This window comes from Halorubrum sp. LN27 (assembly GCF_016635065.1).
Classification (GTDB): domain Archaea; phylum Halobacteriota; class Halobacteria; order Halobacteriales; family Haloferacaceae; genus Halorubrum; species Halorubrum salipaludis.
Genome location: NZ_JAEPET010000001.1, coordinates 1394788 through 1502685, shown reverse-complemented (window position 1 = coordinate 1502685; position 107898 = coordinate 1394788). Strand labels below are relative to the sequence as shown.

At 68.9% G+C, this 107898-nt stretch carries 120 protein-coding genes and 2 tRNA genes (2 of these 122 cut by a window edge); 48 read left to right on the top strand and 74 right to left on the bottom strand.

Annotation, left to right across the window (positions count from 1 at the left end):
* Positions 1 to 829, top strand: the final stretch of a protein-coding gene (locus tag JIN95_RS07435; protein ID WP_200530978.1) for a phospholipase D-like domain-containing protein. 938 nt of this gene lie to the left of the window's left edge; only the last 829 of its 1767 coding nucleotides appear in the window; its start codon lies beyond the left edge, outside the window; its stop codon occupies positions 827 to 829.
* 43 nt (positions 830 to 872) lie between these two features.
* Here the strand turns inward: JIN95_RS07435 and JIN95_RS07430 are convergent, their stop codons facing one another.
* A complete protein-coding gene (locus tag JIN95_RS07430; RefSeq protein ID WP_200530977.1) occupies positions 873 to 2819 on the bottom strand; it encodes an OB-fold nucleic acid binding domain-containing protein in 1947 nt (648 codons plus the stop codon).
* A 149-nt stretch (positions 2820 to 2968) separates the two neighbouring features.
* Between JIN95_RS07430 and JIN95_RS07425 the strand changes: the two genes are divergently transcribed.
* The 6 genes from JIN95_RS07425 to JIN95_RS07400 all read left to right on the top strand — a co-directional run bounded on the left by JIN95_RS07425 (position 2969) and on the right by JIN95_RS07400 (position 7619).
* The gene (locus JIN95_RS07425) at positions 2969 to 3490 is read left to right on the top strand and encodes a Mov34/MPN/PAD-1 family protein (RefSeq protein ID WP_095636834.1); all 522 of its coding nucleotides are present in this window, start codon (positions 2969 to 2971) and stop codon (positions 3488 to 3490) included.
* Positions 3487 to 3936, top strand: a complete 450-nt coding sequence (locus JIN95_RS07420) for an adenylyltransferase/cytidyltransferase family protein (protein ID WP_200530976.1) — start codon at positions 3487 to 3489, stop codon at positions 3934 to 3936. The genes JIN95_RS07425 and JIN95_RS07420 overlap by 4 nt, the downstream gene beginning before the upstream one ends.
* Positions 3937 to 4065: 129 nt before the next feature.
* Entirely contained in the window at positions 4066 to 5469 is a 1404-nt protein-coding gene (locus JIN95_RS07415) for a heme o synthase (protein ID WP_095636836.1), read from the top strand.
* 90 nt (positions 5470 to 5559) lie between these two features.
* Positions 5560 to 6648: a HAMP domain-containing sensor histidine kinase gene (locus JIN95_RS07410; protein ID WP_095636837.1), complete on the top strand. Its 1089-nt coding sequence runs from the start codon at positions 5560 to 5562 to the stop codon at positions 6646 to 6648.
* 50 nt (positions 6649 to 6698) lie between these two features.
* Positions 6699 to 6941, top strand: coding sequence for an Rdx family protein (locus JIN95_RS07405; RefSeq protein WP_095636838.1), 243 nt, complete (start codon positions 6699 to 6701; stop codon positions 6939 to 6941).
* A 111-nt stretch (positions 6942 to 7052) separates the two neighbouring features.
* A complete protein-coding gene (locus tag JIN95_RS07400) occupies positions 7053 to 7619 on the top strand; it encodes a hypothetical protein (RefSeq protein ID WP_095636839.1) in 567 nt (188 codons plus the stop codon).
* 15 nt (positions 7620 to 7634) lie between these two features.
* On the opposite strand, the gene JIN95_RS07395 is transcribed toward JIN95_RS07400, so the two are convergent.
* Both JIN95_RS07395 and JIN95_RS07390 read right to left on the bottom strand, forming a co-directional pair.
* On the bottom strand, positions 7635 to 10073 hold the full coding sequence (locus JIN95_RS07395; RefSeq protein WP_200530975.1) for a heavy metal translocating P-type ATPase: 2439 nt from the start codon (positions 10071 to 10073) through the stop codon (positions 7635 to 7637).
* 90 nt (positions 10074 to 10163) lie between these two features.
* Positions 10164 to 10367, bottom strand: a complete 204-nt coding sequence (locus JIN95_RS07390; protein WP_200530974.1) for a hypothetical protein — start codon at positions 10365 to 10367, stop codon at positions 10164 to 10166.
* 97 nt (positions 10368 to 10464) lie between these two features.
* On the opposite strand from JIN95_RS07390, the gene JIN95_RS07385 reads away from it, so the two are divergent.
* The 6 genes from JIN95_RS07385 (at position 10465) to JIN95_RS07360 (ending at position 14637) form a co-directional block, all read left to right on the top strand.
* Positions 10465 to 10641: a hypothetical protein gene (locus tag JIN95_RS07385; RefSeq protein ID WP_198951536.1), complete on the top strand. Its 177-nt coding sequence runs from the start codon at positions 10465 to 10467 to the stop codon at positions 10639 to 10641.
* A 7-nt stretch (positions 10642 to 10648) separates the two neighbouring features.
* A complete protein-coding gene (locus JIN95_RS07380) occupies positions 10649 to 11164 on the top strand; it encodes a cytochrome c oxidase subunit II (protein WP_095636842.1) in 516 nt (171 codons plus the stop codon).
* On the top strand, positions 11161 to 12954 hold the full coding sequence (locus tag JIN95_RS07375; RefSeq protein WP_200530973.1) for a b(o/a)3-type cytochrome-c oxidase subunit 1: 1794 nt from the start codon (positions 11161 to 11163) through the stop codon (positions 12952 to 12954). Before JIN95_RS07380 ends, JIN95_RS07375 begins: the two co-directional genes overlap by 4 nt.
* A complete protein-coding gene (locus JIN95_RS07370) occupies positions 12951 to 13166 on the top strand; it encodes a CbaC protein (RefSeq protein ID WP_200530972.1) in 216 nt (71 codons plus the stop codon). Before JIN95_RS07375 ends, JIN95_RS07370 begins: the two co-directional genes overlap by 4 nt.
* Before the next feature lie 98 nt (positions 13167 to 13264).
* On the top strand, positions 13265 to 13522 hold the full coding sequence (locus JIN95_RS07365; RefSeq protein ID WP_200530971.1) for a hypothetical protein: 258 nt from the start codon (positions 13265 to 13267) through the stop codon (positions 13520 to 13522).
* A 116-nt stretch (positions 13523 to 13638) separates the two neighbouring features.
* Positions 13639 to 14637: a Gfo/Idh/MocA family oxidoreductase gene (locus JIN95_RS07360; protein WP_200530970.1), complete on the top strand. Its 999-nt coding sequence runs from the start codon at positions 13639 to 13641 to the stop codon at positions 14635 to 14637.
* A gap of 152 nt (positions 14638 to 14789) precedes the next feature.
* Here JIN95_RS07360 and secY read toward each other — a convergent pair whose 3' ends face one another.
* From secY to JIN95_RS07230, 26 genes are all read right to left on the bottom strand, one after another.
* Positions 14790 to 16268, bottom strand: a complete 1479-nt coding sequence (gene secY / locus JIN95_RS07355; RefSeq protein WP_200530969.1) for a preprotein translocase subunit SecY — start codon at positions 16266 to 16268, stop codon at positions 14790 to 14792.
* 3 nt (positions 16269 to 16271) lie between these two features.
* Positions 16272 to 16766 (bottom strand): uL15m family ribosomal protein, encoded by a 495-nt coding sequence (locus JIN95_RS07350; protein ID WP_200530968.1) that lies wholly within the window; start codon positions 16764 to 16766, stop codon positions 16272 to 16274.
* Positions 16763 to 17227 (bottom strand): 50S ribosomal protein L30, encoded by a 465-nt coding sequence (locus JIN95_RS07345; protein WP_200532122.1) that lies wholly within the window; start codon positions 17225 to 17227, stop codon positions 16763 to 16765. Before JIN95_RS07345 ends, JIN95_RS07350 begins: the two co-directional genes overlap by 4 nt.
* Complete coding sequence (locus JIN95_RS07340; RefSeq protein ID WP_095636850.1) at positions 17227 to 17874, bottom strand: 30S ribosomal protein S5; 648 nt, start codon at positions 17872 to 17874, stop codon at positions 17227 to 17229. The genes JIN95_RS07345 and JIN95_RS07340 overlap by 1 nt, the downstream gene beginning before the upstream one ends.
* Positions 17867 to 18424, bottom strand: coding sequence for a 50S ribosomal protein L18 (locus JIN95_RS07335; RefSeq protein ID WP_050025370.1), 558 nt, complete (start codon positions 18422 to 18424; stop codon positions 17867 to 17869). Before JIN95_RS07335 ends, JIN95_RS07340 begins: the two co-directional genes overlap by 8 nt.
* Entirely contained in the window at positions 18424 to 18885 is a 462-nt protein-coding gene (locus JIN95_RS07330; protein WP_008847481.1) for a 50S ribosomal protein L19e, read from the bottom strand. The genes JIN95_RS07335 and JIN95_RS07330 overlap by 1 nt, the downstream gene beginning before the upstream one ends.
* Entirely contained in the window at positions 18878 to 19588 is a 711-nt protein-coding gene (locus JIN95_RS07325; protein WP_095636851.1) for a 50S ribosomal protein L32e, read from the bottom strand. The genes JIN95_RS07330 and JIN95_RS07325 overlap by 8 nt, the downstream gene beginning before the upstream one ends.
* Positions 19589 to 19591: 3 nt before the next feature.
* Positions 19592 to 20125: a 50S ribosomal protein L6 gene (locus JIN95_RS07320; RefSeq protein WP_095636852.1), complete on the bottom strand. Its 534-nt coding sequence runs from the start codon at positions 20123 to 20125 to the stop codon at positions 19592 to 19594.
* A gap of 2 nt (positions 20126 to 20127) precedes the next feature.
* Positions 20128 to 20520 (bottom strand): 30S ribosomal protein S8, encoded by a 393-nt coding sequence (locus tag JIN95_RS07315; protein ID WP_004047215.1) that lies wholly within the window; start codon positions 20518 to 20520, stop codon positions 20128 to 20130.
* Between the two features lie 2 nt (positions 20521 to 20522).
* The gene (locus JIN95_RS07310; protein WP_004047216.1) at positions 20523 to 20696 is read right to left on the bottom strand and encodes a 30S ribosomal protein S14; all 174 of its coding nucleotides are present in this window, start codon (positions 20694 to 20696) and stop codon (positions 20523 to 20525) included.
* Complete coding sequence (locus JIN95_RS07305) at positions 20693 to 21217, bottom strand: 50S ribosomal protein L5 (RefSeq protein WP_095636853.1); 525 nt, start codon at positions 21215 to 21217, stop codon at positions 20693 to 20695. The genes JIN95_RS07310 and JIN95_RS07305 overlap by 4 nt, the downstream gene beginning before the upstream one ends.
* The gene (locus JIN95_RS07300; protein ID WP_095636854.1) at positions 21210 to 21935 is read right to left on the bottom strand and encodes a 30S ribosomal protein S4e; all 726 of its coding nucleotides are present in this window, start codon (positions 21933 to 21935) and stop codon (positions 21210 to 21212) included. The genes JIN95_RS07305 and JIN95_RS07300 overlap by 8 nt, the downstream gene beginning before the upstream one ends.
* Complete coding sequence (gene rplX / locus JIN95_RS07295; protein WP_095636855.1) at positions 21932 to 22288, bottom strand: 50S ribosomal protein L24; 357 nt, start codon at positions 22286 to 22288, stop codon at positions 21932 to 21934. The genes JIN95_RS07300 and rplX overlap by 4 nt, the downstream gene beginning before the upstream one ends.
* 2 nt (positions 22289 to 22290) lie before the next feature.
* Entirely contained in the window at positions 22291 to 22689 is a 399-nt protein-coding gene (locus JIN95_RS07290) for a 50S ribosomal protein L14 (RefSeq protein WP_004047220.1), read from the bottom strand.
* The gene (locus JIN95_RS07285) at positions 22689 to 23033 is read right to left on the bottom strand and encodes a 30S ribosomal protein S17 (RefSeq protein ID WP_008001361.1); all 345 of its coding nucleotides are present in this window, start codon (positions 23031 to 23033) and stop codon (positions 22689 to 22691) included. Before JIN95_RS07285 ends, JIN95_RS07290 begins: the two co-directional genes overlap by 1 nt.
* A complete protein-coding gene (locus tag JIN95_RS07280; RefSeq protein WP_200530967.1) occupies positions 23024 to 23482 on the bottom strand; it encodes a ribonuclease P protein component 1 in 459 nt (152 codons plus the stop codon). The genes JIN95_RS07285 and JIN95_RS07280 overlap by 10 nt, the downstream gene beginning before the upstream one ends.
* Positions 23483 to 23484: 2 nt before the next feature.
* Positions 23485 to 23697: a 50S ribosomal protein L29 gene (gene rpmC / locus JIN95_RS07275; protein WP_123620224.1), complete on the bottom strand. Its 213-nt coding sequence runs from the start codon at positions 23695 to 23697 to the stop codon at positions 23485 to 23487.
* Entirely contained in the window at positions 23697 to 24638 is a 942-nt protein-coding gene (locus JIN95_RS07270; RefSeq protein ID WP_095636857.1) for a 30S ribosomal protein S3, read from the bottom strand. Before JIN95_RS07270 ends, rpmC begins: the two co-directional genes overlap by 1 nt.
* Positions 24638 to 25102, bottom strand: a complete 465-nt coding sequence (locus JIN95_RS07265; RefSeq protein WP_200530966.1) for a 50S ribosomal protein L22 — start codon at positions 25100 to 25102, stop codon at positions 24638 to 24640. Before JIN95_RS07265 ends, JIN95_RS07270 begins: the two co-directional genes overlap by 1 nt.
* 3 nt (positions 25103 to 25105) lie before the next feature.
* Positions 25106 to 25531: a 30S ribosomal protein S19 gene (locus JIN95_RS07260; RefSeq protein WP_004047226.1), complete on the bottom strand. Its 426-nt coding sequence runs from the start codon at positions 25529 to 25531 to the stop codon at positions 25106 to 25108.
* Positions 25528 to 26250, bottom strand: coding sequence for a 50S ribosomal protein L2 (locus JIN95_RS07255; protein ID WP_095636859.1), 723 nt, complete (start codon positions 26248 to 26250; stop codon positions 25528 to 25530). Before JIN95_RS07255 ends, JIN95_RS07260 begins: the two co-directional genes overlap by 4 nt.
* A 1-nt stretch (position 26251) precedes the next feature.
* Positions 26252 to 26506, bottom strand: coding sequence for a 50S ribosomal protein L23 (locus JIN95_RS07250; RefSeq protein ID WP_008007910.1), 255 nt, complete (start codon positions 26504 to 26506; stop codon positions 26252 to 26254).
* A complete protein-coding gene (gene rpl4p, locus JIN95_RS07245; protein WP_095636860.1) occupies positions 26503 to 27249 on the bottom strand; it encodes a 50S ribosomal protein L4 in 747 nt (248 codons plus the stop codon). Before rpl4p ends, JIN95_RS07250 begins: the two co-directional genes overlap by 4 nt.
* 3 nt (positions 27250 to 27252) lie before the next feature.
* Entirely contained in the window at positions 27253 to 28269 is a 1017-nt protein-coding gene (locus JIN95_RS07240) for a 50S ribosomal protein L3 (protein ID WP_200530965.1), read from the bottom strand.
* Between the two features lie 4 nt (positions 28270 to 28273).
* A complete protein-coding gene (locus JIN95_RS07235; RefSeq protein ID WP_095636862.1) occupies positions 28274 to 29140 on the bottom strand; it encodes a putative RNA uridine N3 methyltransferase in 867 nt (288 codons plus the stop codon).
* Positions 29141 to 29307: 167 nt separating this feature from the next.
* Positions 29308 to 30591, bottom strand: a complete 1284-nt coding sequence (locus tag JIN95_RS07230; RefSeq protein ID WP_200530964.1) for a PQQ-dependent sugar dehydrogenase — start codon at positions 30589 to 30591, stop codon at positions 29308 to 29310.
* Positions 30592 to 30743: 152 nt separating this feature from the next.
* On the opposite strand from JIN95_RS07230, the gene JIN95_RS07225 reads away from it, so the two are divergent.
* A tRNA-Gly gene (locus tag JIN95_RS07225) sits at positions 30744 to 30814 on the top strand.
* 732 nt (positions 30815 to 31546) lie between these two features.
* Here JIN95_RS07225 and JIN95_RS07220 read toward each other — a convergent pair.
* From JIN95_RS07220 to JIN95_RS07205, 4 genes are all read right to left on the bottom strand, one after another.
* Complete coding sequence (locus JIN95_RS07220) at positions 31547 to 32359, bottom strand: hypothetical protein (protein WP_095636864.1); 813 nt, start codon at positions 32357 to 32359, stop codon at positions 31547 to 31549.
* Between the two features lie 85 nt (positions 32360 to 32444).
* Positions 32445 to 33176: an archaellin/type IV pilin N-terminal domain-containing protein gene (locus JIN95_RS07215; protein ID WP_200530963.1), complete on the bottom strand. Its 732-nt coding sequence runs from the start codon at positions 33174 to 33176 to the stop codon at positions 32445 to 32447.
* Positions 33177 to 33178: 2 nt separating this feature from the next.
* Positions 33179 to 33808 carry an archaellin/type IV pilin N-terminal domain-containing protein gene (locus JIN95_RS07210; protein ID WP_200530962.1) on the bottom strand — a complete coding sequence of 210 codons (630 nt, stop codon included), beginning with the start codon at positions 33806 to 33808 and terminating at the stop codon, positions 33179 to 33181.
* 336 nt (positions 33809 to 34144) lie between these two features.
* On the bottom strand, positions 34145 to 34483 hold the full coding sequence (locus tag JIN95_RS07205; protein ID WP_200530961.1) for a hypothetical protein: 339 nt from the start codon (positions 34481 to 34483) through the stop codon (positions 34145 to 34147).
* Between the two features lie 185 nt (positions 34484 to 34668).
* Here JIN95_RS07205 and JIN95_RS07200 point away from each other — a divergent pair, with 185 nt between their 5' ends.
* A complete protein-coding gene (locus tag JIN95_RS07200; RefSeq protein ID WP_008847358.1) occupies positions 34669 to 35007 on the top strand; it encodes a helix-turn-helix domain-containing protein in 339 nt (112 codons plus the stop codon).
* Positions 35008 to 35093: 86 nt separating this feature from the next.
* On the opposite strand, the gene JIN95_RS07195 is transcribed toward JIN95_RS07200, so the two are convergent.
* A complete protein-coding gene (locus tag JIN95_RS07195) occupies positions 35094 to 35822 on the bottom strand; it encodes an ATPase domain-containing protein (RefSeq protein WP_095636870.1) in 729 nt (242 codons plus the stop codon).
* A 144-nt stretch (positions 35823 to 35966) separates the two neighbouring features.
* Here JIN95_RS07195 and JIN95_RS07190 point away from each other — a divergent pair, with 144 nt between their 5' ends.
* Positions 35967 to 36530 (top strand): response regulator transcription factor, encoded by a 564-nt coding sequence (locus JIN95_RS07190; RefSeq protein ID WP_095636871.1) that lies wholly within the window; start codon positions 35967 to 35969, stop codon positions 36528 to 36530.
* 83 nt (positions 36531 to 36613) lie between these two features.
* On the opposite strand, the gene sod is transcribed toward JIN95_RS07190, so the two are convergent.
* Positions 36614 to 37213 (bottom strand): superoxide dismutase, encoded by a 600-nt coding sequence (sod, locus tag JIN95_RS07185; RefSeq protein ID WP_200530960.1) that lies wholly within the window; start codon positions 37211 to 37213, stop codon positions 36614 to 36616.
* A gap of 202 nt (positions 37214 to 37415) precedes the next feature.
* Between sod and JIN95_RS07180 the strand changes: the two genes are divergently transcribed.
* Together JIN95_RS07180 and JIN95_RS07175 are read left to right on the top strand one after the other, a co-directional pair.
* The gene (locus JIN95_RS07180) at positions 37416 to 38219 is read left to right on the top strand and encodes a pirin family protein (RefSeq protein ID WP_095636873.1); all 804 of its coding nucleotides are present in this window, start codon (positions 37416 to 37418) and stop codon (positions 38217 to 38219) included.
* Positions 38220 to 38294: 75 nt separating this feature from the next.
* Positions 38295 to 38978: a haloacid dehalogenase type II gene (locus JIN95_RS07175; RefSeq protein WP_200530959.1), complete on the top strand. Its 684-nt coding sequence runs from the start codon at positions 38295 to 38297 to the stop codon at positions 38976 to 38978.
* 63 nt (positions 38979 to 39041) lie between these two features.
* Here JIN95_RS07175 and JIN95_RS07170 read toward each other — a convergent pair whose 3' ends face one another.
* Entirely contained in the window at positions 39042 to 39674 is a 633-nt protein-coding gene (locus JIN95_RS07170) for a protein sorting system archaetidylserine decarboxylase (RefSeq protein WP_200530958.1), read from the bottom strand.
* Between the two features lie 2 nt (positions 39675 to 39676).
* Positions 39677 to 40726, bottom strand: coding sequence for an AAA family ATPase (locus tag JIN95_RS07165; RefSeq protein WP_095636876.1), 1050 nt, complete (start codon positions 40724 to 40726; stop codon positions 39677 to 39679).
* Between the two features lie 403 nt (positions 40727 to 41129).
* On the opposite strand from JIN95_RS07165, the gene JIN95_RS07160 reads away from it, so the two are divergent.
* The 4 genes from JIN95_RS07160 (at position 41130) to ugpC (ending at position 45604) form a co-directional block, all read left to right on the top strand.
* Entirely contained in the window at positions 41130 to 42287 is a 1158-nt protein-coding gene (locus JIN95_RS07160) for an ABC transporter substrate-binding protein (protein ID WP_200532121.1), read from the top strand.
* A 9-nt stretch (positions 42288 to 42296) separates the two neighbouring features.
* Positions 42297 to 43340 carry a sugar ABC transporter permease gene (locus JIN95_RS07155; protein WP_095636878.1) on the top strand — a complete coding sequence of 348 codons (1044 nt, stop codon included), beginning with the start codon at positions 42297 to 42299 and terminating at the stop codon, positions 43338 to 43340.
* Positions 43337 to 44284: a carbohydrate ABC transporter permease gene (locus JIN95_RS07150; protein ID WP_095636879.1), complete on the top strand. Its 948-nt coding sequence runs from the start codon at positions 43337 to 43339 to the stop codon at positions 44282 to 44284. The genes JIN95_RS07155 and JIN95_RS07150 overlap by 4 nt, the downstream gene beginning before the upstream one ends.
* Before the next feature lie 168 nt (positions 44285 to 44452).
* The gene (gene ugpC, locus JIN95_RS07145) at positions 44453 to 45604 is read left to right on the top strand and encodes a sn-glycerol-3-phosphate ABC transporter ATP-binding protein UgpC (RefSeq protein WP_095636880.1); all 1152 of its coding nucleotides are present in this window, start codon (positions 44453 to 44455) and stop codon (positions 45602 to 45604) included.
* A gap of 40 nt (positions 45605 to 45644) precedes the next feature.
* Here the strand turns inward: ugpC and JIN95_RS07140 are convergent, their stop codons facing one another.
* The 3 genes from JIN95_RS07140 to JIN95_RS07130 form a co-directional block, all read right to left on the bottom strand.
* Complete coding sequence (locus JIN95_RS07140) at positions 45645 to 46325, bottom strand: hypothetical protein (RefSeq protein WP_200530957.1); 681 nt, start codon at positions 46323 to 46325, stop codon at positions 45645 to 45647.
* 102 nt (positions 46326 to 46427) lie between these two features.
* The gene (locus tag JIN95_RS07135) at positions 46428 to 46847 is read right to left on the bottom strand and encodes an SHOCT domain-containing protein (RefSeq protein WP_200530956.1); all 420 of its coding nucleotides are present in this window, start codon (positions 46845 to 46847) and stop codon (positions 46428 to 46430) included.
* Positions 46848 to 46906: 59 nt separating this feature from the next.
* Complete coding sequence (locus JIN95_RS07130; protein ID WP_200530955.1) at positions 46907 to 47386, bottom strand: DUF192 domain-containing protein; 480 nt, start codon at positions 47384 to 47386, stop codon at positions 46907 to 46909.
* Positions 47387 to 47447: 61 nt separating this feature from the next.
* On the opposite strand from JIN95_RS07130, the gene JIN95_RS07125 reads away from it, so the two are divergent.
* The 5 genes from JIN95_RS07125 (at position 47448) to JIN95_RS07105 (ending at position 51543) form a co-directional block, all read left to right on the top strand.
* Positions 47448 to 47521, top strand: a tRNA-Val gene (locus tag JIN95_RS07125).
* A 361-nt stretch (positions 47522 to 47882) separates the two neighbouring features.
* On the top strand, positions 47883 to 49064 hold the full coding sequence (locus tag JIN95_RS07120; RefSeq protein WP_200530954.1) for a Fic family protein: 1182 nt from the start codon (positions 47883 to 47885) through the stop codon (positions 49062 to 49064).
* A gap of 80 nt (positions 49065 to 49144) precedes the next feature.
* Entirely contained in the window at positions 49145 to 49825 is a 681-nt protein-coding gene (locus tag JIN95_RS07115) for an HVO_2922 family protein (protein WP_200530953.1), read from the top strand.
* A gap of 7 nt (positions 49826 to 49832) precedes the next feature.
* Positions 49833 to 50306, top strand: a complete 474-nt coding sequence (locus JIN95_RS07110) for a DUF5518 domain-containing protein (protein WP_200530952.1) — start codon at positions 49833 to 49835, stop codon at positions 50304 to 50306.
* Between the two features lie 49 nt (positions 50307 to 50355).
* On the top strand, positions 50356 to 51543 hold the full coding sequence (locus tag JIN95_RS07105) for a DNA primase (protein ID WP_095636887.1): 1188 nt from the start codon (positions 50356 to 50358) through the stop codon (positions 51541 to 51543).
* Between the two features lie 24 nt (positions 51544 to 51567).
* On the opposite strand, the gene JIN95_RS07100 is transcribed toward JIN95_RS07105, so the two are convergent.
* A complete protein-coding gene (locus tag JIN95_RS07100) occupies positions 51568 to 51786 on the bottom strand; it encodes an LPXTG cell wall anchor domain-containing protein (protein ID WP_095636888.1) in 219 nt (72 codons plus the stop codon).
* Positions 51787 to 52110: 324 nt separating this feature from the next.
* On the opposite strand from JIN95_RS07100, the gene JIN95_RS07095 reads away from it, so the two are divergent.
* Positions 52111 to 52635 carry an SWIM zinc finger family protein gene (locus JIN95_RS07095; RefSeq protein WP_200530951.1) on the top strand — a complete coding sequence of 175 codons (525 nt, stop codon included), beginning with the start codon at positions 52111 to 52113 and terminating at the stop codon, positions 52633 to 52635.
* Here JIN95_RS07095 and JIN95_RS07090 read toward each other — a convergent pair.
* The 4 genes from JIN95_RS07090 to JIN95_RS07075 all read right to left on the bottom strand — a co-directional run bounded on the left by JIN95_RS07090 (position 52616) and on the right by JIN95_RS07075 (position 54968).
* Positions 52616 to 52807: a hypothetical protein gene (locus JIN95_RS07090; RefSeq protein ID WP_095636890.1), complete on the bottom strand. Its 192-nt coding sequence runs from the start codon at positions 52805 to 52807 to the stop codon at positions 52616 to 52618. The two genes, JIN95_RS07095 and JIN95_RS07090, sit on opposite strands and share 20 nt — an antisense overlap.
* A 125-nt stretch (positions 52808 to 52932) precedes the next feature.
* Positions 52933 to 53274, bottom strand: a complete 342-nt coding sequence (gene rpl12p, locus JIN95_RS07085; RefSeq protein ID WP_200530950.1) for a 50S ribosomal protein P1 — start codon at positions 53272 to 53274, stop codon at positions 52933 to 52935.
* Between the two features lie 18 nt (positions 53275 to 53292).
* Entirely contained in the window at positions 53293 to 54333 is a 1041-nt protein-coding gene (locus JIN95_RS07080; RefSeq protein WP_095636892.1) for a 50S ribosomal protein L10, read from the bottom strand.
* Positions 54330 to 54968: a 50S ribosomal protein L1 gene (locus JIN95_RS07075; RefSeq protein ID WP_095636893.1), complete on the bottom strand. Its 639-nt coding sequence runs from the start codon at positions 54966 to 54968 to the stop codon at positions 54330 to 54332. The genes JIN95_RS07080 and JIN95_RS07075 overlap by 4 nt, the downstream gene beginning before the upstream one ends.
* A 268-nt stretch (positions 54969 to 55236) precedes the next feature.
* Here JIN95_RS07075 and JIN95_RS07070 point away from each other — a divergent pair, with 268 nt between their 5' ends.
* Positions 55237 to 56781, top strand: a complete 1545-nt coding sequence (locus tag JIN95_RS07070; protein ID WP_095636894.1) for an acyl-CoA carboxylase subunit beta — start codon at positions 55237 to 55239, stop codon at positions 56779 to 56781.
* The gene (locus JIN95_RS07065; protein ID WP_234699173.1) at positions 56781 to 57104 is read left to right on the top strand and encodes a hypothetical protein; all 324 of its coding nucleotides are present in this window, start codon (positions 56781 to 56783) and stop codon (positions 57102 to 57104) included. The genes JIN95_RS07070 and JIN95_RS07065 overlap by 1 nt, the downstream gene beginning before the upstream one ends.
* Before the next feature lie 207 nt (positions 57105 to 57311).
* On the opposite strand, the gene JIN95_RS07060 is transcribed toward JIN95_RS07065, so the two are convergent.
* The gene (locus tag JIN95_RS07060; RefSeq protein WP_095636896.1) at positions 57312 to 57560 is read right to left on the bottom strand and encodes a hypothetical protein; all 249 of its coding nucleotides are present in this window, start codon (positions 57558 to 57560) and stop codon (positions 57312 to 57314) included.
* A gap of 140 nt (positions 57561 to 57700) precedes the next feature.
* Here JIN95_RS07060 and JIN95_RS07055 point away from each other — a divergent pair, with 140 nt between their 5' ends.
* The 3 genes from JIN95_RS07055 (at position 57701) to JIN95_RS16480 (ending at position 60880) form a co-directional block, all read left to right on the top strand.
* Positions 57701 to 59572 (top strand): biotin carboxylase N-terminal domain-containing protein, encoded by a 1872-nt coding sequence (locus JIN95_RS07055; RefSeq protein WP_200530949.1) that lies wholly within the window; start codon positions 57701 to 57703, stop codon positions 59570 to 59572.
* Between the two features lie 83 nt (positions 59573 to 59655).
* The gene (locus tag JIN95_RS07050) at positions 59656 to 60186 is read left to right on the top strand and encodes a hypothetical protein (RefSeq protein WP_200530948.1); all 531 of its coding nucleotides are present in this window, start codon (positions 59656 to 59658) and stop codon (positions 60184 to 60186) included.
* 517 nt (positions 60187 to 60703) lie between these two features.
* On the top strand, positions 60704 to 60880 hold the full coding sequence (locus tag JIN95_RS16480; protein ID WP_321169255.1) for a hypothetical protein: 177 nt from the start codon (positions 60704 to 60706) through the stop codon (positions 60878 to 60880).
* Positions 60881 to 60944: 64 nt separating this feature from the next.
* On the opposite strand, the gene JIN95_RS07040 is transcribed toward JIN95_RS16480, so the two are convergent.
* Positions 60945 to 62174, bottom strand: coding sequence for an SPFH domain-containing protein (locus tag JIN95_RS07040; protein ID WP_200530947.1), 1230 nt, complete (start codon positions 62172 to 62174; stop codon positions 60945 to 60947).
* Positions 62175 to 62339: 165 nt separating this feature from the next.
* Between JIN95_RS07040 and JIN95_RS07035 the strand changes: the two genes are divergently transcribed.
* Positions 62340 to 63644, top strand: coding sequence for an O-acetylhomoserine aminocarboxypropyltransferase/cysteine synthase family protein (locus JIN95_RS07035; RefSeq protein ID WP_095636901.1), 1305 nt, complete (start codon positions 62340 to 62342; stop codon positions 63642 to 63644).
* Positions 63645 to 63671: 27 nt separating this feature from the next.
* Here the strand turns inward: JIN95_RS07035 and JIN95_RS07030 are convergent, their stop codons facing one another.
* The gene (locus JIN95_RS07030; RefSeq protein WP_095636902.1) at positions 63672 to 64502 is read right to left on the bottom strand and encodes an ABC transporter permease subunit; all 831 of its coding nucleotides are present in this window, start codon (positions 64500 to 64502) and stop codon (positions 63672 to 63674) included.
* Positions 64499 to 65452 (bottom strand): ABC transporter ATP-binding protein, encoded by a 954-nt coding sequence (locus tag JIN95_RS07025; protein ID WP_095636903.1) that lies wholly within the window; start codon positions 65450 to 65452, stop codon positions 64499 to 64501. Before JIN95_RS07025 ends, JIN95_RS07030 begins: the two co-directional genes overlap by 4 nt.
* 323 nt (positions 65453 to 65775) lie before the next feature.
* Between JIN95_RS07025 and JIN95_RS07020 the strand changes: the two genes are divergently transcribed.
* Positions 65776 to 67191: a gluconate:H+ symporter gene (locus tag JIN95_RS07020; RefSeq protein WP_200530946.1), complete on the top strand. Its 1416-nt coding sequence runs from the start codon at positions 65776 to 65778 to the stop codon at positions 67189 to 67191.
* Between the two features lie 74 nt (positions 67192 to 67265).
* On the opposite strand, the gene ligA is transcribed toward JIN95_RS07020, so the two are convergent.
* The 3 genes from ligA to JIN95_RS07005 form a co-directional block, all read right to left on the bottom strand.
* Complete coding sequence (ligA, locus tag JIN95_RS07015) at positions 67266 to 69416, bottom strand: NAD-dependent DNA ligase LigA (protein ID WP_200530945.1); 2151 nt, start codon at positions 69414 to 69416, stop codon at positions 67266 to 67268.
* Between the two features lie 342 nt (positions 69417 to 69758).
* On the bottom strand, positions 69759 to 70466 hold the full coding sequence (locus tag JIN95_RS07010; protein ID WP_200530944.1) for a hypothetical protein: 708 nt from the start codon (positions 70464 to 70466) through the stop codon (positions 69759 to 69761).
* Positions 70467 to 70521: 55 nt separating this feature from the next.
* The gene (locus tag JIN95_RS07005) at positions 70522 to 71697 is read right to left on the bottom strand and encodes an amidohydrolase family protein (protein ID WP_200530943.1); all 1176 of its coding nucleotides are present in this window, start codon (positions 71695 to 71697) and stop codon (positions 70522 to 70524) included.
* 143 nt (positions 71698 to 71840) lie between these two features.
* Between JIN95_RS07005 and JIN95_RS07000 the strand changes: the two genes are divergently transcribed.
* On the top strand, positions 71841 to 73526 hold the full coding sequence (locus JIN95_RS07000; RefSeq protein WP_200530942.1) for an HVO_2922 family protein: 1686 nt from the start codon (positions 71841 to 71843) through the stop codon (positions 73524 to 73526).
* 74 nt (positions 73527 to 73600) lie between these two features.
* Here JIN95_RS07000 and JIN95_RS06995 read toward each other — a convergent pair whose 3' ends face one another.
* Together JIN95_RS06995 and mdh are read right to left on the bottom strand one after the other, a co-directional pair.
* Positions 73601 to 73873, bottom strand: a complete 273-nt coding sequence (locus tag JIN95_RS06995; RefSeq protein WP_200530941.1) for a glutaredoxin family protein — start codon at positions 73871 to 73873, stop codon at positions 73601 to 73603.
* A 511-nt stretch (positions 73874 to 74384) separates the two neighbouring features.
* A complete protein-coding gene (gene mdh, locus JIN95_RS06990; RefSeq protein ID WP_200530940.1) occupies positions 74385 to 75299 on the bottom strand; it encodes a malate dehydrogenase in 915 nt (304 codons plus the stop codon).
* Positions 75300 to 75418: 119 nt separating this feature from the next.
* On the opposite strand from mdh, the gene JIN95_RS06985 reads away from it, so the two are divergent.
* The 3 genes from JIN95_RS06985 to JIN95_RS06975 all read left to right on the top strand — a co-directional run bounded on the left by JIN95_RS06985 (position 75419) and on the right by JIN95_RS06975 (position 79598).
* Positions 75419 to 76012, top strand: a complete 594-nt coding sequence (locus JIN95_RS06985) for a hypothetical protein (protein ID WP_095636911.1) — start codon at positions 75419 to 75421, stop codon at positions 76010 to 76012.
* 233 nt (positions 76013 to 76245) lie between these two features.
* Entirely contained in the window at positions 76246 to 77589 is a 1344-nt protein-coding gene (locus tag JIN95_RS06980) for an MFS transporter (protein ID WP_321169271.1), read from the top strand.
* Positions 77590 to 77669: 80 nt separating this feature from the next.
* A complete protein-coding gene (locus JIN95_RS06975) occupies positions 77670 to 79598 on the top strand; it encodes a histidine kinase N-terminal 7TM domain-containing protein (protein WP_200530939.1) in 1929 nt (642 codons plus the stop codon).
* A gap of 27 nt (positions 79599 to 79625) precedes the next feature.
* On the opposite strand, the gene panB is transcribed toward JIN95_RS06975, so the two are convergent.
* Positions 79626 to 80432, bottom strand: a complete 807-nt coding sequence (panB, locus tag JIN95_RS06970; protein ID WP_095636913.1) for a 3-methyl-2-oxobutanoate hydroxymethyltransferase — start codon at positions 80430 to 80432, stop codon at positions 79626 to 79628.
* 242 nt (positions 80433 to 80674) lie between these two features.
* On the opposite strand from panB, the gene JIN95_RS06965 reads away from it, so the two are divergent.
* A complete protein-coding gene (locus JIN95_RS06965; RefSeq protein ID WP_200530938.1) occupies positions 80675 to 81055 on the top strand; it encodes a DUF5822 domain-containing protein in 381 nt (126 codons plus the stop codon).
* An 18-nt stretch (positions 81056 to 81073) separates the two neighbouring features.
* Here the strand turns inward: JIN95_RS06965 and JIN95_RS06960 are convergent, their stop codons facing one another.
* From JIN95_RS06960 to JIN95_RS06895, 14 genes are all read right to left on the bottom strand, one after another.
* Positions 81074 to 81733, bottom strand: coding sequence for an HAD hydrolase-like protein (locus tag JIN95_RS06960; RefSeq protein ID WP_095636915.1), 660 nt, complete (start codon positions 81731 to 81733; stop codon positions 81074 to 81076).
* The gene (locus JIN95_RS06955; RefSeq protein ID WP_200530937.1) at positions 81730 to 82890 is read right to left on the bottom strand and encodes an acyl-CoA dehydrogenase family protein; all 1161 of its coding nucleotides are present in this window, start codon (positions 82888 to 82890) and stop codon (positions 81730 to 81732) included. Before JIN95_RS06955 ends, JIN95_RS06960 begins: the two co-directional genes overlap by 4 nt.
* 109 nt (positions 82891 to 82999) lie before the next feature.
* A complete protein-coding gene (locus JIN95_RS06950; protein ID WP_200530936.1) occupies positions 83000 to 84001 on the bottom strand; it encodes an AIR synthase family protein in 1002 nt (333 codons plus the stop codon).
* Positions 83998 to 85290 carry an alanine--tRNA ligase-related protein gene (locus JIN95_RS06945; RefSeq protein ID WP_200530935.1) on the bottom strand — a complete coding sequence of 431 codons (1293 nt, stop codon included), beginning with the start codon at positions 85288 to 85290 and terminating at the stop codon, positions 83998 to 84000. The genes JIN95_RS06950 and JIN95_RS06945 overlap by 4 nt, the downstream gene beginning before the upstream one ends.
* 81 nt (positions 85291 to 85371) lie before the next feature.
* Positions 85372 to 87108, bottom strand: coding sequence for an archaellar assembly protein FlaJ (flaJ, locus tag JIN95_RS06940; RefSeq protein WP_095636919.1), 1737 nt, complete (start codon positions 87106 to 87108; stop codon positions 85372 to 85374).
* A gap of 2 nt (positions 87109 to 87110) precedes the next feature.
* Entirely contained in the window at positions 87111 to 88784 is a 1674-nt protein-coding gene (locus JIN95_RS06935; protein WP_095636920.1) for a type II/IV secretion system ATPase subunit, read from the bottom strand.
* Positions 88785 to 88860: 76 nt separating this feature from the next.
* The gene (locus tag JIN95_RS06930; RefSeq protein WP_095636921.1) at positions 88861 to 89610 is read right to left on the bottom strand and encodes an ATPase domain-containing protein; all 750 of its coding nucleotides are present in this window, start codon (positions 89608 to 89610) and stop codon (positions 88861 to 88863) included.
* A gap of 1 nt (position 89611) precedes the next feature.
* Entirely contained in the window at positions 89612 to 90109 is a 498-nt protein-coding gene (locus JIN95_RS06925; RefSeq protein WP_095636922.1) for a flagellar protein G, read from the bottom strand.
* Entirely contained in the window at positions 90110 to 90568 is a 459-nt protein-coding gene (locus JIN95_RS06920; protein ID WP_095636923.1) for a flagellin, read from the bottom strand.
* A complete protein-coding gene (locus JIN95_RS06915; protein ID WP_200530934.1) occupies positions 90558 to 92381 on the bottom strand; it encodes a FlaD/FlaE family flagellar protein in 1824 nt (607 codons plus the stop codon). The genes JIN95_RS06920 and JIN95_RS06915 overlap by 11 nt, the downstream gene beginning before the upstream one ends.
* 115 nt (positions 92382 to 92496) lie before the next feature.
* The gene (locus JIN95_RS06910) at positions 92497 to 93015 is read right to left on the bottom strand and encodes a chemotaxis protein CheD (protein WP_200530933.1); all 519 of its coding nucleotides are present in this window, start codon (positions 93013 to 93015) and stop codon (positions 92497 to 92499) included.
* Positions 93012 to 94211: a chemotaxis protein CheC gene (locus tag JIN95_RS06905; RefSeq protein WP_095636926.1), complete on the bottom strand. Its 1200-nt coding sequence runs from the start codon at positions 94209 to 94211 to the stop codon at positions 93012 to 93014. Before JIN95_RS06905 ends, JIN95_RS06910 begins: the two co-directional genes overlap by 4 nt.
* Complete coding sequence (gene cheY / locus JIN95_RS06900) at positions 94211 to 94567, bottom strand: chemotaxis protein CheY (RefSeq protein WP_008008138.1); 357 nt, start codon at positions 94565 to 94567, stop codon at positions 94211 to 94213. The genes JIN95_RS06905 and cheY overlap by 1 nt, the downstream gene beginning before the upstream one ends.
* A 145-nt stretch (positions 94568 to 94712) precedes the next feature.
* Positions 94713 to 96677 (bottom strand): BGTF surface domain-containing protein, encoded by a 1965-nt coding sequence (locus JIN95_RS06895; protein WP_321169254.1) that lies wholly within the window; start codon positions 96675 to 96677, stop codon positions 94713 to 94715.
* A 590-nt stretch (positions 96678 to 97267) separates the two neighbouring features.
* Here JIN95_RS06895 and JIN95_RS06890 point away from each other — a divergent pair.
* On the top strand, positions 97268 to 97717 hold the full coding sequence (locus tag JIN95_RS06890) for a zinc ribbon domain-containing protein (RefSeq protein WP_095637064.1): 450 nt from the start codon (positions 97268 to 97270) through the stop codon (positions 97715 to 97717).
* A gap of 86 nt (positions 97718 to 97803) precedes the next feature.
* On the opposite strand, the gene JIN95_RS06885 is transcribed toward JIN95_RS06890, so the two are convergent.
* Positions 97804 to 98547 (bottom strand): DNA polymerase sliding clamp, encoded by a 744-nt coding sequence (locus tag JIN95_RS06885; RefSeq protein ID WP_095636927.1) that lies wholly within the window; start codon positions 98545 to 98547, stop codon positions 97804 to 97806.
* 189 nt (positions 98548 to 98736) lie between these two features.
* Positions 98737 to 98940, bottom strand: coding sequence for a hypothetical protein (locus JIN95_RS06880; protein ID WP_095636928.1), 204 nt, complete (start codon positions 98938 to 98940; stop codon positions 98737 to 98739).
* Between the two features lie 164 nt (positions 98941 to 99104).
* Between JIN95_RS06880 and JIN95_RS06875 the strand changes: the two genes are divergently transcribed.
* Positions 99105 to 99743 carry an IS6 family transposase gene (locus JIN95_RS06875; RefSeq protein WP_095635287.1) on the top strand — a complete coding sequence of 213 codons (639 nt, stop codon included), beginning with the start codon at positions 99105 to 99107 and terminating at the stop codon, positions 99741 to 99743.
* Here JIN95_RS06875 and JIN95_RS06870 read toward each other — a convergent pair.
* The 3 genes from JIN95_RS06870 to JIN95_RS06860 all read right to left on the bottom strand — a co-directional run bounded on the left by JIN95_RS06870 (position 99740) and on the right by JIN95_RS06860 (position 102116).
* A complete protein-coding gene (locus JIN95_RS06870; RefSeq protein WP_200530931.1) occupies positions 99740 to 100114 on the bottom strand; it encodes a hypothetical protein in 375 nt (124 codons plus the stop codon). The genes JIN95_RS06875 and JIN95_RS06870 overlap by 4 nt on opposite strands.
* Before the next feature lie 92 nt (positions 100115 to 100206).
* Complete coding sequence (locus tag JIN95_RS06865) at positions 100207 to 100578, bottom strand: hypothetical protein (RefSeq protein ID WP_200530930.1); 372 nt, start codon at positions 100576 to 100578, stop codon at positions 100207 to 100209.
* A 137-nt stretch (positions 100579 to 100715) separates the two neighbouring features.
* Positions 100716 to 102116 carry a phosphoglucomutase/phosphomannomutase family protein gene (locus JIN95_RS06860; RefSeq protein WP_200530929.1) on the bottom strand — a complete coding sequence of 467 codons (1401 nt, stop codon included), beginning with the start codon at positions 102114 to 102116 and terminating at the stop codon, positions 100716 to 100718.
* 153 nt (positions 102117 to 102269) lie between these two features.
* Here JIN95_RS06860 and JIN95_RS06855 point away from each other — a divergent pair, with 153 nt between their 5' ends.
* From JIN95_RS06855 to JIN95_RS06830, 6 genes are all read left to right on the top strand, one after another.
* The gene (locus JIN95_RS06855) at positions 102270 to 102818 is read left to right on the top strand and encodes an NAD(P)H-dependent oxidoreductase (protein ID WP_095636932.1); all 549 of its coding nucleotides are present in this window, start codon (positions 102270 to 102272) and stop codon (positions 102816 to 102818) included.
* 103 nt (positions 102819 to 102921) lie between these two features.
* Positions 102922 to 103473, top strand: a complete 552-nt coding sequence (gene hjc, locus JIN95_RS06850; RefSeq protein WP_095636933.1) for a Holliday junction resolvase Hjc — start codon at positions 102922 to 102924, stop codon at positions 103471 to 103473.
* Between the two features lie 97 nt (positions 103474 to 103570).
* Positions 103571 to 104521, top strand: coding sequence for a serine/threonine-protein kinase Rio1 (rio1, locus tag JIN95_RS06845; RefSeq protein WP_200530928.1), 951 nt, complete (start codon positions 103571 to 103573; stop codon positions 104519 to 104521).
* A gap of 99 nt (positions 104522 to 104620) precedes the next feature.
* Entirely contained in the window at positions 104621 to 105163 is a 543-nt protein-coding gene (locus JIN95_RS06840) for a KH domain-containing protein (RefSeq protein ID WP_095636935.1), read from the top strand.
* A 706-nt stretch (positions 105164 to 105869) separates the two neighbouring features.
* Positions 105870 to 107519, top strand: a complete 1650-nt coding sequence (gene thsA, locus JIN95_RS06835) for a thermosome subunit alpha (protein ID WP_200532118.1) — start codon at positions 105870 to 105872, stop codon at positions 107517 to 107519.
* Between the two features lie 350 nt (positions 107520 to 107869).
* Positions 107870 to 107898, top strand: the 5' end (the start) of a protein-coding gene (locus tag JIN95_RS06830; protein ID WP_095636937.1) for a lactate utilization protein. Its footprint extends 628 nt past the window's final position; 29 of the gene's 657 nt are visible here — the first part of the coding sequence; it begins with the start codon at positions 107870 to 107872; its stop codon lies beyond the right edge, outside the window.

The following is a 107898-nucleotide window of genomic DNA, read 5'->3' as shown; positions in this document are numbered from 1 at the left end:
CCGCGCGGTCGTCCTCACGGAGAACTGGAAGGCGTCCGGGACGGGCGGGCGGACCAACCGCGGCTGGGGCGTCGTCACCGGCGAGTCCGGGTCGTCGGACGGCGGCGAGGCGACCGGCGGCGATGTCGACGACGAGACGGCCGCAGACGACCTCGCCGCCCTCTTCCGAGAGGACGCGACGGCACCCGACGCCCGGACGTGGTCGTCGTTCCGGAGCGACACCGAGTTCCACGGCTCCGGGACGGCGAACGCGTCGTATCCGACGCGGTTCGAACCGCCGAGCGCGACGGGGGCGGACGTCGAGCTCCTGACGGCGCCGGGGAACGCCGCCGACCGCCTGGTCGCGCGGATCGACGCCGCCGACGACCGCGTGCTGGCCGTGGTCCCGCGGACCGGCGGGCCGGACGATCGGATCGTTCGCGCGCTCCGACGAGCGGCCGACCGCGGCGTCGACGTGCACCTCCTGGTGTCCGGCGCGTGGTACGACCGAGAGACGAACCGCGCGCTCAGAGCGGCGCTGGCCGACGAGCCGATCGAGGTGGCGATCGCCGAGCCGAGGGGCCGGTTCGGGAAGGTCCACGCGAAGGGGCTCGTCGTCGACGACACCGCCGTGGTCGGCAGCCTCAACTGGAACGAGGGCGCGGCGACGGAGAACAGGGAGGTGTTGCTCGCGGTCGAAGACGAGTCGGTCGCGGACTTCTACGCCCGCGCGTACGCCGCCGACTGGCGCGGCGGCGGCGTCCATCTGCCGGTCGGGCTGCTCGGCGGGCTGGGGGTCGCGCTCGCGGGAGCCGCGGGCGTCGCGCGACGCGAGGTGGCGTTCGCGTAACAGGGCTGTGAGAAGGGGCCTGAGAAACGCCGGCGGACCCGCGTCAGTCGTCGATCACGGCCGTCGACGAGAGCGCCTCGTCGATCTCCGCGCCGGCCATCTTCTCGACGAGCGCCTCGATGACCTCGCTCCGCCGGCCCTTCACGAACTTGATCGAGCCGACGACGAGGTGACCGCCCCCGGAGACGCCCGCCTCGGGGAGCTCCTCGTTCAGCTCGGTCACCATGTTCGGGATGTCGAGGCGGACCCCGTCGGACCGGAGCACGCAGAAGTCGGGGCCGTAGCCGATCGTGATGACCGGGTCGCCCGTCTCCTGGACGCGGGTGTCGTGGAGCTCGCCGGTCGTCTTCCCGGGCGCGGGGTAGGTGAACCGGTGGGCGTACTCGTCCAAGTCGATGCGGTAGAGGTGCGCGCCGGAGGCGAGCCGCTCGTGGTCGACGTGGTCGTCGACCGCGTCGAGCTGGCGTTGCACGTCGCGGTCCGCCCGCTCGGAGAGGAACTCGACGAGCTCCTCGTGGCGCTCCTCGTCCTCGCAGCCCACGTTGAGGGCGTCGTTGACGAGCGTCTTCCCCTCGGAGTAGCGCAGCCAGTGGGCGGCGTAGTCGAGCGCCTCGCCGATGTCGAGCAGGTCCGACTCGTCGTAGCCGGCGTCTTCGGCGAGAGCGATGTAGTCGTCCATCGCCTCCGCCTTCGAGCGGTCGGAGAGCCCGGCGACGGCCGGGACGTGCTCCAGCTCCTCGGTGATCGACGGGTCGATCAGGCGGGCGAGCTCGACGCACATCATCCCCGTCGTGACCCGGTAGTCCTCGTCGTGGAGGTAGGGGTTGACGTGGGCGTCGAGCAGCGGCTCGACCGCCTCGGGGTCGGGGTGGTGGTGGTCGACGGCCGCGATGGGGATGTCGTAGTGCGCAAGGTTCTCGTAGGCGGGCACGTCCTCCTCGGTCGACCCGTTGTCGAGCATCAGCAGGAAGGGGAGCTTCTGCCCGTGGCGGGCGCGGCCCTCCAACGCGAAGTTGAGGTCGCGGGTCACGTCCTCCATTTCGTAGTACGGCGCCTTGCTCGGGAGCCGCTTGAACAGGTGGCGGGCCGCGTCCGGGTCCTCGTGCACGTCGCGGACGAAGTTCTCCAAGGCGAGCTGGACGGGGATCGCGGCGCACATCCCGTCGCCGTCGGCGTGGTGCCGGACGCGGATCGGGCGGCCGGCGAGCACGGTGCGACGGAGCAGCCGGGCGAGCTCGCGGAGGTCATCGTGGATCGGCTCGAACGCCTCCCACTCGACGAGGGGGTCGACGTCGGCGGGCGCGGCGCGCTCGTCGAGGGCCGCCTCGAACCGCTCGCGGGCCTCGGTCGCCCGCTCCTCGGGGAGCCGCTTCAGCGAGTCGACCTCCAGCTGGAGGGCGTTCTCGCGGGTCTCGATCGTCCCGCTGACGTGGACCATGTCGCCGACCTCGACCTCGGGGTACGCGCGGACGCCGGCCTCCTCGAAGGCGGCACAGGAGACGACGCCGGAGGCGTCCGCGACGGCGAAGATCGTCGGGCCGCCCGTCTGTTTCGCCTGCACGATCTCCCCCTCGACCGTGACCTCGTCGCCGGGCGCGAGCCCGCGGACCCGGGAGACGGTCGGCTCGTGGGCGACCGTCTCCGTGCGGTAGTCGTCGAGGTCCTCGTCGTCGAACGCCACGTCGCCGTTCTCCTTCACCTCGGTCAGCCGGACGACCAGCCGGTCGCCGACGGCGTAGGTGCCGTCGAGGTTCGACTCGTGGACGAGCCCAGAGAGGGCGTCCGAGACGTCGACGAAGATCCCGTAGTCGACGACGCCGTTGACCTCGGCGTGGTACAGCGCGTCGACCTCGGCGTCTTCGAGGGTGCAGTCCGGTGCCAGATCGTAGACGGTCGGCCGGTCGTCGGCCGCCCCCTCCGCCGCGTCGGCGTCGAGTTCGGGGCTCGAATCGCCCCGCGTGCCGGAATCCCCGGCGGTGTTCTCGCTCATGGACGCTCATCGGGAACGGGCGGTGTTAAGCCTGTTCTCTCGCGTCTCGGCCGCGTCAGGCATCGGAGTTCGGCCGCGATCCCGGCGGATCGTCGACCGCCGCCCCGCGGTCCGGAATCCATATGGGGCGACGGACCCTCCCGTCGCGTATGCGACTGTTCCGCTCGGACGAGCTCCTCGGGATCGCCCGGGAGACCATGGAGTTCGTCCTCGAGGCGAGCGAGGAGAGCCACCCCGACGAGTACATGGGGTTCCTCCGCGCGGACGACGCCCGGAAGCTCGACCTCGACCGGGACGGACAGGTGATCACCGACGTGCTCGTCATCCCGGGCACGGAGTCGAACCCGACGAGCGCGAGCGTCCGCACCCACATGAAGCCGAACGACATGCGTGCGGTCGGCTCGGTCCACTCCCACCCGAACGGCGCGCTCCGCCCGAGCGACGCCGACCTCGCGACGTTCGGACAGGGACGCGTTCACATCATCGTCGGCGCGCCGTACGGGTGGGGCGACTGGAAGGCGTTCGACAACGAGGGGAGACAGACGACCCTCGACGTGCTCGACGTGGAGGTCCCCGACGAGCACTTCTTCGATTTCACGCAGGAGGACATCGACCGCGAGCTCGGCGAGGAGCGACGCGACGGCGGGGGCTTCCTCTCGTGGTTCCGATGACGCGGGTCGTCGCGCAGGGGACCTTCGACCTGCTCCACCCCGGCCACGTCCACTACCTGGAGGACGCGGCGACGTACGGCGACGAGCTCCACGCCATCGTCGCCCGCCGCGCCAACGTCACCCACAAGCCGGCGCCGATCCTCTGTGCCGAGCAGCGCCGCGACATGGTCGCCGCGCTCGACGCGGTCGACGAGGCGCACCTCGGGCACCCCGAGGACGTGTTCGTCCCCATCGAACGCCTCGACCCCGACGTGATCGTGTTGGGGTTCGACCAGCACCACGACGAGGCCGACATCGCCGACGCGCTCGCCCAACGCGGCATCGACTGCCGGGTCGAACGCGCCTCGGCCCGGGACCCGCGGTACGAGGACGAACTGCTCTCCAGCGGCGACATCGTCGATCGGGTTCTCTGGGAGCGCGGCGGTGCGGGCTCCGACGGGACGTGACGACGGCGCGGACTCGGACAAGACGTGACGACGGCGCGGGTCCCGGGGCGACCGCAGTCGTGTGACCGTCGCGTGGCTCCGATTCGACGAAGCGCGGGACATATATGGACCGGCGCCCAACTTCCGCCAGTGACAGTCCCCGACAGATTCCCCGCGGTGCTGGCCGCGACGGCGATGGGCGTCTACCTCCTCGTCGTCGTCGGTGCCACGACCTCGCTCACCGAGGCGGCCGCCGCCTGCGGGGGGTGGCCGGCCTGCGGGACCGGCGCCCAGCTCCCCGCGGAGACCGCCGGCTGGATCGCGCTCGGCCACCGCCTGATCGCCGTCGCCGTTGGGGTCCTCGTCGCCCTCTCCGCCGCCCTCGCGTGGCTCGACGGCGCGAGCCGACGGATCCGGGCCGCGCTCACCCTCGCGCTGATCGTGTACCCCGCCCAGGCCGGCGTGGGCGCGCTCGTCGCCGTCGGCGGGCTCCCGGCCGCGCTCGGCTCCGTCCACCTCCTCCTCGGCGTGGCCATCTTCGCGGCCGTGCTGGCCGGACTCGCGTGGTGGCTGGAGGCCGAGACGGGCGACCCGGACGACGCGCCCGCCGACTTCGAGCCGGGGACCGACGACCTCCCGCCGGTCGAGGAGGCACCGGAGGCCGACGTGCCGACCGCCGCGGTCCCGCGGCTGAAGGCGACCGCGGCGGCGTACTTCCGGCTGATGAAGCCGCGGCTGATGTGGCTGCTCTGTCTGGTCGCCGCCGCCGCGATGGCGCTGGCCGGCGGGGCTGGGTTCACCCCCCGCGTCGTGACGGCGACCCTCGTCGGCGGCGCGCTCTCGATCGGCGCCTCCGGCACGTTCAACCACGTGTTCGAACGCGACGTAGACAAGCGGATGCAGCGCACGAACGACCGCCCGCTGGCGACCGACCTCGTGCCGGTGCCCCACGCGCTCGCGTTCGGGGGGCTTCTCACGGTCGTCTCGCTCGCCCTGTTCTGGACGGTGAACCCGTTGACGGCGGCGCTCGGGCTGCTCGCGATCGCCTTTTACAGCGTCGTGTACACCCTCGTTCTGAAGCCGAACACGGTGCAGAACACCGTGATCGGCGGGGCCGCCGGCGCGCTCCCGGCCCTCATCGGCTGGGCCGCGGTGACCGGCGAGATCGGGGGCGGCGGACTGCTGCTCGCCGCGATCATCTTCCTGTGGACGCCCGCGCACTTCTACAACCTCGCGTTGGCCTACAAGGACGACTACGAGCGCGGCGGCTTCCCGATGATGCCCGTGGTGCGCGGCGAGACGACGACACGCCGGCACATCGTCTGGTACCTCGGCGCGACGCTCGTCGCGGCGGTCGCGCTCGCGGCGGTCGCCGAGCCGCTGGGGGCGCTCTACGCCGCCGTGGGCGTCGCCGTCGGCGCGCTGTTCCTCTGGACCGTCGTCCGGCTCCACTACGAACAGACCGAGTCGGCGGCGTTCCGCGCGTTCCACGCGTCGAACGCCTACCTCGGCCTCCTACTCTTTGCCGTCGTCTTCGACGCGCTCGTGGTCTGAGCGGCGGTTCGGAGACCCGTCGACGGTATCGGCGATGATAGCCGGGCCGATGCGGTTTATATGCCTTCGCAGGGAAGGTGGCGTAATTGAATGGCCGACACGTCGAGCACAGCCGTACGCTCGCTGTGGCCCGTCTGGGGGCTCAGCGTCGTGCTCCTCCTCTCACACGTCGCCGAGGCCGCGGTCATCGCGGCTGGGCTCGTTTCCCTCCCCGGCGGCTACTGGGTGGGATTCCTCTCCTCGATAGCGGTCGTGCTCGGCGTCGGGTACGTGATCTACTGGGCCCCGAGGTCGGAGCTCTCCTCGCCGCGGTATCGACGGATAAACCGCTGGTGGGTCGCGGGCGCGGCGGGCTTTCTCCTCGTCAACGCGGGCTTCATGGCGACGCTGCCGACGGAATCCGCGTTTCAGGTGTTCGGCTGGATTCGCTGGGCGGTCGGCTTCGGCGGCGGTATCGGGCTGCTCATCGGGCTGTTCGAGGCGAGAGCGATCGAGCGCGAGGTCGCGGCGGAGCGGAGCCGGATCCGGCAGGCCGAGCTCCGCAACGAGCGCGACCGGCTCGAGGAGTTCGCGAGCGTCGTGTCACACGACCTCCGGAATCCGCTCAACGTCGTCCGCGGTCGGTTCGACCTCGCGTACCGGGCGCACCCGGACGACGAGCACTTGGCCGAGATCGAGCCCGCGCTCGATCGGATGGACGAGATCATCGAGGAGACGCTGACGCTCGCCCGCGAGGGGAAGGTCGTCGACGACGTCGACGACGTCGGGCTCGCCGAGTGCGCGCGGGAGTGCTGGTCGCGCGTGGACGCGGCGGACGCGACGCTCCGCGTGGACGGATCGATGACCCTGCGGGCCGACCGCGACCGGCTGTCGCACGTCTTCGAGAACCTCTTTCGGAACAGCGTCGAACACGGCGGCAGCGACGTGACCGTTCGGGTGGGCGCGCTCGACGGCGCGGACGGCTTTTACGTCGAGGACGACGGCGTCGGCATCCCCGAAGAGCACGTCGACCGGGTTCGCGAGACCGGGTTCACGTCGTCGCCCGACGGAACGGGATTCGGACTCGCGATCGTGGACCGGATCGTAAAGGCACACGACTGGGAGCTGCGGATCGGCGGCGGGGGCGAGGACGGTACGCGGTTCGAGATCACCGGGGTCGACCGGCGATCGGAGGGATGACGACCGAGACGCGGTGTGTTTTTAGTTTGTTCGGCGCGAAGCGGGGACGTATGACACGCATCGAAGTCGAGTACTGCGTCCCGTGCGGCATGTTGAATCGCGCCCAAGACGTCTCGGAGGCGATCCTCAAGCAGTTCGGCGAGGAGATCGACGAGGTGGCGTTGGTGACCGGCGACGACGGCGTGTTCGTCGTGCGCGCGGACGGCGAGGTCGTCTTCGACAAGACGGAAGACGAGTACGACGTGGACGCCATCGTGCGCGCGGTCAAACCGCACGTCAGCGCGGCCGCGTAGACGCTCTACGTCCGCGCGATCGGGAGACGCCGGCCGGGACGCGCGACGCCGGCCGGGACGCGCGACGCCGGCCGGGACACGTTTATTACGGCACGCTAACAATTCGCATCGATGACGGATCGATCGGTCGGCGGTCCGGACGACGACGGGAGGCGCGCCGCCGAATCCGCGGACGGCGGGACCGAAGACCGGGATGCCGAAGACCGGGCGCCGACCGAGCGCGAGTGGACGCGCCGCGTGTGGTACCGGTCGCGGGTCGGGCTCGCCGTGATCGGGGTGGACCTGCTCTTGACGGTCCTCCTCGTGGCCGGCACGGTCGTCGCGTACGAGGTCCCGTTCGCGGAGCTGAACCGGATCGCCGACGGCGTCGTTCCGTCGTACGTGTACGCGTTCAGCCTGTTCGGCGCGCTGGGGTTCGTCTTCACGGCGCTGATCGACGAGTTCGACAGCTCGGCGGGCGACCTGCTCCGGTACAACTTCCGGCTGCCCGCCGCCCTGCCGCTCGGCGTCGGCATCTACCTGCTGTCGGGAGTCATCCTCGGGGAGGGAACGTCCGACTTCCCGCTCGTCGCCGGGACGGTCTTCCTCGCGGGGCTGTACGTCAACCTCGCGTACAAGCGGCTGGGGGCGCTGGCGCGGCGGCTGCTCCCGGGGCGACGCGAGGAGGCCGACGCGTGACGGCCACGCGCGACGCTACTCGGCGTAAACCGCGCGCGCGGAGTTCGACACCACGAGGAGACTGCTCGTCGCCATCGCGACCGCGGCGAAGAGCGGGTTGAGGACCCCAGAGACGGCCATGGGGATCGCGACCGCGTTGTAGACGAACGCCCACCCGAGGTTCTGTTTGAGCCGGCGGTTCGTCCCGCGGGTGACCGCGAACAGCTCCGGAATCGCCGAGAGGCGGTCCTCCAGCAGGACGGCGTCGGCCGCGTCGGCCGCCAGGTCGGTCCCGCTGGCGACGGAGACGCCGACGTCCGCCGCCGCGAGCGCGGGCGCGTCGTTGCTCCCGTCCCCGACCATCGCGACGCGCTCGGTCGCGGTCAGCCGCCGGACCGTCTCGGCCTTCGCCGCCGGCGGGACCCCCGCGAACACCTCGTCGATCGCGGGGTGCGCCTCGAACCGCCGGGCCGCCGCGGGCGAGTCCCCGGTGAGCACGACGACCCGGCGTCCGTCCGCCGCGAGCTCCTCGACGACCGCCTCCCAGCCGTCGCGCACCTCGTCGCCGACGACGAGCACACCCCGGACGGCACCGTCCCAGCCGACGTACACGGGAACGCGGCCGGCCTCGCGGGCCTCCTCGCCGGCCGCGTCGAGCGAGCCGGGGACGGCCCACTCCCCGCCCTCGAACAGCGAGCGGTGGCCGACGACGACCTCGTCGCCGTCGATCCGACCCGAGACGCCCCTGTCCGTGACCGTCACGTCTGCGGCGGGCGACGGCTCGGCGACCGCCCCGCCGTCGCTCGCCGCGCGCGGGCGGGCGTCGTTCCCGCCGCGGTCGCGTTCCGCCTCCCGCCCCTCCCCCGCTACCCCCGCGACGATCGCCTCCGCGACCGGGTGGGCCGAGGCGCGCTCCAGCGCCGCGGCCCTGTTCCGGACGGTCTCGGGGGCGGTCTCGTCCGTCGTCGTCCCGAGCAGCCGCATCTCCCCGTCGGTGAGGGTTCCGGTCTTGTCGAGCACGACCGTGTCGACGTCGGCGGCCTCCTCGAAGACGGCGTCGGAGACGATCACGATCCCCCGTCGGGCCGCGTCGCGGACGCCGGCCGCGACCGCGAGCGGTGACGCGAGCCCGAGCGCGCACGGACACGAGACGATGAGCACCGTGAGCCCGACCAGCGCCGCCTCCGGCGGCGCGCCGCCGAACGCGAGCGTCGCGCCGGCCGCGAGGACCGCGACGGCGACGACGAGGGGGACGAAGGCCGTCGCCAGCCTGTCGACGAGCCGCTGGATCCCCGACCGCGAGCTCTGGATCTCCCAGAGCAGCCGGACGAGCGTGTCGAGGGTGCTCTCGGCGTCCTCGCCAACCTCGACGACCACCGGGGCGTCGGTGACGACGGTGCCGCCGCGGACCGCGTCGCCCTCGCGTTTCGTCGCCGGGAGCGACTCGCCGGTGACCAAGGCTTCGTCGACCGCGGCGGTCCCCTCGACGACCGTCCCGTCGAACGGGACGCGCTCGCCGGGTCGCACGAGCAGGCGATCCCCGGGGTCGACCGCGTCCGCCGCGACCGTCTCGCCCGCCTCGGTCCGGACATCGCGCTCCGTCGCGGTCGTCAGCTCCGAGAGGGCGCCGGTCGCGCGCCGCTTGATCAGCGACTCGTAGTGGTTTCCGGCCGTGACGACCAAGATGACCGCAATCGTCACGTCGAAGTAGAGGTCGGTCCGTCCGAGCAGCATCGCGAGGGTGCTGTACGCGTACGAGCTGGCCGCCGCGAGCGACACCAGGAGATCCATGTTCGGCTGCCGCGCGCGCAGGCTCACGTAGGCGCCCCGCAGGATGGGATAGCCCGTGTAAAATAAGACGATCGAGGCGAACAGCCAGATCTGCGTGAACAGGTACAGCCCGGATATCCCGCCCAGATCGAGGAACGGCTCGTAGCCGAAGTAGGTGGGGTACAGGAAGACGACGTACCACAGCATCGCCATCATCCCGAAGAAGCCGCCGCCGATCAGGAATCGGACGACCGCGTCGTCGCGCTCGGCGTCGGGGTCGGCGCGGTGGCTCGCGGAGTACCCGGCGACGGAGAGGCGCTCGGGGAGCTCGTCGGCCTCGACGGTCTCGGGGTCGTAGTCGACGCGGATCGTGTCCGTCGCGTAGCTCGCCTCCGCGGCCGCGACGCCGGGCTGTTCGCCCGCGGTCATCTCGAGGAACGACTCGCAGGTCGCGCAGTGCATCCCGTCGACGTGGAGGAAGGTCGTCTCGCCGTCGAACTCGTCGCCCGGCTCCGCCCGCGGGCGTCGCTCCTCGATGTCGTCAATCCCGACCTCGAATTCCCCGTCAACCCCGCCGAACTCCTCGGCGTCGCCGAGCGACCGCGCGACCGCGAGACACCCCCGACAGCAGAACTCGCCGTCGACGTCCGGAGCCGTGTGGGGATCGTCTCCGGTCGGGAGGTCACAGAGTGTACAGTGTGGCATGTGGGTCCGCTTTCGGCGTTCCGCGGGCGGGACGCTGATCCGACCCGCCGCGCTTCGCTCGGTGCGGTCTGGTCGACGACGCCCGCCCGACTACGCCTGTTCGGGGTCCGCGGCGCTTCCGTCGCCGAACCCGGGCAGGCCCCCGCCGGTGGCAATCCGGAGGCTCGCCCAGATGAGTAGCACGTTCACCAGCGTGATCGCGACGAACAGCTCCGAGCGGTCCGCGATGAACACCGCCGCGGGGACGAGCCCGCCGAGCACGAGGAGCACGGCCTGTTGGAGCGAGAAGTTCATGCCGTAACCAAGGCACCGCCGATTATATATAATATTCCTGTTTTCAGGGTCCGAGAACGGGTGGATGTTATATAGTCTCTTGTCAATAACGCCACCCATGGGCCGAAACGAGACCGCACACGCGTCTGCGGAGGACGTTGGCGGAGAGACGGAGGAGTTCGATCCGATCGGGACCCTCACGCTCATCGCGATCTACTTCGCGATCCTGGTTGTGTCGTGGGTGTACATCTACTACATCGAGTTCCTCGGCCGCGACCTGGTCATCGTGGGGTGATCACGAGATGCACATTCACGCCTACGAGAAGCTCTGGCTCGCGGCGTCGGTGCTTCTGATACTGTTCCTCCTCGGCTCGGTCACGTACGGCGCCGTCGGACCGGGGGTCGCGATGGTGAGCGACAGCGAGCCGGCGATCGACGCCGGCGCGCTCGACGAGGACGATCGGTTCTCGGAGCCCCGCGTCGAACAGGTCGGGGAGAACGAGTACGCGGCGTACGTCGTCGCTCGCCAGTTCGGGTTCCAGCCCGATCCCATCGTCGTGCCGGCGAACAGCACCGTGACGTTCTACGTCACTTCCGCGGACGTGATCCACGGGTTCGAAGTCGCCGGGACGAACGCCAACACGATGGTGGTACCCGGCGAGGTCTCCGAGATCACCGTCGAGACCGACGGACCGGCCGAGTACGGCATCGTCTGTAACGAGTACTGCGGCGCCGCCCACCACGCGATGGAGGGGAAACTGGAGGTCGTGAGTCAGTCGGCCTACGAGGAGCGCGCCAGCGGGGGTGACGGCGAATGAGCGAGGCGATCGAGGGCGATCGGACGTTCGCCGACAAGTTCCCCGAGGAGGCGCGTGTCGTTCGCGCCGCGCTGCTCGGGTCGTTCCTCGCGCTCACCCTCGGTGCGGTCTTCGGGATCATTCAGACGCTCCACCGGACCGGCGTCTTCCGGGGGCTCATCAGCTCCACCGACTACTACACGTCGCTCACCGCACACGGCGTGTTCCTCGCGCTCAGCTTCACGACGTTCTTCCTCGTCGGCCTGTTCACGTGGGCGGTCGTGCGGAGCCTCGACAGGCCGGTGATCGACATCCGGATCACGTGGACGTGGTACGGCCTCATGGCGGCCGGGATGACGATGACGGGGATCTCGATCCTCGCCGGCTTCGTCAACGAGCTCGACATGAGCGCCGACGTTCTCTTCACGTTCTACGCCCCGCTGCAGGCGCACCCGATGTTCTACGCGGGGCTCGCCGTCTTCATCGTCGGATCGTGGATCGCCGGCGCCGACTACTTCCGGACGTGGCTCGCGTGGAAGCGCGAAAACCCCGACGAGCGGATCCCGCTGCAGACGTTCATGGTGTTGACGACGATGGCGATGTGGTACATCGCGTCGTCCGCCGTGGCGGCCTCGGTACTGATCTTCCTGCTGCCGTGGTCGCTCGGGCTGATCGATCAGGTGAACCCGACGCTGACCCGGACGCTGTTCTGGTTCTTCGGCCACCCGGTGGTGTACTTCTGGCTGATGCCGGCGTACCTGCTGTGGTACACGGTGCTTCCGAAGATCGCCGGCGGGCGACTGTTCAGCGACCCGCTCGCGCGCGTCGTGTTCGTGCTGTTCCTGCTCCTCTCGACCCCGGTGGGGATCCACCACCAGTACCTCGATCCGGGGATCGCGGAGGGGTTCAAGTTCATCTCGATGACGAACACGATGTTCCTGCTGTTGCCGAGCCTGCTCACCGCGTTCACGGTCGTCGCGAGCGTGGAGTACGGCGCCCGCCAGCGCGGCGGGACCGGCCTCCTCGGCTGGCTCACCGACCTCCCGTGGCGGGACCCGGCGTTCACCGGGATGATGCTCGCGGGACTGATGTTCGCCGCCGGCGGCTTCTCCGGAATGGTGAACGCCGGCATGAACATCAACTACATGATCCACAACACGATCTGGGTCCCGGGTCACTTCCACCTCACCGTGGGGACCGCGGTCGCGCTCACGTTCATGGCCGCCACCTACTGGCTCTGGCCCCAGATCACCAACAAGCCGATCTACAGCCGAGCGATCGGGCTGGTCCAGGTCGTGGTCTGGTTCATCGGCATGGCGCTGATGTCGAACGCGATGCACGCGCAGGGGATACTGGGCGTTCCGCGGCGGACCGCGGAGCCGGAGTACTCCGGGTTCGACTACCCGACGATGTTCGGGGGGTTCGAGGAGCTCAACATCCAGATCGCGATCGGCGGGACGCTGCTGTTCGTCTCGACGGTCCTGTTCATCGGGAACCTCGTACTCACGATGGGGAACCCCAAGATCTCCGGGCTCGCGGAGGAGCTGCCGCCGGCGCTGTCCGGGCCCGACGACTCACCGAAGGTGCTCGATAACCTCCGGCTGTGGGTCAGCATCGCGCTGGTGTTGGTCGTCCTCGCGTACGCGCTTCCGCTGGCGGCGATCATCGGCCGCGGCGGGCTGCTCGGGCCGGGCGTCGGGACGTATCCGGTGTGGCTCGCGCCCGTGTTCGACGCGCTCGCGAACGGGGCGGCCGCGGTGGTCGGCGGGATCGTCGACGCGTCGGCCTCGCTCGTGGAGGTGATCAGATGACCGTCGACGTGACCCGCGGCGGGCTCCTCGTGGGGCTCGCGATCATCGGCGTGATCGTCTACGAGTTCCGAACCGTCCTCGACTTCGTTGGGATCGAGCTGCCGCTGATCCCGTACATGGCCGCCGTCTTCGTCCTCGCCGCCCTCGCGGTCTGGGGCGTCATCCTCAAGGGCGGTTGGCGGACCGATCCCGAGGGCGACGAGCCGGCGTAGCGGCCACCGGTCACCCGTATTCGACGGCCGGCGCTCTTTCCCCCTGCCGAGTACCCGATGACCGCGGCGGTTATGACGACGTAGCGCAAGAGGCGACCATGGACGAGACGCACGTCGCCGTCCGGTGTGATGACTGTCCGTTCGCGGCGACCTACGACCGGCTCCGCGACGCCCGAACCGCCGTGGACGACCACGAGTCGATGACGGGTCACGGCGTCGACTGGGAGATCCAGTCGCTCGACGCCGGCGTCTCGAGGGCGGGCGCCGACGCCGGCGTCTGCGGTCGCCCCGGGTGCGCGAACGAGGACTCCCCGCTCGTCGATCCGGATCCGCCGGAGCCGGAGTCGGAGCGGTAACCGAGCCCGGAGTCGGAGCGGTAACCGAGCCCGGAGTCGGAGCGGTAACCGGGCCCGGAATCGCCGCCGCGGTCGAGACACACGACTTTTTGATCGTCGGGGGCGTCGGCGACGACATGAGTACATCAGACGATCGGCTCACCTTCGGCGTGCTCGGAACCGCGGGGATCGCCCGCAAAGCGGTCGTCCCGGCGATCGCGGCGAGCGACCACGCGGTCGGCGCGGTCGCGTCTCGGGACGGCGAGCGCGCACGGCGGTTCGCCGAGGAGCACGCGATTCCGCGGAGTCACGGCTCCTACGAAGCCCTGCTCGAAGACGCCGGGATCGACGCGGTGTACGTCCCGCTCCCGAACGGGCTCCACGCCGAGTGGACGACGCGAGCCGCCGACGCCGGCCTCCACGTGCTCTGCGAGAAACCCCTCGCGGTCGACGCGGCGGAGGCGCGCGCGGTGACCGACCACTGCGCGGACCGAGGCGTCACCCTGATGGAGGGGTTCATGTACCGGTACCACCCGCGTACGGAACGCGTCCTCGAGCTAGTAGCGGAGGAGCTGGCCGACGTGCGCACGGTGACCTCGACGTTCCGGTTCCCGCTGTACGACCGCCCGAACGACGTGCGGTTGGACCCGGAGCTCGCCGGCGGCTCGCTGATGGACGTCGGCTGTTACCCCGTCTCGCTCGCCAGAACCGTCCTCGGCGAGCCGGACCGGGCGTACGCGCACACGCACGACACCCGCGACGCCGGCGTCGACACGGAGCTCGCGGGCGTGCTGGAGTACGAGGACGGTCGGTCGGCGCGGATCGCCTCCGGCTTCGATACGCAGCTGATCCAGCGCTACCGGATCGACGCGACCAACGGCTGGGTCGCGGTCGAGCGTGCGTTCGACGCGCCCACGGACGAACGGACGGAGCTGACCTACGAGATCGACGGTCGGCGCGGCGTCGAGACGTTCGATCCCGTCGACCAGTACCGGCTGCAGGTGGAACACTTCGCCGACTGCGTCGCCGGCGACGCCAGCCCGTTGACCGACGGCGGGGAGGCGGTCGCGAACATGCGAGTCATCGACGCGCTGTCCGAGAGCGCGGACGGAAGCGGATCGGTGACGATCGAGTGAACTGAGTAGTCGAACGAGTCGAGCAGTCGAGTGAGTCGCCCGGCACGTCGTTTTCGTCGGCTTTCCGCGATCTCAGTCGAACGCCGACGCTGGCGGGAAGTGAATAAAGAGACCGTCGAGCCGCCCGAGAGGGCGGTCGAGGGGTAACGTCGCTACTCGTTTCCGAACATCTGGCGCATCATCGGGTGCATCTCCATCAGCTGCTCTTCCGCGATCTCCTCGTACAGCTTGTACGTGATCGAGACCGCGAGCAGCAGCCCGGTGCCGGAGACCTGACCGATGGTGCCGAGTAGGTTCGCCATGACGGCGAGCAGCCCGACGAGGGCGCCGCCGATGACGGTCACCTGCGGGATGTACCGCTCCATGACCTTCTCGACGACCTGCGGATTCCGTCGGAATCCGGGGATCTGCATCCCGGAGTTCTGGATCTGTTTCGCCGTCGCCTCCGGGCCCATCCCGGTGGTCTCGACCCAGAAGATCGCGAAGATCGCGCCGCCGACGACCATGAACGTGAGGTCGATCAGCAGCCGAACCGCGATCATCCACGGCTCGACCGACGCGGGGATCTCACCCAGGAACCACATCCAGTCCGTGCGGGCCTGGATCGGGTTCAGGTAGTAGAACAGCCCGGAGATGGGCTGCCCCTGATCGCTGTAGACGCCGAGCCATCCGGGCATCCCCGCCCACTGCGAGGAGAGGAGCTGCCCGAGGAACTGGATGTTCGCCTGCAGCGCGCGAACGAGGATCATCGGCAGGACGGACGCGTAGATGAGCTTCACCGGGAAGCGCCCGCGAGCGCCCTTCACCCGCGCGTGCGACAGCGGGATCTCGACGCGGACCGACTCCGCGTACACGACGATCCCGAAGATGAACAGCGTGGTGAACAGTGCCAAGATGTTCCCGGGATCGAACAGCAGGTTCTGGAGCCCCTCCGCCGTAAACGGCGACATCGACACGGGTACGTCACCAAAGATGACGCCGTACCAGCTCGCGAAGAAGCCGGACGCGCCGAGCGCGGAGAAGCTGAAGAAGCCGCCGACGATCTGCTGGCTCACCGACGCGATGATGAACAGCCCGACGCCGGAGCCGACGCCCCACTTGCTCACGATCTCGTCCATGAACAAGAGCAGGACGCCGCCGATGAATATCTGCACGAATATCAGCGACTTGACGCCGAACGTGCCGATACCGAGCGCCTGACCGACGGCCTCGTCCGCTGGAAGGAACGCACCGGTGAACACCATCGGGGCCGCCGTCAGGGCGGTGACGATGACCACCAAGAGCTTCTGGAGGCCCTGGTACAGGACCTGGTCACGCGGGTCGTCGGTGTCGAGGCCGAGCAGATTCGCACCGCCCAACAGCTGGAGGACGATGGACGCCGTGACGATCGGTCCGATACCGACCTGTAGCAGCGATCCGGACGACCCGGCAAGCACCGACCGGAACTGCCCGAAGAAGTCGGAGCCCTGACCCACGTCCAACCCGAACGGATTGATGTTGGTCAGGAAGAAGTAGACGATCAGGATGCCTGCCGTCCACATGAGCTTCCGCTTGAACGGAACGTGACCCGCGGGCCGCTCCACGACGGGCATCCGCGTGAGCACCGGTTCAGCGACCTCCTTCCAACTCATTGGTTACGCCTCGTCGTCCTCGTCGTCGGAAGTGTTTTCCGGTTCGTCAGCCGCTTCGGCGCGCTCGGAGAGCGTCGCCTCGCCGCCGGCCTCCTCGATGAGTTCGACTGCACCGGCGGTGAACGCGTCGGCGGTGACGCGGAGCTCGCGTCGGACCTGTCCGCCGCCGAGCACCTTCACGACGTCGGCCTCGTGACCGTCCTCGACGACGTCGCGCGCGTCGATGACGTACGCGTCGCCGTCCTCCTCGGCGAGGCCCTCCGCGGCGTACAGCGCCGCGTCCTCGTCGAGCTTCTGGACCTTCACTTCGAGGACCTCGACCTGCGTGCTCTCGGGCCGCTTGAAGCCGTACTTGCCCAGCGGCGGGTAGTTGTGGTACTCGTGTTTCGCGCGGCCGGCCGCGCCGCGGCCGCCGCGGTGACCGGCGCCGCGCCGGTTCTTGTGCGTTCCGCCGCCGTGCGTCCGGGAGCCGCGCTGTCGACGTTTCTTGCTCGTCATCGCATCGCCTCCAGGAGACTGTCGATCTCCTCGGTGCTGTGTTTCCCGAGTTCGCCGCCCTCGATCACGGGGTGTTTAATTCCCTCGTGACCGCCGCGGGGGGCGTGGAGCCGGAGCGTCGGCGAGAGGCCCTGCTCGCGCAGGGTCGTCTCCTCGTCGACGAGCGCCTCGGCCAGCGCCTCGAGATCGGCGTAGTCGGTGTTGTCGTCGATCCACTCGTCGTCGATGTCGGCCGAGCCCTCGAGGGGCTCGCCGCGTCGCGCGATGGTGGCCGCGACCGCGTCGACGCTCGGTTCCCCGAACGCGACGACATCGTTCACCTTGGTGATCATACCGCGGTACGAGTCCGTCTCAGGGACGAACGTCGCGTGGTTGACGCGCCCGATGTTCAGCATGTCGAGAGTGTCCTCGACGCCGTACTCGAGGTTCACGTCGCCGCGGAGCTGCACGATCGCCTGCATCATCGACCACCCTCCTCGTAGTGAACTTCGCGAGCGTGCTGCGGAGTGCGGGACTGCGCCGCGTTCTCCAAGGCGTTGAACGTCGCCTTCGCGAGGTTGACGGTCGTGCGGGTGTTGCCGTCGGAGTTCGTCCAGGCGTCCTCGACGCCGGCGAGCTCCAGGATGTTCCGGACCGTTTCCGCCGCGGCCAGCCCGAGCCCCTGCGGGGCGGGCTGGATCTCGACGGTGACGGAGCCGGCCTTCCCCTCGGCCTTGCGGGTGAGGGAGTTGGTGCCGCCGGGCTGGTCCTCCCAGGACCCGGAGCCGCGGTCGACCTTGATGATGTTCAGCTTCGCGACGTCGATCGCCTTCTGGATGGCGCCGCCGACCTGGTCGTCCCGGGCCTGCGCGTAGCCGAGGTAGCCGTCGCGGTTGCCCACGGCGACCACGCAGCGGAACTTCACGCGGCGTCCGGAGTCAGTCATCCGCTGGACCATGTTGATGTCCAGCACCTCGTCTTCCAGCCCCGGGAGGAGCTGGTCGACGATCTCGGCCTCCTTCAGCGGGAGCCCGGAGTCGAGCGCCTGTTCCATCGACGAGATGTCGCCGTTCTGTACCTTGCGGCCGAGTCGCGTCCGCGGTTCCCAGCCGTCGTTGTGTCTACTCATGGTCCTCCTGGATTGTCGCGAGCACGTCGTCGAAGTGCTCGGGTACGTCTGCGGCGTCGAAATCGCCGCTGTACAGCGGCTCGTCGAGCTGTTCGGCGTACGCGGCGATGTGCTCGCCGCGCGTGCGCGACCAGTCGGCCAGCACGTCGTCGTTGTGCGGGATTTCGAGGCCGGCGTCGATCGCTCCTTCCTGTACTGCGAACGTCTTGTTGCCGGGCGTCGCCGTGTTGAGCCCGATGTCGAGGACGGCCTCGTCGAGGCCGGCGTCGACGGCGCGGGCGCCCGCGAGGTAGCCGGTGAGGTACGCGCTGGGGAGGTTGCCCGTGGGGGCGTCCCAGCCGTACTCGCCGAGCTCCTCGCTGGAGGCGGCCGCGTGGGTCTCGTCGCCGTCGGATCCGGGAGTCACCAGCTGCGCCCTGACGTGAGCGTTGCTCACCCGAGCGACCAGGCGAGGCTTGCCCGATTTCAGCAGGCGCAACCTCTGATGGTAATCCGTCCGGACCTCGCGGCGGCGCCGCATCGGCACCTTGTATCGTGGTCCTGTCGCCATTAGTCCGTCACCTCGTAACCGTACTGCGTCTGGATGTACGCCTCCAGTCGCGCGACGTCCTCGAAGTCGCCGCCGCTCGCCTTGTTGTAGAGCGTGCGGTACTCGCTGGCGTCGAGCACGTCTTCCTCGTCTCGGAGCTCCTTCAGGCGGGCGCGCTGCGCGCGGATCCGCGCCTTCCAGTCGTCCTTCGTGTTCTGTCGTGCGCCGGACTTCCCCTTCCGGGTCCCGGCGCCCGACTGATGACCGTACGAGCGCTTCTCGGCGCGCTCGCGGGCCCGACCGCGGGAGTTCGTCTTCGCGTCCTTCGCGCGGATGGTGCCCTGTTCGATGAGCTCGCGGACGTCCTCTCGCGTGATGGCGTCCTCGATCTCCTCCTGTGCCTCGGGGTCGAGCCAGACGCGGCCCTTGCCGACGTCCAGCTCGTCCGCTGCGAGCCGTTTCTGCGCCTTCAGATCACTCATCGTTGACCTCCACTTCGACGTAGGTCGGGTTCAGCACGCGAATGCCGCGCTCCTCCGCCTCGTCTTCGATCAGTTCGCGCTTGCGACCGCCGACCTTCGAGGCGATCCGCACCGCCTGCGTGTCGCCGTCGACGCCCTCGAGGTCGTCCGTGTTGTGCACGCGGACCTCCTCGAAGCCGCTCGGGTGCAGGTCGCGGGACGCCTTCGGCGATCGGAAGCCCGCCTCGACGACGGGGCCCTTCGCCTTCATGCGGCGCCGCTGCTTGGAGAGCCCGCCGCGCGGCTTGCGCCACGACGTCGGGATCCGCTTTTTCTTGTGGTAGTCCTGCCGGTTGAACTGCGGTTTCCCCTCGCGGTGCTTCTGTGCGAGCGCGCGAGCGGTCTCGTCGTCCAGTTCCGGCGTCTTGTCGGCGTGACCGCGGGGGCGAAGCTCCGTCTCGACGTCCTCGGACTCGGCCTCCTCCTCGTCGGCCTCCTCCTCGTCCGTCTCGTCTTCGATCTCCGCGTCCGCCTCCTCGTCGACCTCCAGCCCGCCGACGTCGGCCTTGATACGCGCTGCGAGCGCGTTGCCGACGCCGTCGACCTCGGAGAGTTCCGACTGGGAGGCGGCCTTCACGTCCTCGACCGTCTCGTAGCCGGCCTCGCGAAGGGCGTCCGCCTTCGAGGGACCGACACCGCTGATGTCTTCCAGTTCTTCGGCCATTGGTTAGGCACCTCCGGTGGGCTTCTCGACGATGTACACGCCGTCCTGGAAGACGCGCGTGTCCTTGTCGGTCACCTTCGTCAGCTGTTCGATGTCGGCGGCGGTCTGCCCGACGGCCTCCTTGTCGGAGCCCGAGAGGGTGACCGTCTCGCCGTCGATCTGTACGTCCGTGTCCCCGCGGATCGGGGTGCGTCGCTGTGCTCGCTCGCCGAGGAAGTTCTCGATGACGACCTCGTCGCCCTCCACGGTCACCTGCATCGGGAAGTGGGCGTAGTACACTTCCATCGTGTACTCCCATCCCTCGGTGACGCCGTGGATCATGTTGGCGACGTGGCTCTCGAAGGTGCCGACCGTGGCGTTCGTCTTCGCGTCCTCGTTCTCGGAAGCGATCGCGACGACACCGTCCTCGACCGTGACCTCGACGTCGGGGTACCAGAGGCGTCGCGTGACGCTCCCGTTGGGGCCCTCGACGGTGAGTTCGAGGTGGTCGGTCTCGGCGGAGACGTCGTCCGGAATCTCGATTTCGACTCTGTTCATTGTTAGTAGACGTATGCGATCACTTGGCCGCCGATGCCCTCTTCGCGGGCCTCGTAGTGGCTCATGACGCCGTGGCTCGTCGTGACGATGAGCGTCCCGTAGTCACGGGCGGGGAGGTATCGCTTCTCCCACTTCTCGAACTCGTCCGCGCCCGCGGAGTAGCGGGGCTTGACGGCGCCACACTCGTTGATCGCTCCTTTCAGTTCGACCTCGAACTTCCCGGCCTTCCCGTCGTCGACGTACTCGAAGCCGTCGACGTACCCGCGGTCGTAGAGGACCTCGAGGACGGAGCCGATGATGTTGGAGGCGGGCTCAACCGTGTACGACAGGTGGCCAACGCTCTCGGCGTTGTCCATGCCGGCCAGTGCGTTGGTGAATGGATCGTTTCCCGTCATGATCAGCTGTACTTCTCGAATCCCATGTCTCGGGCGACCTCGCGGAAACACTGCCGGCAGAGGTTGATGTCGTACTTGCCGACGAGCCCCTGCTCGCGGTCGCACCGCCGGCACGTGTGCCGGGAGTCGGTGCGTTTCGACGCGTGCTCGCCCGTGTCGTTGTTCGCTTCGCTCATTCCGTTACCTCAACGTCGAAGTTCGTTTCGAGGAACGCAGCCGCGTCCTCGGCTGTCATCCGGTGGTTCGAGGGGATCGAGGCCGTCGCCTTGTCCCGCTTCGACACGCGGTAGCCGGGACGGACGATCGTCGTCGTCACGTCGAGGCCGTAGATGCCGATGCTCGGGTCGTACTCCTGGCTCGGGAAGTCGGTGTGGTCCTCGACCCCGAAGCTCAGGTTGCCCGTGTCGTCGAACTGGCTCTGCGAGACGTCGACGATGTCGAGCGCCGTCGCGAGGAACTCGTGTGCGTCCTCGTCCCGCAGCGTCACCTTGACGCCGATCGGGTCGCCCTTGCGGATCCCGAACTCGGCGATGGTGCGCTTCGAGGTGGTCCGGACCGACTGCTGGCCCGTGATCTCCTCGATGATCTCCTCGGCGTCCGCGAGCGGCTCACCGCCCTGTCCGACGCCCATGTGGACGACGACCTTCTCGAGGTACGGCTCGCGCATCTCGTGGGCGGCGCTCTCGGATTCACTCATCCGAATCACCCGCCTCGTCGGCGTCGTCGCCGGTGAAGTTCTCGTCGATAACGACGAGGTACTCCTCGACCGTCTCGTAGCCGTCCTCGTCGTCGCCGACGAAGACCGTGTTCGAGCCGGATCCGAGCGTCACGTCGATGTCGGCCACCTCGCCGATGCGGCCGGCGTGCTGGCCGGCGACGGCGGTGACCAGGGCGCCCTCTTCGTACTCGAAGTGGGCGACGATCTCCTTCGACTCGTTGTCGACGACGATCGAGTCCTTCGTGTCGTACTCGGTGTCGGCGTCCACGAGGACGTTCGTCCCGTCGTGGAGCGTCAGCTGCGCGTCGCCACCGGGGACGACGGACTTGTTCGTGATCTTCCCGAGCCGGCTGCCGGCGGCCTCCTCGTCGACGGGGGTCAGCGCGAGCCGACCGCCCTCGTCGGGGAAGACGCGGAAGTACTCCCCGCGCTCGGGGAACGCCAGGATGTCGAACATCCCGATCGGACGCTGCTCGTCCGAGACGGCGTCCCCGTTGACGAGGACCGAGTCGTTGTTCAGCGCGTAGCGCGCCTCCTTCGTCGAGTCGACGTAGCCGAGCACGTCCCGCAGCAGGACGACGAGCGGAACGCCCGCCTCGCCGTGCGGGCCCGCGCCCGCCTTCACGGTGAACGTGTTCGTCTTGCGCTCGACCGGCCAGGAGTTCGGTACTGACAGTCGCTTCTGGTGTCGCGTCATTCGTTATCCTCCTGGAGCCGCGCCTCCCGGCGCTCGTCTTCCAGGTCCAGCTCGGTCACCCGGACGTTGCTCGCCGGAATGGGGCGGGGAACCTCCTCCCCGTCCGCCTTCTCGACGGTGACGTCCTCGACGGTGATCCGTTCCGCGGACAGGTCGACCGAGATGACCTCGGCCTCCGTGCCGGCCGCGTCGCCGCGAAGCACCTCGACGGTGTCGCCGGCGTTGACGCGGACGTTCCGCTGGCCGTACTCCTCGCGGAGCTCGTCCGTGAGGGTGGCCCGGACCTGGTTCTGCCGCTCGTGGAGCGGCGCGGTCTCCGACCGTTTTCGCTGTTTGCGTGGCTGTTTCGTCATGATTAGACGATCATCGTCGCGGTCGAGGCGATGCTCCCGAAGCGCTCGGCGACCTCGCGGGCGACGGGGCCTTTGATCTCCGTGCCCCGCGGCTCCTCGAGGTCGTCGATGATGACGGCCGCGTTGTCCTCGAACTTCACGCGCGTGCCGTTCGGACGGCGGATCGGCTTGCGCTGGCGGACGACGACCGCCTCCAGCACCTGCCGCCGCATCTCCGGGGTCCCTTTGGTGACCGAGACGGTCACCTTGTCGCCGATACCTGCCTTCGGGTGGCGGTTCTTCGTGCCGGAGTAGCCCGACACGGAGATCACCTTCAGCTCACGGGCGCCGGTGTTGTCGGCGCACGTGATGAGCGAGCCCTTCGAGAGCCCCTGCGTGACGTCGGCCTTGAGCGCCTCCATCACTGATCACCCGACAGGTTCTCGACGACGACGTGGGACTTCGTCTTCGAGAGCGGTCGCGTCTCCGCGATTTTCACTTCGTCACCGACTTCGAGCGAGTCGAGCACGCCCGGCACGTGGGCCGGGATACGCGAGCGACGCTTCATGTACCGGTCGTATTTCGGTACGAACACGTCGTACTCTCGCTCGACGATGACGGTCTTTTCCATATCCGTCGACACGACCGTCCCCTCACGGGTCTGGCCGCGGACGGAGAGCTGCCCGTAGAACGGGCACTTCTCGTAGTCGTAATCCTCCGGGTTGTCTGGCTCCGGAGGCGTGGGTACGTCGATTCCTATCGCCATTGTGTGACACCTTGTTCGGTGCGTTCGGCGGGCCGATGCCGTAACCGCTCGCCATCCACCGTCGCGTAGACCGCGTCTTTGCACTCGCCGTTGTGGCTCGCCGGACCCGCGCCGTCACCGGTGACGACGCTTGCGGACCCGGACGGGCCAGACTGACGGGGGCGGACCCCCGTAGTATCCGACCCGAGTTGGGACGCGGACCCCGACGACTGTCCGTCGTCGGCGGCTTCATCTGTGCGGGCGGTCGGTCGATCGGCGACCGCGAACTCGAACGTCGCGCCCGACTTGGGCACGCGTTTGTCCCCCGACCCCGTTCGCACCACGAGGGTGCCGAACGTCTCGGACAGCACGCGACCGGCGATGCCCACGTGGGCGTCGCTGTCGGCGTCGACCACCCGAACCGGGAGGCCGACGAGTTCGTGCCGAACGAGCTGGTCGGGGGATATCATCGTTATTCGTCGTCGAAGTCGCCTTCTTCCGCCTGGATCGTCTTGATCCGCGCAATCGTCTTCTTCAGCTCGTTGACGCGGCCCGGGCTCTCCGGCATGCCGCCGGCGGCGCGCTGCGCCTTCGAGTTGAGCAGCTCGGTCTCGAGCTCCTCGAGCTCGACCTGCCGCTCGGCCGCCGTCATGTCGCGGATCTCGTCCGTGTAGAGGATCGCCATTATTCGTCCTCCTCCTCGTCTTCGTCCGCGGCCTCCATCTCCGCGACGAGGTCCGCGGCCTCCTCTTCGATCTCCTCGTCGAGCTCGTCGACGTCGTCGGCCTCCGCGTCGCCGACCGGCTCCTCGGCGGCGACGTCGGTCGCCTCCGTGGCCGTCTCCTGGGTCTCCTCGACGACTTCCTCGACGACCTCCTCGTCGATGACCTCTGCGGGGTCGTCGTCGGGGACCTCGACGTCGTCGTCGGCGCCCACGTCGGGCACCTCCTCGGGCTCCTCTTCGAGCAGCGACTCGACGCCCTCGTCGGCGTCGACGTCGACCGCCGCCTGCTCGACCTCGGGGACCTCGGCGTCCTCGCGGATGTCGAAGTCGTCCGGGAGCTGCGCGCCCGGCGGGATGATCTTCACGTTGACGCCGATCGTCCCGAGCTTCATCACCGCGACGCCCTGGCCGTGGTCGACGACTTCCTCCGCGGGCTCACCGTTGTGCTTGATGTAGCCGCGGTTGAACTTCTCGACGCGCGAACGCGCGCCGGTGACCTTCCCGGACAGGACGATCTCGGCGCCTAACGCGCCCGCGTCCATGATCCGGTCGATCGTCGTGTGCCCGGCCTTCCGGAAGTACCAGCCGCGCTCCAGTGCGTTCGCGAGACGGTCCGCGACGATCTGGGCGTTCAGGTCGGGCTCGTCGACCTCCTGAACGTCGATCTGCGGGTCGTCCATGTCGAAGCGGTCCTCGAGCTCGGTGGTGATCTTGCGGATGTTCTTCCCGCCCTTCCCGATCACCATGCCGGGCTTTTCGGCCTTCAGGACGATCTGCGTGCCCATCGGCGTCTGGGCGACGTCCATGCCGCCGTAGCCGGCGCGGCCGAGCTCGTCCGCGAAGAACTCGTTGATCTGTGAACGGCGCAGGCCGTCCTCGATGAATTGGTGTTCGTCAGCCATTATTCGTCAGCCTCCGGCTCCTCGATGATGAGCTCGACGTCGGCGAGGGTGGTGTTCCATCCGGTGGCACCCGCGGCGCGCGGGTTCCGACCGGGTCGCTCGCCGACCTTGTGGGGAGCGACGTGTTTGATGACCATCTCGTCGCCGTCGAAGCCCTGTTCGTCCGCGTTGTTCTTGACGTTCTCTAAGAGCTTCTGGAAGTCCTTGGCGGCCTTCTCGGGGTACCGTCCCGCGTCCCAGCCGTCGATGTCGGAGCGGTGGCCCGCGCCGGCGTTGTGCTGGCGCATCGGCACCGAGGTCTCCTCGTCGATGACTTCCTGCAGGAACTCCTCGGCGTCGGCGACCGTCTCGCCTTTGATCTCCCGGGAGATCTCCTTGCTGTCCTTCACGCTGATGGGCCGCTCGCGGAGCATCCCCTTGGCGGTGGTCTCCGGGTCGGCCTCGACGCTGTAGTTGATTCCCATGGGTTACTTGAGGGGCACGAACTTCGAGGACCGGGTCGCGCCGATGCCGGCCTGACCGTGTTCGACGGTGCTTCGAGTCAGGTGGAACTCGCCGAGGTAATGACCGATCATCTCGGGTTCGACCTGCACGCGCTCGAAGCTGTGTCCGTTGTACACGGAGAAGGTGACGCCGACGAACTCCGGCAGGACCGGCATGTCGCGCAGGTGCGTCCGGATCGGGTCGTCCGCCGTCGTCTCCTTGTCGCGGCTCCGGACCGTCTCCAGCAGCTTCTGCTGTTCGGTGCCGAGGCCGCGAACGATGCTTCGCCGCTGGCGTGCGGGGAGCAGTTCCGCGACTTCCTCTACGTCCATCTCCTGCAGCTCGTCGAGCGAGTGACCGCGGTAGGCGAACTCCTTGCCCTCGCGGCCGGTGCGGTAGTCAGAACTCATTTGTTGCCACCTCGTCCGGTGCGCTTGGATGCGATGTCACCGACCTTGCGTCCCGGCGGGGCGTCCCGCGAGACCGACTTCGGCTGGCCGGGGTGTTGGCGACCACCGCCACCGAAGGGGTGGTCGACGGCGTTCATCGCGACGCCGCGCACGCGCGGGTATTTGGTCCCGCGCGCTTTCATCTTGTGGTGTTTGTTACCGGCCTTGACGAAGGGCTTCTCCGTCCGGCCGCCGCCGGCGACCACGCCGATCGTGGCGCGGCACTGGGGATCGAGCCGCTTCACTTCGCCGCTGGGGAGCTCGACGACCGCGACGTCGCGGTCGTGGGTGAGAAGCGTCGCCGACACGCCGGAGGCGCGCGCGAACTTCCCGCCGTCCCCGCGGTTGCTCTCGACGTTACAGACCGGGACACCCTCGGGGATCTCCGCCAGCGGGAGCGTGTTCCCGGGCTTGATCTCCGCGGAGACGCCGACCTGAATCGTCTCGCCCACGCGCACGCCTTCCGGCGCGAGCACGAGCCGACGGTCGTCGTCCTCGAACTCGATCTCCGCGAGCGGAGCCGAGCGGGCGGGGTCGTGTTCGATCCCGACGATCTCGCCGGTGATCGTGTCCACGTCTTCGAGCTTCTTGTGCGACAGTTCCGCCTTGTAGCGGTGCGAGGGGGCCCGGAACGTCGGGCCGCCGCGTCCGCGCCGCTGTCCTTGGATTCGTCGTCCCATATCAGAACACCCCGATGCGCGATGCGATCTCGGTCGCGTCGTCGTCCTCGGAGAGCGTGACGGTGGCCTTCTTCGCCCCCTGTGGGGTCACCTGCGTGTTCACGTCGACGACGGAGACGTCGTACCGGTCCTGCACTTCCTCGCGGACCTCGGGCTTGGTCGCGTCGACGTCAACGAGGAACAGCAGCTTGTTCTTGAAGTCCATCTCGTTCATCGCCTGCTCGGTGACGATCGGATGCTCGATGATGGAGTTCATCGGTCTGCCACCTCCTCGACGGCGCTCTCGGTCCACAGCGTGAGTCGACCCGGGTGCGCGCCCGGCGCGAGGTCTTCCGCGTTGACCTCTCGCGCGGTCGCGACGTCGACGCCCGAGAGGTTCCGGGCGGCGCGGGACGGCTCCTCGCTGGTGACGACGAGGACGGACTTCGGCTGGCTGTACTTGCGACCGCGGGTCTTCCCGCGGCCGGCTCGGACGGAGCGACCCTCCTCGGCGCGCTCGATGTCGGCGTCGACGCCGACGGCCTCGAGCACGCCCAGGGCCTCCTGGGTCTTCTGGAGGTCCTCGAACTCGTCGCTCACGACGAGCGGGAGGTCGAGGTCCTCGTCGAACGCGTGACCGCGCTCGGCGACGAGCTCGGCGTCGGCGGTGGCCGCGATGGCCGACCGGATCGCGAGCTGTCGTTCCTTGTCGTTGAGGCTCTTCGTCTGGTCCTTCTCGGCCTTCGGCGGGTGCGCGGCGCGGCCCGACACGGCGTGCGGGACGCGGCGGGCGACGTTCTCGGAGCGCGGGACGTGAGCGAGCCCGCGACCGGAGCCGAACGACTCCGCGGGGGTTCGCAGCCCGGCGAACTCGTCGGCACCGTAGGCCTGTTTCCGGTTAGCCTGTGCGGCGGAGACCGCCCGACCGATGAGGTCCGGTCGGAACGCGGTCTCGAAGATCGCCGGCAGCTCGATGCTGCCCGCGTCCCCGCCGTCCAGGTCGTGTACTGTTGCGTTCATGGATTATCCCTGGTTGGATGCGGTGGATACGTACCGGACCTCAGGATCGAGGCGCGGCTGGTCGTTCGGCCGGATGGCCGGGCGGAACCGAAGCAGGCGCTTGTCCGGACCGGGCAGCGAGCCCTTGATGAGCGCGTAGTTGCCGTCGACCTCGCCGTAGTTGACGAAGCCGCCGTCGACGGAGGCGTCGTCGCCCTCGCCGAAGTCGATGAGGCGCTTGTTGAGCTCGGTGCGCTGGTGGTAGCCGGTCTGCCCCTGCTGGGGAACGGTGGAGCGAACGCGGGAGGGGTTCCACGGACCGAGGTTGCCGATCCGGCGCCGCCATCCCTGGCGGGCGTGTTTGCCCTTCCGTTTTTGAACGCCCCAGCGCTTGACGGGACCCTGGGTCCCCTTCCCCTTCGTGATGCCCGAGACGTCGGTGTACTGCCCCGCGCGGAAGACGTCGCCGAACTCGTGGGCGCCGCCCTCAGCGACGAGGTCGAGCCCGAAGTCGACGCGCTCCTCGAGGGAGCCGCCGCCGACTCGGGTCTCCATCACGTCGGGCTTCTTCTTGGGAACGTTCGCGAGCTCCGAGGGGACAGTGTGGGTGATGACGCGGACGTCGTCGACCGCGCCCTCGTCGAGCAGCGAGCGCAGCTCCTCGGCGTCCTCCTCGAAGGTGTCTTCCGCCGGGAGGTCGAGCGCGCGGTCGAGCTCCTCGTGGAACTCGGTCGCCCATACCTCTTCGACCGGCTTCTTTCCGTACGGCGTCTGTTCGTAGGCGCGCAGGGCCACCGCGTACATCGGCGGCGTCTCGACGACGGTGACGGGAACGGACTCTTCCATCCCCTCACGCGGCGAGTTGGCCTCGTCGTTGACCATAACGACGTGCGTCATTCCGGCCTTGTAGCCGGCGAACCCCTGCAGTGCGGGGGCTCCGTCGTCGTCGGGCCACGATCGAATGCGCGGGACCTCGCGGTCTGCGCGGGTACGCGGGCCGTAGCCCAGCGAGCCTTTTCGTGGTCGGCTTGGTTGTGGCATGTGTTTACTCCGTGAGTGTGAGCGAGCCGAGAGTCACGAACAGAGCCTCCTCCGTCCGGACGACCTCGCTCGCCTGTGCCGGGATCGTGTTCAGCCAGAGGTCGAACCCCGGATCGGGTTCGACCGAGCGGCCGTCGGCGACGGCCGCCCGAATGCCGTCGGGCGAAAGCCCGAGCATCTCCGGAAGCCCTCGCTCGGGCGAGCCGAAGGCGACGGTGTACCCGCCGGCCTCCCGCGCGTCCGAGACGATGTCACCGAGCCGCGAGACGGAGAGTTCCTCCCCGTGTCGCGACGTCGCGACGGCCAAGCCGTCGCCGGCGAGCGCTTCCGACAGGTCCGCTTCCACGACCTGGAAACCGTCCTCCGGCTTCCCGGTGATGCGGGCGCGGACCGGTTCTCTCGAAGAGACCCTGATGGTGACGCGCTCCCCCTGCTCGACCTCCATTCCGGAGGGAACGAGCAGGGAGATCGGGTGTTCCCGCAGCGGGGAATTGACCCGGACGCGGCCTTCAGGTCCGACCTCGGTCACGAGTCCCTGTGTTTTCGACTCTTCCCCGCTAGGGGTCGAGCCGGTCCGCCACGGCACGCGGAGCGGCGGGAGCACGCCGGCGTACCGGAGCTCGTCGCGCTCCCCCCAGAGGTCCTTGCGGAGCCCCGGAGGGGTCGCGGCGTACCCCAGCACGGTCCGAACGTACTCGCCGCCCCGTCGCCGCTCGCCTTCCCTGTCGGGGAAGACGACCAGTCGATCCGCCCGGAACACCGCCGCCGCACGGGCGACGTAGCCGAGTTTGCGAGTCGCCTCGCGATCGTCCTCGGCCTCCCGGACGACCGAAGACGGAACGCAGATCGTGAGTCCGTCTTCGGTACGCATCGTGGCGAGACTGTACCCCTCGATTTCGGACGACGGCCTAAAAGGGTAGCGGTCCCGCTTCCGGGCTGTGGCGCGTTCACACGGGGTCTGGCGGCCGTTTCGGGCCGACTATCGAGAGAGTGAGTCACACGGTCGGTGGTGTCCCCCACCCGTTCGCGCCGCGGACTTCACTCCGGAACGATCCGGACGACGGGCGCGTCGCCGTCGTCGACCGCGACGTAGAGGCGGCCCGTGCCCGGCTCGACCGCGAGCGCTCGGACCCGCCAGCCGCGGTCGGCGAGGAGGGGGTCGCGCTCGGTGACGGTCGCGTCCCCGGGGCCCGCCCCCTCGACAGTGAACCGTCCGAGGTACTGGGAAGCGAGCGTCCCCGCGAACAGGTCGCCGCGCCACTCGGGGAACGCGTCGCCCTCGTAGAAGAGGGCGCCGCTCGGCGGGAACCCCTCGGTGCCGCAGCGCCAGTAGTGGACCGGCGCGGTCACGTCGTCGCGCTCGTCGTGCGCGGGCGCGAGGGGGTCGTCGGTCCCGTAGCGGCACGCCTCGGTCGCTATCGGCCAGCCGTAGTTGCCGCCGCGCTCGACGACGTTGATCTCGTCGCCGTCCTCCTCGCCGTGCTCGCACTGCCAGACCGCTTCCGTCTCCGGGCGCACCGCCATCGCCTGCGGGTTCCGGTGCCCGTAGCTGTAGATCGCGTCCCTCGCCCCCGGGTCGTCGACGAACGGGTTGTCGGGGTGCGCGTCGCCGTCGGGCGTCAGCCGGAGGGTCGATCCGAGCTCGTTCGACCGGTCCTGCGAGACGTGCTCCGGACCGAAGTCGGTGTCGCGCCGGTCGCCGACCGTGACGAACAGCGCGCCGTCCGGGCCGAACGTCGCCCGCGAGCCGAAGTGGATCTCCGAGTCGACGAACGGCCCCGCGACGTGGACCGCCTCGAAGCCGTCCAGCGCGGGGGCGTCGGGATCGGCGAGCGAGAGCCGACCGGCCCCGACGTGGGTCGCCGACGCCCCCGCGTCGTTCGTCGCCGCGTACGTGAGGTACACGCGCGCGTCGTCCGGGTAAGCGGGGTGGACCGCGACGTCGAGGAGCCCGCCCTGTCCGGCGGCGTGGACCTCGGGGACGCCCTCCACCGCCGAGCGGGAGCCGTCCTCGGGGTCGACGAGCGAGAGCCGACCGGGGCGCTCCGTCACGAGAAGGCGGCCGTCCCCGGGGAGGAAGGCGAGCCCCCACGGATTTTCGAACCCCTCGGCGACGCGCTCGACGGCGTGCTCGACGTCCGCGCCGTCGTCGGAGGGGGCGCCGGCGTCGTCGGCGCTGTCGTCCTCCTCGCCGTCGGCGCCGTCGGCGGTCCCGTCGTTTCCGCGGTCACCGAGACAGCCGGCCAGCGGGAGCGCCGCGAGACCGCCGGCGGCTCGAAGTACTGTGCGCCTGTCGGCGGCTGGGGCGGGGTGACGCGTCATGGGAACCGTCTCGTGTCCGTCTTGGTCCCGTGACCGATGACGCTTCCGGCGGCCGGGCGCGACGAGGCGGGTCGATCCGGGTCGGCGGAGACGACGACCGTCGTTCGGAACCCTTATATCTCCGACTCGGGCTATGTGGAGATGCGAAGCACGCACCGGTAGTGTAGTGGTATCACGCAACCTTGCCATGGTTGCAACCCGAGTTCAAATCTCGGCCGGTGCATTTTGCGAACGAAGTGAGCAAAATCACCGAGAGGGATTTAAACTCAGAAAGACGCAGCCCGCGCAGCGAACGAAGTGAGCGAGCGGGACCGTCTTTCCCTAGTTCAAATCTCGGCCGGTGCACTCCCTACGGTCGCGCACCGCCCTGATTCCCCGCTCGCTGCGCTCGCGGGGAGTCTCGACCGGTGCATTTTGTCTCTTGATCGATGGCGGGAGTGAGTATCGCAGATTGGCGGCAGCGAAACAGTATTTAAGCGAGCTGTGAGCGGCAGCGACGATTCCTTATAAACGGCTGTTGCGGTGGCGCGTGCCTCCGAGCGCCCGAAGGGCGCGAGGAGCACGCGCGAGGGAGTCGCGAGCGGTGCGAGGTGCGAGCAGCGCGAGCACCTCGATGGCGAGCGGCGAAGCCGCGAGCAGCGAGCGACGAGGCTGGGGAGGCGTGAGGTTGCGGTGCGGTATGGGTGGGACTCAAAGGGGCAGTCGCTTTGGGCTTTGAGGCTCTTCACCGCAGCGTCGTCGGTAGCTTATCCGCAGCGTCGTCGGTAGCTTATAAACACCCGCCAGCACCACCACAATCCGACTTATAAACACTCAACCCGTCGAAATAATTCACGCACTCCCGCAGTCACTTAGGAAGTGGCGTTAGCGAACGGCGGTTACAACCGGACCCACGGGCTGAACGTTGAGATTCCGGTAAAGCCACGCACTCAGAAACCGCCATCTGGGGCGTCCCTTACTCGATCCGGAAGCCGTCGGCCTCCTCCGCCGCGCGCACCAGATCGCCGATGCTGTCGCTCGCCGTGAGCCCCTGGCTCGCGGCGAAGCGCTTGATCGCCACCGGCGGGACATCGACGGTCGTCTCGCTCGCGACGAGCAGGAGTCCGAGCGCCTCCGGCGTCGGCGAGCTCGGGCCCGCGTTGGACGCGAACCACGTCACGAGCGAGTCGAACGTCGCCGTCACGTCGTTCGAGACCATCCGCTGGCGAGTGGTGTCGCCGTCGACGTGGAGCGTCGCGTCGATCCCGTAGGTGAACCCGTCGTCGTCGAAGGAGTTCGCCAGCCACCGGCTCACCGACTGCCGGTCGACCTCGGGAGCGCCGCGGGCGCCTTGTCGACTGCCAGCGGGAGCGTTCTGGGGCTGGGTGGCGGTACGCTGCGCACGGTTGCCCTGCGGTCGTCCGGCGCCGCCCTGTGGCTGTCCCGCGCTCCCGGCCTGTGGGGCGTTTCCGCCCTGCGGCTGACCGCCCGCGCCGCGGGGCGCCTCAGATCCGACGCCGGTCCCGCTCGCACCGCCTCCCGCCGCCCCCGCGTCCGGATCCGGCGGCCGGCGTTCCTCCGGATTCGCCGGGTCCGCAGATGTGAACCCCGTCTCGGCGTCGGGGGACCGATCCGGCTGCGTCCGGCGGACGTTGGGACGACCGTTCGTCCCGACGACGTACCGGCTCTCCCCGATCTCGACGACGCTCTCGTCGTCGGTGAAGTCGAGCTCGTCGGGGTCGGCCGGCGGTGCGTCCGGGTCCGCCGCCGGTGCGTCGCGGTCGCTCATGGCGTAGCCGTGGTGGCGCGAGAAAATAGGTGTTCCGGGCGGAGGGATCCGCCGGGACAGTGGTTAGGTGGCTATTCGAGGCTCGTTAGAGCCGGACCGCTTCGCCGTCCTCGCTGTAGAGGTCGGGCGAATTCAGCTCGATGGACGTCGTGGCCGACGACGGCGAGACGAGTTCGAGCGACGAGGTCTGGCTCTGTCCGAAGGCTTCGTGCTCACTCAGATGGGCGTAGGTGAAGCTGCTGCCATCATGGACTTCAGTCGTGCCATCGGCACCATCCGCAGTGAGATTACCGAACGGCTCTGCACCGGGGTTAACGACGATCGTGTAGTCGTTGTCGTCGTCCAGTACTGCCGAGTCACTGGCAACCCACTCTCCTTCGGAGTTTTTGACGGCGAACTGGCTCGCATTGAGCTGGCTCGCGTTGATCGAGTCGTCAGTTGTGAGATCCGTTCCGTTCGCGTCCACATCGGTGAACACAAGGTTAGCCTGCCCGTTAGGACCGACCGCTTGGATCGTCGTCTCTGATAAGTCGATCTGATCAGAGCCGGCGGCACCGGTGACACCGAGTCGGATCGATTCAAGTTCGCCCGAGGACGCGTTACCAACAATACCGACCTCAGTAGACACGTCGATGCGCTCAGACACTAGGTCCGTACTTTCTTGTCCCGTCGCCTCAGCCTGTGATTGCAGGAAGCCGGCCGTATTGATCAGGACGCCGGCGGCGATCGCTGCCACCAGCACCATCGCGATGAACACGATGAGCGTGCCGATACCAACCTGACCGCGATCTTCGCTGTTAGTGATTGTTTCGAACATTGTTACAGCCTCACCGAAGTCTGTTCATCGGTCAGCGTGGTCGGGACGCGCAGTTCGGTGCTGGTAGTTGCACCGGAGGCAGTCGTGAACGTCACCGACAGACTGTCACCAGCGTTTAGACCGCCATCGGTGTCACCGTCTTCAGCGTTGTACTCGAAGGGGCCAGAATCTTCGTCAAGGTTCAGCGTAATCTCGGCCCGATCACTGTTATCCGTCAAGACGACCTCGTCGCCATCACCGGTGAACATCGTGATGTTGTTGGTACCAAGCTCTGCCGAGACTTGTCCGCCAGTGCCGATCAGTTCGACGGTCACTTCAGTGAGATCGATGTTTCCCGCACCCGGCGACTGCGCGACCGTAAGCTGGAGCTGGTCGATAGATCTCTCATCCGTATTATCACCATCGATGTCCAGATCAGTCACGTTCCCAGACTGACTCACGATCTGAATCCGGTCGCTCACCTGACTCGTACTCTCTTCGCCCGTTGCTTCCGCCTGCGTCTGAAGGAACCCGGCCGTGTTGATCAGGACGCCGGCGGCGATCGCCGCCACCAGCACCATCGCGATGAACACGATGAGGGTCCCGATCCCCACTTGACCGCGCTCTTCCTCGTCCAGTATTGTTTCGAACATTGTGTGTTGCGTCGGCCCCCGGCCTGCCCGGCGGGCGTTATCGCTACGGAGTGTGATTTCCCTATTAAAGACTCCGTGCCAATTATTTGAACTGATAAGACGCTTCAGTGTTGCGATTATCGCATTATTTTCTACTTTGAAATTTCTGAATGTATCAACGATATCGCGATCGTGTTATCGCGTCTGGATCTGAGAGCACACGGTGTGAGCGGGTCGATCAGCTCCGATCGGAGGAAGGAGAGCTGCACACTCTCGCGTACGATGATCAGAAAGGTCTGAAAATCTCTCGAAATTCGGGGGTGTCGTACGTCCCGATCCTCTCGGCCCCGGCCCGTCTCAGCGGTCCTGGATCCGGGCCAGCTCCGAGTCGGGGATCACGAACTCCTGCGTGCCGGGCTCGTACACCGCGAGGCTCCCGGCGACCAGCGCCATCGACGCCGCTAACAGCCCGGTGTTGACGAGCAGCAGGGCCTGCGGGTTCGAGAACGAGGTCCGGAAGGCGGCGGCGGGCGTCGCCACGGCGGCGAGGACGACGAGTCCGAATCCGACCGCGAGGTACGCCATCGCCGTCCGACCCGACGACCGATACGCCGAGACCGCGAACGCGAGCAGCGTCGCGCTCGCGCCGGCCAGCACGGTGGTCGTCACGAGATACAGACCCTCGATGAGCTCCATACCCACCGTGACCGGAGTCGACTTATAAACCTACGGTGGCGGCTATCACCGTCGATAACACTCGCGAATAGCCGCTGAAACCGAACGCCCGGTACCGGCGGACGGCGGCGCCCCGGGTCGATTTCTTCGGCCGTGTCGATCACCGGTATCCTTTTAAGCCCCAATAATCAACTACGATAACGTGAATGGTGGGGGACGACCTGATCACGGTGCTCGGTAACAAGTACAACACGGACATCCTGACGGCGACCGGCGACGCGATGTCCGCACAGGACCTGAGCGACGAGCTCGACGTACCGATCGCGACGTGTTACCGCCGGATCAACGAGCTGGAGGAGGCCGATCTGCTGGAGCTTCACGACCGTCCGCTGTCGGACGAGCACCGTCGCGTGAAGGTGTACCGCCGGAAAGTCGACGGCGTCGAGGTCGACTTCCGCGACGGGCTCACCGTCGAGGTCGAGGAGCGCTCCGCGGTGAAAAACCGGCTCGACGACGTGTGGCGCGACCTCTCGTCGGGTCAGTAACGCTCTCCGTCCGTCCCCGCGACCCGTATTCGTCCCCGCAATAACGCGTTCGTCCCCGCGTCGCCTTCTCCGTCTCTCGTCCGAACTCAGAACGAGGGCTCGTCGGACCGGCCCATCATCGAGAACCCGCCGGCCCGCTCGTGGACGGTGATCCCGCCCTCGCCGATCTCCATCGGGAAGATGTCGGTGTCGATGTCCTGTTTCCGCATCTTCGCCACCCAGACGTAGCGGTTGACGCCGGAATCGGTCGGCGTCTGGATGAAGTAGATGTTCCCGTCGGTGAGGAAGTTCTCCAGTCCGACCTCGGTGTCGGGAAACACCGCGCCCTGCTCGTTGATGAGCAGGGAGGTGAGCCCGTTCGCCTTGAGGATGTCCGAGAACTTCAGCAGGTACGTCCGCTTCTCCTGTTCGGCGTCGAAGAAGAGCTGGAACATCGAGAGCGAGTCGAGCACCAGCCGGTCGAAGTCCCCGTCCTCGATCGTGTCGAGGAGCTTGTCGACCGCCGTCGAGAAGTCGGTCTCGCGCAGCATCTCGCGTTTGTCGAGGATGACGATGTCGCCGCTGTCGACGTAGTCGCCGAACCCCTCCAGCCCGATCGACTCGGCGGCGCCGCGGATGTCCGCTTCGTCCTCCTCGAAGGAGACGTACACGCCGCGCTCGTCGTGTTCGGCGACGCCGTGGTGGAGATACTGAATTCCGAAGATGCTCTTTCCGGTACCGGGGTTCCCGGAGACGAGGACCGTCGATCGCTCCGTGATTCCGCCCGTGAGGATGGAGTCGAGCCCCTCGACCCCGGTGGAGACGAGTTCTGACATTCGTCCCTTCCTTGGCGACCGGAGTATATAAAAGACGATCCGACGGACCGACCGCACGGACGCCGACAGGTTTATTCCTCGACACACCGCCCCTTCCTGTATGCCCGGTGAAGCGTCCCCCGTCGTTTCCGGCGGTGATCGGCGGTGAGCGAGCCATCGGTCCTCGTCGTCGAAGACGAGCCCGACATCGCCGCGCTGTACGCCGGCTTCCTCGAAGAGCGATACGACGTCGACCTCGCCGAGACCGCCGCCGAAGCGATCGACCGAGTCGACGGCGCGGTCGACGTGGTGTTGCTCGACCGACGCCTCCCCGACGGGAGCGGCGACGACGTGCTCGATCACATCCGCGAGGCCGGCTACGACTGCCGCGTCGCGATGGTCACCGCCGTCGAGCCCGACTTCGACATCATCGATATGGGGTTCGATCTGTATCTCACGAAGCCCGTCAGCCGGACGAAGCTGCTGGCGGCGATCGACACGCTGTTGACCCGCAGCGAGTACGACGACCTGATTCAGGAGGCCGCGGCGCTGGCAAGCAAGCGCGCGGTGCTCAACGCCCAGAAGCCGGCGGCCCAGCGCGAGGGGAACGAGGCGTACGCCGAGCTCGTCGAACGGCTCGAAACGCTCGACGCCGACATCGACGAGCTCGGCGAGTCGCTGTCGTCCGACGACTACCGCGCGATGTTCCGCGACCTCGGCGAGGCCTGACGCTCTTGGGTCAGGGTGCGAAAAATTCGGGAAATTCGGAAAATTCGGGATTTCGACGCGCGGAGCGCGTCAGGTGTGGAGCGTTACTCGAACAGCTCGACGGCCTGCTCGTAGCGGCTCGACGGTTCGTCCCAGTCGACGACCTCGAAGAAGTTGTCGACGAACTCGCCGCGGGCCGGACCGTAGTCGTGGTAGTAGGAGTGCTCCCACACGTCCAGCGCCAGGATCGGGTGACCGCCCCAGATCGCGCCCTGGTCGTGCTTGTCCACCACGACGTTCCGAAGCTGGTTCGAGAACGTGTCGTACACTAAGAGCGCCCAGCCGCCGGCCGCCGAGGCCGCCGCCTCGAACTCGCCCTTCCACGCCTCGTAGGAACCGAAGTCCTCCTCGATCCGAGCCGCGAGGTCGCCCTGAGGCTCGTCGCCGCCCTCAGGCGACATGTTCTGCCAGAACAGATCGTGGAGGATGTGCCCCGACGAGTTGTGCGTCACGTTGCGGATGGCCCCGCCCGACGACGAGAAGTCGCCCGCTTCGCGGTTCTCCTCGAGCGTCTCCTCGGCCGCGTTCCACCCGTTCACGTACCCCTGATGATGGGTGTCGTGGTGCCATTCGAGCACCTGCTCGGAAATGTGCGGCTCTAACGCGTCGTACTCATACGGCAGCGGATCTAATTCGTAGCTCATGTCTACATTCCATCCCATGCGTGCCACGGGTAAGAACGTTCTCTGTAACGCATTTCAGTAACTAATCTGTCTGATCTATTTATCCCTAAATTAGCCTTCAAACGCCTACTTAGAGATTTTTGATTTATAAATAATTGAAATCTGACTGTTTTTGTCTTCCGGCGGCGCGGAGCTTATGCGTGCCAAACTCGTCAGATCGTGTATGACACCAGACGAGACGACCGCGGGCGGCGTCGAGCCGCTCTCGGGCGAGACGGTCCGACACGGGACGGGCGTGAACTCCGACCGCGCGTTCCCGACGAACGCCCACCCCGACAACCTCGACCCGTTCGTGCTGTTCGAGCGGTTCTACATCGACCCGGACAAGGGATTCCCGATGCACCCGCACAAGGGGTTCGAGATCGTCTCGTACATGATCGAGGGCGGGATGGACCACGCCGACTCGCTCGGCGTCGAGCACACCGCCCGCGAGGACGAGGCGATGCGGATCACCACCGGGAGCGGCATCCGGCACTCCGAGTTCCCCGCCGACGGCGAGGCCTGCAACGGGCTCCAGCTGTGGGTGAACCTCCCGCGGGAGGAGAAGGAGGCGGACCCGGACTACGTCGACGCGGGCACCGAGGAGCTCCCCACGACCGAGCGCGACGGCGCGACCGTCACCACCGTCGTGGGCGAGGGGTCGCCGATCGAGCTGTACACCCCGATGGAGTACCTCGACGTCCGCGTCACCGACGCGTGGACGTGGGAAGTCCCCGACGAGTGGTCCGGGTTCCTCTACGGCGTCGAGGGGAGCGGGACGGTCAGAGACGCCGACGCGGGCGCCGACGTCGATTCCGAGGCAGAGGCCGGCGCCACCCGCGAGTTCGCCGCGGGCGACGTGCTCCCGAACGCGGACGCGCGGGACGTGACGGTCGAGAGCGACGGGGAACCGGGGCTCCGCTTCGTCGCCGTCTCCGGTCGACCGCACGGGGAGCCGATCCGCCAGCAGGGGCCCTTCGTCCTGTAGGCCACCCGGAGAGCAGGCGCTCCGGACGAACGAACCGCGGGGTATGATAACGCGGGCCGCCGAAGGGGCGACCGAATGCCACTCGACCCGGACCGCGTTCGGACCGTCACCTTCGACTCGTACAGCACCCTCGTCGACGTGGAGGCGGCCGAGGCGGCGCTCGCCGACCGCGTCCCCGACCCGGAGCCGGTGTCGCGGCTCTGGCGGTCGCGGTCGCTGGCGTACACGTTCGTCGCGAACGCGATCGACGCCTACCAGCCCTTCTACGAGATGAACCGCGACGCGCTGACGTACGCGCTGGCGGCCCACGGCGTCGACCTGTCGGCCGCGGAGCGCGACGAGATCCTCGCGGTGTACCACGAGCTCGAGGTGTTCGACGACGTGCGGTCGGGGATCGAGCGCCTGCGCGAGGGCGGGTACGAGCCGTACGTGCTCTCGAACGGGAACCCGGAGATGCTCGACTCGATGGTCGAACACGCCGGGATCGAGGATCTCGTCGCGGACACGATAAGCGCCGACGAGGTGGAGACGTTCAAGCCGGCGGCCGAGCTGTACCGCCACGGCGCCGCCCGGACGGGGACGCCGATCGACCGGATCGTCCACGTCTCGGCGGGGTGGTTCGACGTGTTAGGGGCGTCGCACGCGGGGATGCAGGCGGTCCGCCTCGACAGGAAGGGGACGCCGTGGGAGCCGTTCGCGGGGGATTCGGACCTCACGGTGGAGTCGATACACGAACTGGCCGACGCGCTGGGGGTCTGAGGCGGCCGATCGAAGACCGAGAAGAGCCGGCTCTGCGAGTTCAGTCGCGTTTGGCGACGAAGTTCAGTCGCGCTCCGCGACGATCGTCTCGCCGGCGCGCACCGCGTCGCCCTCGCTCACGAGGAGGTCGCCCTCGTCGATGTCGGCGGGCAGGATGACGTCCGCCCGCGAGCCGAACGAGACGTGGCCGACGCGCTCGCCGCGGTCGACGGCGTCGCCGGGCTCGACCGCGGGGTGGATCCGGCGGGCGAACCAGCCGGCGATGACCAGCAGCTCGTACTCGCCGAAGTCGATCGCGACCTGCTCGTTGCGGTCGGACTCCTTGTCGAACGCGGGCCGGTTCGCGCCGGGGCGGTGGCGCACCTCGCGGACCTCGCCCGCGAGCGGCGCGCGGTTCACGTGCACGTCGGTGACGTTCATGAACACGCCGACGCGGAGGCGCTCGCCCTCCTCGCGCACGACGCTCACGGTGCCGTCCGCGGGGGCGACGACGACGCCCTCCGCGTCGGGCGTCGAGCGGTCGGGGTCGCGGTGGAACCAGAGGACGCCGAGCGCGAGCGCGAGCAGGCCGACGCCGACCGGCGGCAGGAGCGGGAGCGTCGCGGCCCCGAGGAGCGCGGGCGCGAGCGCCAGCCGCCACGCCTCGTCGACGACGTCGAACGGGAGCACCGCCGAGAGCGGGGGGTTCCGTCCCATCGTCAGGCCTCCGCGGGCTCCCGGAGGTCGGGGCGGAGCTCGGTTCGCCCCGCCGCCCACGCCGCGAGCAGGTGGACGAGGTGGGTCCGGTCGTCGAGCCCGTCGACCAGGTCGAGGTCGGCCTCGCCGGCGAGGACGTGGAGCCGCGCGAGCTCGTCGCCGCCGTACTCGGAGCCGGCGCGGGCGACCCGCAGGGTCTCCCGGAGCAGTTCCCCGCCGTCGTACCCGCCCTCGTCGAGCAGGTCGTCGAGGGTCGAGCGCGCGTCCTTCAGGTCGCCGGCGCGGGCGTCGGCGAGCGCCTCCCGGATCGCGTCGTCGTCGCCGACCTCGCCGAGCGTCTCGTAGGCGGTCGACATGGTGATCTCGCCGCCCTCGACCGCGGTGGCCTGCGCCGAGAGGATCGCCTCCCTGAGGTCGCCGCCGGCCGCGCTGGCGACGAACTCCAGCCCGTCGCCGTCGTAGTCGACGCCCTCGCGCTCGCAGATCGTTTCGAGCACGTCGATCGCCTCGTCGGTCGTCGGCGCGCGCACGCGGACCGGGAAACACCGCGAGCGGATCGGCGCGATGAGCTTCGACGGCTGGCGGGTGGCGATCACGAACTGCGTGGTGCGGTGGTGCTGTTCCATCACCCGCCGGAGCGCCTGCTGGAAGTCCTCGCGGATCGCCTCGGCGTTGTCTAGGAGGACCGTCTTGTACTCGCCGGACATCGGCGCGTACGACGCCGACTCCTTCAGCACCCGGTTTATCATGTCGCGTTTCGCCATCCGGCTGCGTCCCTGCAGGAACCCCTCGAAGCGGGGGTCGGTCCGGATCTCCTTTTTCGTCCGGCCGAAGAAGTCGGCGACGTTGATCTCGATCAGATCGGCGTCGGGGTTCTCGTGGGCGGCCCGGGTCAGCGCCCGCGTGGCCGCCGTCTTCCCGACGCCGGGCGGCCCCTGAACGACGAGGTTCATCGGCTCGTCGACCGCGCGCTCCAGCCGCTCGCGCGCCTCGTCCTGACGGATCTCGTCGAGCGCCGGAGCGTGCGCGTCGATCCACAGCGGTCCCTCCATACCGCGTCCTCCGGGCCACGCGCTCAAGAATCGGTCGGTCCGCCCGCCGAGTCGAACACCGGTTCGGTACACCGATAACAGCGGCCGCGCATATCGATGTGGAGACATTATTAACAATCGGAGTAAACGAACATCAATCGTTAAGTACCGGGAGTAACCATAAGCATTGTACATGTCACAAGACAGTCGATCCGACGCTGACCGTCTCACGCGCCGCCACTACGTGGCCGGCGCCGGTACCCTCGCGACCGTGGGAATCGCCGGCTGTGCCGGCGGCGACGGCAGCGACGGAAGCGACGGCAGCGACGGTTCGGACGGCAGTGACGGCTCCGACGGCAGTGACGGCTCCGACGGCAGTGACGGCTCCGACGGAAGCGACGGCGGGGCGGCCGGCCCCGTCGAGGTGCTGCACGGCTGGACCGGCGGCGACGGCGCCACGGCGGCCGAGGCGCTGGAGGAGGCGTTCAACGAGGCGCATCCCGACACCGACCTCGACATGAACCCCATCGGCGGCGGCGGCAACGAGAACCTCGACGCCGTCGTGGCAAACCGGCTCCAGAGCAACGACCCGCCGGGCGCGTTCGCCGGCTGGCCGGGCCCGAACCTCCAGCGCTACGAGGGCGCCCTCGGCAGCGTCGACGACGTCTGGGAGGAGAACGGGTTCGAAGACGCGATGGTCGAGGAGGCCGTCGAACTTCACCAGCAGGGCGGGAGCTACCGCGCCGTCCCGCTCGGATCGCACCGACTGAACTGCCTGTTCTACAACGTCTCCGTCGTCGAGGACGCCGGAATCGACGTCGAGTCGCTGGACAGCCCCGCGGCGCTCATCGACGCCTTCGAGACGGTCTCGAACGAGACCGACGCGGTCCCGATGACCCACGCGATGTCGGGGACGTGGACGACGACGCAGCTGTGGGCCGCCGTGATGCTCGGCGAGAACGGCTATCAGCCGTACATGGACTTCCTCGAAGGCGACGGCGACGAGGAGGCCGTCCGCGCGGCGTTCGATCGGACCGCCGAGATGCTGGAGAACCACATCAGCGACGACGCCGCCTCGCTCAACCTGACGCAGTCGAACCAGAAGATCATCAACGGCGAGGCCGCCTTCATCCACCAGGGTAACTGGGCGGCGGGCGCCTTCCGGAACGCGGAGGACTTCGACTACGAGGACGACTGGGGCTTCAAGACGTTCCCCGGGACGGAGGGGATGTACACCCTGCACTTCGACTCGTTCCTCTACCCGGCGGACAACCCGACGCCCGAGGCCTCGAAGACCTGGTCGGCGTTCGCCGGCAGCGAGGAGGCCCAGATCGCGTTCAACCAGTACAAGGGGTCGATCCCGACGCGGACGGACGTGAGCATGGACGAGTTCGGTCCGTACCTCCAGGAGACGGCCGAGGACTTCGCAAACGCGGAGTACCGCCCGCCGAACCTCCAGCACGGACTCGGCGTCACCTCGCAGACGATGACGGCGCTCAACGAGGTCATCTCCTCGGAGTTCACCGGGCCGTACAACGTCGACGCGGCGACGTCCGGGTTCCTGGACGCGGTGTCGAACTAAGTCCACCAGATGCTCGATTTTTACCGACGATTGCACCGCGCGATCAGCCCGACCTCGGGCGACGGAGACGAGCCTCGCACCGACGGCGGCGTCGTGAGCGACGGCGCTGCGGCGAACGCCGGCTCGGGTGACGATCCGGGACCGATAGCGCGGCTCAGCGCCGCGGTCGACGACCGCTTCGGGAGCGACTTCGCCGAGTCGTCGATATTCTGGCTCCCGCCGTTCCTGCTGATGGGGCTGTTCGTCTACGGCGCGGTCATCTGGAACCTCCTCATCTCGCTGACCGACTACCAGGGGTTCGCGAACGCACCGGACTACTCGGACCTCGACTTCGAGATGTACACGCGTGCGCTCGCGGACTCCGGCTTCATCGACGCCGCGGTCAACACGCTCATCCTGTTGATCGCGTTCACGGCGGGGACGCTCGCGGTCGGCCTCGTGCTCGCGATCCTCATCGACAGGGGGATCCGGTTCGAGAACACGTTCCGGACGATCTACCTCCTGCCGATGAGCCTCTCGTTCGTCGTGACCGCGCAGTTCTGGCTGTGGATCTACAACTACAACAACGGGATCGCCAACAGCGTCATCGGCGTGTTCGGCCTCGGACCGGTGAGCTGGCTCGGTAATCAGGCCGTCGTCCTCTACGCCGTCATCTTCGCGCTGATGTGGCAGTTCTCGGGGTACGCGATGGTCGTGTACCTCGCCGGGCTCCGCGCGATTCCGGACGAGCACTACGAGGCGGCCAAGGTCGACGGCGCGTCGACGCTGAAGATGTACTGGCGCGTGATCATTCCGCAGCTGAAGGGCGCGACGATCAGCGCCGCCGTGGTGCTGATGGTGTTCGGCATGAAGGCCTTCGACTTCCTCTACTCGCTCGTGGGGGGGTACCGGCCGCCGAACGGCGCCGACATCCTCGCGACGAAGATGGTCCGCGAGGCGTACTCCAACTCGCAGTGGGCGTACGGCGCGGCCATCGCGATCGTCCTCTTCGGGATGGCGCTCGCGGTCATCGGCCCCTACCTCGTCTACGAATACCGGAGGAATAACCTATGACCGACGACGAACTCCGAACCGACGGAAGCGGCGCGACGGCGAGAGCGACGGGAATCCGTCGGACTCTCGATCGGCTGACTGTCGAAGACCTCGCGCTGTACGTCGTGTTGGTCTTGGCCGCGGGGTTTTACCTCGTCCCCATCGAGTCGGGACTGGTCACCTCGTTCAAGACCGGCACCGCCATCATCGAGACGGCCCCGTTCGCTCCGCCGGGAGCGTCCGGGTTCACGTTCGAGAAGTGGCGGACGGCGATCGACGCCCTGCTGCGCGGCATGGGGAACAGCCTCCTGTACGCCGTGCCGGCGACGATCATCTCGGCGCTCATCGGGAGCGTCACGGCGTACGGACTGACGATTCCGAACTGGAAGGCGTCGTACAAGGCGCTGGTGCTCGCGCTCATCATCGCGGGGATCTTCATCCCGTACCAGGCGGTGCTGGTTCCGCTGACCCAGTTCTGGTCGCAGTGGGTCCAGCTCGGCGACGCGCTCTCGTTCGTCTGGGCGCTCGGGATCGACGACGACTACGTCGGGATCGTGGAGCTCGTGATCACCCACGTCGCCTACGGGATCCCGATCTGTACGCTCCTGTTCCGGACGTACTACAAGACGATGAGCGACGAGATGATGGAGTCGGCCCGCCTCGACGGCGCGTCGCTGCGCCGCGTCTACCGGCGGATCGTCCTGCCGCTTTCCGGGCCGATGTTCGCCGTGGTGCTCATCTACCAGTTCACGCAGATCTGGAACGACCTGCTGTTCACGCTGGTGATCGTCTCGACGGAGTCGAGCCCCGCGGCCCCGGTCGTGCTGATCCTCGCCGGGCTCGGGACCTCGATGGAGGGCCAGGACTTCGCGCTCCGGATGGCCGGGGCGTTCTTCGCGGCGCTCCCGACGCTCGCGGTGTACATCCTCTTCGGCGACGAATTCGCCGAGGGGGTGGCGGCGTGACCCGTACGCGCATGCGGATGGCGTGCGACGACACCGCGGTCCGCACGCGGACGGTGTGCGACGACACCGTGGTCCGTACGCGGATCCCGGGCGGGGCCGCCGACGCCCCGAGACGGGAGTCGGCGCGACGCGCAAACGACTACTCGACAGCGACCACAACTCAAAGACATGGCAACGCTTGAACTCGATTCGGTAACGAAGACGTTTCAGGACGGCGACGAGGAGGTCGTCGCCGTCGACGACATCTCGATGTCGATCGACGACGGGGAGTTCCTCGTCGTCGTCGGTCCGTCGGGCTGTGGAAAGTCCACGACGCTGCGGATGATCGCCGGCTTGGAGACGATCACCGATGGCACGCTCAGCATCGACGACCGGGTCGTCAACGACGTGAAGTCCCAGGACCGGGACATCGCAATGGTGTTCCAGTCGTACGCGCTCTACCCGCACATGAGCGTTCGGGAGAACATGTCGTTCGGACTCGAGGAGTCGACCGACCTCCCGGACGACGAGATCGCCCGGATGGTCACGGAGACGGGAGAGCTGCTCGACATCGGTGAGCTCCTGAATCGGAAGCCGAAGGACCTCTCCGGGGGCCAACAGCAGCGCGTCGCGCTCGGCCGCGCGATCGTCCGCGACCCCGAGGTGTTCCTGATGGACGAGCCGCTCAGCAACCTCGACGCGAAGCTCCGCGCAGAGATGCGCACGGAGCTCCAGCGGCTTCAGGACGACCTCGGCGTCACGACGGTGTACGTCACCCACGACCAGACCGAGGCGATGACGATGGGCGACCGGATCGCCATCCTCGACGGGGGCGAGCTACAGCAGATCGCCGAGCCGCTGAAGTGTTACCACGAGCCGGCCAACCAGTTCGTCGCGAGCTTCCTCGGTGAGCCCTCGATGAACTTCTTCGACGTGAGGCTCGACGGCGACCGGCTGGTCGGCGACGTCTTCGAGTACCCCGTCGGCGACGACGTGCGGTCGGACCTCGGGGAGACGACCGACCTCGTCTTCGGGATCCGGCCCGAGGCGGTCGAGCTCGTCGAGGGGAAGAGCGACGCGCACGAGTTCGAGATGACCGTCGACGTCGTCGAGCCGATGGGCGACGAGAACACGGTGTACCTCCACTTCGACCCCGACGCAGACCCCGAGTCCGCGGAGACGCTCGTCGCGACGATCGACGGGTTCACGCGCGTCAGCGAGGGTGACTCGGTGGTCGCGCGGATTCCGGAAGACGCGATCCACCTCTTCGACCGGGCCACGGGCGAGGCGCTCCACAACCGGTCGATGGAGGACGCCGCCGACCAGGTCGACCTCGCCTGACCGGACGCGGACCCGAGTTCGTCGCTTTTTCCGAGCCGCCTCACCAGTAGGCGGTCCGATCGACCCCCTCGGCGAGGAGCGCCGCGGCGGCGACGTGGGCGTAGGCGCACCACCCGAGCGCGAGGAGCGCGGCGACGCTCCGCGCGGCCGTCGCCGCGAGCGCGCTCCACGCGACGACGACGAGCACGGTCGCGCCGACCCACGCGAGGAAGTACGTGCTCGACGCCGTGCCGCGGAGGGCGTCCCGCCGGAGGCCGGCGCGGAGCCCCTCCCGAACACTCACGACGGCCGCCGCCGGGAAGAGGTAGCCGCAGGCGACCGTGACGAGCAGCGCGGCGGTCGCGAGGGTCGCGAGGGTCACGCCGCCGAGCGCGTCCGGGACCGTCCCGCTCGCGACGACGTAGCCGGCGGCGACCACGGTGACGGCCGCGGGGAGGAGGTAGACGGCGGCGACGCCGAACAGCCGGCCGGCGATCCGGGCCGTGGAACCCGTCGCCAGCGGCGGGAACCCGTCGCCCGCGAGGACGCCCCCGAGGAGGCCGAGCCACGCGAGGAGGGGGATGACGGCGAGCAGCAGCGGCGCGGCCAGCGACCAGTCGGGCCAGAGCCGCCCCGCGAACCGGACCAGCGCCCCGCACAGCAGGAGGGCGGCGAGGCACTTCGCGGTGCCGTCGAGCCGCGTTCGGTCGGCGAGTGGGTACCGGAGCGCGTCGAGGAACACGTCAGGTCCTCTCGCCGGCGCCGCGCAAAACGATGACGGTCGCGGGTCGGACCGCCCGCAGTCGGAGCGCTCGCAGAGGGTTCACGCCCGGGCGCGTCGCGCTCACTCGCGGACCCGCTCGACTTCGCGCCGAAGCCCGTCGCGGACGCGCTCGGCGATGTCGTCGGCGTCGCCGCGGTCGGCGGTCTCGGCGTCCTCCGTCTCCAGCAGGCGGTCGAGCTTGCGCTCGAACTCGCGCTCGTCGATCTCGCCGCGGGCGTAGCGCTCGCGGAGCGCGCGGAGGGCAGGGTCGTCGGGGGCGTCCGCGTCGCCGCCTTCGTCGCCCTCGTCCGGCAGCGGCTTCGTCAGCGTGTGGAGAACGGGCAGCGCCACGAACAGCCCGAAGAACCAGACGAGCGGCAGCGACCACCAGAGCCCGGTGACGAGCGGGGCCGCGACGCCGGCGCCGACGACGAGGACCGCGAACATCCGCCGCCAGCGGTGGCGGACGTTCCACGCGATCCGACGGGGGAGACCGGTCATACGTCGGTCGACGCCCGCGAGTGGCAAATCGGTTTCGTCGCGGAGCGGCGGGCGCGATCTCAGTCGAGTTCGAAGCGGAGCCGGTCGCCCGGGCCGACGCCGTTGCGCTCGCTCCACCCCCGCGGCACTTCGAGGACGTACCGGCCGGTTCCTGAATAGCGGGTGTACGGGCGCGACTCGGGCGCCGCCTCGTGGACCTCGGTGACGGTGCCGTCTGGGGCGACGAAGACGATGTCGAGCCCGAACGACATCCCGCGCATCACGTACCCGCGCTCGGCCGTCTCGTCGTGGACGAACAGCATCCCCTCGTCGGCCGCGAGCTCGTCGGTCTCGGAGAGGCCGACGTACTGCTTCGCGAGGCCGTCGGCGACGCGCGCCTCCACGACCGCGAGCGACTCGCCCGTCTCGCCGTCGACCGCCTCGACGGTCACGGTGTCGTAGCCCGCGATCAGGAGAGTCGGGTTCGCCGCGAGCGCGGCGGCAAAGAGGAGCGCGAGAGCGACGAGGACGCCGGCGATCGCGAGGAGACGGCGGTTCACGGTCGGTCCTCGGACCGCAGAAAGAAACCGTTTTCCGCTCCGAGCGGGTTTGAACCGGTGAGGGCTCGTGGTCTAGCTGGTTATGACGCGGCCTTTACAAGGCTGAGATCGGCGGTTCGAACCCGCCCGAGCCCACTTCCTGCGGCGAGCAATCCGCGAGCCGCAGGTGTGGCGGGCGCGGTTCGAACTACGCGAGACGAGCGAAGCGAGTCTCGCCATCGAGTTCGAACCCGCCCGAGCCCACTGTCGCTGTCGCGAGCAACCCGCGAGCGGCAGCGACATACCTGTTTGAGGGCGGATTCGAACCAGGGAACGGAGCGAGCGAAGTGAATGAGTTCGAACTCTCCGTGATCTCAGCCATACTCCACCCGGGGTTGAGCCACAGAGTGATTGAATATATACTACTCGAATACCAGCTTAGCGTTCTCTGATTCGCGTTGGTTGCATATGAGAGCGATAGATTCATCCATAATCCGACCGATGTGCGCTTGGATGCATGAGGGAGCGTGATTTAGGAGATACGGCGCCCGGAACGCTCGTCTCGTACGGGCGTGACTCCTACTACAAGCCCGAGCCGCTTCCGCCGTCACGGGAGCTGGATCTCACCGATCGGTTCTACGAGACGCTCGCGGACGCCACGTTCTGGCTGGGCCAGCTCAGCGGGATCAGTCGCGAACTCGACTTCCCGCCCCTCCTCTACACGTCTCTCTTGCGGAAGGAAGCGATGGAATCCGCCGAGATCGAGGGGGCAGATATCGACTACAACGCCCTCTACAGTCTCGAAACACGCGCTCTCGATGATTCGGTAGACGCCAACGCGCTCGCGTCCCGCTCGTCGTCGAAGACCACGAAGGACACGCGTGAGGTGCTGAACTACGAGCGAGCCGTCGAGGACGGTATTCGAGCGATAGACGACGGCGAATCGCTCAGCGTCGACCTGCTACACGCGCTCCACGAGACGCTTCTCAGCGGGGTCCCCGACGACCGCGTCGACACCGAGACCGTCGGAGAGTACAAGACGCGCCCGAACCACCTCGGGGACTTCCTTCCCCCAGTACCGGGCGTCGTCGATGGACTCATCGACGCGCTGATGACGTACTACCGGACGGGGGGGCGGTATCATCCCCTCATCGATATCGCGCTCTTTCACTACCAGTTCGAGACGATCCACCCCTACGGCGACGGAAACGGTCGGCTCGGACGCCTCCTGATCACGCTGCACCTGTACGATCACGGCTACCTGCAACGCCCGAACCTCTACCTGAGCGAGTACTTCAACCGGAACAAGCCGACCTACGTCGACCGGATGACGGCGGTACGGACGGACGGCGAGTGGGAGGCGTGGCTCGCGTTTTTCGTCGAGGGGATCGCCAAACAGGCCGAGGAATCCGTCACGCGCACGCTCGCGCTCGACGAGCTTCGACGGCGGTACGAGAACGAGTACGGTGGTGTCGCCTACACGAAAAATCGGCTCGCCTGCAAGCTCTTCGAACGGCCCTACCTGACGACCAAGACCGTCGCAAAATCGTTCGACGTCGACCACTCGACGGCGTCTCGCGCAATTGCCGCCCTAGAGGAAGACGGCGTTCTCGAAGAAGTTACCGGGAAAGCACGGAACAAGGAGTATCGGGCGAGAGAGATTTTCGAGATCCTCGAACGACCACCGCAGACCTACTAGTACAGATCCGCTCAGCCGTTCACCGATCAGTTGCAAACCGGCCATAGCGTTTTGTGCGCTCGCCGTGACGTAGGTCCCGCATGCCCGAAGAAACCGTTCACGAGTCGCGGAAATCTCGGAGCCGACAGGCGCTCGCAACCTACTTCCGGCGCATCGCGCGGGCGCTCGGGCGCGGGGAACCGGTCCCGGTCGACGACGCCGGCACCGTGACCGTCGACCCCGCGGCGGAACAGGAGGTCGAGATCGAGCTCGAACGCGAGGACGGGACGGTCCACTTCGAGGTCGAGATGGAATGGCCGGAGGCGGAGGGCGAGATCGACGACGAGGCCGCCGCGAGCAAGGCGACCTTCGAACTGTACGCGGACAGCGCCGGCGACTGGCGCTGGCGGCTCGTCCACGACAACGGGAACATCATCGCCGACGGCGGCGAGGGGTATTCCGACAAGCGCGACGCCGAGTCCGGCATCGAGAGCGTCCAGCGGAACGCCCCCGGCGCCCACGTCGTCGACGTCTCCCGCGACGAGGAGGCGCCGGAGGAGGGGGGCAGCGACGCGACCTTCGAGCTGTTCCGCGACAAGGCGGACGAGTACCGCTGGCGGCTCCGCCACGCCAACGGGAACGTCATCGCCGACGGCGGACAGGGGTACGCCTCCAAACAGAAGACGAAACAGGGCCTCAACAGCGTGAAGTCGAACGCGCCCGGCGCCGCCGTCGAGGAGCCGGACGACGAATCGGGCGACGAAACGGAAGAAGAGGAGTAATCGGCCGATGGTCCCCGACGACACCCCCTCCACCGACGACACCCCCTCGGACGACGGGATCGCCTCCGTCGACGCGCCCGCGACGGACACGAGTGAACCCGCCTCGAACGACTTCCTCGCGCCCGGCGACGACGCGCCCGCGGAGCTGGTCGACGTGCTCGTGTACGGGCTCGTCGGCGGGATCGCCGGCTCGGTCCTGTCGTTCGTTCCCTTCGCCACCGTGCTCGGCGGCGCGGTCGCCGGCTACCTCTGCGGCGGCCGGCCGGCGGACGCGCTCAAGACGGGCACGGTCGCCGGCGTCGTGATGACGCTGCCGTTCGCGGCCGTGGTGACCTTCCTGCTGTTCTTCCTCGGGATCGCCGGGGCGCCCGCGGAGTTCGGGATCGTCGCGCTGTTGGTGGTCGGTCTCGCGGCCGCCTACACCCTCGGGTCCGGGATCGTCGGCGGCTATCTCGGTCACTACCTCCGGGGGAGACTGTAGCCGCGGACCGCACCGCTTATTCGCCGCCCGTTGCTACCTCGGCCCGGACATGGACGCGCTCGACGCCAAGTACCCGTTCTTCGCGGCCGCCCGCGAGGCGGTCGCCGACGCCGCGGTGTCGCTACCGGAGCTCGTCGCGGCCGACGCGCCGGCGGTCGAGCGCGCCCGCGAGCGCGTGGAGCGCGCCCTGATGGACGGGACCGTCGCCTCCGAGAGCGGCGAGTTCCCCGCCGAGTCGGCCTACGACGCGCAGGCCGAGCTGCTCTCGTACCCGATCGCGCGGATCCTCGTCTCGCTTTTAGACTCCGAGCCCGCCATCGAGAAGTACGCCGCCGCCGAGGCCGCGACCGCGATCGACCGGATCCGCGGGGACCTCGCGACCGACGACGAGCTGCGGTCGGTGTCGACCCCGACCGTCGCCCTCGACGACGTGCTCGCGGAGTTCGACCTCGCGGACGCGGTGCGAGCGGAGCCACCCCGACCGGCTGCGGGAGCCGGCGGGAGCGGAGGAACCGGCGGTGCGGCCGCGGCCGGCGCCGCCTCCGGGACCGGCCGCGACCCCGAGCACTACTGGATCGCCGTGGGGCCGTACCTCCGGCTCACGTCGCCCTCGTGGGGCGAGTCGTGGCGGCTCGTCAACCGCGCGCTCGCCGACGGCGAGGTGCGCGTCTCCCGCGAGGAGCTGTTGGACGCGCTCGAGGCCGCCGTCGAGGACCGGGTCCGGGAGGGGCTCCCGTTCGAGCTCGCCGCCGGCGAGGGGATCGCCGCGGAGCTCGAGTCGGGCGTCGCGGACCTCAAGCGGCTGCTCTCGGAGCGCACCTACGCCGGCCCCGTCGACGTGGTCGCGCCCGACCTGTTCCCGCCCTGCATGCGGAACCTGATCGAGAAGGCCGAGCGCGGCACCGAGCTCTCCCCGCCGGAGGCGTTCGCGCTGATGGCATTCCTCGTCGGGATCGGCATGAGCCCCGACGAGGTGGTCGCGTTCTGCGCCGACACGAGCCTCGACGCCGAGGGAATCCGGTACCAGACCGAGTACCTCAGCGACGACCGAGGGAGCCAGTATCCGCCGCCGACGTGCGAGACGCTGGCGAACTACGGGATCTGTCACAACGAGGAGGACCACATGCAGGTCGCCGCCGACCCGCTCGCGTACTACGAGCGGCGCGTGACCGAGGCCGACGAGATCGCCGACTGGCGGGAGGAGAACGCGGACGCGACGGAAGCCGAAAGCCAATAGTCGTCGCCGGAGGCGAGTAGCCGTCTACTCGTCGTCGTCGTTCGCTCGGATGAGGTACGCGCCGACGAGCGCCATCAACAGGACGAACCCGGCGAGCAGCGCGACGAGGGCGATCGCACCGGTCTCCGGAAGCCCCTCGGAACCGCCGAACGCGACCCCGATCCCGACCAGTCCGGCGACGAAGACCGCCGCCGCCGACAGCGAGACCGCGATCTGCCGACGGAGCTCCGCGTCGATTTCCATGTCCGCGAGTTTCCGTCGCCGCTAAAAAAGGACTTCGATGAGGGCGCCGCGGTCGGCGGAACAGAGTCGGTGTGGCGGGTTCAACCGCGAAATCCCGGTTCTGAGTCCGTTTTGGCGCCGATCTTATCCGTTTTCGGCACCTATCTCGACGCGAAGCGAGGGACCCCCTCGCCGCCAACTATGACGCACATCAGAAACACACCCGCGTCAGCAGCCCCCGAACCGACTCCGTCGCGATCGCCGTCCTCGGCGTCGTCGCCGCCGTCGCCGCCGGGCAGCGAGGACGGGAACGATGACCGATCCGCCCGTGCCGCCGTAGAGGAGATGACGGTCCGCGCGCTCCGCGACCGGCGCTACGTCGTCGAGACCGACGGCGGGACCTACGTGGTCGCGCTCGACGCCGGCACATGCACCTGCCCGGACCACGCGATCCGCGGCTCGCGCTGTAAGCACCTCCGCCGCGTCGCGATGGAGGTGACCTCGGGGGTCGTCCCCGCGCCGGACGAGCGCGTCGGCGCCTGCGCGGTCTGCGGCGCGGAGACGTTCGTCCCGTTCGACGCCGGCGGCGCGCACCTCTGTGAGCGACACGCGTTCGAACCCGGCGCGGTCGTCCACGACCGCGAGACTGGAAAGCGGCTCGTCGTCGTGGAGGTCACGACAGAACGGGCCGACGCCTACCGGACCGACGAGGGGCGGGTCATCGCCGAGTACCCCACGAACGCCGACTACGGGGTCCACGAGCCCATCGTCGAGGCGGTGTACGCGGCGTCGATCCGCCCGGGGCGGAGCGTCGGCGACTGCGACAGGTACGGGTTCCCCGCGTCGCGGCTCACCCGGCCAAGTGACTGATGTCGCGGCGGAGCGTGTACCCCTTCGGGACGCCGACGGCGCCCAGGCAGTCCTCGCACAGGACCCGCTCGTAGTCGCGGTTCGTCTCCTTCTCGAGCAGCGAGACGTCTCCGATCGGGAACACCGACTCGCACCGATCGCACTCGACCTTGTCGCCGTCGACGATCTTCATCACGTCTCCGTATCCGAGATCGATATATAAACTCGCGGACGGCGTTATCACTCCGGATAGCGGGTCTCGATAAAAATCGGCGTTGAAGAGTCGGTCGACGCGGTCGGAGTCTCGCTCGTCCGGCGTTAGCCGAAGAGCTCGCCGAGACCTTCGCCGCCGTCGCCGTCTTCCTCGTCGTCGTCCGCCGCTTCCTCGGCGGCCTCCTCTTCGTCCTCGTCGTCGCCCTCGTCGGCCTCGTCGGCGTCCGCGGCGTCCGCGGAGCCGCCCGAGGCGGCGCCGGCGGCCGGGGCCGCGGCGGCCGTCTCGATGGCCTCCTCGATGTCGACGTCCTCCAGCGCGGCGACGAGCGCCTTGACGCGGGATTCCTCGACGTCGACGCCGGCGGCTTCGAGCACGCCGGTGACGTTTTCTTCGTTGATCTCTTCGCCAGTCTCGTTCAGGATGAGCGCAGCGTAAACGTATTCCATTGGTGTGTCCTCGTGGTGTTATCCGAACATCGCGCCGAGACCCTCGCCGCCGTCGTCGCCGTCGTCGTCGTCGGCGTCGTCGTCGGCCGCCTCAGCGTCGTCCGAGTCGTCTTCTTCCTCCGCCTGTTCCTCCTCGTCGGCGTCGTCCGTCTCCGGAGCCGGGGCGGCTTCGACGCCCTGCAGCTCCTCGGGGAGCGCCTCCTCGTCGTCGATCTGAGCCGCGAGCGCGCGGAGCTGGGCGTCGGCCTTCCCGATGAGGTCGGGCACGACGTCCGGGCTCTCAATCTCCGCGAACAGCCCGACGGACTTCGCCTCGCCGGACGCCTTCGCGAGAAGGGTGCCGGCGGTGGCGGCCGTCGGGTACGCGGCGTTGACGGAGAGGTTCCGCGCGGCGGCGGCCGCCGAGCGGATGTCCGCCTCGTACTCGTCGACATCGATCTCGAGCTCGTCCGGCTCGAACAGGACGCCGTCGGAGTAGACGCCCTTGAGGTCGAGCCCGACTTCCTTCGGCTCGATGCCGAGCTCGGTCAGGACGTTCGCGAGGTCGTCGTCGACGACCTCGCCCTCGGAGAGGACCTTCGAGTCCTCGGTGACCATGATCGAGCCGTCCTGGATGCGCGCGGCCGCGCCGACGGTCTGGAGCTCGCCGACGAACGGCCCCGGGTCGACGCCCGTGTCACCCTCGGGGATGACGACGTCGTTGGGGGCCACCTCGCCCGCGTTGATCGGGGCGGGGGTCTTCGAGGCTTCCAGCTGCTTGAAGAGGCCGAACGGGTTGTCGTTCGTGCCGATGAGCGCGACCTGACCCGAGACGTACTGGGTCAGCTCTTCGACGCCGTCGTTCACCTCTTCGAGCGCGCGGACGGTGAGCGTGTTGCGGCTCATCCGGACGTCCGCGGAGCCGTGGAGCTCGCGGCGCATGGCCTGGAGCTGGCGGCTCGGGATGCCGGCGACGCCGACGATCCCGACGGAGTTGAACGACTCGATGAAGTCGACGAGCTCGTCGACCTCCTCCTGTTTCCACTGCGGGATCGTCTCGGTCTTGCGGACCGAGCTCATACGGGCACCTCCTTGGCGGGACCCATCGTGGTCTTCACGTAGATCCCGTCGATGTTGAGCGGCCCCTTCTCGAGGCTCGCTTCGAGCCGCCGGATGATGACGTCGATGTTGTCCGAGATCGCGTCGGGGCCCATGTCTTCGGCGCCGACGCGGGTGTGGAACGTGCGCCGGTCTCGCGACCGGAGCTGCACGGTGTTTTTCATCCGGTTGACTGTGTCGACGACGTCGTCGTCCGGCTGTAGTGGGGTAGGCATCTTCCCGCGCGGACCGAGGACGGTACCGAGGTACCGACCGATGTCCTGCATCAGGTTGGCCTCCGCGACGAAGAAGTCGGTCTCGTCGGCCAGGTCCTTTGCGCGGTCGTCGTCGTCTCCTAAGTCTTCGAGGTCGTCGCTGTCGAGCACTTCGTCAGCGACCTCCTCTGCGCGGACGGCGGTTTCGCCCTCCGCGAAGACGACGATCTGTGTCTCCTGCCCCGTTCCAGCCGGCAGCACGACGGACTCGTCGATTCGGTTCGACGGATCGTTGAGGTCGAGGTCTCGCAGGTTGATCGCGATGTCCACGGTCTCGCGGAAGTTCCGCTCGGGCGCATCGTCGAGTGCGAGGGTTACGGCCTCTTGTATTGTGTCTGCCATTTTCACCTCCGTAGTACGCAGGTCGCTCCTACGGGTCAGTGAAACAGGCGAAGCCTGTCTCACCGGAAAGTGGTTCATCGGAGGTTTAAAAGCGTCGAACCGCCGGTCGGGGTGTGAACCGGAGACAGGGGCCGTGCGGGCGGTTCGCGCACCGACCCTCCACCGGGCGATTCGACGGGCGTCGAACTCGAGAACGTCGCGTAGGGGAACCCTTTTGATGCCGCTCGCCGACCCACGAGGTAATGATTCAGGGTGGTCCGGCGTGACGATGGACGACCGCATCGAGGACCTCCGCGAGCGCCGCGAGCGGGCCGCGCTCGGGGGCGGCGAAGAGCGGATCGAGTCCCAACACGAGAAGGGCAAAATGACCGCGCGCGAGCGCATCGACTACTTCCTCGACGACGGGACCTTCCACGAGTTCGACCGATTCCGCACCCACCGGAACCACAAGTTCGGGATGGAGGAACAGCAGATCCCGGGCGACGGCGTCGTCACGGGGTACGGCGAGGTGAACGGGCGGAAGACGTTCGTCTTCGCCCACGACTTCACCGTCTTCGGCGGCTCGCTCGGCGAGGTGTTCGCCGAGAAGGTGTGCAAGGTGATGGACAAGGCGATGGACGTGGGCGCGCCCGTCGTCGGCCTCAACGACTCCGCGGGCGCCCGGATTCAGGAGGGCGTCGGGGCGCTCGGCGGCTTCGCGGAGATCTTCCGGCGCAACACGGAGGCGTCCGGCGTGATCCCGCAGATCTCGGCGATCATGGGCCCGTGTGCGGGCGGCGCGGTGTACTCCCCCGCGATCACGGACTTCACGTTCATGGTCAAGGACACCTCGCACATGTTCATCACCGGCCCGGACGTCATCGAGACCGTCACGGGCGAGGAGGTGAGCTTCGAGGAGCTCGGCGGCGCGGTGACCCACACCTCGACCTCCGGCGTCGCGCACTTCGCCGAGGAGAGCGAGGAGGAGGCGCTCGATAACATCGCGCGGCTGCTCTCGTACCTCCCCGCGAACAACGTCGAGGACCCGCCCCGCGTCGAGCCGTGGGACGACCCGGAGCGCGCCGACGAGGAGCTGGCCGACATCGTCCCGAACGCCCCCCGGAAGCCGTACGACATGAAGGAGGTCGTCGGCAGCGTCGTCGACGAGGGGTCCTTCTTCGAGGTCCAAGAGAACTTCGCGAAGAACATCGTCGTCGGCTTCGCCCGCCTCGACGGCCACTCGATCGGGGTCGTCGCCAACAACCCCCGGGTGAACGCCGGCACGCTCGACATCGAGTCGAGCCAGAAGGGCGCGCGGTTCGTCCGCTTCTGTGACGCCTTCAACATCCCCATCCTCACCTTCGAAGACGTGCCCGGATTCATGCCCGGAACCGACCAGGAGCACAACGGGATCATCCGCCACGGCGCGAAGCTGCTGTACGCCTTCTCGGAGGCGACCGTCCCGCTCCTCACCGTCATCACCCGAAAGGCGTACGGCGGGGCCTACTGCGTGATGTCGTCGAAACACATCGGCGGCGACGTGAACTACGCGTGGCCGACCGCCGAGATCGCGGTGATGGGGCCGAAGGGCGCCGTCAACGTCCTCTATCGCGAGGAGCTGGCGGAGGCCGACGATCCCGACGCGCGGCGCCAGGAGCTCATCGACGAGTACCGCGAGGAGTTCGCGAACCCGTACACCGCCGCCGACCGCGGCTTCGTCGACGACGTGATCGAGCCCGCGGAGACCCGCGCGCGGCTGATCGACGACCTGACGATGCTGAAGGGGAAGCGCTCGGACGCGCCCGAGAAGAAACACGGCAACATCCCGATCTGATGGCGGCCGACGCCCCCCGCGCCGACGACGCGCCGTCCGCCGACACCGACGGCGACGCGGACGCCGCCCTCGATCGCCTGTCGATCCCGGACGACGCCGGCGACGCGGAGGCGGCCGCCATCGCCGCCGCGGTCGCGGCCCACCTCCGAGACGGCGAGCGCGCCGCCGCCGCGGCCGCCGCCGCGGACGGCGAGCCGGAGTGGGAGGGCGAGCGCTGGTCGTTCGCCGGTCGGGTCGATCGGCTGCAGAATCGGTCCGTCCGCGTGCCCGTCGACGCGCCGACCGACCCGTGGACCGCGGCCGGCCGCGCCGACCGGTTCTGAGTCGGAGCGCGCATTCCCCCGGCGGCGAACCCGGTCGATCCGGCGGCCCTCAGTGGGCCTCGGCGGTTCGGCCGCCATGCGAACCCGTCGGAGGGCGCGTCGGAAGATACGTCCGATCGCGTATATGTCTGGGGTTGACAGCTACGATCGACAGCGACTGCTGACAGCCGCCGTCGACGGCGACCGCCGACAGCTACCGCCGCCGGGTCACGCCTCGCGCGACTCGTCGGCGTCGGCGCCGCCGTCTCCGGGGTCCTCGATCGGGTCGTCGCGCCACTCGTCCGCCGAGCCGCCGCCGAGGAGGCGGTTGAGGACGATCGGGACGACGCCCGCGAGGACGGCGAGGAGGCCGATCCGGACCAGCAGCGAGGCGTCCGTCAGGAGCGTCGCGGCGAGGTACGCGCCCGCCGCGACCAGCACGGACGGCAACACGTAGGGGTTTCCGGCCGAGAGCATGTCCGAGTATGGCGGCCGGCAGGCCCTTAACCGTCTCGGGGAGTCGCGGGGTTCGCGGACGCAGTACGACGATCGTCGTCACCGATCGTCGTCGCGGACCGATAGAATGAGGTGGGTTATGGTGGAATAACCGTGTAAGAATGTTCGACAAGGTTCTGGTCGCGAACCGCGGCGAGATCGCGGTTCGGGTGATGCGCGCCTGTGCGGAGCTGGGTGTCGACACCGTCGCGGTCTACAGCGACGCCGACAAACACGGCGGCCACGTCCGGTACGCGGACGAGGCGTACAACGTCGGGCCCGCCCGCGCCGCCGACTCGTACCTCGACGGCGAGGCGGTCGTCGACGCCGCGCGGAAGGCCGGCGCCGACGCGATCCACCCCGGATACGGCTTCCTCGCCGAGAACGCCGACTTCGCGGCCCGCGTCGAGGCCGCCGACGGGATCACGTGGGTCGGCCCCGCCAGCGACGCGATGGAGCGGCTCGGGGAGAAGACCCACGCCCGCCGCGTGATGGACGACGCCGACGTGCCCATCGTCCCCGGCACGACCGAGCCCGTCACCGACGTGGCGGCCGTCACCGAGTTCGGCGACGAGCACGGCTACCCCGTCGCGATCAAGGCCGAGGGCGGCGGCGGCGGTCGCGGGATGAAGGTCGTCGAGAGCGCCGACGAGGCCGAGGATGCGCTCGAGTCCGCGAAACGCGAGGGCGAGGCGTACTTCTCGAACGACTCCGTCTACCTCGAACGCTACCTGGAGACCCCCCGCCACGTCGAGGTGCAGATCGTCGCGGACGCCGGCGAGGACGGCGAGGGACCGGCCGACGAGAGCGACGTGGTCCACCTCGGCGAGCGCGACTGCTCGCTCCAGCGCCGCCACCAGAAGGTGATCGAGGAGGGTCCCTCCCCCGCGCTCTCCGACGAGCTGCGCGAGAAGATCGGCGAGGCCGCCCGTCGCGGCGTCGCCGCCGCCGACTACACCAACGCCGGCACGGTCGAGTTCCTCGTCGAGGAGGACGTCGACCGCGACCCCTCGGAGCCGCTCGGGCCGGACACCCCCTTCTACTTCCTCGAAGTCAACACCCGCATTCAGGTCGAACACACCGTCACGGAGGAGCTGACCGGGATCGACATCGTGAAAGAGCAGCTCCGGGTCGCCAGCGGCGAGGGCCTGTCCGTCTCGCAGGACAACGTGGATCTGGATGGCCACGCGATCGAGTTCCGGATCAACGCCGAGAACGCCGCGAAGGAGTTCCAGCCCGCCAACGAGGGCCGGCTCGACACGTACGACCCGCCGGGCGGGATCGGCGTCCGCGTCGACGACGCGCTCCGGCAGGGCGACGAGCTGGTGACAGATTACGACTCGATGATCGCGAAGCTGATCGTGTGGGCGCCGGACCGCGAGGAGTGTCTCGCCCGGTCGAAGCGCGCGCTCGCGGAGTACGACCTCGAGGGCGTCGTCACCATCGTCCCGTTCCACCGGCTCATGCTCGACGACGACCGCTTCGTCGACGGCACCCACACCACGAAGTACCTCGACGAGGAGCTCGACGACGAGCTGATCGCGGAGGCACAGGAGAAGTGGGGCACCGAGTCGTCCGCGGGCGGCGACGACGAGGAGGTGTCCGAACGCGAGTTCACCGTCGAGGTGAACGGCAAGCGCTTCGAGGTGGAGCTGGAGGAGCGCGGCGCGCCCGCGATCCAGGTGCCTGGGGGCGGCGCGGGCGGGGGCGGCGGCCAGCAGCGCCCCCCGCAGGCGACCGACGACGACGGGGACGATGACGCGGTCGACGTGGCCGAGGGCGGCGAGGCGATCGAGGCGGAGATGCAGGGGACGATCCTCTCGGTCGACGTCGACGAGGGCGACGAGGTCGCCGCGGGCGACGTGGTCTGCGTGCTCGAAGCGATGAAGATGGAGAACGACGTGGTCGCCGAGCGCGGCGGCACCGTCGCGAGCGTCCGCGTCGGCGAGGGCGACAGCGTCGACATGGGCGACGTGCTGATCGTCTTGGAGTAGCGCGCCGACGCCCCGACGCCGATTCTCACGCGGCGAAATCCGCGACGCCGGGGTTTTTATCCGCGACCGTCGGAACGGGTCACATGAAGCGCCGCGCGGTGGTGGCCGGACTCTGTGCCGTCGCCAGCGCGGGCTGTACCGATCGGCTCCGGGACCTCGCGGCGTCGACGCCGCGGGATCTGGCCGTCCGGAGCCGCTACGTCGACGGCGACCCGCTCGTCGAGGGACAGAGCGTGCGCTCGCTCCCCGAGGGACTGCTGACGCACGCCGCCTCTTTCCGGTCGAAATCGACGGCGAACGCGGCGGTCCGACCCGGTCAGCCGGAGACGACGGCGTTCGTCGAGGAGACCTCGTTCGTCGACGACGGCGGCGGGTCGGTGCTCGTCGCCGCACAGCGCCTCACCGCGCCCGAGGTCGAGCTCCGGCTCGGCTCGGTCAGCCGCACCGGGGACCGTTCCCTCCGCGTCGCCGTCGACGTGGCGGGGGTCCGCGGCGAGGTCGAGACCGACGACCCCGTCGTCAAGACCCTCCTCCTGCGGCTGACGGACGAGCGGGGGCCGCCCGAGCGCGTCGTCGTCTCGATCGACGGCGACCGCGCCGGGGTGACCGTCTGAGGCGGGCGCCGCGACTCCCCCGTCTGGACGCGGCCGATCGCCCGGCCCGTCTCGCGTCCCGCGATCGTTTAGTGGCTCGGCGGTCTTCCGTCGGTATGACATCCCTTCGTCGCCGCCTCGTCGGGTCCACGCTGCTCGTCGTCGCCGTCGTCGCGTTCGCGTTTGCGGCCGATATCGCGCCCACGGTCGTCCCCGAGTCGGCGGCCGCGTCGGCCGACGTGGCGCGCATCGCTCCCTCGCCGGTCTCCGGGCTCGCCGCGCCGGCGCTCCTCGCGGTCGGTTCCGTGCTTCTGGTCGCCGGCGGGGCCGCGCTCGCCGGCGCCGATCTCTCCGCGCGGGCGACCCTCCTCGCGCCCGCCCTCGGAGCGGTCGTCGCCTTCGCGGTCGCGTCCGGAATCGTCGCCGCGCCCGCCGCGGTCCTCCCGCGTTCGCCGAGGCGGAGGCGCTGGCGGCCGCAGTCGGCGGGTGGCCGGGCACGATCGCGGCCGGCGCCGTCGTCGGAGCGGCGATCGCGCCCGTGGTCCGCGCGGCGACCACGGAGGACACGGTCACCCTGCTCGTCGGTGCGGCGCTGCTGCTCGTCGCGGTCGCCGCCGCGTCCGACTCGCCGCTCGCGCTCGTCGGCGGCGGCGTCGCCGGCGCCCTCGCAGTAGGCGCGCTCTGGGCGATCGATCCGGCGACGTGGCGCCCGTGAATCGGCCCGTGGCGCCCGTGAATCAGCCCGTGGCGTCGGGTCAGAAAGAGGAAGCGGTCGGCGCTCAGTCGCTCGGCCGCTCGCTTTCGGCCTCCAGTTCGATGTCGCGGTCGGCCTCCCGCGTCTCCCCCTCCTGACGGGCGAGGTCGACATCGCGGGCCGCGTCCGCGTCGCGCGTCTCGTCGGTGCGGAGGTCGCTGTCGGCCACCGTGTCGAGCTGTTCGAGGGCGCTCTCGATGTCCTCCAGCCCGAGCAGCTTCTCCGTCTCCTCGTCGAACTCCTTCCCCTCTAACCCCTCCATCTGTTGCACGTCGGAGCCGGACAGCGCCTTGCCGTAGCGGCCGACCAGACTCGTCAGTTCCTGCGGGAGGACGAACGTGGTCGATTCGCCCTTGCCGAGCTCTTCTAAGGTCTCCATGCCGCGCTCGATGATGGCGCGTTCGCCCATCGACTCGGCCGAGCGGGCCCGCAAGACCGTCGAGATCGCGTCCCCCTGCGCTTCGAGGATCTGGCTCTGCTTTTCCCCCTGCGCGCGGATGATGTTCGACTGCTTGTCACCCTCCGCCTGCTCGATCGCCGAGCGGCGTTCCCCCTGCGCTTCGAGGATCATCGCGCGGCGGCGACGCTCCGCGCCCGTCTGTTGCTCCATCGCGCGCTGGACCTCCTGTGAGGGGCTCACCTCGCGGACCTCGACCGCCTCGACGCGGATCCCCCACTCGTCGGTCGGCTCGTCTAACTCCTCGTTGATGCGGTCGTTGATCTGGTCGCGCCGGGAGAGCGTGTCGTCGAGCTCCATGTCGCCGAGGACGGCGCGGAGGGTCGTCTGTGCGAGGTTCGAGACGGCGTTTTTGTAGTCGTCCACTTCGAGGAAGGCCTTCTTGGCGTCCATCACCTTGATGTAGACGACCGCGTCCGCCGTCACCGGCGAGTTGTCCCGCGTGATCGCCGACTGGCTCGGCACGTCGATCGTCTGCGTCCGCATGTCGAACGCGTACGTGCGGGAGACGAACGGCGGGATGAGGTGGACGCCCGGCTCGAGCAGCTTGCGGAACTCGCCGAACACCGTGAGCGCCTCCTTGTCGTAGGCGTCGACGATCTCGACCGCGCTGACGACGGTGACCGCCGCCACCAACACCGCGAGCGCCGCGACCCCGTAGACGAGGCTCTGACTGAGGAGGGCGAAGCCGACGAGGAGCGCGCCCGCGAGCGCCGTGTACTGCCAGACGCCCTCGGGGATTGAGCTCGTCGCCTCCCCCATCTTGAAGGCGGTACTGCGCGGACCTTGTGTTCCCATGGCCTCAGTTACGGCCCGACGCTGTTAACGGTTGGCACGAGCCCCTCGTTTCCGGTGGAGATCGGACGGAGTTCGCGGAGTTCCGCCCGATGTCTGCCTCCAAGATACCGGAAACGCCCGCAACGTCCGGGCGGCTTTAAGCGCACGGCGCGCGCATGCCGAGCCATGCCAACAGACGAGGACGACGGCGACCACGAGTTCGACACGCGAAGCGTCCACGCGGGATCGAGCGCGGACCCGGCCACCGGCGCCCGCGCGACGCCCATCTATCAGACGACCTCCTACGAGTTCGAGGACGCCGACCACGCCGCCCGGCTGTTCGGGTTGGAAGAGGCCGGAAACGTCTACTCCCGGCTGATGAACCCGACCAACGCCGCCCTCGAAGAGCGGATCGCCTCGCTGGAGGGCGGCGTTGGCGCGGTCGCGACCGCCTCCGGGATGGCCGCGCTCGACGTGACGACGTTCCTGCTCGCGTCCGCCGGGGACAACATCGTCTCGTCGTCGGCGCTGTACGGCGGCACCTACACCTACCTCACCCACTCCGTCGAGCGGCGCGGGATCACGACGCGGTTCGTCGACCCGCTCGACTACGAGGGGTACGCCGACGCGATCGACGAGGACACCGCCTACGTCCACCTCGAAACCATCGGCAACCCGGCCTTGGTCACGCCCGACATCGAGCGGATCGCCGACATCGCCCACGACCACGGCGTCCCGCTGTTCGTCGACAACACGTTCGCGACGCCCTACCTCTGCCGGCCGCTGGAGCACGGCGCGGACCTCGTCTGGGAGTCGACGACGAAGTGGCTCACCGGCAACGGAACCACCGTCGGCGGGGTCGTCGTCGACGGCGGCTCGTTCCCCTGGGGAGAACACGCCGAGAAGTACCCCGAGATCGCGCAGGACAACCCCGCGTACCACGGGATCAACTTCGTCGACGCGTTCGGCGACGCCGCGTTCACCTTCGCGGCGGTCACCCGCGGGCTCCGCGACCTGGGCGACCAGCAGTCGCCGTTCGACGCCTGGAACACCCTCCAGCAGACCGAGTCGCTCCCGCTTCGGATGGACCGTCACTGCGAGAACGCCGGCATCGTCGCAGAGTACCTCGAGGAGCACGAGGACGTGGCGTGGGTGAACTACCCCGGACTAGAGAGCCACGAGACCCACGAGGAGGCCAGCGAGTACCTAGAGGGCGGCTACGGCGGCATGATCACCTTCGGGCTGGAGGGCGGCTACGAGGCCGCGAAGGGGACGGTCGAGGAGGCCGACCTCGCCTCCCTGCTCGCGAACGTCGGCGACGCCAAGACGCTCATCATCCACCCGGCGTCGACGACCCACCAGCAGCTCACCGAGGAGGAACAGGAGTCGGCCGGCGTCACGGGCGACATGGTGCGGCTCTCCGTCGGCATCGAGGACCCGGCCGACATCGTCGCCGACCTCGAAGCGGCGATCGAGCGCGCGTCGGCGTAGTCCGACGCGGAGAGCGGCCGTCGGCTCTTATAAGTCGTCGCCGTCGAACTTCCAGAGCCCGGCAAGCGGCGGCGCGATCGTCCAGAACACGAGCATCGACACCGCCGAGATCTGTCGGTTGACGGTCTCGCCCGAGAACAGCTGCTCCCCGAGGAACGCGCTGGAAAGCAGTTCGACACCGGAGATCGGGTTCGCGACCCGCAGGAACACGCGGACCTGTCGTTGGGAGACCGGAAGCGGGTCGATCAGCCCGCTCGCGGCGTCGAGAAGCTGCCCGGTGACGAAGCCCCACAGCACCACGAACAGGACGAAGATAGCGACCCCGCCGATCAGCGCGCGGCGCTGCGTCGTCGCGGCCGCCGAACAGCCGACCGTGATGGCGACGAAGACGATCCCGAGGACCGCGGCGAAAACGGTGTAGCCGAGGAACGCGCCGACGTTGAACGTTGCGAGCGCCCCGGTCTGTGCGAGCGCGAACAGCACGAGCCCCGGCAGCAGAAATCCGGCGAGGACCGCGAGCGCGAGCGCGCCGCCCCGTCCGATCACCTTCCCGAAGACCACGTCGGCCCTGGAGTGCGGCAGCGACAGGAGCAGCTTCAGCGAGCCGGACTCGCGCTCGCCGCTGACGGCGTTGTACCCGACGACGACGCCGACGAGCGGGACGAGCGTCGTCACGAGGAAGGGGCCGACGGCGAAGCTCAAGAGGGCCTCGGTCGCGAACTGTTCGCCCTGGCCGGTCGGCCTGACGACGTACGCGAAGATCGCGACGAGAAGCGAGAACAGCGCCACGAGGATCAGCATTCCACGGGAGCGCACCGCCTCCTGGAAGTCCTTCTCCGCGATGGCGACGAGGCTCATCGGCTCACCTCCTCGGGCGCCTCGCCGGCGCGTTCACTCGGCGCGTCGCCCTCGGTGTACGCTAAGAAGAGGTCCTCCAGCGACGCCTCTCGCGTGTGGAAGTCGGCGACGGCGACCCCGGCGTCCTCCAGGGCGCCGATGACTCGCGTCTTCGCCCCGTCGGCGCAGCTCACGACGAGGACGTCGCCGTCGCGGTCGACGCGGCTCACGCCGTCGACGTCGCGGACCGCGTCGGTCGCGCTCTCGTCGCCGTCGCCCTCGATCGCGATCTCAAGCGTCTCCTCGCCGCCGACGGCCTCGCGGAGCCCCTCCACGGAGTCCTCGGCGACGAGTTCGCCGTCGCGCAAGATTCCGACGCGGTCGCAGACGGCCTCGACCTGTTCGAGGATGTGCGAGGAGAAGAAGACCGTCGCGCCGCGGTCGGCCTCGGCGCGGACGATCTCCCGCATCTCCTTCGCGCCAGCCGGGTCCAGCCCGGAGGAAGGCTCGTCGAGGATGAGGAGGTCGGGGTCGCCCGCGAGCGCCATCGCGAGCGCGAGTCGCTGGCGCATCCCCTTCGAGTAGCCGCCTGCCTTGCGGTCGGCGTCGCCGAGGAGCCCCACGCGGTCGAGAAGGGCGTCCGGGTCGTCGTCCGCCTCCTTCGATCGGACCGCGAACTCGACGTGTTTGCGCCCCGAGAGCCGGTCGTACACCGCGAACCCGTCGGGAAGCACGCCGGTGCGTCGGCGGATCGCGACGCCCTCGGCGGTGGCGTCCCGTCCGAGCACGCGCACCGTCCCCTCGGTCGGCCGGACGAGGTCGAGCACCATGTCGATGGTCGTCGACTTGCCGGCGCCGTTCGGGCCGAGGAATCCGTACACCTCGCCCTCCTCGACGGAGAGATCGAGGCCGCGAACGGCCGTGACGTCGGCGAACTCCTTCGTCACGCCCCGCAGTTCGATGGCGGTCATACCGCCCCGTTGCCGCGTCGTCAGATAAAGGGTTGTGGGTCGTGACTGCGAGTCGCGACGGGAGTGGCGGCGTGTCGGAGGCGACAGCAGCGCACGCCGGGCGAGAGCGACGCGCGTCACCGAGCGGGACAGGAGATCGAGAGAAACCATCATAAAATTGATTATAAATAATAATTATCGTATATTTGACTGTACTCTCGGCTCACGGCACGTACACGCCGGCGAAAGCGGAGATCCGCTTCGGCACTCGCAAATCAGGAGACTACGGAGCTATTTCTCGGCTTCGAAAATTTTAATTATTTATCTAGGGGATGTTCGGCGGGATGATACCGACACCGTTGCAAGCAACTGTTCAGTTCTCGCATAGTCCACTACTGACATTCATAATCGGGCTGATACTCGTCGTCGCGATGCTCGTGTGGCTGGATCTCCCGGCGTTTATCGGGCTGATCATCTCGGCGTTCCTCGTCGGCGTGGTGAACACGATCTTCGTCGCGGACTTCGCCGCCGCCGACGCCGGCAGCCAGGTAGCGACCGCGTTCGGGGACGGCATGGCGGGGATCGGGATACCCATCCTGATGGCCGCGATCATCGGCAAAGGAATGTTGGAAAGCGGTGCGGCCCAGCGGATCGTTCGCGGGTTCCAAGGGGTGCTCGGCGAGAGCAACTCCGACATCTCGCTGCTCGGGAGCAGTTCGGTGCTCGCGGTTCCCGTGTTCTTCGACAGCGTGTTCTACCTCATGGCGCCGCTCGCCCGGTCGATGCGGGCCCGCGTCGGCCGCGACTACACGCTGTTCATCGTCGTCGTCGGCGCGGGGGCCGCGACGACGCACGTGTTCGTCCCGCCCACGCCCGGCCCGCTCGCGGTCGCCGACCAGATCGGAAGCAACCTGTTCATGACGATCGTCATCGGGCTGGTGACCGCCATTCCGGCGGCGATCGTGTCCGGGCTCGTCTACGGTCGCTGGATCAACAGCCGGCTCGACATCCCGCTGCGGGACACGATGGCGACCTCGACGGAGGAGCTACAGGAGGTCGCCGACCGGCCGACCAGCGAGCTGCCGGGCGTGCTCGAGTCGCTGGCGCCGATCCTGCTCGCGGTCCTGCTGATCGGGTCGTCGACGTTCGTCAACACGTTCCAGGAACTGTACCCGTTCCTCGCCTCGCTGCAGCCGATCACCGACTTCCTCGGGAACAAGAACGTCGCGCTGACGATCGCCGCGCTCGCGGCCGCGTACACGTTCTACCGCTACGACGATATGAGCCAGAGCGAGTGGAGCGATGAACTCACCGAGGCCCTGAAAAGCGGCGGGAACATCGCCGCGATCACGGCGGCCGGGGGGGCGTTCGGCGCGCTGCTCGCGGCCTCCGGAATCGGTGACTACCTGGCTAACGCGCTCCAGGAAGTGGGCATCGGCCTGCTCGTCACGGCGTGGCTCATCGCCGCGATCGTCCGCATCGCGCAGGGGTCCGCCACGGCCGCGATGTTGACCGCCGCCGGGATCATGGCGCCGCTCACCGGGCAGTTGACCGTCAACCCGGCCTACCTCGTGATGGTCATCGGCGCGGGCGGGAACATCTTCTCGTGGTTCAACGACTCCGGCTTCTGGCTCGTCAGCGAGATCGGAGGGCTCACCAAGACGGAGACGCTGAAGACGTGGACCGCCCTCACGACGATCATCTCGGTGACGGGACTCGTGACGGTGCTGATCGTCTCGACGATCTTCCCGCTCGTCTGACGCGAGCGGTTCGGGGTTTCCTTTTAAGACGCTGGCACGGATCGAAGTTCGCGCCGCTACTCGTCGCTACCGGTCTACTCACCGCCCTCGGGCGGCCACGCCACCCCGCGATCGCCGAGCAGGTCGGCGAACTCCGCCTCGTCGACGACCGGCACGCCCTCGGCGTCGGCGTCGTCGCGCTTCGACCGTCCCGGACTCTCCCCGGCGACGAGGTAGTCGGTGTTGCCCGAGACGCTCGACGTGGCGTCGGCGCCGTGGGCCTCCACGTGCGCCTGCGCCTCGCTCCGGGTCGTCGACAGCGACCCCGTGAACACGAACGTCAGCCCGTCGAGCGCGTCGCCGGTCTCGACCTCGACCGGTTCGGGGTCGACCCCGCGCTCGCGGAGCCCCTCGATCGCGGCCCGGTTCTCCTCGGCGTCGAGGAACGTCCGGATCGACTCGGCCACCTCGGGCCCGACGTCGTCGACCTCGCGGAGCGCCCCCTCGTCGGCGTCGAGGACCGCGTCGAGGTCGCCGAAGTGCGCCGCCAGCGCGCGGGCCGTCGTCGCGCCCACGTCGGGGATCCCGAGGCCGGCGAGGAAGTCGTCGAGCGGCGGGTCGCGGGTGGCGTCGAGCTCCGCGATCAGGTTCTCGGCGCTCGTCTCGCCCCACCCCTCCAGCGCGGCGAGGTCGTCGACGGTGAGGTCGTATAAGTCCGGCAGCGACGCCACGAGCCCGGCCTCGCGGAGCTGCTCGACCCGTTCGGGGCCGAGCCCCTCAATGTCGAGCGCGTCCCGTCGCGCCCAGTGTTCGACCGCCCGCTCCAGCTGCGCCGGACAGCCGAGCCCGCCGGTACAGAACGCGAGCGGGCCGTCGCGCTCGACGGGGGCGTCACAGACCGGGCAGGTCTCGGGGAAGGCGTAGGTCCCCTCGGACCGCTTCTCGACCACCTCGGGGACGTAGGGGATCACGTCGCCGGCGCGGTAGATCCGCACGCGGTCGCCGACGTTCACCCCGAGCGCCTCGATCTCGGCCGGGTTGTGCAGGGTCGCCCGCGAGACGGTGACGCCGCCCACCTCGACCGGCTCCAGCTCCGCGACGGGAGTCAGTCGGCCCGTCCGCCCCACCTGCACCGTGACGCCCTCCACCGTCGTCGTCGCGGTGCGGGGCGGGAACTTGTACGCGAACGCCCAGCGCGGCGCCCGCGCGGTCGAGCCGAGCGCCTCGCGGTGCGCGCGGTCGTCCACCGAGATCACGACCCCGTCGATCGCGAAGTTCAGGTCCTCGCGGTCGGCCATGAGCCGGTCGCGGTAGTCGAGCGCGCCCTCGATGTCGTCGACGCGCTCGACCCGATCGGTGCGGCGGAGCCCGAACGCGTCGAACGCGTCGAACTCCGCCCAGTGGGTGTCGGGGCGCTCCACAGACGAGCCCTCTCCGTCGTTTTCCCACCCCAGCACGTCGAAGAAGAACACCTCGAGGGGGCGCTCCGCGACGACCGAGGGGTCGAGCTGACGGAGGGTGCCGGCGGCGGCGTTGCGGGGGTTCGCGAACGGCTCCTCGCCGCGCTCCATCAGCTCCTCGTTGTACGCCGCGAACGCGTCGCGGGGCATGTACGCCTCCCCGCGGACCGCGAGCCGGGCCGGCGCGTCGCCGCGCAGCTTCCCGGGGACGGACCGGATCGTCCGGACCTGCTCGGTCACGTCGTCCCCCTCTCGCCCGTCGCCGCGGGTGGCGGCGCGGACGTACTCCCCGTCCTCGTAGACCACCTCGACGGAGAGCCCGTCGAACTTCGGCTCGCAGACGTACTCGACCGCGTCCGGGTCGAACCCCTCGGCGTCGAGCCCGCGCCGGACGCGCTCGTCGAACTCGCGGACCGCGTCGGCCTCGGTCGCGTTGTCGATGGAGCGCATCGGCGCGACGTGCTCGACCGTCTCCAGTTCATCGAGCGGTTCGCCGCCGACCCGCCGGGTCGGCGAGTTCTCGGTCGAGAGGTCGAACGCGTCCTCCAGTTCCTCGAGCCGGGCGAACAGCCGGTCGTACGTCTCGTCGGGGATCAGGGGGTCGGCCTCGACGTAGTACCGGTAGTCGTGCTCGCGGACCGCCGCCCGGAGCAGCGACGCCTGCTCGGCGGCCTCGGCCTCGGAGAGCTCCGCGACCGGCTCGAAGTCGGTCGGCGGCGACTCCACGTAGGGGTTCTCGTCCGGGTCCGCGTGCCGGGGCGACGACCCGGAGTGCGCGCTCGTCATCGCCCGATCCTTGCGGCGGCTCTGGTTAAAAGCGACCGTTCGGGAGCCGGTTCGCCGTCGGCTCGCCGTCAGTTCGCCGTCGGTTCGAGATCGAGACTCTCGGCCCCGTCGCGGGGTTTTAATTCGGCCCGATGCGAACCGAGCGCGTGTTCCGAACGCCCTCCTGTCCGAACTGCGGGAGCGCGTATCTCGTTATCGAGAGGCGGCTGCACGGCTCCCCTCGACGGACGAGCGGGAGGATCGAGAAGAAGTACCGCTGTTTCCGGTGTTTTCACGGGTTCTCGGAGGACGACGTGGAGCCGCCGGCGTAGGCTGCGTCGACGCCGATCCCTACCGTGGAACTCAGCCGTCCCATTCACACGGCGCGTAGTCGATCACTCCCTGCGAGACGTGTACCTCGTCGTCGGTTATCGTGACTTCCGCTTCCGTCCGAAAGTCGTCGACGACGAAGTCGAACCGACGCGTCTCCTCGGAACCGGTCAGCGTCTCGACGGTTAGCTCGTAGCTCCCGAACTCGTCGGTCGGGTGGTACTTCCGAAAGTCGTGGGACTCGATCGTGACGGTCTCGTCGACGAGGGGCTCCTCGCCCGCCAACTCGATACGCACCTCGTGTTCGCGGTCGGCGGTGTTTCTGACCGTGAGACTCGGCGGATCCGGTTTCCTGACCGAATCGACCTCGGTGAGCATGAGGGTCTTCGCCTCGCTGTCGACGTCCTCAACACGGGGGTCGTAGGGGGTGTCGTCGATAACGACGTACGAGTACGAAGCGTCGACCGCGTCGTCGAAGCGCAGCGACTCCGATCGGTAGTCCCCGTTTTCGAGGGCGGCGTCGATTTCGGTCCGAACGTCTCCTGGGAGCCGGTGATACTCGATTCTGACCAAGTGACACTGATCGTAGTCGGGCTCCGAGGCCTCCGAATCACCCGGAGGTTCCGATCGCTCCGAATCCTCCGAAGCCACCGGATCGGCGGTCGACAGACAGCCAGCCGACGGGATTCCGAGCAGACACGCACCGGCCAGTCGCAGCGCGCGCCGCCGATCGGGCGCCATACACCGGCAGTGCAAAGCGGCGGGTGAATGCTTTGTGGCGGCTCGGGGTCGCGCCCTACGCAACCCGCTCGCCCGCGGCGAACACCGCCTCGGGCTCTTGCCACGCCGTCACGTCCTCGGTGGGGTCGGCGTCGAGGACGACGAGGTCGGCGCGGTACCTCTCCTCGATCCGACCCACGTCGTCGAGCCCGAGCAGGTCGGCGGCGTTGACGGTGGCGGCCGCCAGCGCGCCCTCCGGCGAGAGCCCGTAATCGACCATGTACTCCAGCTCCCGCGGGATGTCCGCGAAGAAGTTGAACGGGGTGCCGGCGTCGGTCCCCATCGCGATCGGGACGCCCGCGTCGAGCGCGCGGTCCCACGCGTCGTCGAAGCGGTCGGCCGCGTCCTCGGCCTTGTCGACGGCGTCTTCCGGGATCCCGGCCTCGGTCCCGTGGTCGACGATCCCGCGGAGCGCGCTCGCGGTCGGCACCCAGTAGGTCCCGCGCTCGGCCATCATCTCGGCGGCCTCGCGGTCCATGAAGGTGCCGTGCTCGATGCTCGTGATCCCGGCCTCGACCGCGTTCTTGATCCCCTCCTCGCCGTGGGCGTGGGCCGCGGTGGGCGTGTCGGTCGGCGCGGCGGCGTCGGTAAAGGCCGCCAGCTCCTCGGGGGTGAGCTCCGGGGCGCCCGTCACTGCGCCCTCGGTGAGCACGCCGCCGGTCGCCATGCACTTGAGCACGTCCGCGCCGGCCTGCAGCTGTTCGCGGGCCGCCTTTCGGACCTCGCTTGGCCCGTCAGCTTCGCGCCCGAACCAGTTGCCGTGGCCGCCGGTCATGATCACGTTGCGGCCGCAGGCGAGGACGCGCGGGCCGGTGATGTCGCCGTTCGCGACCGCGTCCGCGGCGTCGAGCGCGAGCGTCCCGCGGCTCCCCAGGTCGCGGACCGTCGTGACCCCCGCTTCGAGGGCGTCTCGGAGGTTACCGGTCGCCCGGTAGCTCGCGGTGTAGTCGCTGTCGGAGACCGCGGTGGCCACGTCTGGCCGCCCGTCCATCATGACGTGGACGTGCGCGTCGATCAGGCCGGGCGCGACCGCCGAGCCGCTCGCGTCCGTCTCGGAGTCGACCTCGTCCTCGCCGCCGGCCGCCTCGACCGCGTCCGGCCCGACGGCGACGATCTCGCCGTCGTCGACCGCGACGTCGGCCTCGCGGGTCCCGTCGGCGTCGACGACTCGTCCGCCTCGGATCACGTGCATGCCCTCACAGGGGAGCGTTCGACCCGTAAACGCTCGGGTCCCGGTAGTCCGTCGCGGGGGAATGAGCGATCCGGTACCGCGTCATGGACTAGTTCGTGTCATACACCCATATCTATAACCGACAGGCCGTCGATTCCCCGGCCATGGCAAGCGACAGACAATCCGGGTCACCCGGCGGACTGTACGCGCAACGAATCGGGACCCCGACGACCAACGACGAGGTGAACGGGTTCTGGCTGTTCGGGTTCGGCGTGTTGCTCGGGCTGGCCGGAGTCGTCCTGTTTTTCCTCACCGAATCGGCGACGACCACCCGCGGGCTCGCGTACGCGCTCGCGGCGCTGGCCCCGCCGTTCGTCATGCTCGGCGCGGTGATTCGCTTCCCGCTCCGCAAAGCGGGGACGTACCTCGGCTACCTCGGGACGGCGGTCAGCGTCCTCGGCGTGGTCTGGTTCGTGAACATCTTCCCGGACGGCTGGTTCACCACCTCCGGCGACCCGACCGTGATCGCCGTGTACGGGGTCGGCCTCGGGCTCATCGGGCTCGCGGGGACGGTCGTGCCGCTCATCACCGATCCGGTCCGCGAGGACTACGAGCGGATGCAGACCGAGACGGCGGCCGCGACCGCCGAGCGCGACGAGACGAGCGCGGAGCTGGAGTCGACCCGCGAGGAGTTGGCGGCGGCCGAGTCGGAGCTGGAGTCGACCGAATCCGATCTCGCGGCGGCCAACGAGGAGCTGTCGGAGACGGAGTCGGCGCTCGACGCGGCCCGCGCGGAGACCGCGGCGCTGCGGGAGAGCAAGGCGCGGTTCGAGCTGTTCGAGGACGCGGGCGGCAAGCCGCGCTGGCGGCTCCGCCACCGCAACGGCAACGTGATCGCGACCGCCGGACAGGGGTACAGCAGCCGGGGCAAGGCCCAGAAGGGACTCCACAGCGTCCGGCGGAACGCGCTCGGCGCGGGGATCCTCCGGATCGAGACCCCGGTCGACGAGGCCGAGGCGATCGCCGACGACGACGGTCCCGAGCCCGAGGACGCCGCGGACCCGGAGGTCGCCGTCCCGAGCGAGGACGAGGAGATCGCGAGCAAGGCGACCTTCGAGCTGTACGAGGACGCGGGCGCCGAGTGGCGCTGGCGGCTCCGCCACGACAACGGGAACGTGCTCGGCGACTCCGGGGAGGGCTACTCCTCCAAGTCGAACGCGAAGCGCGCGCTCGGCCGCGTCCGCGAGCACGTCGCCGCCGCGGACTACCTCCGCGTCGACCCGGCCGCCTTCGAGGTGTTCCGCGACGCGGGCGGCGAGTGGCGCTGGCGGCTCATCCACGAGAACGGGAACGTGCTCGCCGACTCCGGCGAGGGGTACTCCTCCCGGTCGAAAGCCCGGCAGGGGCTCGACAGCGTGCGGTCGAACGCCGCCGAGGCGGGCCTCGAAGCGGACGGCGAGAAGAGCGAAGGTGGGAGCAAGGCGACCTTCGAGATCTACGAGGACGCCGCCGACGAGCACCGCTGGCGGCTCCGCCACGACAACGGGAACATCATCGCCGACTCCGGCGAGGGGTACGCCTCCGAGTCGAACGCGCGGGACGCGGTCGAGCGCGTCCGCGAGTACGGTCCCGACGCCGACGTGTTAGAGGTCGGCAGCGCCGCCTTCGAGATCTACGAGGACGCCGGCGAGGAGTGGCGCTGGCGGCTCCGCCACCGCAACGGCAACATCGTCGCCGACTCCGGGCAGGGGTACGCCTCCCGGTCGAACGCGGTCGAGGGCGTCACGACGGTGAAGCGGAACGCGCCCGGCGCGGAAGCGGAGACGGTCTCGGGCGAATCGGGCGAGTAAGTCGACGCTTGCCGGGGTCGCCGGCGCGGTTTTCGCGTTCTTTTAAAAGTCGATCAGGATGTTTGAAGAGCCGATCAGGACGCCGCCAAGAGCTTCAGCCGCAGATCCCGCTCGTCGACCTCGTACTTGAACGCCGGGTGACCGTCGATCAGCACGTAGGGGACGCGCTCGCCGTACTCCTCGGCCAGTTCGGGGTCCTCGTCGACGTCGACCATGTCGAGGTCGATCGCCACGTCGAGGTCGGCGGCGGTCGACTCGATGGTCTCGCGGGCGACCTCGCACAGCGAACAGTCCTCACGGGTGTACACCGTGACGGGGACGGCCTCCGAGGCGTCCGTCTCGCTCATACATAGGGGTTGGATCGGGGGCGCCGAGTCGCTTTCGATCAATCGGATTCGTGGGTGTTGCTGGTGGTGTGGGGAACGCTTCCAAAGCTCTAGTCGCTCGCTTATAAGTCGGCGCTGGCGGCGGATCGGCGGTGAACGCCTCCAAAGCCCCAGCCGCGACGGCTCGGTACGCTCGCTGCGGTCCTCAGTCGGTCACTCCGTTCGCTCCTTGCGGTCCTTACGTCGCGCGCCTTCGTCCTCGCGGCTGCCCCTTTGAGTCCCACCCCGCTACAGCGACCGCACCTCACACCTCCCCAACCTCGTCGCTGGCGCCCTCCGCTTCGCTCCGGGAGCCAGCGACTCCCTCGCGCGTGCTCCTCGGCCGCGAGGCGGCCTCGGAGGCACGCGCCACCGCACATCGGCTTATAAATGGTTTACTCACCGCTGTCACGGATCTCGGCCGGCGTCACGGAAAAATCGGAGGTGTTGCGATCGCGGTGCCGTCGACGACCGGAGATCGCCGATCTGCCTTTTAAGCGATCTTGTCGTACTGCTCGGAGAGCTTCTCTGCGGCCTCGTCGAGCAGTTCCGACTCGTACTCGTCGAGGTCCCACTCGACGACCTCCTCGACGCCGTCGGATCCGAGCTTCGCCGGGACGCCGAGCGCGGTGTCCTCGTAGCCGAACTCGCCGTCGAGCACGACCGAGCAGGGGAGCACCTCGCCGGTGTCGTTCAGGATGGCCTCGACGGTGTGCGCGACCCCGGTGGCCGGCCCCCACTGCGTGGCGCCCTTGCGGCTGATCACGTCCATCGCGGACTCCTGGAGGTCCTCGAGGATCGCCTCCTTCTCGTCGGCGTCGAAGCTCGGGTCGCGGCCGTTCACGCGCACCTTCGAGAAGACGGGGGCCTGCGCGTCGCCGTGCTCGCCGAGGATCGTCGCCTCGACGTTCTTGACCGGGGCGTCGAAGCGCTGCGAGAGGACGTAGCGGAAGCGCGCGGAGTCGAGCCGCCCGCCGAACCCGACCACCTTGTGGCGGTCGCGGTCGCCCGCCTCGTACAGGTGGCGGTTGAGGAGGTCCACCGGGTTCGAGGTGGTGACGGTGACGAAGTCGTCGTTGTGCTTGGCGAGCGAGGCGCCGATGTCCTCCATGATCGGCGCGTTGTCGCCGGCCAGGTCGATCCGGGTCTGGCCCTCCTTGCGCGGGATCCCGGCCGTGATCACGACCACGTCGGAGCCGGCGGTGTCCGCGTACTCGCCCTGCCGGACGGTCGTGTTCGAGTCGTAGGCGACGCCGTGGTTCGCGTCGGCCGCCTGCCCGATCGTCGTCTCGCGCTGGTCCGGGATGTCGACGAAGACGAGCTCGTCGACCACGTCGCGCAGCGCGAGGTTGTACCCGGCCGCGGCGCCGACGGTCCCCGCCGCACCGATAACGCTGACCTTTGTCATACCGTGTGAAGTCGGGGCGGGGCGGCGAGTAAACGTTTCGGAACCTCACGAACCTACACGCCCGTGCGGCGGAGCGCGTCGCGAAAACCCTAACTCCGGCGGCCGCGCACACCCACTCAGTGCCGACGTTCCGCTACCCGTGTCCCGGCTGTCGAACGACCAACAGCCTCCACGACGCCGACTGCGACTTCGAGGGCGTGAGCTGGCCGACCATCGAGAAGGCGTACACGGACCTGTTGACCGTCCTCACCGCCGAGCCGGACGGGATGGCCGAGTCGACGCTCCGCGAGGCGGTCCACGGCGAGTGGAGCGGCCTCCACAAGGCCGCGCTCGGCGCCTTGGAACGCGAACAACGCGTCGTCGAGGACGGCGACCGGCTCCGCCTGCTCACCGCGGCGGAGTTCAAGGAGCGCGTCTCCGAGCCCACCCGCGACCCGATGCGGACCGTCTACGAGCACGGCTCCGTCCCCGGCTGCCACGACAACGCCGTCTTCGCGATGGTCGCGTGGTACGAGATGGTCGGGCTCTCGTGGCCCGAGACCCGCGAGAACGTGATCGACTGGCTCCGCGAATCCGGCGCGTGGGACCGCGGCGGCTTCGAGGAGTCGACGCCCGAGGAGCTCGTCGACGCCAAGCGCCACGTGTACGACGAGGGCTACGGCTGGAAGGAGAAGGGACAGGCCGCGAAGCGCGTGATCGAGCGCCACCTGTAGGCCGCGCCCGCTCCCGTCTCGACCGCGGCGCTCGCGCGACCGCCTTTTAAGTTCCCGCGCGGCGACTCACCGGCGTGACGCATCCGGAGGCCGGCGCCGCGTCGATCGGGGACGGGACCGAGGCCGTCGCCGAGATCCCGACAGGGGACAGCGACGGCGCGGGCGACGACGGCGCGGGCGGCGACGGCGCGGGCGACGACGGCGAGAGCGGCGACCCGCCGCGGTCCCCGACCGTGGCCAACCCGAGACGGGCGCTCGCCGTGGTGATCGGCGTCGTCTTCATCGATCTGGTCGGCTTCGGAATCGTGATCCCGATCCTCCCCTTCTACGTGCGGTCGTTCGGCGTCAGCGACGCCTTCATCGGGCTGCTCGCGGCGTCGTACTCGCTCGCGCAGTTCCTCGCGGCGCCCACGCTCGGCCGGCTCTCGGACCGGATCGGCCGCCGTCCCGTGCTGCTCGCGTCGCTCGCGGCCGCCGGCGTCGCGTGGGTCGCCTTCGGGTACGCCGGCGAGGCGGGCGCGCGCTTCGGGACCGTCGCCGCGCTGGCGGCGCTGTTCGGCTCCCGGACCCTCGCCGGAGCGATGGGCGGGAACATCGCCGCCGCGCAGGCGTACGTCGCCGACATCACCCCGCGGGACCGGCGGGCGGGCGCGCTCGGGCTGGTCGGGGCCGCGTTCGGGCTCGGCTTCGTCTTCGGCCCGGCGATCGGCGGCCTGCTCGCCGCCGACCCCGTGGTCGCCCGCGCCGACGCCCTCCTGCCGGCGTTCGTCCCGGCCACCGCCTACTCGCTCCCGAGCTTCGCGGCGGCGGGGATGAGCTTCCTCGCCGTCGCCGTCGGGTTCGCCTTCCTCGAGGAGCCGAACAGGACGCGCCCGGCGGAGGGAGCGGCGGGGAACCGGGCGGGTCGCACCACCGCAATCGGGCAGTTCCGCGACGCGCTCGCCTCGGCCGCGCTCCGACCGCTGACGGTCGCCTACTTCGTCGTCGCCGTCGCGTTCGCGGGCGTGCAGGTGATGTTCATCCCGTACGTCGCCGACGCGTTCGGCTACGACGCCACCGCCGCGGCGTTCCTCCTCACCTACGTCGGCGTCCTCGGCGCGGTGAACCAGGGCGTGCTCGTCGGCCGGCTCTCGCGGGTCGTCCCCTCGCGGACGCTCGTCGCGGCCGGGTCGGTCGTCCTCGCGGCCGCGCTCGTCGCGATCCCCGCGACCGGGCTCGTCGACCGGACGGCCGGCGGCGTCGCCCTCGGCGGCCCGGCGTGGCTCACGCTCCCGCTCGTCGCGCTGCTCGTCGCGCTCGCCGCGCTCTCGCTGGGGAACGCCCTCGTGAACGTCTCGCTGGCGACGCTCGTCTCGACCTCCGCCGGCGACGCGGAACAGGGGGCCGCCTTCGGGGTGACGCAGGGCGCCTCGAGCCTCGGGCGGACCGTCGGCCCGCCGCTGATGGCCGTCCTCTACACCGTCGCCGTCGCGTCCCCGTTCCTGATCGGCGCGCTCCTCCTCGTCCCCGTGGCCGTCGCGTTCGGCCGGTCGGCGGGGCTCGGACGGGCGGCGGACTCCGAGCGGTCGGCGGAGTGAGCGCAGTCGGCGGAGTGAACGCGGACAGCGCCGCCGCAGCGCGATAGTTTTACCTCGCGGCTCGCCCTCCTGACCGACACATGCTCGACGCCGTCCCCGCGTGGCCCGCCGTCGGCTCGCTCGCCGGCGGGGCGGGGGCGATCGGCCTCGCGCTGGCGATCCGCGAACACCGGGGTCGCCCCGGCGTCGACTGGTTCCTCGGCGTGTTCGCCGCGCAGGCGACGTGGTGTTGCTCCTACGGGGTCGGACTGCTCGTCGACGACCTCGCCGTCCGAAGGGCGTTAGAGGCGACGATGTGGCTCGGGATCGTCTGGACCGGGATCGCCTTCCTCGGCTTCGCGCTGGCGTACACCGGGCGCAGCGACGTGGTTCGCAGCCGGCTGTTCGCGGGTATCGTCGGCTTCGGCGCCCTCTCGACCGCGGTCATCGTCACCAATCCGATCCACGGCGGGTTCTGGACCGGGCTCGGCTTCGATCCGGTCTTCGGCGTCGCGACCGTGTCGTACGCGCTCGGCCCGTGGGCGTACCTCGTCGTGGCCGTCGAGACCGTGCTCGTCGCCAGCGCCGTCTTCCTGCTGGTCGACACCCTGCTCAGCTACGGCCCCCTCTACCGGCGAGAGAGCGCCGCGGTCGCGCTGAGCTCGCTGCCGCCGGGGTTCGCCCTGGTCGCGTGGACGCTGGAGCTCGGCCCGGTCCCGCAGCTCCAGCTCGCGCCGCTGATGTTCGTCCCGCACATGCTGCTGGACGCGTACGCGTTCGACCGCGCGGAGATGTTCGACCGCAATCCGACGACCAGCCGCGCCGCCGAGCGCACCGCGATCGACGACCTGACGGACCCCATCGTCGCGCTCGCGCTCGACCGACGAGTCGTCCGGCTCAACCCGGCGGCCGAGGCGGTGCTCGGCGTCGACGCCGAGACCGCCCGCGACCGTCCCCTCGCGGAGTTCCTTGACCTGCCGATCCGCGTCGGGGGCGGCTCCGGTGGCGACAACTCGGAGGACGGTGCCGACGGCGATGGTCCCGATCTCGACGACGACGCCGAACCCGACGACGACGCCGAACCCGACGACGATGCCGAATCCGACGACGACGCCGAACCCGCCGGCGGCTCCCGCGAGACGGTCGAGATCGACGCCGCGACCGGAACGGGCCGGCGCACCTACGCGGTGTCGACCTCGCGGCTGACCGACCCGAACGGGACCCACGTCGGGTACACGGTCGTCCTCTCGGACATCACCGAGCGCGAGCGCCGCCGCCAGCAGCTGGAGGTGCTCAACCGCATCCTGCGCCACAACCTCCGCAACGACGCCGGGGTCGTCCGCGGCTACGGCGAGATCCTCCGCGACCGCCTCGAGGACGACGAGCTGGTCCGAATGGCGGACGCGATCGAGCGTCGCGCGGGCGCGCTGGCCGCGCTCGGCGAGAAGGCCGGCACCGTCGAACGCCTCGTCTCCGACGCCGACGCGAGCGCGGTCGCGGTCGACGAGCTCGTCGCGTCCGCGGTCTGCGACGCCCGCGACCGCGCGCCCGACGCGACCGTCGAGTCGGCGCTCGGCGAGGGGGACTGGACCACGCGCGTCAGGGAGGACGCGCTCCGGGCGATCGTCGAGAACACCGTTGAGAACGCGCTCGACCACCACGACGGCGAGGGGACCGAACGCGGGGACGGCGGCCCGTGGATACGGGTGTCGCTGCGTCGGGGGGGCGGCGGAGGAGGGGGCGGCGACGGCGGCGAAGACAAAAACGAAGGCGACGGCGACAGCGGCGACGGCGAGGGGGGCGACGACCGGTTCGTCCTCGTCGTCGAGGACGACGGTCCCGGCATCCCCGACCACGAGGTCGAGGCGGTCGAGTCCGGTCGGGAGACCGCGCTCGAACACGGCTCGGGGCTCGGCCTCTGGGTCGTCGAGTGGGGCGCCGCGGCGATCGGCTCCGAGGTCGACTACGCCGACCGCGAGCCGCGCGGAACGCGCGTGACGGTGTCGATCCCGGTCGTAGACGACGACTGACGCCGAGCCGGCCACGGCGGAACCGGCTCAGTACAGGTCGTCGAGGTCGGACTCGACGTGCGAGTGCTCCTCGGCCGGGAACTCGCCGCTCGCCACCGCCTCCTTGTACCGCTCGACCGCGTCGAGCATCTCGCCGCGGACGTCGCCGAACTGCCGGGAGAAGGGCGGCGACCACTGGCCGAGCCCGACCGCGTCGTTGATCACGAGCACCTGCCCGTCGCAGTCGGGGCCGGCGCCGATGCCGATCGTCGGAATGTCGAGCGCCTCCGTCACCGCGCCCGCGAGGTTGGCGGGGACGTGCTCCAACACGAGCGCGAACGCGCCGGCCTCGGCGTGTGCTCCCGCCAGCTCGACGATCTCCTCGGCGGCGTCCTGATCGGTCCCCTGCCGGGCGTAGCCGCCGAGGCGGTTGACGTGCTGGGGGGTCAAGCCGAGGTGCGCCATCACCGGGATGCCGATGTCCGTCATTCGACGCGTCATCTCGACCGTGTGGGGGCCGCTCTCGATCTTCACCGCGTCGGCGTTCGCCTCCTTCAGGAGTTCGCCGGCGTTGCGCACCGACTCCGCCTCGTCGACGCCGAACGAGAGGAACGGCATGTCGGCGACGACCAGCGCGTCCTCGGTCGCGCGGGCGACCGCCGCGGTCCGGCTCTCGACCTCCGCCATCGTCACCGGGAGCGTCGAGTCGTACCCGAGGACCGCGTTGCCCATGCTGTCGCCGACGAGGATGACGTCGATCCCCGCCTCGTCGACGACCGCCGCGGTCGGGGCGTCGTAGGCGGTCAGCATCGTGATCGGCTCGTCGCGGTCCCGGAGTCCCCGCGTCGTGGTCATACCTCGAACACGCCCGTGCGACCGGTTAAAATCGCCGGAATCCGGAAGATCGGAACCCGACGGATCGGCCCTTCCCCTTCGACGGATCGGCCCTTCCCCTTCGACGGATCGGCCCTTCCCCTTCGACGGATCGGCCCTTCCCCTTCGACGGATCGACCCTCCGCTCTCCCGGACCACCAGCTCCGTTCGCTCCGCCCGCGCGGACCGTCACCGATTTGCACGTCCGCCACCGACGACCGGTCGTGCAACCCGTCGAACGCGCCGAGTACGAGGGGATCGACTACGGCTGGGTGATGCAGACGACGTTCGTCGTCACCATTCTGGTGGGCGCGCCGGTCGTCGCGGTCCTCTCCGCGTTCGTCACCCTCGACTCGTGGGGGGCCCGCGCGGCCTTCGCCGTCCGGGTCGGCGCCCCCATCTGGTTCGTCACCGCCGTCGCCGTCGCGGTGTACGCGCGGCGCACCGACGCGGGAGACGGGGGAGTGGAGAAATCGGAGGGCGACAGCGGCGGTTCCGAGAGCGCCAACGCCGGAGACGACTACGACGATGCCGGCGAGACCGACGACGACCCCGAGGCTGTCAAGTCGGAAGACGCCGACGAGATCGGTCCGCGGGACGCCTGAGCGCTCGGTCCTCCCCCTTTACTGGTCGAGCAGGTCCGCGGCCCACGCGAAGGGGACGCCCGCGCGCTCCGCCGCCACGGCGTCGCGCCGCGAGTCGCCGACGAACAGCGCGCGCGCCGGCTCGGCGCCGAGCCGCTCGACCGCCGCGAGCACCGACTCCGGAGCCGGTTTGTACGTCTCGACCGTGTCCCGCCCGACGATCGCGTCCGGGTCGAGCGCGTCCCCGAGCCCGTGGGTCTCCACGGCGACCCGGCAGGCCTCCTCGCAGTTGAGCGAGCAGACGCCCGCGGGCGGCCCGGCGTTCCCGCCGTCGAGGGCCTCGATCAGTCGCCCGCCGAGCGGGAGCAGCGCCGAGTCGCGCGCGCCGGCCCGCTCGTGGGCCGCGATGGCCTCCTCGACCTCGTCGCGGATCCCGTAGTCGTCGGCGGCCCCGAGCAGGCCCCACAGCTCCTCCGTCGGCGGTATCATCGCGTTCGCGGCGTACACGTCGAGGACCGACTCCGCGACCGCGGCCCAGTCGACCGCGAGCTCGACGAGCGTCCCGTCGAGGTCGTAGACGACGGCGTCGTACGCGGCGAGGTCGACGGGTCGGTCGACGCTCGGGACGGGGCCGCCGTCGGCCGCGGCGGATCGGCGGCGGTCGTCGGCGACACCGGATCGCCCGTCTCCGCCCGTCACTCGCCCAACACCCCCCGCGCGATGATCGTCTTCTGGATCTCCGTCGTCCCCTCGTAGATCTCCGTGATCTTCGCGTCGCGGTAGAACCGCTCCACGTCGAACTCGGTCGTGTAGCCGTACCCGCCGTGGATCTGGACGGCCTCGTTGGTCACCGACATCGCGGTCTCGCTGGCGCGGTACTTCGCCTGCGAGGCCGCGACGCGGTTGTCCTCGCCGGCCTCCGCCTGCCGGCACGCCTCGCGGACCAGCAGGCGGGCCGCCGAGATGTCGGTCGCCATCTCCGCGAACTTGTGGCGGATCGTCTGGATGTCGTCGATCGGGCCGCCGAACTGCTCGCGCTCCGCGGCGTACGCCTTCGCCTCGTCGAAGGCCGCCTGCGCCAGCCCGACCGCCTGCGACGCGATCCCGATCCGACCGCCAGTGAGCGTGCGGAAGGCGGCCGAGAGCCCCTTCCCCTCCTCCGTGAGCCGGTTTTCCGCCGGGATCCGGCAGTCGTCGAAGCTGATGCCGGTCGTGTCCGAGGCGCGGAGCCCGAGCTTCTCCTCCTTCTTCCCGACCTGGAACCCCTCGGTATCGGCAGGGACGAGGAACTGGGTGATCGATCGCTCATCATCGCTGTCAGTCTTCGCGAAGACGATCGCCACGCCCCCGCGCTTCCCGTTCGTGATCCACTGCTTCTCGCCGTTCAGGACGTACTCGTCCGTCTCCGGGTCGTACTCGGCGGTGGTCGACATCTCCGCCGGGTTCGAGCCGGCGTGCGGCTCGGAGAGACAGAACATCCCCACAGGCCGGCCCGACTCCGCCATCTCCGGGAGCCAGCGCTCCCGCTGGGCCTCCGTGCCGAACTCGGCGATACACGAGGTGGCGAGACAGTGGACGGAGAGGGCCGTCGCCACCGCGAGGTGGCCGTACGCGAGCTCCTCGTTGACGATCGCGTAGGTCGTCTCGTCGGCGCCGAAGCCGCCGTACTCCTCGGGGACCGTCAGCCCGGTCAGGCCGAGTTCGGCGAGCCCGTCCCACACGTCCTCCGGGAACGACTCGGCCTCGTCGGCCTCGCCGGCCCCCGGTCGGACCTCCTCGGCCGCGAACTCTCGGACGAGGTCGCGGATCGCCTCCTGTTCGTCGGTGAGCGACGAGCCGACGCGTGCGCCAGTCATACCGTTCGGTTCGATCTCACACTCAAAAAGGTGGGCGATCGGGGGGTCGTGTCGCTCGCGCGCCGCGGCCTCCTCGCGTGCCGCCCGATTCGTTCTCGCGCGCCGCCCGCTACTCCCATAACGGGTACAGTTCGTCGCGCGGCGCCTCGTCGATCCGGTCGCCGTCGAGGAGGACGGTCCCGGCGCCGGGGTCGGAACCGCTTCCGTCGTCCCCTGCCGCCCGCACCTCCCCGATCTCGCCGACCGCGATCCCGACGGCCGCCAGCGCGTCGGTCGCCTCGGCGACGCGCTCGGGAGGCACCGCCGCGAGCAGCGCGCCGGAGCCGAACGTCGCCAGCGGGTCGACCCCGAGGGCGTCACAGCAGGCCTCCGTTTCGGGTCGAACCGGGACCCGGTCGCGCTCGACGGACACGACCGTCCCGCTGGCCGACGCCGTCTCGACCAGCGCGGTCAGCAGGCCGCCCTCGGTGGGGTCGTGCATCGCGCTCGCGGCGTCGCGGACGGCCGCGGCGTCCGGGACGACGCTCACCTCGTCGAGGAACCCAGCGGCTGCGTCGAGGGTCGCCTCCGGAACGCCGGCCTCGGCGCATTCCTCGCGGAAGTCGGTGGCGAGGATCGCCGTCGCCTCGATCCCGGCGCCCTTCGTGAGCAGGAGCCGGTCGCCCGGCTCGGCCCCGCCGCTCGACACGAACCGGTCCGTGGTGCCGAGCGCGGTCATCGAGCAGAGCGGACGCTCCAGCGACGGCAGCACCTCGGTGTGGCCGCCGACGATCGCGACGCCCAGCTCGCGAGCGGTCGCGTCGACCTGATCCGTGACGGTCCGCCGGCGATCCGGGTCGTCGTCGGGGAGGAAGAGCGTGTGGGTGAGCCACCGCGGGTCCGCGCCGCTCGCGGCCACGTCGTTGCAGGCGACGTGGACCGCCAGCTCGCCGACCGCGTCCGCCGCGAGCGACAGCGGGTCCGCGGCGACGACGAGGGTGGAGTCGGCGCCGTCGAGGTCGATCGCGGCCGCGTCCTCGCCGTAGGCGGGGCCCGTGTCGACCGCGGCGTCGTCGGCGCCGGTCGCCGCGAGCACCTCGGCGAGCGCCTCGGGCCCGAGCTTGCCGGTCATCGGTCGCGGAGCCACGCGACGACGGCCTCGGGGTCGGCGTCGAGCCCGCCGCCCTGCGCGAAGGTCGGACCGCCGCCGCCCCCGCCGCCGAACTCGTCGGTGACGGCGGCCACGACATCGCCGGCGTCGGGGGAGCCGTCGTCGTCTTCCTCGCCGATCGCCTCGTCCGCGACCGCGACGACCACGAACGGCGCGTCGCCGGTCCCGACCGCGGCGATCACGTCCGGCGAGCCATCGGCGGCGAGGACGCGCTGGGCCGGCTCGCGCAGGTCGTTCGGGTCGGCGTCGTCGACGGTTCCGACCGCCCACGTCGCGCCGTCCGCGTCGGCCTCGCCCGGCGGGAACTCCCGCAGGCGCGCGGCGAGCAGGTCGGCGGTGGCGGCCTGCAGGTCGGCCTCCAGCCGGTCGGCGCGGTCGCGGAGCCGGCCGACCGCGTCCGGGAGCTCGCCGACCCGCGCGTCGAGGGCGGTCGCCGCGTCGAGCGCGGCGGCGTGGACCGCGGCCTCGTGGTCGATCGCGGTCGGCCCCACCGCGAACTCCACGCGCGTCACGCCCTCGCCGGGGTTCGACCGGTCGAGCACGGAGACGGGGCCGATCTCGCTCGTGTTCCGGACGTGGGTCCCGCCGCAGGCGGCCACGTCCCACGTCGGCGCGGCCGAACCGTCCGAGCCGTCACCGTCGCGCTCCCCGCCGCGCTCGCCGACCGTCACGACGCGAACGGCCTCGCTCCCGCTCATCGCGCCCTCCTCGGTCTTCGTGTTGAACGCGATCCCGTCGAGCGCGCGGGCCTCGTCCTCGGGCAGCGTCTCCCACGACACCGGCAGCGAGTCCCAGACGGCGCGGTTGGCGAGCCGCTCCAACTCGACGAGGTCCCCGTCGTCGAGGGGCTCCGCGGTCGTCAGGTCGACGCGCACCTTCGTCTCCGAGATGTCGAAGCCGGCGTAGCCGAGCTCCTCGCAGGTCCGGCGCGCCGCGCCGTAGAGCACGTGCGAGGCGGTGTGTGCGCGCGCGCAGTAGGTCCGGAACGCGTCGTCGACGACCGCCGAGACGGTCTCGCCGGCCTCGGGGAGCGCCTCGGCGTCCGCGTCGAGGACGTGGACCACGTCGCCGTCGCGCTCGACCACGTCCGCGACGAGAATCCCGTCGATCGTCCCCCGGTCCGCCGGCTGGCCACCCGACTCGGCGTAGAAGTACGTCTCGCTCAGCACGACCTCCCGGCCGTCGACCGATTCGACCGTCGCCTCGAACTCCCGGACGTCGGGCTCCGCCGGCGCGCGTGACGCAGTCATTGACGGTGCGTGGAGGCGGTCGGATAAATAGGTGGGCGCCTCGTCGCCTCGACGTTCCGGACCGTCGGAGCGGCGCGCCGGTCAGATCGAGAGGATCGCGTTGACCAGCGTCCGCGTCGCGACCGCGGTCGCCGCGCCGAGCCACGTCAGCAGGACGAAGTGAATGTAGCCGTTCGCGGGGTTGCCGCCGTCGATCCGGCGGATCATCTGCGAGGAGAGGGCCGCGTTGAACAGCACGACCGTGAGCAGCAGGTACTCGATCAGCGGGATGTCGTACGCCCCGGGGTAGACGATCTGCCCGATGTCCATCTGGTCGAGCTGGAAGTCGGACGTGAGCTCGGCGAGGATGGCGACGATCTCCAGCCCGATGAAGAAGGCGAACGTCGCCGCCGCCGTGATCCCGTACAGCAGGCCGATGAAGGTCATCGCCGCCTGCCGCCGCTGCTCGCGGAGCTGGTTGACGGCGTTCATGTTCTTCGAGATCAGCTCGCCAAGCATCTTCGGGTCCCCGCCCATCTGCCGGCCGACGAGGTACATCTCCGAGAACTTCTGGATGAGGTACGACCGCGTGTCGTAGGTGAACGCCTTCCACGCCCCCTCGGTGCTGATCCGCATGTTGAGCCGGCGGTAGAGCCGCTCTATCGACGGCGAGAGGTCCCCGAAGTTCTTGTCGCGCAGCGTGGTCAACACGTCGGTGGTCGTCGACTGCTTGGCGCTCTCGGTCGCGCCGAGCGCCCGGATGAACGAGGGGAACTCCCCGTCGCGGGCCGTGATCGCCTGCTCCTCCTGCCGCAGGATCACGCCGGTGATAAAGAGCGGCGAGATGGGCACCGCGAGGTACAGCGGGAGCCGCACGTCGTCCATGAAAAAGAGGAGCCCGGGGAGCCCCGGGCCGTACCCGAACATCCCGGCGGCCGTGATCCCGATGATGAGGAAGGAGAGGCCGCCCCCGATTCCGAGGGACGCCCACAGCTTCAGGTCGCCGGGGGCGCGCTCGTCCGGGTGGAACCAGATCGGGTCGTACGGGGAGGTCGCCCGGATCATCGCGTAGAAGCCGAGCTGGACGAAGACGAAGAGGACGATGACCGCCGCCACTGTCGCGGTCGGGTCGTTCCCGGTCAGGATGGGGAGGACGATCGCGAAGACCAGCGCGAACGTCATCGAGAGGATCATCGACATGTACAGGTCCTTCATCACCTCCAGGTTCGACAGTGAGGACTCGTACACCGTCTCGTACTTCGCGAGCATGACGTCCTGCTCCGAGACGAGGAACTCCTCCAGCGACTGACCCGCGCCCATCGTGTAGCCGAGCCGGTCGAAGAAGTCGGCCATCGCGTCCGAGGGGACCTCCTCGGCCCGCCGGCGACACGCGTCGTCGAGGCTCTGGTTCCAGGTGTCGACGAGGTGGACGACCCGGTTTATCTCCTCGGCGGCGACGCCGTACTCCTCCTCTTTCGCCAGCGTCCGGAACACCTCCATGCGGTCGATGTTCGTCGTCGACAGCACGGTCATGTGCGTCATCACGAGGTGCAGCTGGTTGTCGATCTTGGTCTCCAGACTGGAGAGGTAGATCTTCGGGTAGATCACCGCCGCGACTAACACGAGCCCGCCGAACATCGGGACGGGGACCCGCGCGGCGAACGGGAGCGGGAGGACGAACAGCCCGACGACGCTCGCGAGGAAGACGAGGACAGCCGGGATCAACACGAGCCCGACGTACTTGCGCTTCGAGATGTCGAGCTTCTCGTACGACTCCAGCACGTCCGAGGTCAGCTGCGCGGCCGTCGCGAGCCCGTTTCCGACCTCCTTCACCGCCATGGCTATCTGACGTTCCGGTGCATGTCGAAGGGGAGCCCCTCGACGCCGTCGCGCTGGAAGGAGTTGATCGCGTCGTTCACCTCGTGGTAGCCCAGGATGTCCTCCTGGATCATCCGCTCGATCAGCTCGGCGCGGAACTCCAGGTCGTCGTAGATGTCACGGGTGTCGGCGTACCCCAGCAGCGTCGCGATCTGCTCTTCGAGCACGTAGGAGTTGTTCATCCCCTGGAAGACGATCTCGTCTTCGACGGGGTCCCAGCTGAACACCTCGCGGGTGACGACCCCCTCCATCTCCTTGGAGTACCCCTCGATCTCCTGGACGCTCGTCACCCGACGGAGGACCTTATCGCCCTGCTTCACCCGGTTCTGGAACAGCGCCACGTCGGCGTTGTCCATGAACGTCTCCGGGACGTTGATCGGCTCGGAGGTGAACCGCTGGATCATCGAGACGATGTCCGAGGCGTGGAACGTCAGCATGACCGGGTGGCCCGTCTGGGCCGCCTGGAACGCCATGCGCCCCTCGGCGCCACGGACCTCCCCCACGATGATGTAGTCGGGGCGCGACCGCAGCGCGGCGGCGACCAGGTCGAACATGTCCACGTCGGAGGAGCCCTCGCCGCCGCCCTCGCGGGTCAACAGCTGCTGCCAGGTGTTGTGCGGCGGGATGACCTCGGCGGTGTCCTCCGCGGTGTAGATCTTCGAGTCGTCCGGGATGTACGAGAGGATGGCGTTCAGCGTCGTCGTCTTCCCGGACGCCGTCTCCCCGACCACGAACACGGTCTGTTCGTTCTCCAGACAGAGCCAGAGGTACGCCGCGAGCTGCGGGGACAGCGTCCCCCAGTTGGTGATCTGGTTGATCGACAGCGGCACCTCCTCGCCCTGCCGGATCGTGAGCGAGGAGCCCTTCAGCGACACGTCGTCGGAGTAGATGATGTTGATACGCGACCCGTCGGGCAGCGTGGAGTCGACGATGGGGTCGGAGTCGGAGAGGGGGTCGCCGATCCGCTCGCCCATGTTGCGCAGCCAGTTGTCGAACTCCTGGGGGGTCCCGAAGTCGACGGTCGTCTCCAGCATGCCGTAGGTGCCGTGGTCGACGTGGCACTCCTTGGGGCCGATGACGTGAATGTCCTCGTTGGCCGGGTCGCGCATCACCGGTTCCAGCGGTCCGAGCCCGACGATGTCCCGGTTGAGCCGGTACCGGATGTTCTCGTAGGTCTCCTCGGTGACCGACAGCTTCCCCATGTTGAGCACCTTCGAGAGGCTGCCGCGGAACCCCTGATTCTGCTCGTCGATGTGGGTGACCTCCTCTAACAGCTCCTCGATGAGGTCGTCGTACTCGGCCTCCGAGTCGGGGGCGCTGTGCTGGCCGCTCACCGTGAGGAGCCGGCTCTTCACCTCGTTGAGGACCTCCGCCTGCGGGCCGGAGACCTCCGGTTCGATGGCGTAGTACTTGGTGTCCTGCCCAAGGTCGCCGTAGATGTGGCTGTAGATCGGCCCGCCCACGGGATAGATGACGTTGGGGCGGTTCGACTCGTACTCGTCTTTCGGCTCCTCGATGAACTGCGGGAACTCCCCGGTGATCTGTTTGAACTCCCGCAGGTGCTCGCGGAGGTGCGGGCGCCGCATCGCGGCCTTCCGGAGCTCTTCCGACGGTTTCGCTGTGCCGTGTTCGGTCATGGTCTACTCCGTGTCTCCTGTCTGATCGGTCACATCCCGGTCGGCGGGACGGCTGTGCGTCGGCTCGCTCATGTGTTCAGGCGACGCTCCGGCTCTCGATGACGATTCCGGTTCCCGACCGGACGGAGAACCCGATCGTGTCGCCGACCTGTTCGCCCATCCCCGCGAAGCGCTTCACGTTGATCTGGCGGCGGATGTCGTTGCCGACCTCGATCATCTCCAGCTCGAGGAACACGTCGGCGATCGACCGGAACGGGCCGATCGCGTCGTCGTCGACGGCCGAGGGGTCGACGGTGAGCACCACCACCTTCCCCTGCGAGATGATCTCGCGGAAGAAGGAGATGATCTCCAGGGCCGCCTGCCGCTCCTCGTTCTTCCGGACGAGCGCCTCGAAGGTGGGGTCGTTCCGGAAGATGGCGTCGAACGTGTCGAGGAACACCACGTCGGAGTTCCACATCGCCTCCGCGTTCATCAGGCGCTTGAGCAGCTCCTTGCGCTCCCCGTCGTCGTCGGAGAACGCCCCGCCGGAGTCGAAGTCGGCGTGGAGGAAGAGCAGCTCCTCCTGTAAGAGGGGCTTCACCATGTCGTACTCCAGCGAGTGCATCTGGTCGATGAACCCGCGGACGGTGAGCTCGGTCGACATCATCGTCACCGACGCGCCCTCCTCGACGAGCCCGTAGGCGAACCGCTGGGAGATGGCGCTTTTCCCGGCGCCGTAGTCGCCCTCCATGAGGACGATGCTACCGCGGGGGATCCCGCCGCCGAGCTCCTTGTTCAGCCGGTCGCGCTCGCCGAGGCCGAGGGAGAGGAGGTTGTCGCGGGGCATCTCAGTTACCCCCCTCCACGCGGAACTGGAACAGCTCCTCGTCGCCGCTGGCGGTGACGAACACGCGGTGGTCGCCGTCGTCGAGCCCGTCGTTCGTGTCGCCGAGCGCGTTCGTGTCGATCGTGAGCCGCAACACGTCGCCGCGGCTCCACGCGGTCGCGCCGTCGGCGGAGACGAGCTCGCCGTCGATCGCGTCCGGCCGGACGTACTGGCCGTCGAAGACGACGTCGAGGCCCGAGCCGTCGGGCGCGAGCCGATAGGTGCCGGTGTTCTTTATCAAGAGGGTCACGTTCTGGTCGCCGCTCGCGTTGTACACCCCCGCGTTCGCATCGGAGATGATCGTCACGTCGGTCCGGAGCTGCTCGGTCGCGTCGAGCCCGGCGTCGTCGACGGCGGAGCTCACGCGGTCGACCCCCGTGGTGATCGTGCCGACCACGCCGGCGGCGATCACGAGGCTCGCGATGAACAGGATGAGGTGCGAGACGGGGACGCTGGCCATCTACGCGCTCACCTCCGCGGCGTCGCGGACGCCGGACTCGACGACGAGGACGACGCGGGTCTCGCCCGTGACCTCGGTCGAGAGGTCGGTCTCGTCGACCTCGATGGTGAGCGTCTCGCCGCCGAGCCACAGCTCGGTGTCGCCGTCGCCGTCGACGGTCGTGGTCGCGTTCGGCCCGCCCACGTCGACGTACTCGTTGTCGACGACCAGCGTCGCGTCGCCGGCGACGAGCCCGAGGGAGCCGTCGTTGGTGGCGTTGACGGTGAGGGTCGTCCCGTCGAACGTCGCGTTCGTCACGGCGAACTCGGTGTTCTGTCGCTCGAGCGCGCGCTCGTTCATCCCGTGTTGTGCGTCGCCGACGCGGTCGAAGCCGTTGGCCGCGACGGGGTAGAACGTCGTGAACGCGAAGAACAGCCCCGCGACGATGATGGCCGTCGACGCGGAGACGCTAACGCCCATCGCCCCACCCTCCGTCGGCCGGGTCGGCGCGGTCGGAACGCGGGTTCGGGTCGTTCATCGGCCGCGGGGAGCCGCCGTTGCGCTCGCGGCCCTCGGAGCCCCGGCGGTCTTCGCGGCCGCCCCGGCGCTCCGCCTGCCCGTCGCGCTCCGCGCCGCCGTCGTGTCCGTTCTCGCTCGCGCGCCGCTCGCGGTGGCCGTTGCGGCGGTCGTCGGAGCGGTCGGGCGCGCGGCGGTCGCGGCCGCCCTCGCGTCGCCCGTAGCCGCCGCGACCGCCGGACCCGGCCCGCGGCGGACCGCCGCCGACCAGCGATCCGCCGGCCAGGTCGTCCCAGCGGTCGAGCAGCAGGAGGTGGCCGCTCGTCCCGTTGAGCTGGGTCACGTACCGGAGGCTGCGGGTGTGGTGCTCGCGGACCAGCCGGTCGGTCCCCGGCCGGTCGACGAGGTTGCGGTCGATCGTACCGAACCCGGAGAGGAAGTCGCGGAGCCGCGCGGCCGCCTCGGGACCGACCCACTCGATGCGCTCGTAGTAGTTGATCGCCCGCACCGCGTCGGTGACGTCGCTCTCGGAGACGAGGAACTCCAGCCACTCCATCACGAGGAGGTCACCCACGTAGTCGCCGGGCAGCTCCGTGAGGTACGGCTTGCCGCGGGTCCCCGAGAGGTCGTCCTGCTGGACGTACTCGAAGCCGCCGCCGTTCGCCTCGGCGGGGTCGCCGCCGGGCTGCTGGCCGCGCGAGCGGTCGGGTTCCGGTTCGGGTTCCGGCTCCGGCTCGGGCTCCGGCGCGTGGCCGTTCGTCGCCGGCCCGTCGTCGACGGGCTCGTCGTCGAACGAGTCCATCCCGTCGTCGAAGTCGACGCCGTCGTCGGCGCCGTCGTCGAACGGGTCCGGCTCGTCGCCGAGCTCCTCCTCGAAGGAGTCACCTCCGTCGTCGAACGGGTCCTCCTCCGCGCCCGCGTCCGTTTCGGCGCCGTCCTCGTCGGCCCAGTCGGCCTCCCCGGCGTCGTACTCCTCTTTCAGCTCGCTGAAACTCTTTCCATCGTCGTTCATGTCGTCTCCGTCGTCCGCCGCCGCGGTCTCGGACGCGGCGTCGGCGGGGTCGCCGTCGTCCGTGTGCTCGTCGCCCGGTTCCTCGTCCAGCTCGGCGAGCTCGTCGTCGTCATCGTCCTCGAAGTCGTCGTCGAGCAGGTCGTCGTCGAAGAACCCGTCGGCGTCCGCGTTCGCGACGTCTTCGTCGAGGTCGTCGTCGCCCGCGTCCTCCCCCTCGTCGTCGTCGAAGAGGCCGAACGAGCCCTCGCCGCCGCCGTCGACCCCGTCGAAGCCGCTGGAGTCGTCGACGAACGGGTTGATGCCGCGGGTGACCATCTCGTAGATGTCGAGGAGGTTCCGCACGTCCTCCTCGATGTCGTCGACGGCGGCCGAGATCTCCTCGTTCTCCGATCGGACGGTCGAGACGGTCGAGGAGAGCGAGGCGACCTCGTTCTCCAGGTCGTCGAGCCGCTTTTCGAGTTCATCGGTGTTCGCTCCGCCGCCGCCACCGCCGCCGTCGTCGAACTCGTCGTCCCACTCGTCCATCCCGTCGAAGTCGTCGAAGTCGTCGCCGCCGCCCATCCCGCCGCCCATTCCGCCACCGCCGCCGCCGCCCATCCCTCCGCCGCCGAAGGGGTCGTCGTCGCCGCCCATGCCCCCGGAATCGTCGTCGTCGGAGCCGTCATCGTCGAGGAATCTGTCGAGGACGCTCGCACCGACGAGCCCCAGCGTGGCGACTATCCATGCGGCCGTTGGAGCTCCCCACACCGGTAGTTCGAGGCCCATTACCGTGTACCACCCCCAGAACACACTTCAATTCACCCCTCAAAATATCAGCCGTGAGAAGGCATCCGGTCGCCGGAGGTCCGGCGACGGTGCGGCCGCTTTCGAGCGAGACGGGTCAGAGGGTCCGCTCGAACCCGTCAGCGGCGCGGACGACCAGTCGGCCGTCCGCCCTGAACCGGACGGTCCGCCCGACGCCGTCGCCGACGGCGCGCTCGACCACCGGGATCCCGGCCGCGTCGAGGCACTGCTCGGCGCGCGCGACGTTTCGGGGCCCGACCGCGTCCGTGAGATCGAGCATCTCCGCGCCGCCGGCGACGCGCGCTTCGAGCCGGCCGGCGGACGCGCCGGCGTCCTCCAGCTCGGCGATCAGCGTCTCGATCCCGGTGTCGACGTACTTCCCCGGTCGCTCGATGCCGGTGTCGCTCCCGGTTCCGTTCGGCAACATCGCGTGTAACAGCCCGCGGACGCCGGCCGACCGATCGACGAGCGCCACGGCGACGCACGAGCCGAGACCGCTCGTCGTCAGGGTCTCACCGCCGGTCGCGACCGACAGGTCGCTGACCCCGACCTTGATCCGGCCGGCGTCGGGGGCGGGAGAGCGCGTTCGCTCGCGAGACGACGGCGGGTGACTCACGGCTCCGAGAGCCGTTCGAGCGCCCGCGCCAGTTCGCGCTCGTCCGGGAGCGCGTACACGTCACACCGCGTCTGGATCCCCTCGGTCTGGATCGCGGCGTCGATCACGAACCCGTAGTCCTGCCGCCGGCTCAGCTTCGCGACCAGCGGGCTGATCGTGGCCGAGCCGATGTCGTGGACGAACTCCGGGGGCGAGTGGGTGATCGAGGTGCCGAGCACGTTCGCCCAGCCGTCGATGAATCCGCTCGTCATCACGTTGCCGAGCTCGCAGAGCGCGTTCTCGGCCATCCCGCCGAGCGGCTCGTCCGGCTCGCTGGGGAGCATCGAGGCCGCGATCTTCGCCGCGGACTCCTCCTCGAAGAGGATCGCGAGGTAGCCGCTCGGCTCCCCCTGCAGCTCGAAGACGGTCCCGGCGTGCGGCTCGACGCCCACCTCCGCGGGCACGTCGGCGAGCGGGACGAACCGCAGCCGGCTCACGTCGACGCTCGTGTCGAGCCCCGTCATCATCGCGATGTTGTCGGCGGCGTTCGCGGAGCCCCGCTTCGCCAGCGACGCGAACGTCGACAGCGACTCGTAGGGGACCGCGGTGCTGTCGGCGCCGTCGTTGCCCGCCTCGCCGTCCGCGCCCGGCGCGGCGGCCGGTGCGGTCTTGCCGACGACGAGGTCGCGGAACTGCCCGGAGTCGGGGAGCATGTAGATCGAGAAGTCCAAGTCCGTCGTCGTCGCGTCGAGCCGGCTCTCGAAGAGGAACACGCCGTCACCGGCGAGCGCCCCGTCGGGGAGGACGGCGGCGCCGTCGGCCTCGAAGTACCGGGGCGGCGTCATGTCGATCGCCTTCCCGAGGTAGTTCGCCCAACCGTCGAGGAAGCCGCCGAGCGCGATGTTGCCGACCTCCGTCACCGCGCTGCGGCCCATCGACGACCCGCCGGGGAGAAGCGAGAGCAGGGCGTCGACGTTGTCCGCGTCGAACGCGAGGACCGCCTCGCCCTCCAGCCCGCCGCGGAGCCCGACGCTCACGCCGATCGACTCCCGGCCGGCGAACGCCTCGGCGAGGTCCTCGCCGCTGGCGACGCTGGCGCCCGTGACCTCCACAGAGAGGTCGGTGCCCGTCAGGTCGGTGAGCGCGCCGGCGGCCTGTCCGGCCCCCCGCTCAGCCAACCGGTTGCAGGCGCCGAGCGCCCGGACGTCGACGCGCATTATACCGCCGATCCGATGGCGTCGAGCACGTTCGGCTTCTGGAACGGCTTCGTGATGTACCCCTCGGCGCCGGCCTTGATGGCCGCCTTCATCTTCTCCTCCTGCCCGACGCTGGTGCACATGATCACCGTCGCCTCCGGGTTCTCCTCGAGGATCTCCGTCGTCGCCTCGATGCCGTCTCGGATCGGCATCACGATGTCCATCATCACGAGGTCCGGCCCGTGTTCTTCGTACATGTTGACCGCCTCGACGCCGTTTTCGGCCTCGCCGACGATCTCGAACTCCCCTTCGAGGATCTCCCGGAGGAGGTTCCGCATAAACTCCGAATCGTCCGCGATAAGCACGCGCGTTGCCATGGTTATCTGGAAGGCGGGACAGCGGTCACTTAACGACTCCCCCGCGGTTCTCAGCGCTGAGAACCGATACGGCGGAACGAGTCACCGAGGACTCGAGCCCGCCAGACCCAGTGGCCGAGGGGCTCAGACCCAGTGGCCGAGGGGCTCAGACCCAGTGGCCGAGCAGATACGTCGCGCCCACGAGGACCGTCCCGCCGAACGTCTCCCGCGTCCCGATTCCGAAGGGGAGCAGCGTCGCCGGCCCGTCGTCGGGCGCCTCGCCGCCGGGCGCCTCGTCGTCTCCGCCGTCCGACGACTCCGCTTCCAACCCACCGTCGTCCGTTCCCTCGTCGTCCGAATCGTCTTCGTAGTCTCCGCCGCCGTCGGTCGCCGCCGATCCCCCTTCGGTGCCAGGGTCGTCGACGCGCGTCACCGACGGGTTCTCCTCCACGGTCAGCGTCCCCGTTACGCTGTGACCGTCGATTTCGAGCACGTATGGGTACTCGCCCGGCTCCAACTTGGCGTTGAGCTCGCTGAACGTTTCCGCCTTCGAAGTTCCCGGCTTGACCCTGAGATAGCGCTTATCGACGATCATTCCGTCGCCGATGTCGAGTGATAGTTGCTCTCGGGTCTGTACCTGCCCGACGTTCCGTACCATCGCGGTGAGATTCGATAGCGACTCACTCGGGGCTACCGTGAGGTTTGTCGTTGTTTCGTCTCCCAGCCGCAGGCGAGCGGGATCTTCTGCGTCGTCAACGATAATAATCGTCCGGCTGTCCTGCAGTGATTGTCCTTGGTAGAGACGGTAGCTCGCCTCCGTCCCCGGCGTCACATTCGTGAGCCCAGTGTCGACCGAGAAGTTTCCGTCCTCGATCGTCAGCTCGGACTCAGCCCGTGACGGCTCGCCGTCATCGTCTCTGACGATCGTCGCCGACAGATCCGTCACGGGTAGGATCGACGTCGTCCCGGTGATGGTCTCGTTGTCAGGCTCGACGAGGAGGTCGCCGTCAGCTGTGGTGTGGTCGTACCGGACGTAGCGCTTGCGGACGCTGAACGACGCCTCGGCGCTCACGCGACCGTCGGCGCTCTCGTGGTACGGGTACTGCTCGGACAGCCGGTCGTCCGCGATCGACTTCGGCTCGAACGCGTCGGGCGCTCCCTGCCCCTCGCGGAACGCGTACTGTTCGCCTTGGGTTCCCTCCAAGGCGAACTCGACCGAAAACTCGTCTCCCGGATCGAGGTCATCAGTGAACGGCCCTCCGTCGCTCGTATCTATTGCGAGGTAGAACCGGCTAGGGGCCTGATCGCTTTCCCCGCGTTCGAGTGTTCCTCCCTCAGCGAGATAGAGTGTGACGTCGTCCGGATCGGCGTTCGCGAGATCGAACTCTGACGTTTGTTCGTTTCCATTGGGATTCGTCTGTCGGATTCGCAGCGAGACACCCTCTTCGGCTTCGAGGAGATCGGCGAGGGCCCGATGATCGATCTGCGGGTCGTCTCCGATCGATCCGGCGGATCGCCGTTCGGCGAAATACGAGAGGGCACCCCAGATCCCGGTCGACTCGAATCCCAGTACAACACGGTCTCCCTTTGTCACCACCGTGTGGTCGAGTCCTCTCTCTCTGATCGTGTCGAGCGACTCATCCTCATCCTCACCGTCTGTGGGAACCTCACTGTCCGGGGTCGTGAACACCTCGATACTTTCGTTGAACGCCGGCTTTCGCAACACGAGGTCAGACTCCGCAGCCATCTTGACTGGGTCCACAGCGCCAGAGTCCCGAACGACGAACGTCCCACCTGTGACCGCAAGTCGGTAACGTTGTGGGACGAGCGGGCGAGCGAGCCCTTTCGCGCCAGTCGAGCCGGCCTTAGTGAGGTTTGCGAGGCTCTCAGCAATTACGTCGCCGTCCTCGTTCCTGAACTCAAGATCGCAGTCGACGTCGGGAGCGCTACAGCTCTCAACATTGCTTTGGTTCGTTCCGATAAGCCGCGTATTGATCGTTGTCGACCCACCGGACGCCTTGACGATGTCGACGAATCCGACCGTTCCACCGGAATCTGTGAGGCGGTTGCCGCCGATCAGCAGGTACGCGTCGTCGTTTTCGTTCCCTTTGACGATGTGTCTGATCTCCACCGGGTCCCCCGCGGTCCCGGTGTACATCGGGCGGCTGAACGATCCGCTGATCTCCCGTCGAGTGGCACCGCCCGGGCCCGCCTCGTCGTCGGTCGCGATTGCCCGAGCGATCTCGTCCCCGCCGGCCGTCGCCGGTTCGCCGGCCTCCGCCGCGTCTCCCCCCGCGAGCGTCGCCGGTTCGCCGGCCTCCGCCGCGTCTCCCCCCGCGAGCGTCGCCGCGGCGGGCCCCGTGGCCGCCGCGCCGAGAACGGAGAGGAGCACCGCGAGCGCGACTAACGCGACGCGGAGATCCGAGAGCCGAGCGGGGGGCGTCGCCGCTGTGTCCGTCTCCGCGTCGTCCGGTGAAGGTCTGGAGGTCATCGTGGTGTCAGTTTCGTCGTGACGGGCCGCGCCGCGCCGACGGCCCGCCTGTCGGTTGATACGCCCTCGGGATCTCAGCGACTAAAACGTACCCTCCCGATTATCGCGTCGGAGAACCGGAGCGCCCCGTCACGGGCGGACCGCGGAACGAATCGGCTGACGGAGTCGGGGTCGGGCCGTCGGGAAAGCTCCGAAGAGTTAAGTCCGCCCGCGGTGCCGTTCCGATGGAGATGAAGACCTGCCCCCGGTGTGACTCGTCGCTCGACGACGAGGCCCGCTACTGCGTCGAGTGCGGCGCCCCGCAGACGGAAGACGCCGCCGAGGAACTCGACGAGTACGTGCGGCGGCAGGCCCAGCAGACAGGGGGCGGCTCGGGCGGCGGCGACAACGCCGGGGACGACGGCGGCGGATCCGGATTCGTCCCGACAGAAGAGCTCACCGACCGCGAGCAGCTCTGGCGCCGGGGGTGTTACGTCGCCGGGTACGGGACCACCGTCGTCGCGCTCACGCTGATCCCGGAGATCGGGGCCTTCCTCCTCGTCCTCGCCGGAATCGCGATCTTACCGCCCGTCCGTCGGCTGACCGCGGAACCGCTCGGGAGCCCGTTGAAACGCGAGGTGATGGCCGGGCTGTACGCGGTCTTGGCGCTGCTCGGCGTCGCGCTGCTCGTGCTGTTGTGAGGTTCGTCGGGCAGGAGGGTCGGCGAATTGTGACGTTCTGCGACCAGTTCAGCCCGTAACGGTTCCAAAACTCGGAGTTCGACGTTTCAGTCGCTCTGGATGCGCGGGGCGAGCATGAAGGTCACGTGGCCGAGCCCCTCGGCGAACCCGTAGTGGAGCTTGACGGGGAACTCCTCACCGAGCTCGACGGTGACCTCGGCGTCGGAGGGGATCGCCTTGTTCATGTCCTTGAGGTAGTCGAGGCTGAACAGCGAGTCGGCGGGGCCGGCGGTGAGCGCGATGAGGTCCTCGCGGTCGAGCCGCAGGTCGACGTCGTCGGTGTCGCCCTCCGCCTCGATGAAGAACGCCTCGTCGGTCTCGTCGACGCGCAGGCGGATGTGGTCCGAGACCATGTCGGCGGCCTTGATCCCGCGGTCGATCTGCGCGCCCTCGACGACGATCTCGGAGGCGAGGTCGAGGTCGGGGATGTCCGGCTCCTGGCGGATGGAGTCGGGGTCGATGAGCGCGAGGGTGTACGAGAGCCCGTCGATCTCGATGTGGAGCTTGCGGGTCTCCTCGTCGAGCTCGAGGTGGATCAGGTCGCCGGAGTTGGCCATGCCGGCGATGTCTTCGAGGCGGGCGAGGTTGACGCCGATGACGCCGCCGTCGGCCTCGTAGGACTCGAACGCCGCGGCTTCGAGGGTGAGGTCGACCATGCCGACGTTGGCGGGGTCGACGGCGCGGATGGAGAGCTCCTCCTCGTTGAGGCGGATCTTGCACTCGTCGACCAACACGCTCACCGAATCGAGCGCGTCCTGTAGCGTCGACGCGCCCACGATGGCCTTGAACATATACGTTCGGCTAGGGCGGTATCACCTAAAAAGGCACCCGATCGGACCGGCACGGAAACGCTCAAAGCGACCGGATCAGCCGGGCGACGACCGCCGAGTCGTTTCCGACGACGAGATCACAAGATCGGGAGATCAGACCCGATGACATCAGTGTACGGCCCGATATCTCGGATCCGCCTTGCGGATGAGTTATTTGAACGCCGGCCAGCTCATCCACGCGAGCGAGAGGAACGCGAACAGGAGTGCGGCGTACCCGATCAGGTTGAAAATGCCGCTTCCTGAGATTGCGGCCGCCACCAGGAGAAACATCCCGACGCCGAGGCTGATGATGGCTGCGGTGACGCCTTTGAACAGCCGATCGACATCCTGTCTATTCAGGGCTCTCGTTGCCATGGTCTCTCGAACTCGTCGAGCGGAAACCGCTACGTTTCGTCGTTTGGTTCCCGTTCGGGGTCGTTCTCGTCTGTTAACTCCTTCCGCTGGGCTCCTAAATCTTCCTCTGTCTCATCGGGGCGATGTTAAGTTAAGAACGAGGCGGTCGGTATTTCGAATGGTCTATGTCCGAATCCAACCGCCTCGGCGGCTCTACTGATTGGATCGACTTGGAGTTTGTGGAGCGTGAGCGGACACCCCACGAGATCATTGAAACCGGTATTCAACTCCATCTTGCTGGACTATCACTTTCGAATACCAAACAGTATCTTGAAAGGTTGGGTGTCGAGCGGAGTCGAACCGCAATTCACAACTGGATTCAAAAGGCCGATTTACAGCCAGTTGACGGTACGAGCCCGAATCGCGTTGCGGTCGATGAAACTGCGATTCAGATCGATTCGGACAGATACTGGCTGTATGCCGCCGTCGATCCTCAGACAAACGAATTCCTTCACGTTGACGTATTTCCCGTCCAAAATCAACAATTTACGTTGGTGTTTCTCCGCGATCTCAGAGAGAAACACCACGTTGAGGACGCGCTATTTCTCGTTGATGCTGGCGGACACCTCACAGCAGCACTCTCACGAACCTCACTTCGATTTCAAATCACTCGCCATGGAAATCGGAATGCCGTCGAACGTGTCTTTCGAGAAATAAAACGACGAACTTCTTCATTTTCAAATACGTTTAGAAATGCGGAGCCGACGGCGGCAGAATCATGGCTCCGAGCCTTCGCCGTCTGCTGGAACCGATGCTTAAGTTAACACGACCTCTCATCGGAGCTGGTGGCCGTATCCGAGAGAGTCTGTTGTCCCCCGTCCTTCCTCGTGATCGCCAGCAGGTTCATCGGTAGTACGAGCACAGAGACGGTGAGAGCAGACAGCCCAAACGACAGTGTGGTGACGGCGATGAACGCGGGATCGGAGAGCGAGAGGCCCAATGCCCATCGAAGCGCTGCCACGATACTGATCAGAAACAGGAATCCGGTTCCGATGAGGAGTTGAGCGACGTACTCCAAGACGTCGTCTTGCATCTGGTCGGCTAGGTCGGAATTGAAAAGCTGATAGACGACGATCGCGATCAGCGGGACCGAGATCGCGGCGATTTCGAGGACGGTAAGAGCAAGGGCTGCCATTCAGCCGCTCACCTCCACAGCCCTGTCTGACATGGCATTGGATAACGGCGAATCACCTAAAAAGGCACCCGATCGGACCGGCACGGAAACGCTCAAAGCGACCGGATCAGCCGGGCGACGACGACCGCGAGCGTGACCACGATCCGCAACAGTCGGAGGCGCTCGATCCGGTATTCGACCGACTCGGGGTCGCACTCGTCGTCGGTCTCGGACGGGTCGGTCTTGGCCCGGTCGCGTTCCGACCGATCGGGGCCCGACCGATCGCGCTCCCCCTCCTCGGGAGGGTCGACGCCGTCGCGGGGGCGGTCGTCGTCTCGGCCGCTCTCGTCTCGGCCGTTCTCGTCTCGATCGCTGTTGTCTCGTGGGTTCCGAGGCGAGTTCGCTCCGCGGGTCGCGCTCGGCTCGTCGATCGGTGCACCGGTCGGTTCGTTGAGCGTCGGGGGTGCGGGGATCTCGTCGGACATGGAACGACTGCGGCCGACTCGGCGACCGCACGCGACGATACGGAGTTAATTCATAAGTATTCGAGCCGAATGCAAGGCGGAACTGAAAGTCGTCGAGCGGTCGGTCTCCCGGACGCCGCCCGGTGCTCCGAAACCGCTCAGATCAGCGGATCGACGATCTCGCGGCCCTCGGCGAGCAGGTCGTCGACCGCCGCCTCCGAGTCGGCCTCGGCGTACACCCGGAGCTTCGGCTCCGTTCCCGAGGGACGGACGAGCAGCCACGAGCCGTTCTCCAAGAGGAGCTTGAAGCCGTCGAGGGTGACCACCTTCGCGACGCCGTGCCCGGCGACCGACTCGGGGATGTGGTCCTCCAGGTCGTCGAGGACGGCCGCCTTGCGGTCGTCGGGGCAGTCGAGCGACACCCGCCCGGAGGCGATCGCCCCGTGCTCGTCCAGCAGGCGGTCGACGCGGTCGTCGAACGGCTCCGCGGCGTGGGTGTTCGCGGCCAAAAGCGCCATCAGCACGCCGTCCTTCTCGCGGACGTGGCCGCGGAGGGTGAACCCCCCCGACTCCTCGCCGCCGAACAGCGCGTCGCGCTCGCCCATCGCCTCGGCGACCCACTTGAACCCGACGGGGGTCTCGTACACCTCCTCGCCGTGCGCCTCCGCGATGCGGTCGACGAGGAACGTCGTGGAGACGGTTCGGACCGCGGGCCCGGAGTCGTGCTCCAGGAGCCGGTCGTAGCAGGCGGCGTAGAAGAGGTTCGCGTTGAGCACGCCGCGCTCGGGCGTGACGACCGCGATCCGGTCCGCGTCGCCGTCGTTGGCGATCCCCAGGTCCACGTCGCTGTCGGGATCGGTGACGCGAGCGGTGAGTTCGCCGAGGTGCTCGGCCGACGGCTCCGGGGAGTCGCCGCCGAAGGTCACGTCGCGCTCGCAGCGCAGCCGGACGACCTCGGCGCCGGCCGACTCGAGGAGCGCGTCGGTGACCCCCCGTCCGCTCCCGTGCATCGCGTCGTACGCGACCGTGACGCCGTCGAGGTCGATCCCCGCCCCTCCGGTCGCGGCGCCGACGACCTCGCGGGCCGCGTCGGCGTGGTCGCTCACGAGGTCGACCCGCGACACCTCGCCGCGCTCGGCCTCGGGGAGGAGGTCGGGCTCGGCGAGCCGCTCCTCGATGTCCTCGGTGACCTCGGGAAGTGCGGGCGCGCCGTCGTGCGGGATGAACTTCACGCCGTTGTACTCGGGCGGGTTGTGCGAGGCGGTGATCATGCAGGCGCCGGCGAGCCCGCGGTCGACGATGGCGTGCGCGATGACGGGCGTCGGCGCGTCGCGCTCGGGGAGGAGCACGTCGAAGCCGTTGCCGGAGATGACCTCCGCGAGGCTCTCCGCGAACCCCTCCGAGGTCTCCCGGGCGTCGTAGCCGACGGCGACGGGCTCGTCGCGGCCGGCCGCCTCAAGGTGGTCGGCGACCGCCTGCCCCACGATCCGCACGCGCTCGTCGGTGAACGTGTCGAGGGTGGCCCGCCAGCCGTCCGTGCCGAAGGCAATCTGATCCATGTCGACCACGTCGGCGGCGAGGACAATAATGACCGGTGTCCGCTCCCGCCGGATCCGACTGTCGGCTCCCGTCAGATTCGGCCGTCCGCGCCCGTCGGCTCCGGCCGTCGCCGGACTCGCCGCGCTTTTGCGCCCGGCACGCGAAGCGGAGGCATGACCCGAATCGTGGCGGTGTCCGGCAGCCGCCGAACGGCGAGCACCACGCGGGCGGCGCTCAGCGTCGCGCTCGACGCCGCGGCGGACGCCGGCGCCGAGACCGACCTGATCGATCTGGGCGCGGTCGACCTCCCGCTGTATCACCCGGACGAGGACGGACAGGGCGACAGCGAGGCGCTGACACGGCGCGTCCGCGAGGCCGACGGCGTGCTCGCCGGCACCCCCGTCTACCGCGGCTCGTACTCCTCGACGTTCAAGAACTTCCACGACTTCTGCGGCTCCGACGAGTACGCGAACACGGCCGTCGGACTGCTCGCGACCGCCGGCGGGGGGTCGTACGGCGGGACGCTCGAACACCTCCGGTCGACGTTCCGGAACGTCCACGCGTGGACGGTCCCCCACGAGGTCGGGATCCGGGGCGCCTCCTCAGTCGTCGAGACGGGCGACGCCGACGCCGGACCGCGGATCACCGACGACGACATCCGGCGGCGCACGGAGACGCTGGGGCGCGTCGTCGTCGAGCACGCGGAGCGGCTGCGGGAGTGAGGCGGTCCCGGGCGAGTAAGGCGGTCCCGGGCCGCTGATCGGGGCCGCGCGACCCGCCGGGCTTTTGAACGCCTCACGCCTACGGCGTCCATGACCGAACCGGGTGACGACGACCGTGTCCGCTAACCGGAAGGGCGACCGCCGCGAGCGCGAGCTGGTGAACGCCTTGGACGAGGCGGGGTTCGCCGTGATGCGCGCCCCGGCCAGCGGCGCCGCGACGGAGCGGGAGCTCCCCGACGTGCTCGCGGGCGACGGCGAGACGTTCTACGCGATCGAGGCCAAATCGAGCGCGGGCGATCCCATCTACCTCACCGGCGAGGAGGTGGAGGCCCTCCTCTTCTTCGCGCGGAACTTCGGCGCGAAGGCCCGGATCGCGGTGCGGTTCGACCGCGAGGACTGGTACTTCTTCCACCCCGGCGACCTGTACACCACCGACGCCGGATCGTACCGGGTGAAAAAGGAGACGGCGCTCGCGGACGGCACCGACTTCCCCGAGTTCGTCGGCGAGACCGAGAAGGTGACGCTCGGCGAGGTCGGGGAGGAGGGTGACAGCGGCGAGGATCCGATCGATCCCGAGACGGAGGAGCGCCGAGGGATTCTGGAGGCGGTCCGGGACGGCCACATGCCGGTCGAGGACGCGCTCGACGTGCTGTGAGGACGACGACCGCGGTCCCGGCAGCCGCGGTCCGCGGCGGGCGGCGGGAACCGCGGACCCCCTCGCTTATCCCTCGTCGCGTCGAACGTCGACGCGAATGAGCGAGGAGTTCGTCCTGCTCGAACCCGACGATCAGCCCGGTGACGAGTGGGAACAGCTGGACGTCTCCGACACGGAGGCGGACCGGATCGCCCGCCGACAGGACCGGGAGTTCGACGAGTTCCGCAAGCGGATCAAAGACACCGAGCAGTTCAAACTCCAGGAGTCGGTGTTCGACGACGCGACGCTGGCGGCCATCTACAAGCTCGTGCAGGACGGCTACGTCGACGCCTTCGGCGGGCCGGTGTCGACCGGGAAGGAGGCGAGCGTCTTCGAGGCGCTCGGCGGGCAGGCGGGCGAGCGACCGGAACCGGGGTCGGAGGCCGCGGGCGGCGGCCCCGAGGGCGTCACGCCCGAGCGCGAGGTCGCCGTGAAGGTGTATCGGATCAACTCCTCGAACTTCCGGCACATGCGCGAGTACCTCGAGGGCGACCCGCGGTTCGAGGGGATCGCGAGCGACAAGAAGGCGGTCGTGCTGGCGTGGACCCGCAAGGAGTTCGCGAACCTCGAACGCGCGCGCAAGGCGGGCGTACGGGTCCCCGAGCCGATCGCGGTCCAACGGAACGTCCTCGTGATGGAACTCGTGGGACACGCCGAGGACCGGGCGCGGCGGCTGAACGAGGTCGACGTGGAGAACCCCGAGACCGCCTACGAGGTCGTCCGCGAGTACATGCGCCGGCTCTACCGCGCCGGGCTGATCCACGGCGACCTCTCCGAGTACAACATGATCATCCACGAGGGCGAACTGGTGATCATCGACCTCGGACAGGCCGTGACGGTCCACCACCCGAACGCCGGGGAGTTCTTAGCGCGCGACTGCGAGAACGTGGCGACCTTCTTCACGCGAGAGGGGATCGACGTCGACCCCGACGAGCTCCGCGCGTACGTGACGGAGCCGGAGCCGGACCCGAGCGGAGACGCACCCGACGACTCTACCGACGAGGCGTGAGGGCGGAATCCGCGCGAGCGGGCCGCAACCACCCGGTACTGAGGCGCACACCGCCGACGGCGGAACACGCTTAAAAGGCTCGGGCGGGTAGTTCGGCGTATGCAACACGTGACGGTTCCGCAGGACCGTATCGGCGTCGTCATCGGCGCCGGCGGCGAGACGATGCGGGAGATCGAAGAGCGGGCGAACGTGCGGCTCGACATCGACTCGGAGTCGGGCAGCGTCGCCATCGAGGAGCGCGACGACCCGGTGGCCGCGATGGTGGCGCCGGACATCATTAAGGCGATCGGGCGCGGCTTCAAGCCGGAGACGGCGCTTTCGATCCTCGACCACGACCTCCGGACGCTCGATTTGATCGACCTGTCCGAGCACACCCGCAACGACAACGACCTCCAGCGCAAGAAGGGCCGGATCATCGGCGAGAACGGGCGCACGCGGGAGCTCATCGAGGAGCTGTCGGGCGCGAACGTCGTCGTCTACGGTTCCACCGTGGGCGCCGTCGGTCAGCCGGAGGAGATCGAGGTCGTTCGGCGGGCCGTCGGGATGCTGCTGGACGGGGCCCCCCACGGCGCGGTGTACTCGTACCTAGAGCGCATGTCGAACGAGCTCGACGACGACGTGAGCTTCAACGCGCCGCAGTAATCGGCAGAGTTTCTCGGTCTTGCGGGCGGCGTCGCTTTTTGCTTATATTGCTTTTATTTGTGATGTAGAGAACTCCTCCAAAGCCCCAGGCGCTCACTTATAAACACCTGACCACAGATCGACGGCGAGCTCCCCAAAGCCCCAGTCACGAGGCGGGTGCACGCTCGCTGTCGTTCGAAAGGCGCGAAGCGCCTTTCGTGATGTCGTCAGAACGCGAAGCGTTCTGACTGCTAGCCAGAAATCTCCGATTTCTGGCGATGACGAGACGCCGGAGGCGTCTCGAACCACGCTCCTCACTCGGTCGCTACCGCTCCTTCGCTGCGGTGCTTGCGTCGCCTGCGCCCGCCTCGCGACTGCCCCTTCGAGTCCCACCCCGCACAGCAACCGCACCTCACACCTCCCCAGCCTCGCCGCTCGCTCGGGGCTCCCTCCGGTCGCCCGCGTCGCTCGCGGCGTCCCTCGCGCGTGCTGTCTCGCGGCGCTTCGCGCCGCTCGCAGGCACGCGCCACCGCGGTCCGTTTATAAGCATCTTGCGTCCAGCAGTTGATCTAGAGTTCTATAAAAAGGGCTATGTGAACGCACCGCATACCGTCCGATACTCCCCCACCGTGTTGCGGTTTCGCACGAACTGAACGACACATTTATATAGAATCACAATCAATCAATGGCTGTAATGTCACAGCGCCAGCGGATGGGCAATCAGCCCATGATCGTACTTTCCGAGGAGTCGCAGCGTACCTCCGGGAAGGACGCTCAGAACATGAACATCACGGCCGGCAAGGCGGTCGCGGAGTCCGTCCGCACCACGCTCGGCCCGAAAGGGATGGACAAGATGCTCGTCGACTCCGGCGGGTCCGTCGTCGTCACGAACGACGGCGTCACCATCCTGAAGGAGATGGACATCGACCACCCGGCGGCCAACATGATCGTCGAGGTCTCCGAGACGCAGGAGGAGGAGGTCGGCGACGGCACCACCTCCGCGGTCGTGGTCGCCGGTGAGCTCCTCGATCAGGCCGAGGAGCTCCTCGACCAGGACATCCACGCGACGACCCTCGCGCAGGGGTACCGTCAGGCCGCCGAGAAGGCCAAGGAGATCATCGAGGACGAGGCCATCGACGTCTCCGAGGACGACTACGACACCCTCGTCCAGATCGCCGAGACGGCGATGACGGGCAAGGGCGCCGAGAACTCCAAGGACCTGCTCGCCGAGCTCGTCGTCGACTCCGTGCTCGCGGTCAAAGACGAGGACGGCATCGACACGGAGAACGTCTCCGTCGAGAAGGTCGTCGGCAGCTCGATCGACAAGTCCGAGCTCGTCGAGGGCGTCATCGTCGACAAGGAGCGCGTCGACGAGAACATGCCCTTCGCGGTCGAGGACGCCGACGTGGCGCTGTTCGACGGCGCCATCGAAGTGAAGGAGACGGAGATCGACGCCGAGGTCAACGTCACGGACCCCGACCAGCTCCAGCAGTTCCTCGACCAGGAAGAGGAGCAGCTCCGCGAGATGGTCGACCACCTCGTCGACATCGGCGCCGACGTCGTCTTCGTCGGTGACGGCATCGACGACATGGCCCAGCACTACCTCGCGCAGGAGGGCATCCTCGCCGTCCGCCGCGCGAAGTCCGACGACCTCAAGCGCCTCGCCCGCGCGACCGGCGGCCGCGTCGTCTCCAACCTCGACGACATCGAGGAGGACGACCTCGGCTTCGCCGGCTCCGTCGCCCAGAAGGACATCGGCGGCGACGAGCGCATCTTCGTCGAGGACGTCGAAGAGGCGAAGTCCGTCACGCTCATCCTCCGCGGCGGCACCGAGCACGTCGTCGACGAGGTCGAGCGCGCCATCGACGACTCGCTCGGCGTCGTCCGCACGACCCTGCTCGACGGGAAGGTGCTGCCCGGCGGCGGCGCCCCCGAGGCCGAGCTCGCGCTGCAGCTCCGCGACTTCGCCGACTCCGTCGGCGGCCGCGAGCAGCTCGCCGTCGAGGCGTTCGCCGACGCGCTGGAAGTCATCCCGCGCACCCTCGCAGAGAACGCGGGTCTCGACCCCATCGACTCGCTGGTCGACCTCCGCTCCCGCCACGACGGCGGCGAGTTCGGCGCCGGTCTCGACGCCTACACGGGCGACGTGATCGACATGGAGGCCGAGGGCGTCGTGGAGCCGCTCCGCGTCAAGACCCAGGCCATCGAGTCCGCCACCGAGGCGGCCGTCATGATCCTCCGCATCGACGACGTCATCGCGGCCGGCGACCTCAAGGGCGGCGGCTCCGACGACGGCGGCGAGGAGGGCGGCCCCGGCGGCGCGCCCGGCGGCATGGGCGGCATGGGCGGCATGGGCGGCATGGGCGGCGCGATGTAAGCGAGGTTCTGAAAGAACCTCGATACCGAGCGGGGAGCGCACGCGACCCGCGAGGTGTGAAGTTCGGCGAGAACTCACACGCTCCCTGACCCCGACCGCAGCCGCTTCACCGAACCGCCTTCCGACCGACCGTCGCGCGCCCCTTCGGGCCCCGACGACACGCGATTTTTATCGACGACTCGACCGGAGAGCGACGCGCTCGTCGATCGACCGCGATCATCGGTATCGACCCGCACATTCGTCGGCGGCGACACGAGGGTAACACCCGCGTAACCACCGGACAGCGGTGTCCGCGAGCGATTAAGTGGCTCCCGGCCCTCCGATCGGTAGACGAGGTTCTCACGTTCACCATGCCACAGCAGAAAGCCGACTACGCAGA

What these genes read in the sequence shown, in the direction of transcription:
- JIN95_RS06860 (WP_200530929.1), bottom strand. Translation starts at nt 102,116, where the DNA reads ATGGATCAGATTGCCTTCGGCACGGACGGCTGGCGGGCCACCCTCGAC.
- JIN95_RS06995 (WP_200530941.1), bottom strand. Translation starts at nt 73,873, where the DNA reads ATGAGCGAGACGGACGCCTCGGAGGCCGTCCCCGTCACGGTGTACACC.
- JIN95_RS06890 (WP_095637064.1), top strand. Translation starts at nt 97,268, where the DNA reads ATGAAGACCTGCCCCCGGTGTGACTCGTCGCTCGACGACGAGGCCCGC.
- JIN95_RS07325 (WP_095636851.1), bottom strand. Translation starts at nt 19,588, where the DNA reads ATGGCCGAAGAACTGGAAGACATCAGCGGTGTCGGTCCCTCGAAGGCG.
- JIN95_RS07220 (WP_095636864.1), bottom strand. Translation starts at nt 32,359, where the DNA reads ATGAGCGACCGCGACGCACCGGCGGCGGACCCGGACGCACCGCCGGCC.
- JIN95_RS06930 (WP_095636921.1), bottom strand. Translation starts at nt 89,610, where the DNA reads ATGCCCCGCGACAACCTCCTCTCCCTCGGCCTCGGCGAGCGCGACCGG.
- JIN95_RS07175 (WP_200530959.1), top strand. Translation starts at nt 38,295, where the DNA reads ATGCCACTCGACCCGGACCGCGTTCGGACCGTCACCTTCGACTCGTAC.
- JIN95_RS06955 (WP_200530937.1), bottom strand. Translation starts at nt 82,890, where the DNA reads ATGACTGGCGCACGCGTCGGCTCGTCGCTCACCGACGAACAGGAGGCG.
- rpl12p (WP_200530950.1), bottom strand. Translation starts at nt 53,274, where the DNA reads ATGGAATACGTTTACGCTGCGCTCATCCTGAACGAGACTGGCGAAGAG.
- ugpC (WP_095636880.1), top strand. Translation starts at nt 44,453, where the DNA reads ATGGCAACGCTTGAACTCGATTCGGTAACGAAGACGTTTCAGGACGGC.
- JIN95_RS06855 (WP_095636932.1), top strand. Translation starts at nt 102,270, where the DNA reads ATGACCCGAATCGTGGCGGTGTCCGGCAGCCGCCGAACGGCGAGCACC.
- rplX (WP_095636855.1), bottom strand. Translation starts at nt 22,288, where the DNA reads ATGACGAAACAGCCACGCAAACAGCGAAAACGGTCGGAGACCGCGCCG.
- JIN95_RS06935 (WP_095636920.1), bottom strand. Translation starts at nt 88,784, where the DNA reads ATGACCGAACACGGCACAGCGAAACCGTCGGAAGAGCTCCGGAAGGCC.
- JIN95_RS07370 (WP_200530972.1), top strand. Translation starts at nt 12,951, where the DNA reads ATGACCGTCGACGTGACCCGCGGCGGGCTCCTCGTGGGGCTCGCGATC.
- JIN95_RS07335 (WP_050025370.1), bottom strand. Translation starts at nt 18,424, where the DNA reads ATGGCGACAGGACCACGATACAAGGTGCCGATGCGGCGCCGCCGCGAG.
- JIN95_RS07050 (WP_200530948.1), top strand. Translation starts at nt 59,656, where the DNA reads ATGAAGCGCCGCGCGGTGGTGGCCGGACTCTGTGCCGTCGCCAGCGCG.
- cheY (WP_008008138.1), bottom strand. Translation starts at nt 94,567, where the DNA reads ATGGCAACGCGCGTGCTTATCGCGGACGATTCGGAGTTTATGCGGAAC.
- JIN95_RS07030 (WP_095636902.1), bottom strand. Translation starts at nt 64,502, where the DNA reads ATGAGCCTCGTCGCCATCGCGGAGAAGGACTTCCAGGAGGCGGTGCGC.
- ligA (WP_200530945.1), bottom strand. Translation starts at nt 69,416, where the DNA reads ATGACGAGCGCGCACTCCGGGTCGTCGCCCCGGCACGCGGACCCGGAC.
- JIN95_RS07035 (WP_095636901.1), top strand. Translation starts at nt 62,340, where the DNA reads ATGCCAACAGACGAGGACGACGGCGACCACGAGTTCGACACGCGAAGC.
- JIN95_RS07400 (WP_095636839.1), top strand. Translation starts at nt 7,053, where the DNA reads ATGACGGATCGATCGGTCGGCGGTCCGGACGACGACGGGAGGCGCGCC.
- JIN95_RS07215 (WP_200530963.1), bottom strand. Translation starts at nt 33,176, where the DNA reads ATGTTCGAAACAATCACTAACAGCGAAGATCGCGGTCAGGTTGGTATC.
- JIN95_RS07250 (WP_008007910.1), bottom strand. Translation starts at nt 26,506, where the DNA reads ATGAACTCCATCATCGAGCATCCGATCGTCACCGAGCAGGCGATGAAC.
- JIN95_RS07110 (WP_200530952.1), top strand. Translation starts at nt 49,833, where the DNA reads ATGGTCCCCGACGACACCCCCTCCACCGACGACACCCCCTCGGACGAC.
- JIN95_RS06885 (WP_095636927.1), bottom strand. Translation starts at nt 98,547, where the DNA reads ATGTTCAAGGCCATCGTGGGCGCGTCGACGCTACAGGACGCGCTCGAT.
- JIN95_RS07395 (WP_200530975.1), bottom strand. Translation starts at nt 10,073, where the DNA reads ATGCCACACTGTACACTCTGTGACCTCCCGACCGGAGACGATCCCCAC.
- JIN95_RS07405 (WP_095636838.1), top strand. Translation starts at nt 6,699, where the DNA reads ATGACACGCATCGAAGTCGAGTACTGCGTCCCGTGCGGCATGTTGAAT.
- JIN95_RS07155 (WP_095636878.1), top strand. Translation starts at nt 42,297, where the DNA reads ATGCTCGATTTTTACCGACGATTGCACCGCGCGATCAGCCCGACCTCG.
- JIN95_RS07095 (WP_200530951.1), top strand. Translation starts at nt 52,111, where the DNA reads ATGACGGTCCGCGCGCTCCGCGACCGGCGCTACGTCGTCGAGACCGAC.
- JIN95_RS07265 (WP_200530966.1), bottom strand. Translation starts at nt 25,102, where the DNA reads ATGGGAATCAACTACAGCGTCGAGGCCGACCCGGAGACCACCGCCAAG.
- JIN95_RS07200 (WP_008847358.1), top strand. Translation starts at nt 34,669, where the DNA reads ATGGTGGGGGACGACCTGATCACGGTGCTCGGTAACAAGTACAACACG.
- JIN95_RS07120 (WP_200530954.1), top strand. Translation starts at nt 47,883, where the DNA reads ATGAGGGAGCGTGATTTAGGAGATACGGCGCCCGGAACGCTCGTCTCG.
- JIN95_RS06915 (WP_200530934.1), bottom strand. Translation starts at nt 92,381, where the DNA reads ATGGGCCTCGAACTACCGGTGTGGGGAGCTCCAACGGCCGCATGGATA.
- JIN95_RS07100 (WP_095636888.1), bottom strand. Translation starts at nt 51,786, where the DNA reads ATGGAAATCGACGCGGAGCTCCGTCGGCAGATCGCGGTCTCGCTGTCG.
- JIN95_RS07210 (WP_200530962.1), bottom strand. Translation starts at nt 33,808, where the DNA reads ATGTTCGAAACAATACTGGACGAGGAAGAGCGCGGTCAAGTGGGGATC.
- rio1 (WP_200530928.1), top strand. Translation starts at nt 103,571, where the DNA reads ATGAGCGAGGAGTTCGTCCTGCTCGAACCCGACGATCAGCCCGGTGAC.
- JIN95_RS07165 (WP_095636876.1), bottom strand. Translation starts at nt 40,726, where the DNA reads ATGGAGGGACCGCTGTGGATCGACGCGCACGCTCCGGCGCTCGACGAG.
- JIN95_RS07070 (WP_095636894.1), top strand. Translation starts at nt 55,237, where the DNA reads ATGGACGACCGCATCGAGGACCTCCGCGAGCGCCGCGAGCGGGCCGCG.
- JIN95_RS06975 (WP_200530939.1), top strand. Translation starts at nt 77,670, where the DNA reads ATGCTCGACGCCGTCCCCGCGTGGCCCGCCGTCGGCTCGCTCGCCGGC.
- JIN95_RS07310 (WP_004047216.1), bottom strand. Translation starts at nt 20,696, where the DNA reads ATGAGCGAAGCGAACAACGACACGGGCGAGCACGCGTCGAAACGCACC.
- JIN95_RS07090 (WP_095636890.1), bottom strand. Translation starts at nt 52,807, where the DNA reads ATGAAGATCGTCGACGGCGACAAGGTCGAGTGCGATCGGTGCGAGTCG.
- JIN95_RS07055 (WP_200530949.1), top strand. Translation starts at nt 57,701, where the DNA reads ATGTTCGACAAGGTTCTGGTCGCGAACCGCGGCGAGATCGCGGTTCGG.
- sod (WP_200530960.1), bottom strand. Translation starts at nt 37,213, where the DNA reads ATGAGCTACGAATTAGATCCGCTGCCGTATGAGTACGACGCGTTAGAG.
- JIN95_RS07135 (WP_200530956.1), bottom strand. Translation starts at nt 46,847, where the DNA reads ATGACCGGTCTCCCCCGTCGGATCGCGTGGAACGTCCGCCACCGCTGG.
- JIN95_RS07365 (WP_200530971.1), top strand. Translation starts at nt 13,265, where the DNA reads ATGGACGAGACGCACGTCGCCGTCCGGTGTGATGACTGTCCGTTCGCG.
- JIN95_RS07195 (WP_095636870.1), bottom strand. Translation starts at nt 35,822, where the DNA reads ATGTCAGAACTCGTCTCCACCGGGGTCGAGGGGCTCGACTCCATCCTC.
- JIN95_RS07430 (WP_200530977.1), bottom strand. Translation starts at nt 2,819, where the DNA reads ATGAGCGAGAACACCGCCGGGGATTCCGGCACGCGGGGCGATTCGAGC.
- JIN95_RS06865 (WP_200530930.1), bottom strand. Translation starts at nt 100,578, where the DNA reads ATGTCCGACGAGATCCCCGCACCCCCGACGCTCAACGAACCGACCGGT.
- rpmC (WP_123620224.1), bottom strand. Translation starts at nt 23,697, where the DNA reads ATGGCGATCCTCTACACGGACGAGATCCGCGACATGACGGCGGCCGAG.
- JIN95_RS06920 (WP_095636923.1), bottom strand. Translation starts at nt 90,568, where the DNA reads ATGGGCGTTAGCGTCTCCGCGTCGACGGCCATCATCGTCGCGGGGCTG.
- JIN95_RS06925 (WP_095636922.1), bottom strand. Translation starts at nt 90,109, where the DNA reads ATGGCCAGCGTCCCCGTCTCGCACCTCATCCTGTTCATCGCGAGCCTC.
- JIN95_RS07305 (WP_095636853.1), bottom strand. Translation starts at nt 21,217, where the DNA reads ATGAGTGAATCCGAGAGCGCCGCCCACGAGATGCGCGAGCCGTACCTC.
- JIN95_RS07065 (WP_234699173.1), top strand. Translation starts at nt 56,781, where the DNA reads ATGGCGGCCGACGCCCCCCGCGCCGACGACGCGCCGTCCGCCGACACC.
- rpl4p (WP_095636860.1), bottom strand. Translation starts at nt 27,249, where the DNA reads ATGAACGCAACAGTACACGACCTGGACGGCGGGGACGCGGGCAGCATC.
- JIN95_RS07385 (WP_198951536.1), top strand. Translation starts at nt 10,465, where the DNA reads ATGGGCCGAAACGAGACCGCACACGCGTCTGCGGAGGACGTTGGCGGA.
- JIN95_RS07315 (WP_004047215.1), bottom strand. Translation starts at nt 20,520, where the DNA reads ATGACGGGAAACGATCCATTCACCAACGCACTGGCCGGCATGGACAAC.
- JIN95_RS07260 (WP_004047226.1), bottom strand. Translation starts at nt 25,531, where the DNA reads ATGAGTTCTGACTACCGCACCGGCCGCGAGGGCAAGGAGTTCGCCTAC.
- mdh (WP_200530940.1), bottom strand. Translation starts at nt 75,299, where the DNA reads ATGACAAAGGTCAGCGTTATCGGTGCGGCGGGGACCGTCGGCGCCGCG.
- JIN95_RS07040 (WP_200530947.1), bottom strand. Translation starts at nt 62,174, where the DNA reads ATGGGAACACAAGGTCCGCGCAGTACCGCCTTCAAGATGGGGGAGGCG.
- JIN95_RS07300 (WP_095636854.1), bottom strand. Translation starts at nt 21,935, where the DNA reads ATGACGCGACACCAGAAGCGACTGTCAGTACCGAACTCCTGGCCGGTC.
- JIN95_RS07320 (WP_095636852.1), bottom strand. Translation starts at nt 20,125, where the DNA reads ATGAACAGAGTCGAAATCGAGATTCCGGACGACGTCTCCGCCGAGACC.
- JIN95_RS07075 (WP_095636893.1), bottom strand. Translation starts at nt 54,968, where the DNA reads ATGGCAGACACAATACAAGAGGCCGTAACCCTCGCACTCGACGATGCG.
- JIN95_RS07000 (WP_200530942.1), top strand. Translation starts at nt 71,841, where the DNA reads ATGGCAAGCGACAGACAATCCGGGTCACCCGGCGGACTGTACGCGCAA.
- JIN95_RS07270 (WP_095636857.1), bottom strand. Translation starts at nt 24,638, where the DNA reads ATGGCTGACGAACACCAATTCATCGAGGACGGCCTGCGCCGTTCACAG.
- JIN95_RS07290 (WP_004047220.1), bottom strand. Translation starts at nt 22,689, where the DNA reads ATGGAGGCGCTCAAGGCCGACGTCACGCAGGGGCTCTCGAAGGGCTCG.
- flaJ (WP_095636919.1), bottom strand. Translation starts at nt 87,108, where the DNA reads ATGGCGGTGAAGGAGGTCGGAAACGGGCTCGCGACGGCCGCGCAGCTG.
- JIN95_RS07240 (WP_200530965.1), bottom strand. Translation starts at nt 28,269, where the DNA reads ATGCCACAACCAAGCCGACCACGAAAAGGCTCGCTGGGCTACGGCCCG.
- JIN95_RS07205 (WP_200530961.1), bottom strand. Translation starts at nt 34,483, where the DNA reads ATGGAGCTCATCGAGGGTCTGTATCTCGTGACGACCACCGTGCTGGCC.
- JIN95_RS07010 (WP_200530944.1), bottom strand. Translation starts at nt 70,466, where the DNA reads ATGGCGCCCGATCGGCGGCGCGCGCTGCGACTGGCCGGTGCGTGTCTG.
- JIN95_RS07280 (WP_200530967.1), bottom strand. Translation starts at nt 23,482, where the DNA reads ATGATATCCCCCGACCAGCTCGTTCGGCACGAACTCGTCGGCCTCCCG.
- JIN95_RS06880 (WP_095636928.1), bottom strand. Translation starts at nt 98,940, where the DNA reads ATGGCAACGAGAGCCCTGAATAGACAGGATGTCGATCGGCTGTTCAAA.
- JIN95_RS07340 (WP_095636850.1), bottom strand. Translation starts at nt 17,874, where the DNA reads ATGAGTAGACACAACGACGGCTGGGAACCGCGGACGCGACTCGGCCGC.
- JIN95_RS07360 (WP_200530970.1), top strand. Translation starts at nt 13,639, where the DNA reads ATGAGTACATCAGACGATCGGCTCACCTTCGGCGTGCTCGGAACCGCG.
- JIN95_RS07425 (WP_095636834.1), top strand. Translation starts at nt 2,969, where the DNA reads ATGCGACTGTTCCGCTCGGACGAGCTCCTCGGGATCGCCCGGGAGACC.
- JIN95_RS07420 (WP_200530976.1), top strand. Translation starts at nt 3,487, where the DNA reads ATGACGCGGGTCGTCGCGCAGGGGACCTTCGACCTGCTCCACCCCGGC.
- JIN95_RS07345 (WP_200532122.1), bottom strand. Translation starts at nt 17,227, where the DNA reads ATGCAGGCGATCGTGCAGCTCCGCGGCGACGTGAACCTCGAGTACGGC.
- JIN95_RS07150 (WP_095636879.1), top strand. Translation starts at nt 43,337, where the DNA reads ATGACCGACGACGAACTCCGAACCGACGGAAGCGGCGCGACGGCGAGA.
- JIN95_RS07375 (WP_200530973.1), top strand. Translation starts at nt 11,161, where the DNA reads ATGAGCGAGGCGATCGAGGGCGATCGGACGTTCGCCGACAAGTTCCCC.
- secY (WP_200530969.1), bottom strand. Translation starts at nt 16,268, where the DNA reads ATGAGTTGGAAGGAGGTCGCTGAACCGGTGCTCACGCGGATGCCCGTC.
- JIN95_RS07115 (WP_200530953.1), top strand. Translation starts at nt 49,145, where the DNA reads ATGCCCGAAGAAACCGTTCACGAGTCGCGGAAATCTCGGAGCCGACAG.
- JIN95_RS06945 (WP_200530935.1), bottom strand. Translation starts at nt 85,290, where the DNA reads ATGACTGCGTCACGCGCGCCGGCGGAGCCCGACGTCCGGGAGTTCGAG.
- JIN95_RS06905 (WP_095636926.1), bottom strand. Translation starts at nt 94,211, where the DNA reads ATGCGCGTCGACGTCCGGGCGCTCGGCGCCTGCAACCGGTTGGCTGAG.
- JIN95_RS06875 (WP_095635287.1), top strand. Translation starts at nt 99,105, where the DNA reads ATGTCCGAATCCAACCGCCTCGGCGGCTCTACTGATTGGATCGACTTG.
- JIN95_RS07105 (WP_095636887.1), top strand. Translation starts at nt 50,356, where the DNA reads ATGGACGCGCTCGACGCCAAGTACCCGTTCTTCGCGGCCGCCCGCGAG.
- JIN95_RS07390 (WP_200530974.1), bottom strand. Translation starts at nt 10,367, where the DNA reads ATGAACTTCTCGCTCCAACAGGCCGTGCTCCTCGTGCTCGGCGGGCTC.
- JIN95_RS07180 (WP_095636873.1), top strand. Translation starts at nt 37,416, where the DNA reads ATGACACCAGACGAGACGACCGCGGGCGGCGTCGAGCCGCTCTCGGGC.
- JIN95_RS06950 (WP_200530936.1), bottom strand. Translation starts at nt 84,001, where the DNA reads ATGACCGGCAAGCTCGGGCCCGAGGCGCTCGCCGAGGTGCTCGCGGCG.
- JIN95_RS07350 (WP_200530968.1), bottom strand. Translation starts at nt 16,766, where the DNA reads ATGACGAGCAAGAAACGTCGACAGCGCGGCTCCCGGACGCACGGCGGC.
- JIN95_RS07285 (WP_008001361.1), bottom strand. Translation starts at nt 23,033, where the DNA reads ATGGCGATAGGAATCGACGTACCCACGCCTCCGGAGCCAGACAACCCG.
- JIN95_RS07255 (WP_095636859.1), bottom strand. Translation starts at nt 26,250, where the DNA reads ATGGGACGACGAATCCAAGGACAGCGGCGCGGACGCGGCGGCCCGACG.
- JIN95_RS06840 (WP_095636935.1), top strand. Translation starts at nt 104,621, where the DNA reads ATGCAACACGTGACGGTTCCGCAGGACCGTATCGGCGTCGTCATCGGC.
- JIN95_RS07330 (WP_008847481.1), bottom strand. Translation starts at nt 18,885, where the DNA reads ATGAGTGATCTGAAGGCGCAGAAACGGCTCGCAGCGGACGAGCTGGAC.
- JIN95_RS07380 (WP_095636842.1), top strand. Translation starts at nt 10,649, where the DNA reads ATGCACATTCACGCCTACGAGAAGCTCTGGCTCGCGGCGTCGGTGCTT.
- JIN95_RS07060 (WP_095636896.1), bottom strand. Translation starts at nt 57,560, where the DNA reads ATGCTCTCGGCCGGAAACCCCTACGTGTTGCCGTCCGTGCTGGTCGCG.
- JIN95_RS07025 (WP_095636903.1), bottom strand. Translation starts at nt 65,452, where the DNA reads ATGACCGCCATCGAACTGCGGGGCGTGACGAAGGAGTTCGCCGACGTC.
- JIN95_RS07170 (WP_200530958.1), bottom strand. Translation starts at nt 39,674, where the DNA reads ATGGGACGGAACCCCCCGCTCTCGGCGGTGCTCCCGTTCGACGTCGTC.
- JIN95_RS07005 (WP_200530943.1), bottom strand. Translation starts at nt 71,697, where the DNA reads ATGCACGTGATCCGAGGCGGACGAGTCGTCGACGCCGACGGGACCCGC.
- thsA (WP_200532118.1), top strand. Translation starts at nt 105,870, where the DNA reads ATGATCGTACTTTCCGAGGAGTCGCAGCGTACCTCCGGGAAGGACGCT.
- JIN95_RS07410 (WP_095636837.1), top strand. Translation starts at nt 5,560, where the DNA reads ATGGCCGACACGTCGAGCACAGCCGTACGCTCGCTGTGGCCCGTCTGG.
- JIN95_RS06870 (WP_200530931.1), bottom strand. Translation starts at nt 100,114, where the DNA reads ATGGCAGCCCTTGCTCTTACCGTCCTCGAAATCGCCGCGATCTCGGTC.
- JIN95_RS07020 (WP_200530946.1), top strand. Translation starts at nt 65,776, where the DNA reads ATGATACCGACACCGTTGCAAGCAACTGTTCAGTTCTCGCATAGTCCA.
- JIN95_RS07230 (WP_200530964.1), bottom strand. Translation starts at nt 30,591, where the DNA reads ATGACGCGTCACCCCGCCCCAGCCGCCGACAGGCGCACAGTACTTCGA.
- JIN95_RS07235 (WP_095636862.1), bottom strand. Translation starts at nt 29,140, where the DNA reads ATGCGTACCGAAGACGGACTCACGATCTGCGTTCCGTCTTCGGTCGTC.
- JIN95_RS07080 (WP_095636892.1), bottom strand. Translation starts at nt 54,333, where the DNA reads ATGAGCTCGGTCCGCAAGACCGAGACGATCCCGCAGTGGAAACAGGAG.
- panB (WP_095636913.1), bottom strand. Translation starts at nt 80,432, where the DNA reads ATGACCACGACGCGGGGACTCCGGGACCGCGACGAGCCGATCACGATG.